Source organism: Paenibacillus typhae (genome assembly GCF_900099765.1).
In the GTDB taxonomy this organism is placed as follows: Bacteria; Bacillota; Bacilli; order Paenibacillales; family Paenibacillaceae; genus Paenibacillus_AQ; species Paenibacillus_AQ typhae.
Map to the genome: position 1 here is coordinate 137,728 of NZ_FNDX01000005.1, position 114,224 is coordinate 251,951.

The 114,224-nt window shown below is 53.9% G+C and carries 100 protein-coding genes and 3 riboswitches (1 of these 103 running past the window's edge); of the genes, 71 read left to right on the forward strand and 29 right to left on the reverse strand.

Annotation, left to right across the window (positions count from 1 at the left end; translation table 11 throughout):
• From BLR64_RS06470 to yfcE, 7 genes are all read left to right on the forward strand, one after another.
• On the forward strand, positions 1-3,033 hold the 3' portion of the coding sequence (locus BLR64_RS06470) for a PAS domain S-box protein (RefSeq protein WP_167360613.1). It extends 507 nt beyond the left edge of the window; 3,033 of the gene's 3,540 nt are visible here — the last part of the coding sequence; its start codon lies beyond the left edge, outside the window; the stop codon is at positions 3,031-3,033.
• Positions 3,030-3,647, forward strand: coding sequence for a C39 family peptidase (locus tag BLR64_RS06475; RefSeq protein ID WP_090713350.1), 618 nt, complete (start codon positions 3,030-3,032; stop codon positions 3,645-3,647). Before BLR64_RS06470 ends, BLR64_RS06475 begins: the two co-directional genes overlap by 4 nt.
• Positions 3,648-3,773: 126 nt before the next feature.
• Complete coding sequence (gene pulA / locus BLR64_RS06480; RefSeq protein ID WP_090713351.1) at positions 3,774-5,732, forward strand: type I pullulanase; 1,959 nt, start codon at positions 3,774-3,776, stop codon at positions 5,730-5,732.
• 181 nt (positions 5,733-5,913) lie between these two features.
• Entirely contained in the window at positions 5,914-6,240 is a 327-nt protein-coding gene (locus BLR64_RS06485) for a PadR family transcriptional regulator (protein ID WP_090713352.1), read from the forward strand.
• A 4-nt stretch (positions 6,241-6,244) separates the two neighbouring features.
• Positions 6,245-7,219 carry a permease prefix domain 1-containing protein gene (locus BLR64_RS06490; RefSeq protein WP_090713353.1) on the forward strand — a complete coding sequence of 325 codons (975 nt, stop codon included), beginning with the start codon at positions 6,245-6,247 and terminating at the stop codon, positions 7,217-7,219.
• Between the two features lie 232 nt (positions 7,220-7,451).
• The gene (locus BLR64_RS06495; protein ID WP_090713354.1) at positions 7,452-8,939 is read left to right on the forward strand and encodes a glutamate synthase subunit beta; all 1,488 of its coding nucleotides are present in this window, start codon (positions 7,452-7,454) and stop codon (positions 8,937-8,939) included.
• Positions 8,940-9,051: 112 nt separating this feature from the next.
• The gene (gene yfcE / locus BLR64_RS06500) at positions 9,052-9,597 is read left to right on the forward strand and encodes a phosphodiesterase (protein ID WP_090713355.1); all 546 of its coding nucleotides are present in this window, start codon (positions 9,052-9,054) and stop codon (positions 9,595-9,597) included.
• A gap of 240 nt (positions 9,598-9,837) precedes the next feature.
• Here the strand turns inward: yfcE and BLR64_RS06505 are convergent, their stop codons facing one another.
• Entirely contained in the window at positions 9,838-11,226 is a 1,389-nt protein-coding gene (locus BLR64_RS06505; protein ID WP_090713356.1) for a helix-turn-helix domain-containing protein, read from the reverse strand.
• A 218-nt stretch (positions 11,227-11,444) separates the two neighbouring features.
• On the opposite strand from BLR64_RS06505, the gene BLR64_RS06510 reads away from it, so the two are divergent.
• The 19 genes from BLR64_RS06510 to BLR64_RS06600 all read left to right on the forward strand — a co-directional run bounded on the left by BLR64_RS06510 (position 11,445) and on the right by BLR64_RS06600 (position 29,461).
• Entirely contained in the window at positions 11,445-12,473 is a 1,029-nt protein-coding gene (locus BLR64_RS06510; protein WP_090713357.1) for an agmatine deiminase family protein, read from the forward strand.
• A 27-nt stretch (positions 12,474-12,500) separates the two neighbouring features.
• On the forward strand, positions 12,501-13,376 hold the full coding sequence (aguB, locus tag BLR64_RS06515; protein ID WP_068727090.1) for an N-carbamoylputrescine amidase: 876 nt from the start codon (positions 12,501-12,503) through the stop codon (positions 13,374-13,376).
• A gap of 231 nt (positions 13,377-13,607) precedes the next feature.
• A complete protein-coding gene (locus tag BLR64_RS06520; protein ID WP_090713358.1) occupies positions 13,608-14,423 on the forward strand; it encodes a basic amino acid ABC transporter substrate-binding protein in 816 nt (271 codons plus the stop codon).
• A gap of 114 nt (positions 14,424-14,537) precedes the next feature.
• Positions 14,538-15,185 (forward strand): amino acid ABC transporter permease, encoded by a 648-nt coding sequence (locus BLR64_RS06525; protein WP_068727093.1) that lies wholly within the window; start codon positions 14,538-14,540, stop codon positions 15,183-15,185.
• 15 nt (positions 15,186-15,200) lie between these two features.
• Positions 15,201-15,923 (forward strand): amino acid ABC transporter ATP-binding protein, encoded by a 723-nt coding sequence (locus BLR64_RS06530; protein ID WP_090713446.1) that lies wholly within the window; start codon positions 15,201-15,203, stop codon positions 15,921-15,923.
• 154 nt (positions 15,924-16,077) lie between these two features.
• Positions 16,078-16,524 carry a tellurite resistance TerB family protein gene (locus tag BLR64_RS06535; protein WP_090713359.1) on the forward strand — a complete coding sequence of 149 codons (447 nt, stop codon included), beginning with the start codon at positions 16,078-16,080 and terminating at the stop codon, positions 16,522-16,524.
• Positions 16,525-16,646: 122 nt separating this feature from the next.
• Complete coding sequence (locus BLR64_RS06540; protein WP_090713360.1) at positions 16,647-17,243, forward strand: TerD family protein; 597 nt, start codon at positions 16,647-16,649, stop codon at positions 17,241-17,243.
• Between the two features lie 35 nt (positions 17,244-17,278).
• Positions 17,279-17,854 (forward strand): TerD family protein, encoded by a 576-nt coding sequence (locus tag BLR64_RS06545; RefSeq protein WP_090713361.1) that lies wholly within the window; start codon positions 17,279-17,281, stop codon positions 17,852-17,854.
• Positions 17,855-17,876: 22 nt separating this feature from the next.
• Positions 17,877-18,458 carry a TerD family protein gene (locus BLR64_RS06550; protein WP_090713362.1) on the forward strand — a complete coding sequence of 194 codons (582 nt, stop codon included), beginning with the start codon at positions 17,877-17,879 and terminating at the stop codon, positions 18,456-18,458.
• Between the two features lie 126 nt (positions 18,459-18,584).
• Positions 18,585-19,850: a TerD family protein gene (locus BLR64_RS06555; RefSeq protein ID WP_090713363.1), complete on the forward strand. Its 1,266-nt coding sequence runs from the start codon at positions 18,585-18,587 to the stop codon at positions 19,848-19,850.
• Positions 19,851-19,876: 26 nt separating this feature from the next.
• A complete protein-coding gene (locus BLR64_RS06560; RefSeq protein ID WP_090713364.1) occupies positions 19,877-20,620 on the forward strand; it encodes a TerC family protein in 744 nt (247 codons plus the stop codon).
• 216 nt (positions 20,621-20,836) lie between these two features.
• Positions 20,837-22,039 (forward strand): HpcH/HpaI aldolase/citrate lyase family protein, encoded by a 1,203-nt coding sequence (locus tag BLR64_RS06565; RefSeq protein ID WP_090713365.1) that lies wholly within the window; start codon positions 20,837-20,839, stop codon positions 22,037-22,039.
• A 76-nt stretch (positions 22,040-22,115) separates the two neighbouring features.
• Positions 22,116-23,420, forward strand: coding sequence for a phosphoribosyltransferase family protein (locus tag BLR64_RS06570; protein ID WP_090713447.1), 1,305 nt, complete (start codon positions 22,116-22,118; stop codon positions 23,418-23,420).
• Positions 23,407-24,564, forward strand: coding sequence for a cysteine protease StiP family protein (locus tag BLR64_RS06575; protein WP_090713366.1), 1,158 nt, complete (start codon positions 23,407-23,409; stop codon positions 24,562-24,564). The genes BLR64_RS06570 and BLR64_RS06575 overlap by 14 nt, the downstream gene beginning before the upstream one ends.
• Entirely contained in the window at positions 24,561-25,394 is an 834-nt protein-coding gene (locus BLR64_RS06580) for an HAD family hydrolase (RefSeq protein WP_090713367.1), read from the forward strand. The genes BLR64_RS06575 and BLR64_RS06580 overlap by 4 nt, the downstream gene beginning before the upstream one ends.
• On the forward strand, positions 25,391-26,446 hold the full coding sequence (locus tag BLR64_RS06585; RefSeq protein WP_090713368.1) for an ATP-grasp domain-containing protein: 1,056 nt from the start codon (positions 25,391-25,393) through the stop codon (positions 26,444-26,446). Before BLR64_RS06580 ends, BLR64_RS06585 begins: the two co-directional genes overlap by 4 nt.
• Positions 26,447-26,479: 33 nt before the next feature.
• Positions 26,480-27,184 carry a hypothetical protein gene (locus BLR64_RS06590; protein ID WP_090713369.1) on the forward strand — a complete coding sequence of 235 codons (705 nt, stop codon included), beginning with the start codon at positions 26,480-26,482 and terminating at the stop codon, positions 27,182-27,184.
• Positions 27,185-27,195: 11 nt separating this feature from the next.
• Positions 27,196-28,296 carry a toxic anion resistance protein gene (locus tag BLR64_RS06595; RefSeq protein ID WP_068727108.1) on the forward strand — a complete coding sequence of 367 codons (1,101 nt, stop codon included), beginning with the start codon at positions 27,196-27,198 and terminating at the stop codon, positions 28,294-28,296.
• Positions 28,297-28,663: 367 nt separating this feature from the next.
• Positions 28,664-29,461 (forward strand): formate/nitrite transporter family protein, encoded by a 798-nt coding sequence (locus tag BLR64_RS06600; protein ID WP_090713370.1) that lies wholly within the window; start codon positions 28,664-28,666, stop codon positions 29,459-29,461.
• A gap of 167 nt (positions 29,462-29,628) precedes the next feature.
• On the opposite strand, the gene BLR64_RS06605 is transcribed toward BLR64_RS06600, so the two are convergent.
• Together BLR64_RS06605 and BLR64_RS30230 are read right to left on the reverse strand one after the other, a co-directional pair.
• Complete coding sequence (locus BLR64_RS06605) at positions 29,629-31,971, reverse strand: TPM domain-containing protein (RefSeq protein ID WP_139171923.1); 2,343 nt, start codon at positions 31,969-31,971, stop codon at positions 29,629-29,631.
• A 187-nt stretch (positions 31,972-32,158) separates the two neighbouring features.
• Complete coding sequence (locus tag BLR64_RS30230) at positions 32,159-32,302, reverse strand: hypothetical protein (RefSeq protein WP_167336675.1); 144 nt, start codon at positions 32,300-32,302, stop codon at positions 32,159-32,161.
• Positions 32,303-32,590: 288 nt separating this feature from the next.
• Between BLR64_RS30230 and BLR64_RS06610 the strand changes: the two genes are divergently transcribed.
• A complete protein-coding gene (locus BLR64_RS06610; protein ID WP_090713372.1) occupies positions 32,591-35,695 on the forward strand; it encodes an EAL domain-containing protein in 3,105 nt (1,034 codons plus the stop codon).
• A gap of 502 nt (positions 35,696-36,197) precedes the next feature.
• A complete protein-coding gene (gene ltrA, locus BLR64_RS06615; protein WP_090713373.1) occupies positions 36,198-37,589 on the forward strand; it encodes a group II intron reverse transcriptase/maturase in 1,392 nt (463 codons plus the stop codon).
• A 93-nt stretch (positions 37,590-37,682) separates the two neighbouring features.
• Here the strand turns inward: ltrA and BLR64_RS06620 are convergent, their stop codons facing one another.
• Positions 37,683-38,783: a GGDEF domain-containing protein gene (locus BLR64_RS06620; RefSeq protein ID WP_167360615.1), complete on the reverse strand. Its 1,101-nt coding sequence runs from the start codon at positions 38,781-38,783 to the stop codon at positions 37,683-37,685.
• Positions 38,784-38,991: 208 nt separating this feature from the next.
• Positions 38,992-39,091: riboswitch (purine riboswitch) on the forward strand.
• 100 nt (positions 39,092-39,191) lie between these two features.
• Between BLR64_RS06620 and BLR64_RS06625 the strand changes: the two genes are divergently transcribed.
• Complete coding sequence (locus BLR64_RS06625) at positions 39,192-40,634, forward strand: NAD(P)/FAD-dependent oxidoreductase (RefSeq protein WP_090713375.1); 1,443 nt, start codon at positions 39,192-39,194, stop codon at positions 40,632-40,634.
• Between the two features lie 156 nt (positions 40,635-40,790).
• On the forward strand, positions 40,791-42,308 hold the full coding sequence (locus tag BLR64_RS06630) for a methyl-accepting chemotaxis protein (RefSeq protein WP_090713376.1): 1,518 nt from the start codon (positions 40,791-40,793) through the stop codon (positions 42,306-42,308).
• Between the two features lie 148 nt (positions 42,309-42,456).
• On the opposite strand, the gene BLR64_RS06635 is transcribed toward BLR64_RS06630, so the two are convergent.
• Positions 42,457-43,035: a nucleotidyltransferase family protein gene (locus BLR64_RS06635; RefSeq protein WP_090713377.1), complete on the reverse strand. Its 579-nt coding sequence runs from the start codon at positions 43,033-43,035 to the stop codon at positions 42,457-42,459.
• 168 nt (positions 43,036-43,203) lie between these two features.
• On the opposite strand from BLR64_RS06635, the gene BLR64_RS06640 reads away from it, so the two are divergent.
• From BLR64_RS06640 to BLR64_RS06660, 5 genes are all read left to right on the forward strand, one after another.
• The gene (locus BLR64_RS06640) at positions 43,204-44,880 is read left to right on the forward strand and encodes a sensor histidine kinase (protein WP_208607140.1); all 1,677 of its coding nucleotides are present in this window, start codon (positions 43,204-43,206) and stop codon (positions 44,878-44,880) included.
• On the forward strand, positions 44,877-45,605 hold the full coding sequence (locus tag BLR64_RS06645) for a LytR/AlgR family response regulator transcription factor (protein WP_090713378.1): 729 nt from the start codon (positions 44,877-44,879) through the stop codon (positions 45,603-45,605). Before BLR64_RS06640 ends, BLR64_RS06645 begins: the two co-directional genes overlap by 4 nt.
• A gap of 122 nt (positions 45,606-45,727) precedes the next feature.
• On the forward strand, positions 45,728-46,981 hold the full coding sequence (locus tag BLR64_RS06650; RefSeq protein ID WP_090713379.1) for an L-lactate MFS transporter: 1,254 nt from the start codon (positions 45,728-45,730) through the stop codon (positions 46,979-46,981).
• A gap of 319 nt (positions 46,982-47,300) precedes the next feature.
• Positions 47,301-47,888 carry an RNA polymerase sigma factor gene (locus BLR64_RS06655; RefSeq protein WP_244157628.1) on the forward strand — a complete coding sequence of 196 codons (588 nt, stop codon included), beginning with the start codon at positions 47,301-47,303 and terminating at the stop codon, positions 47,886-47,888.
• A complete protein-coding gene (locus BLR64_RS06660; protein ID WP_090713380.1) occupies positions 47,849-48,838 on the forward strand; it encodes a hypothetical protein in 990 nt (329 codons plus the stop codon). The genes BLR64_RS06655 and BLR64_RS06660 overlap by 40 nt, the downstream gene beginning before the upstream one ends.
• A 558-nt stretch (positions 48,839-49,396) precedes the next feature.
• Here BLR64_RS06660 and odhB read toward each other — a convergent pair.
• Together odhB and BLR64_RS06675 are read right to left on the reverse strand one after the other, a co-directional pair.
• Positions 49,397-50,692 (reverse strand): 2-oxoglutarate dehydrogenase complex dihydrolipoyllysine-residue succinyltransferase, encoded by a 1,296-nt coding sequence (odhB, locus tag BLR64_RS06670; RefSeq protein ID WP_090713382.1) that lies wholly within the window; start codon positions 50,690-50,692, stop codon positions 49,397-49,399.
• 55 nt (positions 50,693-50,747) lie between these two features.
• Complete coding sequence (locus tag BLR64_RS06675; protein ID WP_090713383.1) at positions 50,748-53,615, reverse strand: 2-oxoglutarate dehydrogenase E1 component; 2,868 nt, start codon at positions 53,613-53,615, stop codon at positions 50,748-50,750.
• 461 nt (positions 53,616-54,076) lie between these two features.
• Positions 54,077-54,162, forward strand: a riboswitch (cyclic di-GMP riboswitch).
• A gap of 27 nt (positions 54,163-54,189) precedes the next feature.
• On the opposite strand from BLR64_RS06675, the gene BLR64_RS06680 reads away from it, so the two are divergent.
• Positions 54,190-54,342 carry an anti-repressor SinI family protein gene (locus BLR64_RS06680; protein ID WP_090713384.1) on the forward strand — a complete coding sequence of 51 codons (153 nt, stop codon included), beginning with the start codon at positions 54,190-54,192 and terminating at the stop codon, positions 54,340-54,342.
• 95 nt (positions 54,343-54,437) lie between these two features.
• On the opposite strand, the gene BLR64_RS06685 is transcribed toward BLR64_RS06680, so the two are convergent.
• Complete coding sequence (locus BLR64_RS06685; protein ID WP_090713385.1) at positions 54,438-54,779, reverse strand: helix-turn-helix domain-containing protein; 342 nt, start codon at positions 54,777-54,779, stop codon at positions 54,438-54,440.
• A 407-nt stretch (positions 54,780-55,186) separates the two neighbouring features.
• Between BLR64_RS06685 and BLR64_RS06690 the strand changes: the two genes are divergently transcribed.
• The 4 genes from BLR64_RS06690 (at position 55,187) to BLR64_RS06705 (ending at position 58,357) form a co-directional block, all read left to right on the forward strand.
• Positions 55,187-56,236, forward strand: a complete 1,050-nt coding sequence (locus BLR64_RS06690) for a hypothetical protein (RefSeq protein ID WP_090713386.1) — start codon at positions 55,187-55,189, stop codon at positions 56,234-56,236.
• A 13-nt stretch (positions 56,237-56,249) separates the two neighbouring features.
• Positions 56,250-56,849: a signal peptidase I SipW gene (gene sipW, locus BLR64_RS06695; RefSeq protein ID WP_167360616.1), complete on the forward strand. Its 600-nt coding sequence runs from the start codon at positions 56,250-56,252 to the stop codon at positions 56,847-56,849.
• Between the two features lie 93 nt (positions 56,850-56,942).
• The gene (locus tag BLR64_RS06700; protein ID WP_167360617.1) at positions 56,943-57,458 is read left to right on the forward strand and encodes a TasA family protein; all 516 of its coding nucleotides are present in this window, start codon (positions 56,943-56,945) and stop codon (positions 57,456-57,458) included.
• Positions 57,459-57,535: 77 nt separating this feature from the next.
• Positions 57,536-58,357, forward strand: coding sequence for a TasA family protein (locus BLR64_RS06705; protein ID WP_090713389.1), 822 nt, complete (start codon positions 57,536-57,538; stop codon positions 58,355-58,357).
• Between the two features lie 91 nt (positions 58,358-58,448).
• On the opposite strand, the gene BLR64_RS06710 is transcribed toward BLR64_RS06705, so the two are convergent.
• From BLR64_RS06710 to BLR64_RS06735, 6 genes are all read right to left on the reverse strand, one after another.
• Positions 58,449-59,426 (reverse strand): aldo/keto reductase, encoded by a 978-nt coding sequence (locus BLR64_RS06710; protein WP_415840966.1) that lies wholly within the window; start codon positions 59,424-59,426, stop codon positions 58,449-58,451.
• A gap of 54 nt (positions 59,427-59,480) precedes the next feature.
• Positions 59,481-59,717: a hypothetical protein gene (locus tag BLR64_RS06715; protein ID WP_090713390.1), complete on the reverse strand. Its 237-nt coding sequence runs from the start codon at positions 59,715-59,717 to the stop codon at positions 59,481-59,483.
• A gap of 102 nt (positions 59,718-59,819) precedes the next feature.
• Positions 59,820-60,380, reverse strand: a complete 561-nt coding sequence (locus BLR64_RS06720) for a PadR family transcriptional regulator (RefSeq protein ID WP_090713391.1) — start codon at positions 60,378-60,380, stop codon at positions 59,820-59,822.
• A gap of 6 nt (positions 60,381-60,386) precedes the next feature.
• Positions 60,387-61,907 (reverse strand): MDR family MFS transporter, encoded by a 1,521-nt coding sequence (locus BLR64_RS06725; protein ID WP_090713392.1) that lies wholly within the window; start codon positions 61,905-61,907, stop codon positions 60,387-60,389.
• Between the two features lie 268 nt (positions 61,908-62,175).
• Positions 62,176-64,014 carry a bifunctional diguanylate cyclase/phosphohydrolase gene (locus BLR64_RS06730; protein ID WP_090713393.1) on the reverse strand — a complete coding sequence of 613 codons (1,839 nt, stop codon included), beginning with the start codon at positions 64,012-64,014 and terminating at the stop codon, positions 62,176-62,178.
• 253 nt (positions 64,015-64,267) lie between these two features.
• Complete coding sequence (locus tag BLR64_RS06735; RefSeq protein ID WP_090713394.1) at positions 64,268-64,855, reverse strand: DUF5317 domain-containing protein; 588 nt, start codon at positions 64,853-64,855, stop codon at positions 64,268-64,270.
• Between the two features lie 165 nt (positions 64,856-65,020).
• Between BLR64_RS06735 and BLR64_RS06740 the strand changes: the two genes are divergently transcribed.
• The 5 genes from BLR64_RS06740 (at position 65,021) to BLR64_RS06760 (ending at position 69,506) form a co-directional block, all read left to right on the forward strand.
• Positions 65,021-65,362 (forward strand): metal-sensitive transcriptional regulator, encoded by a 342-nt coding sequence (locus BLR64_RS06740; protein ID WP_090713395.1) that lies wholly within the window; start codon positions 65,021-65,023, stop codon positions 65,360-65,362.
• A 49-nt stretch (positions 65,363-65,411) separates the two neighbouring features.
• Positions 65,412-65,612, forward strand: coding sequence for a copper chaperone CopZ (gene copZ, locus BLR64_RS06745; RefSeq protein WP_068723633.1), 201 nt, complete (start codon positions 65,412-65,414; stop codon positions 65,610-65,612).
• Between the two features lie 218 nt (positions 65,613-65,830).
• Positions 65,831-68,284 (forward strand): heavy metal translocating P-type ATPase, encoded by a 2,454-nt coding sequence (locus BLR64_RS06750; protein ID WP_090713396.1) that lies wholly within the window; start codon positions 65,831-65,833, stop codon positions 68,282-68,284.
• Positions 68,285-68,311: 27 nt separating this feature from the next.
• A complete protein-coding gene (gene nfsA / locus BLR64_RS06755) occupies positions 68,312-69,091 on the forward strand; it encodes an oxygen-insensitive NADPH nitroreductase (RefSeq protein ID WP_244157629.1) in 780 nt (259 codons plus the stop codon).
• Positions 69,092-69,311: 220 nt separating this feature from the next.
• Positions 69,312-69,506, forward strand: coding sequence for a hypothetical protein (locus BLR64_RS06760; RefSeq protein ID WP_090713397.1), 195 nt, complete (start codon positions 69,312-69,314; stop codon positions 69,504-69,506).
• Positions 69,507-69,648: 142 nt separating this feature from the next.
• Here the strand turns inward: BLR64_RS06760 and BLR64_RS06765 are convergent, their stop codons facing one another.
• The 5 genes from BLR64_RS06765 to BLR64_RS06785 all read right to left on the reverse strand — a co-directional run bounded on the left by BLR64_RS06765 (position 69,649) and on the right by BLR64_RS06785 (position 74,888).
• Positions 69,649-70,557 (reverse strand): ABC transporter ATP-binding protein, encoded by a 909-nt coding sequence (locus BLR64_RS06765; RefSeq protein ID WP_208607141.1) that lies wholly within the window; start codon positions 70,555-70,557, stop codon positions 69,649-69,651.
• A 398-nt stretch (positions 70,558-70,955) separates the two neighbouring features.
• Positions 70,956-71,717 (reverse strand): ABC transporter permease, encoded by a 762-nt coding sequence (locus tag BLR64_RS06770; RefSeq protein ID WP_090713398.1) that lies wholly within the window; start codon positions 71,715-71,717, stop codon positions 70,956-70,958.
• Entirely contained in the window at positions 71,714-72,004 is a 291-nt protein-coding gene (locus tag BLR64_RS06775; protein WP_090713399.1) for a thiamine-binding protein, read from the reverse strand. Before BLR64_RS06775 ends, BLR64_RS06770 begins: the two co-directional genes overlap by 4 nt.
• Positions 72,005-72,051: 47 nt before the next feature.
• The gene (locus BLR64_RS06780; RefSeq protein ID WP_090713400.1) at positions 72,052-73,116 is read right to left on the reverse strand and encodes an ABC transporter substrate-binding protein; all 1,065 of its coding nucleotides are present in this window, start codon (positions 73,114-73,116) and stop codon (positions 72,052-72,054) included.
• A 127-nt stretch (positions 73,117-73,243) separates the two neighbouring features.
• A riboswitch (TPP riboswitch) is annotated at positions 73,244-73,356 on the reverse strand.
• A 71-nt stretch (positions 73,357-73,427) separates the two neighbouring features.
• Positions 73,428-74,888 carry a hypothetical protein gene (locus BLR64_RS06785; RefSeq protein WP_090713401.1) on the reverse strand — a complete coding sequence of 487 codons (1,461 nt, stop codon included), beginning with the start codon at positions 74,886-74,888 and terminating at the stop codon, positions 73,428-73,430.
• 236 nt (positions 74,889-75,124) lie between these two features.
• Here BLR64_RS06785 and BLR64_RS06790 point away from each other — a divergent pair, with 236 nt between their 5' ends.
• The 8 genes from BLR64_RS06790 (at position 75,125) to BLR64_RS06825 (ending at position 81,992) form a co-directional block, all read left to right on the forward strand.
• Entirely contained in the window at positions 75,125-75,562 is a 438-nt protein-coding gene (locus tag BLR64_RS06790; protein ID WP_068723645.1) for a pyridoxamine 5'-phosphate oxidase family protein, read from the forward strand.
• A gap of 230 nt (positions 75,563-75,792) precedes the next feature.
• Positions 75,793-76,830: an EAL domain-containing protein gene (locus BLR64_RS06795; RefSeq protein ID WP_090713402.1), complete on the forward strand. Its 1,038-nt coding sequence runs from the start codon at positions 75,793-75,795 to the stop codon at positions 76,828-76,830.
• A gap of 95 nt (positions 76,831-76,925) precedes the next feature.
• Positions 76,926-77,600 carry a response regulator transcription factor gene (locus BLR64_RS06800; protein ID WP_090713403.1) on the forward strand — a complete coding sequence of 225 codons (675 nt, stop codon included), beginning with the start codon at positions 76,926-76,928 and terminating at the stop codon, positions 77,598-77,600.
• A complete protein-coding gene (locus BLR64_RS06805; RefSeq protein ID WP_090713404.1) occupies positions 77,597-79,033 on the forward strand; it encodes a sensor histidine kinase in 1,437 nt (478 codons plus the stop codon). Before BLR64_RS06800 ends, BLR64_RS06805 begins: the two co-directional genes overlap by 4 nt.
• Before the next feature lie 61 nt (positions 79,034-79,094).
• Positions 79,095-80,006 (forward strand): ABC transporter ATP-binding protein, encoded by a 912-nt coding sequence (locus BLR64_RS06810; protein WP_090713405.1) that lies wholly within the window; start codon positions 79,095-79,097, stop codon positions 80,004-80,006.
• Positions 80,003-80,719 carry an ABC transporter permease gene (locus BLR64_RS06815; RefSeq protein WP_090713406.1) on the forward strand — a complete coding sequence of 239 codons (717 nt, stop codon included), beginning with the start codon at positions 80,003-80,005 and terminating at the stop codon, positions 80,717-80,719. The genes BLR64_RS06810 and BLR64_RS06815 overlap by 4 nt, the downstream gene beginning before the upstream one ends.
• Before the next feature lies 1 nt (position 80,720).
• Entirely contained in the window at positions 80,721-81,461 is a 741-nt protein-coding gene (locus BLR64_RS06820; RefSeq protein ID WP_090713407.1) for an ABC transporter permease, read from the forward strand.
• Between the two features lie 165 nt (positions 81,462-81,626).
• A complete protein-coding gene (locus BLR64_RS06825; protein WP_068723657.1) occupies positions 81,627-81,992 on the forward strand; it encodes an ArsR/SmtB family transcription factor in 366 nt (121 codons plus the stop codon).
• A 120-nt stretch (positions 81,993-82,112) separates the two neighbouring features.
• Here BLR64_RS06825 and BLR64_RS06830 read toward each other — a convergent pair whose 3' ends face one another.
• The gene (locus BLR64_RS06830) at positions 82,113-83,093 is read right to left on the reverse strand and encodes a cation diffusion facilitator family transporter (protein WP_090713453.1); all 981 of its coding nucleotides are present in this window, start codon (positions 83,091-83,093) and stop codon (positions 82,113-82,115) included.
• 358 nt (positions 83,094-83,451) lie between these two features.
• Here BLR64_RS06830 and BLR64_RS06835 point away from each other — a divergent pair, with 358 nt between their 5' ends.
• Positions 83,452-85,746, forward strand: coding sequence for a heavy metal translocating P-type ATPase (locus BLR64_RS06835; protein ID WP_425262167.1), 2,295 nt, complete (start codon positions 83,452-83,454; stop codon positions 85,744-85,746).
• Between the two features lie 186 nt (positions 85,747-85,932).
• On the forward strand, positions 85,933-87,963 hold the full coding sequence (locus BLR64_RS06840) for a methyl-accepting chemotaxis protein (protein ID WP_244157630.1): 2,031 nt from the start codon (positions 85,933-85,935) through the stop codon (positions 87,961-87,963).
• Positions 87,964-88,046: 83 nt separating this feature from the next.
• Here the strand turns inward: BLR64_RS06840 and BLR64_RS06845 are convergent, their stop codons facing one another.
• The 3 genes from BLR64_RS06845 to BLR64_RS06855 all read right to left on the reverse strand — a co-directional run bounded on the left by BLR64_RS06845 (position 88,047) and on the right by BLR64_RS06855 (position 90,286).
• Positions 88,047-89,009 carry an L-lactate dehydrogenase gene (locus BLR64_RS06845; RefSeq protein WP_090713409.1) on the reverse strand — a complete coding sequence of 321 codons (963 nt, stop codon included), beginning with the start codon at positions 89,007-89,009 and terminating at the stop codon, positions 88,047-88,049.
• A 333-nt stretch (positions 89,010-89,342) separates the two neighbouring features.
• Positions 89,343-89,849: a CcdC family protein gene (locus BLR64_RS06850; protein ID WP_090713455.1), complete on the reverse strand. Its 507-nt coding sequence runs from the start codon at positions 89,847-89,849 to the stop codon at positions 89,343-89,345.
• 176 nt (positions 89,850-90,025) lie between these two features.
• Positions 90,026-90,286, reverse strand: a complete 261-nt coding sequence (locus tag BLR64_RS06855) for a GlsB/YeaQ/YmgE family stress response membrane protein (protein WP_068723663.1) — start codon at positions 90,284-90,286, stop codon at positions 90,026-90,028.
• Positions 90,287-90,566: 280 nt separating this feature from the next.
• On the opposite strand from BLR64_RS06855, the gene BLR64_RS06860 reads away from it, so the two are divergent.
• A complete protein-coding gene (locus tag BLR64_RS06860) occupies positions 90,567-91,622 on the forward strand; it encodes a lactonase family protein (RefSeq protein WP_090713410.1) in 1,056 nt (351 codons plus the stop codon).
• 77 nt (positions 91,623-91,699) lie between these two features.
• Here the strand turns inward: BLR64_RS06860 and BLR64_RS06865 are convergent, their stop codons facing one another.
• On the reverse strand, positions 91,700-94,000 hold the full coding sequence (locus tag BLR64_RS06865) for an alpha/beta hydrolase (protein WP_167360618.1): 2,301 nt from the start codon (positions 93,998-94,000) through the stop codon (positions 91,700-91,702).
• A 377-nt stretch (positions 94,001-94,377) separates the two neighbouring features.
• On the opposite strand from BLR64_RS06865, the gene BLR64_RS06870 reads away from it, so the two are divergent.
• The 4 genes from BLR64_RS06870 to BLR64_RS06885 all read left to right on the forward strand — a co-directional run bounded on the left by BLR64_RS06870 (position 94,378) and on the right by BLR64_RS06885 (position 97,689).
• Complete coding sequence (locus BLR64_RS06870) at positions 94,378-95,505, forward strand: sulfate ABC transporter substrate-binding protein (protein WP_090713412.1); 1,128 nt, start codon at positions 94,378-94,380, stop codon at positions 95,503-95,505.
• Between the two features lie 139 nt (positions 95,506-95,644).
• A complete protein-coding gene (gene cysT, locus BLR64_RS06875; RefSeq protein ID WP_090713413.1) occupies positions 95,645-96,484 on the forward strand; it encodes a sulfate ABC transporter permease subunit CysT in 840 nt (279 codons plus the stop codon).
• Positions 96,485-96,501: 17 nt separating this feature from the next.
• Positions 96,502-97,365 (forward strand): sulfate ABC transporter permease subunit CysW, encoded by an 864-nt coding sequence (cysW, locus tag BLR64_RS06880; protein ID WP_090713414.1) that lies wholly within the window; start codon positions 96,502-96,504, stop codon positions 97,363-97,365.
• Positions 97,366-97,467: 102 nt separating this feature from the next.
• The gene (locus BLR64_RS06885; RefSeq protein WP_090713415.1) at positions 97,468-97,689 is read left to right on the forward strand and encodes a YezD family protein; all 222 of its coding nucleotides are present in this window, start codon (positions 97,468-97,470) and stop codon (positions 97,687-97,689) included.
• Positions 97,690-97,799: 110 nt separating this feature from the next.
• On the opposite strand, the gene BLR64_RS06890 is transcribed toward BLR64_RS06885, so the two are convergent.
• The gene (locus BLR64_RS06890; RefSeq protein WP_090713416.1) at positions 97,800-98,108 is read right to left on the reverse strand and encodes a hypothetical protein; all 309 of its coding nucleotides are present in this window, start codon (positions 98,106-98,108) and stop codon (positions 97,800-97,802) included.
• A gap of 260 nt (positions 98,109-98,368) precedes the next feature.
• On the opposite strand from BLR64_RS06890, the gene BLR64_RS06900 reads away from it, so the two are divergent.
• The 3 genes from BLR64_RS06900 to BLR64_RS06910 all read left to right on the forward strand — a co-directional run bounded on the left by BLR64_RS06900 (position 98,369) and on the right by BLR64_RS06910 (position 101,413).
• Complete coding sequence (locus BLR64_RS06900) at positions 98,369-98,782, forward strand: GNAT family N-acetyltransferase (protein ID WP_090713418.1); 414 nt, start codon at positions 98,369-98,371, stop codon at positions 98,780-98,782.
• A gap of 76 nt (positions 98,783-98,858) precedes the next feature.
• Positions 98,859-99,491, forward strand: a complete 633-nt coding sequence (locus tag BLR64_RS06905; RefSeq protein WP_090713419.1) for an NAD(P)-dependent oxidoreductase — start codon at positions 98,859-98,861, stop codon at positions 99,489-99,491.
• A gap of 170 nt (positions 99,492-99,661) precedes the next feature.
• Positions 99,662-101,413, forward strand: a complete 1,752-nt coding sequence (locus BLR64_RS06910; RefSeq protein WP_090713420.1) for an NAD(P)H-hydrate dehydratase — start codon at positions 99,662-99,664, stop codon at positions 101,411-101,413.
• A gap of 91 nt (positions 101,414-101,504) precedes the next feature.
• Here the strand turns inward: BLR64_RS06910 and BLR64_RS06915 are convergent, their stop codons facing one another.
• Complete coding sequence (locus BLR64_RS06915; RefSeq protein ID WP_090713421.1) at positions 101,505-101,960, reverse strand: hypothetical protein; 456 nt, start codon at positions 101,958-101,960, stop codon at positions 101,505-101,507.
• Between the two features lie 26 nt (positions 101,961-101,986).
• Positions 101,987-102,886, reverse strand: a complete 900-nt coding sequence (locus BLR64_RS06920; protein WP_090713422.1) for an SDR family oxidoreductase — start codon at positions 102,884-102,886, stop codon at positions 101,987-101,989.
• Between the two features lie 157 nt (positions 102,887-103,043).
• On the opposite strand from BLR64_RS06920, the gene BLR64_RS06925 reads away from it, so the two are divergent.
• The 3 genes from BLR64_RS06925 to sdaAA all read left to right on the forward strand — a co-directional run bounded on the left by BLR64_RS06925 (position 103,044) and on the right by sdaAA (position 105,161).
• Positions 103,044-103,460 (forward strand): GNAT family N-acetyltransferase, encoded by a 417-nt coding sequence (locus tag BLR64_RS06925; RefSeq protein WP_090713423.1) that lies wholly within the window; start codon positions 103,044-103,046, stop codon positions 103,458-103,460.
• 112 nt (positions 103,461-103,572) lie between these two features.
• Positions 103,573-104,283 (forward strand): L-serine ammonia-lyase, iron-sulfur-dependent subunit beta, encoded by a 711-nt coding sequence (sdaAB, locus tag BLR64_RS06930; protein WP_090713424.1) that lies wholly within the window; start codon positions 103,573-103,575, stop codon positions 104,281-104,283.
• The gene (gene sdaAA, locus BLR64_RS06935) at positions 104,280-105,161 is read left to right on the forward strand and encodes an L-serine ammonia-lyase, iron-sulfur-dependent, subunit alpha (RefSeq protein ID WP_090713425.1); all 882 of its coding nucleotides are present in this window, start codon (positions 104,280-104,282) and stop codon (positions 105,159-105,161) included. Before sdaAB ends, sdaAA begins: the two co-directional genes overlap by 4 nt.
• A gap of 52 nt (positions 105,162-105,213) precedes the next feature.
• Here the strand turns inward: sdaAA and BLR64_RS06940 are convergent, their stop codons facing one another.
• Positions 105,214-105,516 (reverse strand): hypothetical protein, encoded by a 303-nt coding sequence (locus BLR64_RS06940; protein ID WP_090713426.1) that lies wholly within the window; start codon positions 105,514-105,516, stop codon positions 105,214-105,216.
• Positions 105,517-105,865: 349 nt separating this feature from the next.
• On the opposite strand from BLR64_RS06940, the gene BLR64_RS06945 reads away from it, so the two are divergent.
• Positions 105,866-106,060 (forward strand): YwbE family protein, encoded by a 195-nt coding sequence (locus tag BLR64_RS06945; protein ID WP_039869328.1) that lies wholly within the window; start codon positions 105,866-105,868, stop codon positions 106,058-106,060.
• A gap of 285 nt (positions 106,061-106,345) precedes the next feature.
• Here the strand turns inward: BLR64_RS06945 and BLR64_RS30735 are convergent, their stop codons facing one another.
• On the reverse strand, positions 106,346-107,236 hold the full coding sequence (locus tag BLR64_RS30735; protein ID WP_244157631.1) for an HNH endonuclease signature motif containing protein: 891 nt from the start codon (positions 107,234-107,236) through the stop codon (positions 106,346-106,348).
• 222 nt (positions 107,237-107,458) lie between these two features.
• Between BLR64_RS30735 and BLR64_RS06960 the strand changes: the two genes are divergently transcribed.
• The 4 genes from BLR64_RS06960 (at position 107,459) to BLR64_RS30740 (ending at position 113,882) form a co-directional block, all read left to right on the forward strand.
• On the forward strand, positions 107,459-107,941 hold the full coding sequence (locus tag BLR64_RS06960; RefSeq protein ID WP_090713427.1) for a hypothetical protein: 483 nt from the start codon (positions 107,459-107,461) through the stop codon (positions 107,939-107,941).
• Positions 107,942-107,990: 49 nt separating this feature from the next.
• Positions 107,991-109,007 (forward strand): LacI family DNA-binding transcriptional regulator, encoded by a 1,017-nt coding sequence (locus tag BLR64_RS06965; protein ID WP_090713428.1) that lies wholly within the window; start codon positions 107,991-107,993, stop codon positions 109,005-109,007.
• A 99-nt stretch (positions 109,008-109,106) separates the two neighbouring features.
• Positions 109,107-110,444 carry a glycoside hydrolase family 30 protein gene (locus BLR64_RS06970; RefSeq protein WP_090713429.1) on the forward strand — a complete coding sequence of 446 codons (1,338 nt, stop codon included), beginning with the start codon at positions 109,107-109,109 and terminating at the stop codon, positions 110,442-110,444.
• Positions 110,445-110,474: 30 nt separating this feature from the next.
• The gene (locus tag BLR64_RS30740) at positions 110,475-113,882 is read left to right on the forward strand and encodes a cellobiose phosphorylase (protein WP_244157632.1); all 3,408 of its coding nucleotides are present in this window, start codon (positions 110,475-110,477) and stop codon (positions 113,880-113,882) included.
• Positions 113,883-114,224: the final 342 nt, after the last annotated feature.

Sequence of the window (114,224 nt, forward strand, 5' to 3'; positions counted from 1 at the left end):
CTGAAACTTATCGGGTACAAGCCGGAGGAGATCATCGGCAGGAACCGGCTGGAATTCTACCATCCCGATGACAGCAGGAACATGAATTTGGCGGAAGGGCTGCTGGGAAATGACACATATGTCCGCCGTTTGCGACATAAGGACGGGCATTATATCTGGTTTGAAACCTCTTTCCATGCGGTCCGGAATGAAAAAAACGAAATTACCAGAATTATGGGCATCGGCCGGAACGTGACTAGCCGCAAACAGAATGAAGAGGCCCTGGCTGCCGCGCAGAGGGTGGCCCGGATCGGATCCTGGAACTGGGATCTGGTGAAGGGCAAGCTGTCCTTCTCGGATGAGCTGCAGCGGATGCTGCATATTCATACAGGGTCAGACGGGGTAGATCACCAGACCTTTCCTGATCTGGTTCATCCGGATGATCTCGGCTATCTCTATGAAAATGTTGAGCAGGCGCTGGCCAGGGGAACATCCGGTGAAGCCGCTTACCGGCTGATTCTAAAGGATCAAAATGAGCTTACGGTCAATGTCCAATGGGATGTCATCCTTAATCCGGACGGAGAACCGATACAGCTGATAGGCATGATGCAAGATATTACCGAACGCCAGCAGATGGAGCAGCAGCTCAGAGAGAGCGAGCGTAATTTCCGTCTGATGTCGGAGAATTCGCTGGATCTGATCTCGCGCCATGCAATCAAAGACAGCATCTTCCTGTACTGTTCTCCGGCCAGCCGCTCGCTGCTCGGCTATGAGCCGGAGGAGATGATCGGCACCAGCGCCTACGATTATCTGCATCCCGACGATCTGGCAATGATGCAGCAAAAGATGGCAGAAAGTGAAAAGGCCAAGTTCATTCCGCCGATTTCCTACCGGTACCGTCACAAAAACGGCAGCTACGTCTGGTTTGAAACGAACGGCCGCTATATTTTTGATGAGCAGGGGCAGACCGTAGAGATCATTGCCGTAGGCCGCGATATCACCGAGCGCAAGCAGTTTGAGTCCAGGCTTCAGGAGAATGAGCAGCGCTACAAATCGCTGTTTGAATATAACCCGTCAGCAGTATACTCCATGAATCTGCAGGGCGAATATTTAACTGCAAATGCTATTCTTGAGGAACTGTCAGGCTACTCCATGGAAGAGCTGATCGGCAATTATTACGGACCGCTTGTGCATGAAAAGGATGTCCAAAAGACAAAGTACCATTTTGACATGGCCGTCCGGGGTGTGCCGCAAAGCTATGATCTGACGCTGATCCATAAATCCGGACATCTGGTGGAGATCAATACAACCAATATTCCAATTGTTGTTGATGATGAAGTAGTCGGGGTCTTCGGCATTTCCCGCGATATTACAGAACGTACCCGCTATACTGAGCAGATTGAGAAGCTTAGCAATGACTATACACTGATTCTCAATGCGGTGTCCGAGGGCATTTTTGGCCTGGATACGGAAGGCAGAGTGACGTTTATCAATCCCGCCGGAGCGCATATGCTGGGCTTTGCCCACGGTGAAATTATGGGGCAGCCTTACCTGGATTATATTCAGCAGACGGCGCTGGACGGCAGCTATACGCGGCCTGAAGAATCTCCGCTGATGCAGGCTGTGCGGGCGGGAGATTCACTTCAGAGCAATGATGCGGTATTATGGCGGAAGGACGGGTCCAGCTTTTTGGCAGAGTATCAGGTAACCCCGCTGTTCGATAAAGGTGAGCGTATCGGAGCGGTTGTCGTTTTCCGTGATATTACCGATGAGCAGGAGATCATCCGGGCCAAGGAATCGGCCGAAAAGGCCGATCAGGCCAAATCGGAATTCCTCGCCATCATGAGCCATGAGCTGAGAACCCCGATGAACGGAATTATGGGTATGACCGACCTGCTGGCGGAAACGGAGCTGAATGAGGAGCAGCGCGGGTATGCTACGATTATCAGTGAGAGCAGTGCTTCACTCCTGTATATTCTGAATGAGATCCTCGACTTCAGCAAAATTGAAGCCGGGAAAATGACACTTGTCCAGGAGCCGCTGAACCTGGAGTGGGTGATGGAAAGTGTCACGGAGCTCTTCCTGCCAAAGGCTCGTGAAAAAAGTATTGAGCTAACCTGCCGGATCGCCCCGGGCGTACCCAAATTGATTACCGGAGATGCAGACCGGCTGCGCCAGGTGCTGGTGAATCTGGTCAGCAATGCAGTCAAATTTACCGAGCAGGGATCTGTCGCTATTGCCGTGGATACGGAATTCTGCCCCAACCAGCACAGGAGAACCCTGAAATTCAGCGTGCAGGATACTGGAATCGGTATTCCGCCGGAGAAGCAGTCCCTGTTATTCCAATCTTTCTCCCAGCTGCATCCGGCTATAAACCGCAAATATGGCGGCACCGGGCTCGGCCTGTCGATCTGCAAGCGGCTTGTGGAGCTTATGGGAGGGGCTATCGCGGTGGACAGCCGGGAAGGTGAAGGCTCCAATTTTTATTTTACACTGCCTATGAATGTCGATGCTGATCCTTATAAGGAATCGGGTGAGACGGACAAAACAGAGGCACAGGACACCCGTCCTCTAAAAGCCGGGACTGCCGGAAGCGCCACATATGCATTGCCGGAGCCGGGGGAGACAAAGCTTGAGCCTTCCGGAGACCATCCGGATATGGAGCCCAAATACGGCCCGCTGCGGATTCTGGTGGCCGAGGATCATCCGGTCAACCAGAAGCTTCTGCTGACCATGCTCAAGAAACGGGGATATACTGCTGATCTGGCGGAGAACGGCCGGCAGGCGCTGCATAATGTGCTGCAGAAGCCGTACGATCTTGTGTTTATGGATGTGCAGATGCCTGTGATGAGCGGGCTTACCGCTGCAGCCCGGATCCGGGAGCAGCTTGCTCCGGATAGCCGTCCGTATCTGGTAGCTGTAACAGCCTATACCAGACCGGAGGACCGCGAGCGGTGCCTGGCTGTGGGCATGCAAGATTTCATCGGCAAGCCGTTTCAGGCATCGGATATTGAACGGGTGCTGCAGGCAAGGCAGGAGCGTATCGCATTATGAGCAGGGCACCGCAGAGCCGAATCCTTACAGCAGAACCTTATACACAGTGGGAGCCGGGCGTTCATTCGCCCGGCTCTGCGTGCGGGCCGGCCACACTGGCGGCTATGATGGAGTACTGGCATACGCGGCGGGGAGCAGACTTTATTCCCGGCAGCAAGCATTTTGGGACCAAAGCGGCACATATAAATTACATATACAGCAGGCACAGCGGGAGGGCCTGGGGTATGAGCGTGCGCAGCTTCGTCCGGGCTGCTGACGGGTATATCCGTTCTGCTACCGGGAAGGATGGGAATACAGGCCGGCAGCATCACGTAGCGGTATTCAATGATATGAACCGTTATAAAGCGGAGATAGATGCCGGCCGTCCCGTTGCGCTCAAATTTGATAAATGGTTCAGCTTCCGCTGGCAGGGGAATTACGCCTATGACTATCACTGGGTGCTGGGAACCGGTTATGAGGAGCCAGACGGCGGCTCAGGCCCTGTGCTGCTGGTGCAAGACAACGGCCTGAAGCTCAAGGACGGCGGCTACCGGCCGGGACAGGAGCGGCGTATCCCCTATAATCCCAACAGGGCGGTTATTACGATGGTGAGTTTGAATATTACCGGTTATTAATCCGGCTGCTAATACAGCCGATGTACGAAACAGCGATCCTTCTAAAAAATCCTGTACAAACGTTTGCGCCATTGGGATAATGACTCTATAATTCCAGTTATTAAAGGGTAAAGGAGACAGGTTGCCTTGTCCGTACAAAAAGAAATGAAAGAACCGATTCATTATGGTGATCCGGCGGCCACCGGCGGAATATCCGTGTTTGACCAGGAGTTTGATAATCTCTTCAGCTATGACGGCAATGATCTCGGCCTCTGCTATACACCGCATCATTCATCCTTCTGCTTATGGGCACCTACTGCCTTTGAGGCGGAGGTTGTGCTCTACGCTGCCTGGCAGGATGCCGAAGGTGAGCATCTGCCGATGACCCGCGAAGTGCGCGGTACCTGGAGGCTGAATGTACCCGGTAATCTGGAGGGCAAGTTTTATACTTACCGGGTGCGTGTCGGGGAGCAGTGGAACGAAGCGGCAGACCCCTATGCCCGGGCTGTAGGGGTTAACGGTGACCGAAGTGCCATTCTGGATATGTCGAAGACCAATCCTGCACGCTGGACGGAAGACAAGCCGCCGCTTGCCGATCCGGTCGATGCCGTTATTTATGAGCTGCATCTGCGTGACTTGTCGGTACATCCGGCCAGCGGTATTGCCCGCAAGAGCAAGTATCTCGGCCTGGCGGAGGAAGGTACCCGCGGTCCCGGCGGAATTGCCACCGGACTGGATCATATCGCCGGTCTCGGGGTAACGCATGTGCAGCTGCTGCCGATTTATGATTATGCGACAGAGAGCGTTGATGAAACGCAGCTGGATCAGCCCCACTATAACTGGGGATACGATCCCAAAAATTATAATGCGCCTGAAGGCTCCTATGCCACAGATCCTTATGCACCGGCTGTGCGTATCCGTGAATTGAAGACGATGATACAGGCGCTGCATGACCGCGGGCTGCGTGTCATAATGGATGTCGTCTACAACCATGTATACGACGGCTTCCGTGTGAATTTCACGAAGCTGGTTCCCGGTTATTATCTCCGTTACAAGCCGGACGGCAGTTTGTCCAACGGCTCGGGCTGCGGGAATGATGTTGCCAGCGAACGGCTGATGGTTTCACGCTTCATTGTGGAGTCCGTCCTGTACTGGGCAAAGGAATATCATATTGACGGCTTCCGCTTTGATCTGATGGGTCTGATTGATGTAGGGACGATGCAGGAGATCCGGCGCCGCCTGGATGCCATGGACCCTTCGATTATGACAATCGGTGAGGGCTGGATCATGGACACCGAGCTGGCACCCGAGAAGCTGGCCAGCCAGAGCAACGCCGACGTGCTGCCTGGGATCGGGCATTTCAACGACGGCTTCCGCGATGCGGTGAAGGGAAATATCTTCCGCTATGAGGAGCGGGGATTTGTCAGCGGCAAAAGCGGACTAGAGCAGGCCGTCAAGACCGGTATTACCGGAGGCGTAGTCTATGGACAGGAAGCGGGGCAGTTCGCCGATGAGCCGCAGCAATGTGTGAATTTTGTGGAATGTCATGATAACCACACGCTCTGGGACAAAATTGTGTTGTCCACCAAGGGGGGGAGCGATCCGGACAGGATAGCAATGCACCGTCTCGCATCAGCAATGGTGCTGACCAGCCAGGGGATTCCGTTCCTGCACGCCGGTCAGGAATTTATGCGGACCAAGGACGGAGTCGAGAACAGCTATAAGTCGCCGGCAGAGGTCAACTGGATGGATTGGGAGCGCTGCGCTGCGCATGCCGCTGATGTTGAATACATGAAGCAGCTGATCGCACTGCGCAAGGCGCACCCGGCCTTCCGCCTGCGCACAGCAGAGGAAATCCGGGCGTCGCTGATGTTTGAGCAGGCGCCGGCCGGTGCAGTTGCATATACACTGCGCGGGCATGCCGGCGGGGATGCCGCAGAGCATCTGTATGTGCTCTATAACGCCAACCCGGATGGCGCTTCCCTGAAGCTGCCTGCCCTTGGCGAATGGAGCATCCTGTTCGGCGAAGAGCTGGCCCCGGGGCTTGCCGGCGGGAAGCTCACAGTCGGGGGAACAGGTATGGTTGTACTCGCTGTACTGCCGTAGCTATACATTCTACAAGCTTTGATAAACAAACAACGGATGCTGCTCCTGAAGAAGGAGGGGCATCCGTATTTTTTTGCCTGGACAAGCCTATTTTCTGGAAAAGTACTTCACCTGTCGTAGTAACTATGCTACAATTCAATTACTACGACAGATGAAGTAAAAACGTTAAGGAGGACCACTCTTGATCAGCAGTGATGTTATCCGGGGATACAACGATACCCTTATTCTCTACATGCTGCTCGATGGCGAATCTTATGGATATGAAATATCCAAGAACATCAGGAAGCTGTCAGACGAGAAGTATATCATGAAAGAGACCACTCTCTACTCCGCGTTCACCCGGCTTGAGAAGAACGGATATATCGACTCTTTTTTTCTGGATGAGACCTTTGGGAAGAGACGCACTTATTACCGCATCACCCCGCTGGGGCTGGCTTATTACCGGGAGAAATGTGCAGAATGGAAGGTCACGCAAGAGGTTGTTAATAAATTTATAAAGGAGCTGTAGTTACATGGATACAATAGCCGCATATTTGAATAATATGTTCGCCGCCCTGCCCAGGACAGAGCAGACGTTCAATCTGAAGCAGGACCTGCTTGCCAATATGGAGGAGAAATATCATGAGCTCAAAAAAGAGGGGAAATCAGAAAATGAAGCAGTCGGTATCGTCATTTCTGAATTCGGAAACATTGATGAGCTGATTGATGAGCTCGACCTTGCCAAGGGCGGAGAGGATACGCTGCTTCCGCTGCTTGCGCCGGAGGATACCTGGAGCTATACAGTGGCGAAGAAACGGGCCGGCTTTATGGTGGCGGTTGGAGTCATGCTGTGCATGATCGGTCCCGCGCTGCTGATGGTTCTTGTTACCCTTGCTGAATTCGGATTTCTGCGCGGTGTGCTCTCGGAGGATGCCGCCGGCATGATTGGTGTAAGTATACTGCTGGTGCTGATAGCCTTTGCGGTCGGCCTGTTCATTTACAGCAGCTCTATAATGGACAAATATAAATATTTGCAAAAGGGTTTTAATCTGCCTTATTTTTTGCGGACCGAGCTTGAGCAGCGCAGCCGTGCATTTACTCCCACCTATACCTTGTCGCTGACACTTGGTATTTGTCTTTGTGTAGTATCACCGGTTCTGGTTATTGTCTGGGCGGCTGTCAGTGATGACACTACGGCTTATGGTGCAGCTATCATGCTCCTTCTCATCGCACTGGCGGTCTTTCTGTTCATCTATTACGGAACGATCAAGGAGAGCTTCACCTTTCTGCTTAAAGAAGGCCAATATACCGAGCTTTCTCCTGAAAAGAAAGAAGAGAAGCGCATCATGGGCTCAATCGCCTCTATAGTCTGGCCGCTGGCCACCTGCATTTTTCTGATTAGCGGCTTTGTTTTCCAGCGCTGGGATATTAACTGGGTCGTATTTCCGGTAACCGGCATTCTGCTCGGCATATTCGGCTCGGTATATAATCTGGTAAAAGCCCGTTAAGGCTGTCATAACCTGCTCTACCCATCCCCGTAATTTTAATTAAAAAAGTGACATTGCTCATTTAGGCGGCAAAAGATCAATGATAATATATAGGCACTACTTTGCTGCTTTACAGTATCAAATGATCAGCCGGTGACAAAGAGTAACCATCTTTTTGGCGCCGAATGGGCAACAATGCCGCTTCTATGATGTTAACGGCGGCCAATCAGAGAAACTCGGAGGATGACTAGGAATGGGTAAAGCAACCGGATTTATGGAATATCAGCGGCAGACGGCCGCAGAGTGCGAGCCGCTGCAGCGTATTAAGAACTGGGATGAATTTCTGCTGCCGATGGATGAAGATAAACTGAAGGAGCAGGGCTCCCGCTGTATGGACTGCGGAACACCGTTCTGTCATGTGGGACGCCTGCTATCCGGGATGGCCTCCGGCTGCCCGCTGCATAATCTGATTCCCGAATGGAATGACCTGGTATACCGCGGCAACTGGCAGGTTGCCCTCAAGCGGCTGCATAAGACGAATAACTTTCCGGAATTTACGGGACGTGTCTGTCCTTCCCCGTGTGAAGGTGCCTGTACTGTAGGGATGAACGGCAGCCCGGTCACGATCAAGACGATTGAACGCTCGATTGTTGACCGCGGCTTTGCCGAAGGCTGGATCGTTCCTGAGCCGCCGCTGGTGCGCACAGGCAAGAGAGTGGCCGTTGTCGGCTCCGGCCCCGCCGGACTCGCCTGCGCCGCCCAGCTCAACAAAGCCGGACACACGGTAACCGTCTACGAGCGGGCTGACCGGATTGGTGGACTGCTGACCTACGGAATCCCGAATATGAAGCTGGATAAGAAAAGCGTTCAGCGCCGGGTGGATCTGCTTGCCGCTGAAGGCATCACATTCGTAACCCGGACAGAGATCGGCAGGGATATTGCCGCCTCACAGCTGCAGAAAGAGAATGATGCTGTTGTCCTATGCGGCGGCTCAACTCAGGCGCGTGACCTGCCGATCGAGGGCCGCGACCTGCGCGGAATCCACCAGGCGATGGAGTTCCTGACGCTGAACACGAAGAGCCTGCTCGATTCCGGTCTGGCTGACGGCGAATACCTGTCTGCGGCAGGTAAGGATGTTGTTGTCATCGGCGGCGGTGACACCGGTACTGACTGTGTGGCGACTTCCATCCGCCACGGCTGCCGCAGCGTAATCCAGCTGGAGATTATGCCGCAGTCCCCGCTGACCCGCCAGCCGGGCAACCCTTGGCCGGAATGGCCCAAGGTGCTGAAGGTAGACTACGGCCAGCATGAGGCAGCGGCTCTCTATAAGGAAGATCCGCGCCGATATCTTGTATCCTCGAAGCGTTTTGTCGGGGATGACGGCGGACATGTGCAGGAGCTGCATACGGTGCGGATTGAGTGGGTCCGTAACGAGCAGGGCCGCATGGTGGCGCAGGAGGTTCCGGGCAGCGAGGAAGTGCTCAAGACGCAGCTTGTACTGCTGGCACTGGGCTTCACCGGACCGGAAGACACACTGCTGGATCAGCTCGGAGTTGAGCGTGATGAGCGTTCCAATGCCAAGGCTGAATTCGGAGTGCAGGCAACCAATATTGAAGGGGTGTTTACAGCCGGAGACATGCGCCGCGGACAGAGTCTTGTAGTCTGGGCGATTCAGGAGGGGCGTCAGACCGCCCGCGAAGTAGACCGTTATCTGATGGGCTCCTCCAACCTGCCTAATTGAGCTGGATAATCAGATAAGCTGCAGGGCGCCGGACGGCGTCCTGTTTTGCATGCTCCTGCAAGGAGAGATAAGATAACAATGAGAAGGAAATAGAGGAAGGGAAGTCTGCACCATGAAATTAATGTTTATCTCCGATATTCACGGCTCGCTTCATTGGCTGGAACGGGCTTTGGCCAAGGCTGAAGAGGAACAGCCGCATACACTTGTTATGCTGGGCGACTTTTTGTATCACGGCCCCCGTAATGCGCTCCCGGAAGGCTATGACCCGCAGGGGGTCGCCGCCCGGCTGAATGCTTACGGCAAGTCGCTGGCTGCTGTGCGCGGAAATTGTGATGCCGAGGTTGACCAGCTGCTGCTGCAGTTCCCGATGATGGGGGATTATGTGCTGATCCTTCATGAGGGCAGAAAAATTTACGCCACGCACGGCCACGGGTTCAGTATCGACCAGCTGCCGCCGCTTGCTCCCGGAGATATTTTTATCCAGGGGCATACGCATCTTCCGGTAGCAGATGTAAAGGAGGGGATTTACGTGCTGAATCCGGGCTCCATTGCGCTGCCCAAAGAGAATAACCCGCATTCTTACGGCATTCTGGCAGACGGGGTATTTACAATTAAGGATTTTGACGGAAAGACCGTAAAGCAAATTCAACTGCAATAAACACTCGCTGCAAGGCTTGGTGAGAAAACTGAGCCGTGCATCCCGGATATAAAGAAGGGGCCGTACATTCGCACGGCCCTCTCTTTATGTTCATTGCAGGTCATTCATAGCCAATCAGCTGAAGGCCTGAAGACGTATGGAATGAATAGCATTAAATATAATTATCCTCCCCAGCCATGCGTAAGCGGCTGAAATATTGCTTCAATAACGTTGCTGGTGGAGACCAATACAATTGTCAGGCTAGTTAGTGACATCAAGAAGGCCATCTTTTTTTTCATTGATTCTGTACACCTCGCTCATTGAATTTGTATACCTCTGAATGTGCTCCGGCAAGGCGGACGGCCGGTATTTTTCGAAAATTCCGACGCATCTGACGATGTTGGAGTCACTTTTTATAATAACAGATGATTCCAAACCTTCTAATAGGTAATGGAAGCCAGCAGCAAAACTATTATGTCTTAAATAATACAATGCCAGCTCCGTCATAAACCGTGTATGCCTGTCGCCGGTTAATTGCTGCGTGAACTTTCCCAGGCGGCTTTTCTGTTCCCGGTAGGCCCTGTGATTTCTGAAACGCTCCAGAATCTCATCGATGTCGAAATCGTAACGGTTGGCAGCCTGGATGATTTTGTACAAGGCCGAAGGAATTTCATTCTCCTTGTTCTCGATATAGCTGATGTACTCAGGCAGCACCTCTACCTCTCCGGACATCAGCCGGTATAAATAGGTGTTGGCATGGGCCCACTCCTGGAACTGATCGACAACCCGCTGCTCTTCCTGGCTTAAAGGCGGCTTCATCCAGCTTACATCACTGTATAATGAGGTGTAATACAAAGCCTTCTGATAATCACCGCGCTCATCGCAGACTCCGGCTTTGGATAAATAAGCATATAGTATATAGTAAATCAGCGGCCGGACCGGCTGCTTCTGCCTGGATTCCTGTTTGAGGTGTTTGTATTGCAGACTGGCCTTTTGTCCGAGGAGTTCGGCGAGCTCATCGACCTTTTCCCAGCGGTGCAGGGAGGCAAACACATCAGCCAGATGCTTGAGCGCATCAAGCTGGTCGGCTTCGTCCAGACGCTCTACGTAGGGCTCAAACTGATTGGCGGCGTGCAGATTGGCTTCCTGGCTATCACCCAGTCCGATGGTAAACAGCCTGTACCGGCAAAGGGCCAGACGCTCAGAATGCTGGAACCTTTCACCTTCGGCGACGCTTTCATACATAAGGGCGGCTGCTGCTAAACGGCCCTGGGCGTACAGCTCTTCTGCCGTATCAAACAGCATGGGGGCATAGATTAGCTTGTCCATAATATGCTGGACTACGCGGTGGATTGCCTCCAGCTTATTCAGATCCGCACAGCGCTGAAGCAATGGCCCGATCCGTCGCCAGTCCGGTGCACCGTTTATAATGTAGTTATCGACATATAGGTCATAAAAATATCCTTCAGGCAGATTCATGGCCAGAGTAATCCGGTCCAGTTGCTGCATGGCAATCGGGCGGTGACCCTGAATGACATTACTGAGTGTGCCGGAATTCATCCCGGAACGCGCGGCAAATTTAGATATGGTTAGAGCTTCACGCTTCATATAATCTTCAAGCTCTGTTAGGATCGTGGATGCAGCTTCCAATTGATAACCACCTTTCACGCTGTGGAACCGGTAATAAATATACATCTTCCAGTATTATACATAATTTAACGCTGGTCAATATTAGAGTTACGGCGTATATGTGAAAACATGCAGATTTCTGCCAATTGAGCGTACCCCCATATTATTGTATGATGGGTAAGGAGCATTTTTGCATGTGCAGGCTGCTTCAAATATAACTGACAGAGGTATCTAAACGAATGTATCCTAAAGAGTTAAACTATACAATGCCGGCCGAATGGGAGAAGCATGAACGGACTTTCATTTCCTGGCCGGTGCAAGCCTCCATGGTGTTCCCGGATAATTACAAATCGGTAAGCGAAGGATATGCTGAAATTATAAAGGCAATCGCCGAGTTCGAGCCAGTTACAGTAATTGTAAACCCTGAGGAGCTGGAAGCGGTAGAGGTTTTTAATTTTGGCGCAAATGTTACCCTGCTGCCTGTCCGGCACAATGATGCCTGGCTGCGTGATAACGGGCCGACCTTTGTTGCTGCGGGAGACGGAAAGCTTGCCGGGGTGAACTGGAAGTTTAATGCCTGGGGCGGCAAATATATGCCTTGGGACCTTGATGATGAAGTGGCCCCCCAGATCCTGGAATCCCTTCAGGTTGAGCGTTTTGATGCACCGCTGGTAATGGAGGGCGGTTCCATCCATACTGACGGTGAGGGAACGCTGATTACTACCGAGGAGTGTCTGCTTAATACCAACCGCAATCCGGAGCTGAGCCGCTCAGAGATTGAGGAGTATGTACGCCAGTATACCGGCACAGAGTCCATTATCTGGCTGAAACGGGGCCTCAGCGGTGACGAAACCGACGGCCATGTCGACAATATTGCCTGCTTCGCTGCACCCGGCAAGGTCATTATCCAGGTCTGCGATGATAAGGAAGATGAGAACTACGAAATAACCCGGGAGAATCTGCGTATTTTGGAGAATGCGGTGGATGCCAAAGGTCGCAAGCTGGAGATTATCCGGATTCAGCAGCCCCCGCGTGTCGATTATGAAGACAGCCGGCTTACGCTCAGCTATCTGAATTTCTATTTTGTGAACGGCGGTATCATTCTGCCGGTGTTCGGCGGTACGGCAGCTGAGACGGACAAGCTTGCCGAGCAGCAGCTCGCAGCCCTGTTTCCTGACCGCAGAATCCGTACTGTGAATGGTATGGCTGTAATCGGCGAAGGCGGAAATGTACACTGCACCACCCAGCAGATGCCTGCACGGAAATAACTGAATTTGCAAGGAGGACATAATATAGTGAGAAAAGTAAAAGTAGCCGCAACACAAATGAGCTGTTCCGGTGACATTGATGAAAATATCCGCAAGGCTGAGGTTTTGGTAAGGGAAGCGGCTGCACAGGGAGCGCAGATTATTCTGCTTCAGGAGCTGTTTGAAACCCCGTATTTCTGCCAGAAGGAGAAATCCGACTATTACGCGTATGCAACCGAGCTTGAGAACAACAAGGCAGTGAACCATTTCAAGGCGATTGCCAAAGAGCTGCAGGTAGTGCTGCCGATCAGCTTCTATGAGAAAAAGAACTACGCGCGCTACAATTCGCTGGCAGTCATAGATGCCGACGGTACAGTGCTGGGCAAATACCGCAAGAGCCATATTCCGGACGGCCCTGGATACGAGGAGAAGTTCTACTTCAATCCGGGTGACACCGGCTTTAAGGTCTGGAATACCCGCTATGCCAAGATCGGCGTAGGGGTATGCTGGGATCAGTGGTATCCGGAAGCGGCACGCGTCATGAGCCTGATGGGAGCGGAGATTTTGTTCTACCCGACGGCTATCGGTTCAGAGCCGCAGGATGGCTCGATTGATTCCAAGGATCACTGGCAGACCTGCATGCTGGGACATGCTGCGGCTAATCTGATTCCTGTGGTTGCTTCCAACCGGATCGGTGAGGAGAGCGACGAAGAGTCAAGCATCAATTTCTACGGCTCGTCTTTCATTGCCGGCCCGCAGGGCAACAAGGTTGTTGAAGCCGGACGCGATGAGCAGGCGGTGCTGGTCAGTGAATTCGATCTGGACGCGCTTGAGGTCGGGCGGATCGAGTGGGGGATTTTCCGTGACCGCCGTCCCGAGCTGTACCGGCTGATCGCTTCCTATGACGGTGATCTGACTTTCTAACCAGGCATAAAATTGTAAGGATACGAGGCTGTCTCTTTTTGGAGACAGCCTTTTTTGTGTTTCTGATACCCCTCAACTCCACAGCAGTCGGCTAATAGAGCAGGAAATGTTACAATTCCATGTTTATATGTCATGTAAACTTACATAAATGAGAAAAGTTAATTGTCACCACTGCTTTAATCTGATAAAATCTCTATAAGTATTTTACAAAAATAGTAGGGGGATTGGAGTATGGGGATCGGGAAGAAATGGGCTATGTCAGCTTTGGCTGCATGCTTTATGCTGACAATGGCGGGCTGCGGCTCAAATAACAATGCGGGCGGTAATGCAGCCGGGGGAGAGACCATCAAAATTGCCACCGATGCAAGCTACGCGCCGATGGAGTATATGGATACGGACAAAATCAAGGGATTTGATATTGATTTCATTAAGGCAGTAATGGAAGAAGCAGGAGTCAAATACACCATTACCAATACCGGCTGGGATACAATGCTTACCAGCGTACAGCAGGGAACGGAATATCAGGCTGGCGTGTCTTCGGTATCCATTACAGACGAGCGCAAGGAAACCTACGATTACTCCATTCCTTATTTTGAATCAACCAATATGATTATGGTTAAGGAAGGCAGTGACATCAAGAGTGCCCTGGATCTGAAGGATAAGGTTGTGGCCGTACAGGGCGCGACAACTGCCGATGATCTGATGAGCGGTATTATGGGTGTCGACAATACGAATCTCAAGCGCTTTGACAGTAACGCAGTGGCGCTGATGGAATTGAATGCAGGCGGTGCCGATGCGGTCGTGGCTGATATTGCAATCGTAAATGAATATATCAAGAACAACCCGAACGAGAAGCTGGTAGGTATCCTGGATAAGGAAAACTTCGGTTCCGAATATTATGGTGTCCTGTATCCAAAGGGCAGCGAATGGAAGGCCAAGCTGGACCCGGCGATCAAAACGGTTATCGAAAACGGAAAATATGCGGAAATTTATAAAGAATGGTTCGGTGAAGAGCCGGATACAGCTGCACTGCTGAATGCGGAATAAGCATTACCCGGTAAACATCAAAGCATGCGTAATGATTGCTATTGCGCATGCTTCTTTTTTTGAAGAAAGCTAAGAGAGAGACAAGAAAGAAGCAGAAGAGAAGGGACGAGTTCTATGGACTTCAGATTTGACATCATTGTGCATTATTTACCGGTCTTTTTAAGAGGGACGCTGTTTACGATCGGGGTATCGATTGTATCCATCCTGATCGGCTCCATCCTGGGACTGGGCATCGGGTTCGGCAAAATGGCGCCAAAGGCCATCTACCGCTGGCCGTTTCATTCCTATATCAATTTTTTCCGGGGAACGCCGCTGTATGTGCAGATTCTGATCGTGCACTTCGGGCTGATTCCGGCCTTTTACGGGACAACCAATGTCCTGATGACTTCCTTTGTAGCGCTCTCCCTGAACTCTGCCGCCTATTCTGCAGAAATTTTTCGGGCAGGCATCCAGTCCATTGATCCGGGACAGCGTGAAGCTGCCCTGTCACTGGGCATGACCAAATGGCAGGCGATGCGGTTTATTATTCTGCCGCAGGCGATCAAGCGCATGGTTCCGGCCTTCGGGAATGAATTTATCGTCCTGGTCAAGGATTCCTCCCTGCTGGCTCTGGTGGCGGCGCCTGAAATCATGTTCTGGAGCAACACCATGAAAGGCCAGTATTTGCGGATCTGGGAGCCGTACCTGACTGCAGCGCTCATCTATTTCATCCTTACTTATTCCCTCAGCAAACTGCTCAATTATATTGAACGGAAGGTGTAATCTTGTATGGAGCCTATCATCAAAGTTAGACACTTGGATAAATTTTTTGGAGCACATCAGGTGCTGACCGATATTAATGCAGACATTCACAGCCGTGAGGTTGTAGTGGTTATCGGGCCTTCAGGCTCGGGTAAGTCGACCTTTTTGCGCTGTCTTAACCTGCTGGAGCAGCCGCAGGGCGGCGATATTATCATTGAAGGCACCTCCTTGATGGACAAAAACACAAGGATTAACGATATCCGTACAGAGGTTGGTATGGTGTTTCAGCAGTTCAATCTGTTTCCGCACAAAAAAGTGATCGAGAATATTATGCTGGCACCGGTGAAGGTCCGTAAATGGTCTGAGGATAAGGCGCGGCAGAAGGCGCTGGAGCTGCTGCAGAAGGTAGGGCTAAGCGATAAGGCGGAGGTGTACCCGGCCTCGCTGTCCGGCGGACAGTCACAGCGGGTGGCAATCGCCCGGGCGCTTGCGATGGAGCCCAAGATTATGCTCTTTGATGAGCCGACGTCGGCGCTTGATCCGGAAATGGTAGGTGAAGTGCTGGCGGTCATGAAGGACCTGGCGCGTGAAGGGATGACGATGGTGGTGGTTACGCATGAAATGGGCTTCGCCCGTGAAGTAGGGGATCGTGTTCTGTTCATGGAACAAGGGGTTATAGTGGAGGAGGGGGCTCCGGAGCAGCTGTTCGGCAGTCCGTCCCACGAGCGTACCCGCGAATTTCTCTCGAAGGTGCTGTGAAAATCTGGCAAACTAGAATATTACAATTCAATCGGTTATATTAGAGTGGTAGGCTGAATGCTGATGAATACAGCAAATATCTGTCGAAATGACGGAGAGGAGGCTCTCTGCTATCTTTATGTTTATCATAATCTAATGATAGAAGGAGAATAGAATGAGCACTTTCAAAAATTGGCTGAACACCACCAAAACCGGACTGACCGAGCAGGTTAAAAAATTTAAAAATAAAGATTTCATGAATGCGGTAGTTGCAGGCTGTGCCCTGGTAGCTGCTGCTGACGGCAAGATTGAGGAAGCCGAGAAGAACAAGATGGCGGGCTATATGAACCTCAGCAACGAGCTCAAGGTATTTGATATGAGAGACGTGATCACCCAATTTAACTTTTATGTCAGCAATTTTGACTTCTCTCCGGAGATCGGCAAGCAGGAAGCGCTTAAGGCAATCGGCAAATTCACCGGCAAGCCTGAAGTCGGCCGTGTCATTGTAGGCGTCTGCTCAGCGATCGGAGCAGCTGACGGTGATTTTGACGAGAACGAGAAGGCTATTGTCCGTAACATCTGCGGAGTGCTGGGACTTAACCCGGGTGAATTCAGCCTTTAAGAGGCGCAGATATTTTATCGGAGTCTTTGAAACGAAAAGAAGGCTAGACCGTATCACTGATAGAACAACCTCAGGCTGGACTTGCAGGCTGTGATTCTTTTTGGGAACGGAGGTACTAAAAGTTGGCTGGAATTAATCTCGTAAAAGGACAGAAGATTGATCTTACTAAAGGAAATGCCGGACTGACCAATGTGGTTGTAGGCCTGGGCTGGGACCCGGCTGATCCTGCACGCGGATTCTTCGGGGTGAAGAAGCAGGCCAACGTGGACTGTGATGCTTCGGCCATTCTGCTGAGCGAAGGCGGCAAGCTGCTGAATAAAACGAATCTGGTATGCTTCCATAACAAACAGAATCCCAATAATTCGGTTGTCCACTCGGGTGATAACCTGACCGGCGACGGTGAGGGTGACGACGAGCAGATCAAGGTTAATCTGAAGGCGATTCCTTCCGATGTGCACAGGGTGCTCGTAGTCGTGAATATCTATGATGCCGTCAACCGCAAGCAGGATTTCGGAATGATCAAATCGGCTTATATCCGCATTGTCAACGCATCGGGCAATAATGAGCTGGTGCGGTTTAACCTGACTGACAATTACACAGGCTTTACGGCACTTATTTGCGGGGAGCTCTACCGCCACGGCGAGGAATGGAAATTCGCAGCCATCGGTGAAGGCGCCCATGCAGCACATATCAATCAACTGGCTGAACGATATATCTAAATTCAATAATTCTAATAGAAGAGAGGTTTTTATCCATGGCCATTAACTTATCCAAAGGGCAAAAGATCGATCTGACGAAAACGAACCCGGGCTTGTCCAAAATTAAAGTAGGTCTCGGCTGGGACACCAACAAGTATGATGGCGGCAAGGACTTTGACCTTGATGTATCCGTATTCCTGACTAACGCAAACGGCAAAGTGGACAAGGAAACCAACTTTATCTTCTTCAACAACAAGCAGAACGAGAACGGTTCTGTGGTTCATGCCGGCGATAACCGCACCGGCGAAGGTGACGGCGATGATGAAGTAATCGATATCGACCTGAAGAACATCCCTGCCGATGTTGAGAAGATAGCCTTCACGATTACCATCTATGAAGCTGAGCAGAGAAGCCAGAATTTCGGACAGGTCTCCCGTTCTTATGTGCGTATCGTGAACGAAGAAAGCAATGTAGAGCTGATCCGCTTTGACCTCGGCGAAGACTTCTCTATCGAAACCGGAGTCGTTGTCGGCGAACTGTACCGTAATGCGGGCGAGTGGAAATTTAGTGCAATCGGCAGCGGCTACAAGGACGGCCTGGCCGGTCTTACCCGCGACTACGGGCTGCAATAAATCAGGAAAGAGGGTATAGCCGGTGACAATCAGTCTTTCCAAAGGACAGCGGATTGACCTGACCAAAACAAATCCGGGTCTGACCAAGGTGGTAGTCGGACTGGGCTGGGATACGAATAAATACAGCGGCGGTAAGGATTTCGATCTGGATGCCTCTGCATTCCTGCTGCATCAGGACGGCAAGGCCAAGGGCGAGGATGACTTTGTTTTCTACAACAATCCGAGCGGCGGCGCAGGCTCTGTGACGCATACCGGTGATAACCGGACCGGTGCCGGCGACGGCGATGATGAACAGATTGTTGTTGATTTCAGCAAGGTCCCGGACCAGATTCAGCGTGTCGGCATTACAGTAACCATCTATGATGCGGAGAGCCGTGCCCAGAATTTCGGACAGGTCTCGAATGCATTCGTGCGTGTGGTGGATGCTGTAAGCGAACGTGAGGTGCTGCGGTTCGATCTCGGTGAAGATTTCTCGACGGAGACGGCGGTTGTATTCTGTGAATTTTACCGCCATGGCGCGGACTGGAAGTTCCAGGCTGTGGGCAGCGGATTTACCGGAGGACTGGCGGCATTGTGCCGGAACTATGGACTAGACGCGCAATAGCAATTACAGCTTTATGCTTCAAAGGCGGGATCCCCAGTGATCCTGCCCTTTTTAAATCATATCGAATTTAAGAAATGTACACTCCTAGCCGTAACTACAGCTAATGTTTAAAGGTGGTTTAAGCATATGGGCATAGAGGCAGTGAAAGGTCAGAAGGTTGATCTGACGCGCGGAAATCCCGGACTGGGTTCTCTGGTCGCAGAGATCAGCTGGCGTGCTCCGGCTGATATGGAAATTGATGCTTCCGCATTTTTGCTGGGAGCACAGGCGAAGGTAAGCAGTGATGATGATCTGATCTTTTATAATAATCCGGTTACGCCCTTTATCCGCTATAAGGATATGCCGGCCAGCGGATCAAGCGGCCTGAAGCACTTCGAAATTGAACTGGACAAGGTCCCCTCTGAAACAATGAGGATCGCATTTGCAATTACCCTGTATAACGGTGAGAGCCGCAGGCAGACCTTCGGGCAAATGAGCGATGCCTATTTCCGGCTTCTAAACCGGATCACCGGCGAGGAAATTTTGCGATGTAATCTTGGAAATCATTTCTCTGTGGAAACGGCTGTTGTAGTAGGAGAATTATATAGATATAACGCAGACTGGAAGTTTAGCGCCATTGTAGCCGGTTTTGAAGGCGGGCTCAAAGCGTTATGCAGCAATTACGGCATTGAGGTGGAAGACGAGCCGGCTCCTCCAAAGGCGGAAAATCCGCCGCCGCGTCCGGCACCTGTACCGCCACCGCCTGCGCCGGCACCTGTACAACCGCCAGCACCCCCGGCGCCGCCGCTTAATCTTAACTTGAAGAAGATTGAGCTGAAGAAGAAGGGGGATTCGATTAATCTCAAGAAATCGGCCTCCGGCCTCGGTGAAATTTTGATTAATCTGAACTGGAACCAGAGGCAGGGCGGGGGATTATTCAGCCGAAAAGGCGGCGTAGATCTGGATCTTGCCTGCCTGTATGAGTTAAAGGACGGCAGAAAAGGTGTTGTCCAGGCGCTCGGAAATGCGTTCGGCCATCTTCAGCAGGCTCCTTATATCATGCTTGATGGAGACGACAGGACAGGCTCGGTGAAATCGGGCGAAAATTTGCGGATTAACGGCAGCAAGGTTGCCGAAATCAGACGGGTTTTAATTTTTTCATTTATCTATCAGGGAGTTACCCACTGGTCTGAAGCGGATGGCGTCGTTACCATTCATCAGGACGACGGGCCGGATATCATTGTAAATCTGGACGAGCATAACAATCGTAAAGGAATGTGCGCGATTGCGCTGATACAGAACGTCGGCGATGAAACGTTCAGTATCGAGCGGCTTGTGCAATATTTTAGCGGCCACCGGGAAATGGATCAGGCCTACGGCTGGGGATTGCGCTGGGTAGCGGGCAGTAAATAATTATATTTTGCGGAGGCGCATTATGGATGGGTTGGTTAAGTGAGTTTTTTAGAAGCATCAGTGACAATTACGGTCATTTCTTCTCCTGGGGCGATATAGCAGCAACGCTGTCCGATCCGGTGAGCTGGGGGATTATCGGCAGTCTGGTTTTGCTGGAGGGTCTGCTCTCTGCTGATAACGCGCTCGTACTCGCGGTAATGGTACGGCATTTACCAAAGGAACAGCAGAAGAAGGCGCTCTTTTACGGGATTCTGGGTGCGTATATCTTCAGATTCCTGGCGATCGGACTCGGCACCTATCTGATCGAGTTTACACTGGTCAAGGTTTTGGGAGCCCTGTATCTATTTTACATCGCTTATAAAGGATTATTTAAGGGCAGCGGAGAAGAAGGACATACGGAGAATAAAGGCGCCTCCTTCTGGAAGACGGTACTGCTTGTTGAATTAATGGATATTGCTTTCAGTATTGACAGTGTCATCGCGGCCTTCGGTCTGAGCAGCGAAGTTTGGGTCCTGTTCCTGGGCGGTATTCTCGGCGTACTGATGATGCGCGGAGTGGCGCAGGTATTCCTCAAGCTCATTGCGAGATTCCCTGAGCTGGAGCAGGCGGCATTCCTGCTGATTGCCATTATTGCCGGCAAGATGCTTGCGGGGGCCTTTGGATATGAGCTGCCGCACGCCATTTTCTTCACCGTGCTGATTGCGGTCTTTGCAGGAACTATGCTGTATAGTGCTGCCAAGAAGAAGAAGGAAATGGATAAACAGGCTTAATAGTCAGAGTTCTATAGGTGGGAGGCCTTCGCAGGGAAGGTGCAGGCCTCTATGTCCGGTAATCGTATATGTAATAGTATGGCCTTTGCTTGTATTTGAGAAAGCCGGCAGCCGTCCCCGACAGGACGGCTTAAGCGGTTCTGCAGCTCTTTATAAGGAGAGGCCATTCTGTTATTGTTTTGCCTCGTTTTGCACAACTATTAGGGGGAACGGCCTTTGAGATATTTCGATTACCTGACTAAAGAACAAGAAACGTCATTATTCTACTCTCCGCCTGTTACATTTAATCAATATTCCGCCAAGGAGCTGCTGGCCTATGCGGTTGGTGCAGCGCTGTATATGCCGGCTACCCGCGCCAGTGTGGCCGAGGATATCCTTAAGCTGAGGGCATCTGGTCTTGTGACGGTCATTATTGACCTTGAGGATGCCATTGGTGACGGGGAAGTCCGGTTTGCCGAGGAGTCTGTGGTCAGGCATCTGTCCTTCTTGTCTGCTTATACAGAGAATGAGCCTGATTCCGAACACAGCCTTCCGCTGATTTTTATCCGTGTGCGGAATCCTGTACAGCTGCAGGAGCTGATCTTCAGGCTGGGCCCGCTGATAACAATGCTTACCGGGTTTGTCTTTCCCAAATTCACGGCTGAGAACGGGGCCGATTTCTTCGAGGCTATTGCCGATTATAACAGCTCACGGAGTTACAATACGCCCGTCCTGTACGGTATGCCGATTCTGGAGAGCGCGCCGATTATATACCGGGAGAGCCGGCTTGACAGCCTGCTGGCCATCCGAAATCTGCTGGGTGACTACCGCGATTATGTGCTGAATGTAAGAATCGGGGCAACCGATTTCTCCAGTCTGTTCGGACTGCGGCGTAGCCCGGAGATCAGTATTTATGAGCTTGCACCCATCCGGGACTGCATCTCGGAAATCCTCAATATATTCGGCAGGGTGGAGGGGGGCTATGTCATTTCAGGCCCGGTATGGGAGTATTTCGGCAATAAAGGACGGCACAGTTTACGGCCGCAGCTGCGGACACTGCCTTTTGAAGAGTCCTTTGGCAGGCCGGCGCGGGAAGCCGGCTATTATTCCAGCGCAGCTGAGGGCCTGATCCGCGAAGTGAAGCTGGACAAAGAAAACGGCATTGTAGGCAAGACCATTATCCATCCGTCCCATCTCAGACCCGTACAGGCTCTGTATTCAGTCCGGCATGAGGAATATGTGGATGCGCTAAGCATTGTTGAGAGCAATGATGGCAGCCGCGGCGTGTTTAAAAGTGAATATTTTAACAAGATGAATGAAATCAAGCCGCATTTGAACTGGGCGAAGCGTATTTTACAAAGATCTCAAGTATACGGGGTGCTACATGAAGAACAGCATTTTGCCAGCTTATTGCCCGAAAACGAATATACACACGTTTAATATTGTCGACAATCTGCAGGTTACAGTAACAGAGACGGCTAACCCTTTTCAGATGCCGGTTGATTCCCTGTTTTCAATGGCAGCCCGGATTAATAAGAAGCGTTCCTTCCTCTTTGTCAGCAGGGTGCTGGGCAAGCATATCCCGGTCAATCCCTATACTCCGCTGCTAAGCGGGGCGGCGCTGGGGCTGCTGCTGTACCGTGAAATGGAAGGAGAGGGCTCCAGGACCTTAATGGACAAGCTGCTGGATCAGGCAGTGCATGGCCTGGTTCATCCGGAGTATGCGGAGGAAGCTTACCGCACGCTGCTGGCAGCCCGGCTTACCCTTCCGCATCCGTCCGTGTTTATCGGCTTTGCCGAAACCGCTACCGCCTTGGGCCACAGCATGTACAACCTTTTTGCCGGCGGAGCGTCTTATATTCATACTACCCGTGAGGATATACCGGAGCTTACTTCCGTGATCAGCTTTGAGGAGGAGCACTCTCATGCGGTAGATCATCTCTGCTATGCCCTGCGCCCGGAGCTGCTGTCCGGTAATGAACCGGTCATTCTGGTCGATGACGAGATTACAACGGGTAATACAGCCATCAACATTATCCGAGACATTCAGGCCAAATTCCCGCGAAGGGAGTATGTGGTAGCTTCGCTGCTGGATTGGAGAAGCCCGGCAAATATTCAGGCCTACCGGGATTTGGAGCAGGAGCTGGGCATTGAGATAACTGCTCTATCGCTGCTGCAAGGAACCATTGAGGTGAACGGAACACCGCTGCTGGATGCAGATGCGGTTAAGGACAAGCAGGATGAGGACAATGGAGTGCCTGTGGTGACTACTTATATACAAGACAGCCTGGAGCGGCTGAACGTCAGCTCCGCCGATTCCTGCGGAGAGATTAACGCATCCCCTTATTTGAAGCTTAGCGGGCGTTTTGGTCTTGCTTCAAGCGACAATGCTGCAATAGACGAGGAGGTTGCCGCGGTAGCGGCAAAGCTCCGAGCGCTGCGTGAAGGCGGCCGTACACTGGTTATGGGTGTTGGCGAATTCATGTACCTGCCGATGCGGATTGCAGCGGAGATGGGAGAGGGCGTATTCTATCAGTCCTCCACCCGCAGCCCGATTTATCCGCAGCACAGGCCGGATTACGGGGTGCGAAGCGCAGCAGGTTATCCGTCTGCCGGCGACCCGTCAATCACAAACTATATCTATAATGTTGAGTATGGGCAGTATGATGATATTTTTGTGCTGCTTGAGCGTGATGTTCCGGACCAGCGGATTAAACCGATGACTGATATTCTGAGAGGGCTTGCCGGAAGCAGGGTACATCTGATTGTACTCGCCCCCCGGAAGGAAGCGGAAGGAGCTGCAGATGATGGAAACGGATAACCGGAACACCGTTCTGGGCCCGCGGATAGCTCCGCCGGTTCCCATGGGCAGCTATCCGCCGTCTGATGTTACCTTTTTGCTGAAGGATCTCGGCGGTGTGCCGCTTGAGCTGGGGACGGCCGAAAGGGAGAAGGCCATTCAATCGGGGGTGAGCTATTCAGAGATGCTGCCGGTGGAATACCAGCCTACCGAGGAATATATCGGGCTGTTCCGGAAAACGCTGCAGGAATCCGCAGCCAAGGTGGCCCGGGCCGTTGCCGTTGTCTCCGAGCGGATTGTGGCCAGGCGTGGTACGGAAGGAACCGTTCTGGTCTCCCTGGCCCGGGCAGGGACGCCGGTAGGCGTGCTGATCCGCCGTTATATCGCCGAAATGTACGGCGCAGAGCTGCCGCATTACAGCGTATCCATTATCCGCGGTAAAGGACTTGATCTGAACGCCATCCGCTATATTCTGCAGCAGCACGGCGCAGGCGCCAAGCTTCAATTCGTAGACGGCTGGACAGGCAAGGGGGCAATTACCAGGGTTCTGTCCGAATCCTGTAAGGACTTTTACAGCAGATACGGGGTAAAGCTCAGTAATGATCTGGCTGTATTGGCCGATCCCGGGCATTGCTCGGAGACCTTCGGGACAAGGGAGGATTATCTGATTCCCAGTGCTTGTCTGAATTCAACGGTATCAGGCCTGCTGAGCCGCACGGTGCAGCGGAACGATCTGACCGGGCCGGAGGATTTCCATGGCGCGAAATTCTATAAGGAGTGGTTGGATCAGGACTACTCCAATGTCTTTATAGACGCCATTACTCCTTATTTCACTTCTGTAAGAGAAGGGGCCGTTGCTGTTGCCAGAGAGATGGAGAACTCGCCTCCGGAGATTTCCTGGCGGGGAATGCGTGATATTACGGCTTTGCAGGAGCACTTCGGAATAGACAATATCAATCTGATCAAGCCTGGTGTAGGGGAAACCACCCGCGTGCTGCTGCGCCGGGTACCCTGGAAAATTATTGTCGATACCAGAGACAATCCGAATCTGCGCCACATTCTGCTGCTGGCGGAAGAACGGGACGTTCCGGTTGAGGAATATCCGGGACTGGCTTATTCCTGCTGCGGAATCATCAAGCCGCTTGGGGGAGGGGAAGCAGAATGATTTATGCCAGTGATCTGGATCGCACCCTGATTTATTCGCTCGGAGCGCTCGGCGTTCCCGAGGATACTCCGGGGCTGGTGCCGGCGGAGATTATTGAGGGAGTAACAAGATCGTATATTTCGCGCGGGGCGCTGAAGCTGCTGCAGGAGCTTACGGCAGACATCATCTTTATGCCGGTGACCACCCGCACGATTGCGGAATACAAGCGGATTAACCTGTTCCAGGAGACCCTCATTCCAGATTATGCGGTTACAAGCAACGGCGGCAATATTCTTGTGAACGGCGTGGTTGACCAGAAATGGCGCAGTCAGATCGGCAGGCTGGTTCTGCAGCATTCGGCTGATGCGGAGGAAGTCAGGCAGATCGTCCGGTCTGTAGTGCGTACAGAATGGATTATCAGTGAACGTTACTGCGACGAGCTGTTTTATACGTATATGGTTTACCGGGACCTCCTTCCGCTGGATGAGATTAATCATATGTCGGAGCGCCTGCATAGGATAGGCTGGAGAGTGTCCCTGCAGGGCCGCAAGCTGTATGTGGTGCCTGAGGCCGTGAACAAAAGCGATGCTATCATTCATGTACGGCGCACCGTACGCTCGGAGCCGATGGTGGCCTCCGGTGACTCGCTGCTGGATAAAAGCCTGCTGGAAAGCGCCGACTACGCCATCGCCCCCTGCCACGGAGAAATATTTGCCGAGCAGCAGGCGACTCAAGTAAAATTAAAGTATCCTTTTACGGAGTGCAGAGGCATCTTCGCGGGGGATGAAATTATGCGTTATGTGCAGAAGATTTATCATAATCTATCGACATTGGGAGTTGGGCCGCAATGAAAAAGGTAAATATTTATTTTAACCGCTGGTTTTCCGTGGCTTATCATTATATGAATCTCATCCGCAACAATGAGGACGGCGTACCTGTACAGATTTTTGCCACCCACCCCGATATTAAACATATGTCGCTCCAGGGCGCTGATATCGCCGGAACGGAGCCAGCAGTAACAGGTATAGAATACGTGCAGTTCTGCGTGGACTTCTGCCGCCGCAATGAGATTGATATTTTTATTCCCCGCCTGCACATGATGGATATCGCCCTGCATGCCGCGCAGTTTGATGCAATCGGCACGAAAGTGCTGGTCTGCCGTGATCTGGACCTGCTGGAAATGATGCTGGATAAGGGAAAATTCTACGAGAAGGTTAAGGAAACCGGGATTATGGAAATCCCTGAGTACCATGTGGTCAGCAATGCGGAGCAATTCAAGGCAGCGTATGAAGACCTGGTTGCCAAGGGACTCCGGGTCTGCTTCAAGCCGACCGAAACGGAAGGGGGCCTCGGCTTCCGGATTATCAACAACAGCCGCAGCCCGCTGCAGGAGCTATTCGGCTATGTAACCCAGCATATTTCCTTTGACGATGCTTACCGTATTCTGTCTGGTGTGGAGTCCTTCCCGGAGCTGATGGTAATGGAGCTGCTTGAAGGCTACGAATACAGTATTGATTGTCTGGCTGACGCTGACGGCAGGCTGCTGGCCGCGGTTCCCCGGCGCAAGGATACCGGACGACTGCGGGTGATGGAGCATATACCAGAGCTAGAACATATTGCCTGCAGAGTGGCTGAGACGTTCAAGATTCCGTTCAACTATAATATTCAGATGAAGTATGGCGGTGCCGTTCCCAAGCTGCTGGAGATTAATCCCCGGATGTCGGGCGGCCTGCATGTCTCCTGCCTGTCTGGCATTAACTTCCCGTACCTGGCTGTCAAAAGCGCACTCGGCGGCAAGGTTGAGCCTGTCCAGTTCGGTGAAGATGTACTTGCAAGCCATATCGAACAGCCGATGATTATGAAAATCTTCGCTGAATCCGCCATTCCTGATGCGGTGAATTAAGCGAAATGCAGCAAGCCTGCAAGAGGTGAGAAAATGAACACAAAATCTAAAGTGTTGCTGTACGCGGCCGCCGGCTATGTAGTGGCTGTTCTGACCAGCAGCTTTCTGCCGGAGCTGATCTCTCTGCTGCTGCCGGTTGCCGGCGCAGGTGCCGGCTTGCTGGGCGGCAAGCGCACGCGGGTTAACCTGCCGGCGGAGGTGCTTCCGGCCAGCCAGGCACCTGCGGCTGAGCCTGCGCAGGCCCAACCCGCCGCCCGTCCTTCAGCCGGCGGCCCGGCGGGGGCAAGTGCCGCACCAGCGGCTCCTTCCGCCAGAGTAGCGGCTGAACCTGCTGCCTTGGGCGAGTTCGCGGCGGTTGTAGAGTATCTTGTCATTCTGGAGGACATGATTATTTCAGAAGGGCAGAAGGACACGCTGGACAATGAGATTGTCGAGAAATCTCTGGCGCTTTTCGCCAGACTGCAGCGTGTGATCCCGCTGCTGCAGGAGCTGGGCAACGGCGAAATCAATCATACGGTCCGCAGACTGGTGATGAAAGACCTCAACGGGGTTATTAATCCGTTTCTGCGGCTCGGCGGCGAAGCCAAAACGAAAAACCGGAGAATGCTGCTGAACGGTCTGCGGGATGTCGATTCCAAAATATCGGAAATCGCCTCAACGATCGAGCATAAAGACCTGATGGAACTTCAGACCAAGGCGGAACTGATTCATCAACGGTACAGCAGTTCCGAATTATAGGAGGGAAACCCATGTCCACGCAGTTAATTCAGCTCAAAAAGGAAGATGAGCAGAAGGTAGTCGAGGAAGCCTCGCAGTTAATTGAACAGGTAGCCAAGACGGATACCGTCGCCCTGGACTCTCTGATGGATGACATCGGCAAGCTGGGGGTTAAGACACAGGAGAAGGCCGGGCAGACGCTGAAGCTTCTGGATCGTCCGGTCAATGACCTTATGTCAGGCAAGCGTGTTGAAGTGCCGAATATGATTATGAAGCTGCGCAATGAGTGCGAGACCCTGCAGCAGAGCAAGAATGTCAGCTTTTTTGGCAAAATGCTCCGTAAGAGCCCGCTGAAAAACTACGTCTATAAATATCAGTCTGTCCGAACCAATATCGATGCCATTGTAACCGGTCTGCGTGACGGACGCGATACGCTTGAAGAGAGTATCGTCAATATGCGCCAGCTGAAGCGCACCTCGATGGAGGAAATCTACAATCTGCAGACCAAGATTGCCTTCGGCAACAAGCTGAAGGAGCTGTTCGAGGTGGAAATTGCCAAGCCTGAGAACGAGTTCCGCAAGGCCTATCTGGAACGCGGCCTGCGCAAGGTAATGGTCCGCATTCAGTCCATGACCGAGATGATTCTGCTCTACAACCAGGCGATCGCCGCTACAGATATTATTAATGACAACAACGATAAGCTGATCGATTCGGTTAACAACGCTATTGATAAAACCTCCAATCTGATCACCGTATCAGCCATGATTGCCATGTCTCTGGCCGACCAGGAAAATGTCATTTCCGCGGTGGAAGCGACCAACAAGACGATCGAGGACCAGTTCAAGGAGAATGCCCGGCTGCTGCGCACCACAACCGAGAAGACTACAGAGCTGCTGTCCAAGCCTTCGATGTCGCTTGAGGCAGTTAACCAGGCGATCGGCGATCTGCTGAGTGCTCTGGATACCTCCGAGCAGTCCAACCGCCGGATTATCGAGAGCTGCCAGGATTACACGGCCAAGATGACGACCATCAACACCCAGCTTAACAATCGTCTCGGCCTGAACGAAGCATCGCAGCCGCAGGCGCTGAAGCAGGCAGAGAATGACAGCCGGCTCAGCAGCTTCTTGAACTAATTTCTGCGGCCAAATAGGATTCGGATTTAAGCCCGCCGGGACGACCGGCGGGCTTTGGAATACCGCTCATAATCCTCCGGTTCCCGGCATAAGTTCTTACGGAGAAACGGGGGTCAGCGGATGATACTTGGATGCTTGATACTGGCGCTTATCGTCGTTGCCGGCGGTAATAAGGCGGAGTCGGTTGCCGGGCTGAATGAACCGGATAAGGACGGCAGATAAGCAAGCGGTGTTGCTCTCTCCAGAGGACAGAAATTTCTTTCGGTTTCATGGTTCAAGTAATTTCCAGCGGTTTATTGGGTATAATAACCCGAGGCTGCAGACAGCCGGGATAACTGCTGAAAATACAAGCTAATGCGGAGGTCATATGGAGAACGAGGCACTGCTGCAGGTTGAAAAATTGGCACTCAAGAAACAGAAGATTTTTGATCAAAGTGTACTTCGCTATATCGCCAGGGCGATGCTGGCCAGTATGTTCATCGGCTTCGGTGTCATTGTAGCCTTCAAAACAGGCAACTTCTTCTACATGGAACATTCACCAATGACCTACCCGATGGCAGCCATTACCTTTGGCGCTGCGATCATTCTTATCTCCTACGGCGGCGGGGACCTGTTCACCGGGGATACCTTTTACTACTCGTATGCTGCTTTGAGAAAAAAGATGCAGTGGACCAAGGTCGTCCGGATGTGGGGAATCAGCTATATCGGGAATATTCTTGGCGCCTCAGCGTTTGCGCTGCTGATTTTTTTGACCGGACTGTACGATGATTCGAGTGTTAACAGCTTTCTGCTGAATGTCGTGGCCCACAAAATGGAGGCGCCGGCGCTGCAGCTGTTCTTTCGGGCCATCCTGTGTAACTGGCTGGTCTGCCTGGCGTTTTTTGTGCCGATGTCAATGAAGCATGACGGAGCCAAAATGTTCGCAATGATGCTGTTCGTCTTCTGCTTCTTTATTTCGGGATATGAGCACAGCATTGCCAATATGTGTACCTTCGCCATTGCACTGGTGCTGGATCATCCCGGTACGATCTCCTGGGGCGGTGTCGTGCATAACCTGGTGCCGGTTACGCTCGGCAATCTGATTGGCGGCGGTGTACTGATGGGCGTCATGTACTATTATGTGAATAAGCCATTTCTGGACAAGGACCCCGGGGACCTGCACTAATATCCGCCGGAAAAATCCTTATTCACAAAGACCTTGCCCCTTATTGGGGCAAGGTCTTTGCTGTTTATTCTGACAGGCCTTCCGCTTGCCGGCGGGAAGGACGGAAGATGCAATGCTATAACAAAAAGCCCCCGCGCCAGTCGATCAGCGCGGGGGCTTAAATCGGTCTACCACTTGGAGCCGCCGGAATTGCGGCCTGATTTGCCGCCGCCCCAGGAAGAGCCGCCGGAGGAACGCCCGCCCCCGCCCCAGGAGGAGCCGCCGGAGGAACGGCCGCCGCCGAAACCGCCGGAGGAAGGCGGGCCGGAGGACATCCGCTTGCGCGCCTGCTCCCTGCGCTGGCGCTCCCGCATCATGGCAAGCTGGGCCTGCCGCTCTGCTTCTTCCTTCTGCCGTACCAGGCGGTTCGCTTCTTCGACAAATGAGGAGATCTGGGCGGCGTAGGAGCGTCCTAGCGACTCCAGCTCATCCAGGTTGTAAGGGCGTAAATTCAGCCTTGATTCAAGCTGCCCGTATTCAGGCAGCAGACTGGCCTGGAATCTGCTGCGGCCCGCCAATCCTCTGCTCTCCAGCAGACGCTGGGCTGAGTCTGCCCGCCCAAGGCCTTCCTGGAAGAGCCGCTTCACGCCTTCCAGCCGTTCGTTCAGCTCATCCAGGCTTTGCGAGACACTGCTAAACTGCTTGGCTGTCTCCTCCTGCAGCGTAAGCAGACGGTCAAGTCCGCTGCGCGCATTGTCGTACTCCCCGCGCTCGTCGCTGGTCCACGTTTCGATCTGCGGCACCTCACCGGCACCCTCGCGCAGCCGGTCGCCGGAGGAATCCAGCAGCTCAGCCAGGCTGGCAAGATGCTGCTCGGCAAACCGCATGCGGGCTTCAGCAAGCCGGCTCTGCAGCCCGCTCAGCCGCTGGGTCAGCCCGCTCCAGCTGCTGCGGACCGTCTCCAGATCCCGGCGGTTGCTCTGGCGGATCTGCGCCTGCCGTTCAGTCATGGCAACCGCCTCCTGAACCAGCATATCCATGGTTGCGGCAATGCTGCGCACCTGATCCATTTCCCCGCTGCGCAGCGGGGCCTGCAGCGTTTCTGCTGCAGAGCGGGCCTGATCAAGGTTGTCGTAAGGCTTAACCTTCATATTGTGCAGAGCGTTCTGTTCAATGATTCCGGCAATCTTCGTACGTGCCGCAGCAAGAACACCCGGGAAACCCTGAAGCTTGTCGTGATAGACATCTACATCGCGCAGATCCTGTTCGATCTGCTCCTGCTGTTCCTGGGCCTCTTCGGTAATATCCTGAGCGGCAATCGGGTCGAACAGCTCAAGCTGATCTGCTTTGGCAGTCGCTTCGGCCAGCTCTTTCAGATCCTCGGCGATTTCCTGCAGCTCATAGCCTGTTTCTTTGACTGCCTCCTGTAGCTGGGTGTCCAGCTCAGGGGCGTCCTTCTTAAGCTCGGTAATCTGCTGTTTAACATTGCGGTCAGCGTCTGTAATCAAGGCAATCTGCCGCTCTTCATCCTCAAGCCGGGTGCGGAAGGCGGCTGCAGTCTGCTCCGCCTGGCCGATTGCCGACTTGAGCGCGGCGAGCTGATAGAACGCGGGCTGCGGGCTGCGGGCTGTGCCCTGCAGCGCTGAAATCTCCACCAGCTGGGCGTCCAGCCGTTTGGAGATGCCTGCAACCATCTCGCCGGTCTTGCCCTGTACGATGCCCTGGAACGGCTGTAGCGTCTCAATAGCCCGGTTCGTCCGGACCAGCAGGTCAGCCAGCTGGTCCTGAAGCACACTGAGCTGCTTGCGGCGGCGCTGGCCGGTGACTAGCACATACAGCAGCAGAGCCAGCAGTGCCGCACCAGCGGCCATGGCCCCCAGGGTCACCAGCGGCAGGCCGGAGCTGCGGGACGCGGTCCCGCTTCCGGCACCCGGGCTGACCGATCCCCCGGGACCGCCAACCCCGCCGCCTGCGCTACCAGTACCAGTGCTTCCGGAGCTGCCAACCCCGCCTTCGCTTCCGTTGCCGGTTCCTCCGGAGCCCTGCGTACTGCCAAGAGACTGCAGCTCTGTAATCAGAGCGCTGATCCCGCTCGCAAAGTCGCCCTCTCTAGCGGAGGGAATGAAATAGGCGTCAATAATACCGGTGATAGCTGTGCTTCCTGTACCTCCGCCCTCGTTCTGCGACCAGCTGTTAATGGCATTCTGCAGTGAAGCATTGATGAAATTAAGCTCAACCTGCTGATCCCCTGCGGAGATCAGCAGAAGGATATCCTGGGAGGACAATCCCCAGCTGTCATATACATTGCTTGCAAAGTCGGTGGCGTTGGCGCCGTCAAGTGAATCTATAGTCAATACGTGGAAGGTATAACGCCCGTCTGCAGCAGCTTCGGCAATCGCCGCTGCCTCCCGGGAAGTGAGCATTCCGGCTTCATCGGTGACTAACCCCTGCTGTACGGGGAATCCGGCAGCCTGAGCTCCGGATATCCACAGTACGCTGAGGATCATGAATAGAGACAATATCTTTTTCAATTTGAGCACACTCCGTTCTAAGGGACTATGGCCCGGTTTATTATTGTGATTATACCCTATTAGGCGACTGAAATCCCAGGCCGTGCAGGATAAGGCTGCTTAAGGAGTCTTTATGCCGGCTCTGTCAGGCCCGCTCAAACAAAAAAACGCATCCCCGTAATACGGGAATGCGCAATCAGCATGTCTGCTATCTGGTCTGCAGGCAGAGTATATATTGCAGGCGGGATTTAATTTCCTTTTGCCATTTCAGGTCTCCGACTTTAACGGCAAGATTGAGCAGATCCAGATAATCGTCAACCTGTAATGCTGTCCGGGTAGTGGCTGCGTTCATGGGTGTTCAGTCTCCTTTTGGCTCAATATAGTGAAGGGATAGAATGTGTATAATTCAATAATGATAATCATTATCACTGGTTATTGTTATTATCCACATTTTGCCCCCAAAAAGCAATATAAAATTATAGGCTCTAACTTTTTTTCTTTGAAATCAGGCCTACATATGGACACAGTTGCACATTTTATCACATTTACAGAGAGGATGGGCAGGAACCCTACCATATTTTGTCGAATAAAACTTGATATGATAGCCCTTAGCTGATTTTGGGGAAGAAGGAGAATTGCAATGAAGCGGTGTAAATGTTTGCTTCTGATTAGCATCTTGCTTATGCTGGCACCGCCTGCTGCCGCCCGCGCTGAAAGACAGGATATCAAGTACCAGGCAGAATTGGATTACCCGCCTTTCAAGTATATTCAGAACGGTTATTTAACCGGGTTTGATATTGATCTCACGAGCATGGTTTTTGAAAAGCAGGAATATCTGATCCGCTACAGCACCGGAGACTGGGAACAGACATACCAGCTGCTGACCAGTGGTCAAATTGACACAACCGGACTTATGGCAGTAACAGAGCAGCGGAAAAAAGAGATCCTTTTCTCCACCCCGGTATTCAAAAGTTACGTATCAGTATATTCGCGGCAGGCGCTCAAGGACAAGGTAACCCTGGGCACGCTTGGGAACTACAAGATTGGGGTAGGACATAGCCAATATTCCGCAGCGCTGCTGCAGAGCAAGGCAGGCATTTCGAAATACATAGAATACCCTACTGTACCGGATGCGCTGGAAGCTCTCGTAAAAGGTGAAATTGACCTGCTGTTTGAGAATCAGGGGGTTGTTGACTACCTGATTGTCGAGCAGGGACTGACCGGCAACGTAATCCGTAAAATTAGCAACCTTTACCCGGTAGATGTGGCTTACGGCATAAGCACCTCATCTCCGGAGCTTGTCCCGTATATTAATGCAAGGCTGGAGCGACTTCAGCGTTCAGGTGCCTTCGAGGAACTGTACCAGCAGTATTTCTTTACACATTCGGCCGGTTACACCGCCATGATAAATGACCGGATTATTTTTGGAATTGTTATTGGTTTATGTCTGCTTCTCTTCGGAATTGTATCCATTAGAATGTATATCCGGCGGCTGAGAAGGACGATTCATTCGGAGCAGGAGTTTTTTGAAGATGTGATCGAGCATACCGGAATGATTGTATGGGCGGTATCCGGGGATGGCCGGGTAACACGCTTCAATCAGTTTGCTGAGAAGATGACCGGGCTGAAGGAACATGAGGTGCTTGGCAAAAAGCTCAGCGAGCTTCCCGAACTGGACGGCGATGTTTCGCTGCTGCGCGATCTGTTGACCAGGGCGGTCTGTCAGGATTTTGTCAACAATGTAGAGCTGAAGCTGCCGGAGCATTCGCCGGAGGCGAGGTTTTTCTCCATCCGGACCACGCTGATCAAAGGAATGGATGACCATGATGAGGCGGTTTATCTGCTGGTGGGACTGGATATCGATGACTGCAAGCAGAATGAGCTGAAGCTGCAGCTCAGCTATGAGGAGCTGGAATCGACCTACGAGGAATTAACGGCGACGGAGACCGAATTGCAGGAGCAGTTATACAGGCTGAGTGTGAGTGAGCGCCGGCTGCGCCTGACCTCTGAAGGCTCCGGTGCGTATATGTGGGAGCTGGACTGGAAAACCGGGTTCTACAAGCTCTCGGAGCGCTGGTATGAGGTGATGGGGTATACGGAGGATGAAATTAACGGGATGGAAAACGGGGTTCTCAGCATCATTCACCCCGATGATCAGGCGTCAGCCGATAAGGCGAGACAGGCGCACCTGAGCGGAAAGACTCCAATCTATGAGACCGAGTACCGCATGCGTACAAAAGACAATCATTATATCTGGTTTGAAGTAAGAGGGAAGGCTATTGTTGATCCTGTAGATCAGCTCAAGCTGTTCAACGGCTCGCTCATTGATATCAGCAGGCGCAAGCAGGCAGAATTCAAGCTGAATAACAGCTATCAGGAGCTGGAAGCAACGTATGAACAGCTTACGGCGACACAGCAGGAGCTTGTAGAGCAGTATGATATGCTGCTGGAAAATCAGAAGAACATGCACCGGCTGGCCTATATGGATTCGCTCAGCAATCTGCCGAACCGGATTTCCCTGCTGGAGGCAATGGAGAACTATTTCCGGCGGCCGGGCGGCAAAGCGGCGCTGATGTTCGTGGACACCGATAATTTCAAATATATCAATGATACACTGGGCCATAAATCCGGCGATATTCTGATCCGTAAGGCAAGTGAACGGCTGCAGTCGCTTGTCCAGGGCAAGGGAATGCTCTCCAGGCTCGGCGGGGATGAGTTCGTCGTCTTTATCGAGGATGCTGAAGACCGCAATGCGGTGCTTACGCTGGCGGACGATATTATGCGGGCTTTCCGCAGGTCGATCCTGATCGGGGAGAGCAACCTCTATGTGTCGGTCAGCATTGGTATCTCCTTCTACCCGGAAGACGGGGAGACGACGGAGGAGATTCTCAAGAATGCCGATGTGGCGATGTACCGGGCCAAAGAGGAAGGCAAGGGTACCTACGTTATTTATGACAAGTCGATGCATACCGCTTTCAATGAACGGATGCATATTGAAAAGCATCTGCGCAGCGCAATGAACAACAATGAGTTTGAACTGCATTATCAGCCGCAGGCAGACATCAGGACAGGAGAAATCACCGGATTCGAAGCCCTGATCCGCTGGAACAGTCCGGTGCTCGGGTTCGTATCTCCGCTCTCCTTCATCAAGGTTGCCGAGGATTCCAGGCTTATTATCTACATCGGGGAATGGGTTCTGCGGGAAGCCTGCAGCTTCATGAAGAGTATACATGAGCGTACCGGAAGGCTCTATAAAATATCCGTCAATATTTCTATCATCCAGCTTCTGCAGGATGATTTCGTTGAAATCGTGCTGGACAGCCTGAAGCAAAGCGGGCTTGCACCAAGCTGCCTGGAGCTGGAGATTACAGAATCAATCTTTATGGAGTCGTTCGAGAGTACAGTCAGCAAGCTGGAATTCCTTAAGTCACGCGGTATCCGGATTGCCCTTGATGATTTCGGAACCGGCTATTCCTCGCTGAGCTATCTGCAGCAGCTGCCGATCTCTACGCTCAAGATGGACAAAATCTTTATCGACTCCCTGGCCGATCAGGCCTACAGCGAATCCTTCGTCCAGACTATCATTGTGCTTGGCCATAAAATGGGGCTGGATGTCGTGGCCGAAGGGGTCGAGGATGACAGCCAGCTGGCATTTCTGAACGAATCGGGCTGTGACAAGGTCCAGGGTTACCTGATCAGCAGGCCTGTGCCTCAGCGGGGGGTATGGGAGCTGCTGGAGCATTAGAATTAACGCCAGGGCATCCCGGGGCAAACAGAACAGAACGGATCTGCGTGAATTACGCAGATCCGTTTTGTTGTAAGTGCGCCCGGCATGGGCGATAACTAGGCGGTGAAAGTCCGCTACAGGCTTGGCAGTAGGAACTGTTAGCCAAAGGCAAGGGTGTCCGCCGCGAGGCGGAATCTGAAGGAAGCCGGAGGCAAAACCTCGGTCTGACGAACAGAAATCACATAGAAGGCATCTTGGGACGGACGAGCTTGCTTAACAAAGCGAAGTCCAATACTGCCCGAATCTCAGGGTGTAAATGTGGCAGATAGATGAGGGGAAAGTTATCGCTCTTACCCGGGGAGGTCTCACAGACGTCCGGTAGGGAAAAAAAAATCCGAACGACGGAGTAAAGCTTGCTGTGAGAAGTCAGCAGAGGTCATAGTACCGGGAAGTTTTTTTTTTTCGGGAAGGGCCAAACGATCGTAAGTCTCGAGTACAGACCGAAAGGAGAGTTGGCGCGATGAAAGCAGAATACCGAAAGGGCTGCCTGCAAAGGGATAGCGTGGAACGCGAAGAGTATGCGGGAGTGCGGAGTGCCGACATTCGGGAACGTAGGGAAAGAGGCGGTGCAATGGACCTGCTCGAGCGGATTCTGGACAGAGATAATCTGAACAGAGCGTACAAGCAGGTTAAACGCAACCATGGAGCGCCGGGAATCGACGGGATGACCGTAGAAGAGGCGCTGCCTTGGCTGCAGGAACACAAGGACGAACTTTTGCAAAGCATCCAGGAGGGCCGGTACAAGCCTAGCCCGGTACGGCGCAAAGAAATCCCCAAACCAGATGGAAGTGGAGTGCGGAAGCTTGGCATCCCTACGGTGATAGACCGTGTGATTCAACAAGCGATCTCCCAGCAGCTACAGCCCCTGTTTGAGCCGCTTTTCTCAGACGGAAGCTACGGGTACCGCCCCGGGCGGAGTGCGCAGCAAGCCATCCGCAAGGTGAAAGAGTATGCACAGCAAGGTTACAGCCACGCAGTCGAAATCGACCTCTCCAAATATTTTGACACCCTGAATCATGAACTGCTAATGAATCTGCTGCGTAAGCAAATCCCGGACCACCGTGTAACCGACCTCATTAAGAAATATCTGAAAAGTGGGGTGATGGAGCACGGGGTACACGGCAAAACGGAGGAAGGCTCTCCGCAAGGAGGCCCGTTATCTCCACTGCTTGCGAATATTTACCTGAACGAATTTGACCAGGAAATGAGCAGCCGTGGAGTGAAGGTGATTCGATATGCAGACGATATCGTGGTACTCGCGAAAAGCAAACGGGCAGCCATGCGGCTTCTGGAATCCTGCCGGAAGTACCTGGAGAACAAACTAAGACTCCAAATAAATACGCAGAAGAGTAAGGTCGTAAGCGTAGTGGCGCGGAAGCATTTCAAGTTTCTTGGCTTTGCTCTGGGGAAGAACGGAAAGGGGCTGTATATTCGCGCCCATAGTCAATCCCTCGCCAAAGCAAAGAAGAAATTGAAAGAACTGACGAGCCGCAGTCAGGGCAGGAATGTTAGGCAAGTGATGGAGAAGGTAAAAGTATACATTCGCGGCTGGTTGGGCTACTTTTATGTAGCCGATATAAAGCGAATCTTGCAAAGCTGGAGTGAATGGCTGCGTAGAAGGCTGCGGATGTACATCTGGAAACAGTGGAAGAAGCCCAAAACAAAGGTACAGAACCTAAGGAAACTGGGAATACCGGAGTGGCAGGCATACCAATGGGGGAACTCCCGCTTGGGCTACTGGCGAGTGGCCGGAAGCCCAGTACTGTCCCGTTCCATAACAAACGAAAAGCTCGCACAGGCCGGGTATTATGACTTCCCAGCACAGTACGAGCATTTACGTAAATTGCACTAATGCGGTTGAACCGCCGTATACCGAACGGTACGTACGGTGGTGTGAGAGGTCGGCTGCTCAGTTAATGGGCAGCCTCCTACTCGATTTCAGGGGTTATTTCAGGACGATCTTGTTTTTCCCCGTCTTCTTGGCTTCGTACAAGGCGTCATCTGCCTGCTGAAAGGTGTAGCTCTTCGTATCGGAGACCGAAAACTCATGCATGCCGATGCTGACGGTTACAGATCCGCCGTTCATTTCTTCAATCGGCATGCCGGCTATTCCTGTCAGAATCCGTTCCATGATCTCCTGTGCCTCCTTCAACTGCTTGGCGGTCAGAATGACTACGAATTCCTCTCCTCCATACCGGGCGGCGAAATCATCGGTGCCGATATGCTTCAGCACTACGGAGGCTACCTGCTTGAGCACAATATCGCCCACCCAGTGCCCGTACTGGTCATTCACTTTCTTGAAATTGTCGATATCCAGGACAGCCAACTGCATCGGAAACGGGTTGTTCTGCTGATGATCAATCAGCCAGCCGAGATATTCGTGAAAGGTCTTGTGATTATACAAATCGGTCAGCGGATCAATCTTGGACAGCCGGTCCATGATGATATTCTGAATGCGCAGATCCTGCTCCGCCTTCACAGAATCCTGAAGGGACCGCATAAGATCCCGGCCGCGGCCGATCACACCGAATCCGGCCAGTGAGGTGCCGGCAAAAATCAGCGCAATCATAATATGCTGAATCCGCAGCGTATATTCGTAGACTGGTGTATTCATGAACAGCATGACGGTGTATAGCAGACAGATCAGCGAGGATGCCTTCATATAGCTGCTCTTGAGATAGATCATGGATACAAGCAGCGGAAGAAGCATGATAAGCGGCTTAACCTCGTACTCGGTACTGAGATTGGTGATAATCAGGATAGCGTAGATATGACTTGCGACAACAATCGAGAATTCCGAGAATACCGGTCTCCACCTGTAGATTGCCTCTAGAGTGAGGATCAGAATAAGGATGACTGAGTCTGGTATAAATACATGCGTCACGAAATATTGTGTGTCGGTGAATTCAGGTCTATGGCCCCACATGGATAGTGAGATGAAAAGCTGACTAGCCAAATATACCAGGAGAACCATCCAGAAGGTATTGAGGAGTACCCGGTTCCAGTAGCTTTGGCGAGGAGTTGGCGGCGGGATGTGCATAAACATTTCCTCATTTCCAGTTACAATATAACTATATATTCGACAAATATCACTCTTATCCTTCCACCTACTGTAAACAATATAATGTTCGTGTTTTAGCATGATATTTACTTTTTTTAATTTAATATAATCTATGTATTTGAATAAAACACGAATTATAATTGAGATAAAGCATTGACACATTCGCCTGTTTTCTGTAAAATTCCTATTGGCTCATATAATAAATGAAGCTGTTCGTATATCCCCGGAGATAAGGTTTGGGGGTTTCTACAGGGAACCGTAAATTCCTGGCTACGAATAGGGTGCATTTTGCATACCTGTGAAGAGCCGGGATTTTTTGTGTGTTGCGCTATAAAATCGCAGAAACGGCGGCTGAGAACGCAGCGTTTCTTCCTGGGAGGAACAAGAGAACAGATGAGTAAATATGATGTGATTGTTGTAGGTGCCGGCCCGGCCGGAATATTCGCCTGTTATGAACTGACCCGTAAGGCCCCTGACCTGAAGATACTGCTTGTAGATAAAGGCCATGACATTTACCGCCGCAGCTGCCCGATCCTGGAGGAAAAAATCAAGCTCTGCCCGCCTGCTGCGGGCCGCAAGGAGTTCGCAGGCTGTCTGCCTGCCTGCTCCATTACTGCAGGTTTCGGGGGAGCGGGAGCTTACAGCGACGGCAAATTTAATATTACAACTGAATTCGGCGGTTGGATGACCGACTATCTGGCACCGTCCAAGGTGCTGGAGCTGATCGAATATGTGGATGCCATCAATCTGGAGCATGGCGCAACCCCGGCCATTACCGATCCGACAACGGACAGCATCCGCAGCATCGAGCAGCGCGGCTACGCCGCTGGACTCAAGCTTCTGCGGGCGCAGGTGCGGCATCTGGGTACTGAACAGAATCTGGAGATTCTTAAATCTATTTATGAGTACCTGAAGACTCGGATTGATATGCAGTTCAAGGCCGAGGTGCAGGACATTATAACCGTTAAGGAAAACGGCAGCCACCGGATTACGGGCATTGAGCTCAAGAATGGAGATATCCATGAAGCGGACCAAGTCATGATTGCCCCGGGCCGTGACGGTTCTGCCTGGCTGACTGACGTGCTGAAGAAGCGCCGGCTCAAAATGTACAACAACCAGGTCGATGTCGGTGTCAGAGTTGAAACATCCGATGTAGTAATGCGCGAGATCAATGAACACCTGTATGAAGGCAAATTTATATTCAATACATCGGTGGGTACCCGAGTCCGGACATTCTGCAGCAATCCGTCCGGCCATGTGGTCGTAGAAAATCACAGCGGGGTAATGGCGGCCAACGGACACTCCTATAAAGACCCGGCGCTTGGCTCGAAGAATACGAACTTCGCCCTGCTGGTGTCCCATACCTTTACAGAGCCGTTTGATAAGCCGAATGAATATGCCCGGGAAATCTGCAAGCGGGCTAACGATCTGTCGAATGGCGGTGTCATTGTCCAGAAATACGGGGATATCCTGCGCGGACGCCGCTCTACAGAGACCCGGATCAAGGAAGGGTTCCTGGAGCCGACACTGAAGGAGGCGGTTCCGGGCGATCTTGGCCTCGTCCTGCCATACATCACCATGAAGAGTCTGATTGAAATGGTCGAGGCACTGGAAAAGGTAACCCCGGGCATTGCCTCTGAGCATACGCTGTTTTACGGCGTGGAGGCAAAATTCTATTCGGCCCGCCCGAAGCTGACAGAGCAGCTGGAGACGGAAATTTCTGGACTGTACTGCGGGGGAGACGGTGCAGGCATTACCCGCGGACTGGCCCAGGCCGGGGCAGCCGGGGTTTGGATTGCCCGCGGCATGCTGGAACGGGTGGCGGCGCACGCATAATACAGACTGACTGCTGGCGGGCTGTCCTATCGCAGAGCTTCTGCGTAAGGGCAGCCCTTTTCAGGAGATTTTGTGATGAAAGGACTTCCTTTATTTAACACTAAACTGTTATAATGTTAGAATACATAACATGACAGAGTGGAGTGGAAGCGGAAAATGCGGGTTCACCGGAGTAAACATGTTCTGGTTGTGCTGCTGTTACTGGCAGTTGGTCTATACGGGTTGTGGATTGACATCGATTGGCTGCATAAGCTGGTATACCTGGTGCTGATGGCGGCGCTTGGCGGATTCGCGTGGCATACATACCGCAGTGAAATTTATAGAGACGGGCAGCTTGAAGAGGCGCGGGAGCAGATTGAGGGGCTTGGTAATGAGATTGTTGTTACCTCGGACAAGCTGCACGGGGCGCTGGAAGAAATCAGCCGGCATACTGAGGGCCTGCAGCAGACAGCTGATTATTCCCATGCCTATGAGGTGGATCTGCAGATACGCAGTAATGAAGCCAAAGCAAATATTGAGGGTGCTTTTGCGACGATGGAGGGTGTGGCTGAAATGACTGCCCACATCAAAGCCCTGACGGAGCGGCTGGGAACAGGCATGCAGGATGCGCGCCGGCGGACGGTGGAAATGGTCTGCTCGCTTGAGAATACAGATGAGGTCATGGCTGAGCTGCAGGAGAGAAGCGGGGATATGCTGGATAAATTCACCTCCCTCAGCGGCCATATTGCCATAGTAGAGGAGATTAACTCCCTGATTGTCGGGATTGTAAATGAGACCTCTTTGCTGGCGCTCAATGCTTCAATTGAAGCGGCGCGGGCCGGAGAACAGGGCCGGGGGTTTGCAGTAGTGGCCGCCCGGATCAGACAGCTCGCCGATCAGAGCAGAAGCTCGGTGGAGCGTTCGTCAGAGGTGCTCCAGGATATCAATAACAGCGTCCGGCAGGTGCTGGATTCTGTGGTTCAAGAGCAGAAGGCGGTCTCCCAAGGTGTACATGAGGTAGCTGCGGTGAAGCTCCGGCTGTCCGATGTATCCGCAAGAATTGAAGAGGTCGGAACTGCCGTGACGGAGACAGTTGACGCGGCCTCCAGGCAGGGCAGCCTGATTGGAGCAGCGACAGGAGAGCTGAGCGGTGCGGTCGGCATCGTGAATGAAACCATCGCCGGGGTAGACCTGACCCTGGAGCAGGTGACAAGGCAGCGGTCGCAGATCAGCCAGCTGAATGAGATCAGTGCCAGCCTGCTGAGTGAGTCGCAGGCTCTGCAGCAGTCGGTGAACCGGATTGCCGGCAGTGGAGCTGCCGGGACAGAACAGTACACAGTCCGGCTGCAAGAAATGCAAAACGTGCTGCAGGAGCTTGCCGCCAGGCAGGAGCTGTATGTGCCGGATGCGGCCAGCCACGGCAGCGTGCTTACGGCCTGCATGCGACGGGTGCCGGAGGTACAGGCCATCTGGTCGAACCGGACGGACGGCACGTTTATTTTCTCCGAGCCGGCGGCCGGACTGATGAATGCGAAGCGCAGGGAATGGTATAGCGGGGCAATCAATGAAGGGGAATATATCTCCCTGCCGTATGTCTCAGCGATCACCAAACGCTCGTGCATTACGCTCTCACGGGCAATCAAAAATGCCCGTGGAGAGACGGTCGGTGTAGTCGGAATCGACCTGGCGGTATAGGCGGAATGGGGCACAGTTACTTGACCGGCCAATGTCAGCAGTGCGCCAGGATAGACATAACCGGAGGATAGCCATACAAGCAGCAGCCGGCCCTAATTGAGGGCCGGCTTCTTGTTCATGATTGAGCATGAGGCTATGAATCAAACAGCTAATCCCCGGATGGAGGAACAATCTGCAGCTGAGGCCAAACCGCCGGCCAGTTCTTTTTGGCAACCCTTTGCCCGTAGACGCTTTGAAGCTTAGGTGCTGCTAGGAAATGGGGAGACGGCCGGACTACCAGGTGAATGACATCCTGTATGCCATGAGGGGCAGATAAAAGCAGATCCTCCTCTGCAGTGAGAGCCAGTCCAAGCGCTGTAGCGGTTTCCGGGAAATGGGCCATTCCGTCCGTTGAAGAGGTGTAAGGTGCCAAGCCGTTAACCGTATGCATTCTGGCCTGGTTCTTCACGGACCAGGGAGTGGTGCCGTCTATCTCCCGCAGCCGGGCTTCCAGATGCTTTTCCGTCTCCTCGCGCCGATCAGCCGGATCATAATAGATAACATCCACATCGGCAAGCGGAGTCCTGCTGCTGAAGCCGTGCTGAATATCCCACACTTTGGAGCGTACAAATCCGGCGCAGACCCAGCAGTCCGGCAGCCCAAGGGTGCGTACAGCAGTCAGTATCTCCATCATCCAGCGGTCTTCTTTTACAGCCTGCAGCAGCTCCTGCTCGTTCGTAATACGCAAACCAAACACACCTCCTTAATCTTGTTCAGCCAGTTAAAGAGCGGCTCAGGCCCCCGGCAGCAATCCTTTTATTATAAGGGTTAATAGGTCAGGAGGATATGCCGGATGACTGCGGCGGCAGATTGCTAAGAGGGAGGGCACACTCTATAATGTACCTTTAGATTGACCATGGGAGGCGTAATTGTGCATTATAACCTTACGATTCTGCTGCAATTGTTCGAGCGGGCGGCGCTGCTGCTGATGTGCCTGTTCGTGCTGACCCGGCTGCCGCGGTTTAAGGAGATTTTTATAAAAGGGGCTTATGCTCCGCAGGAACTGGCTATGGTAACTGTGGTGTTCAGCCTGTTTGCTATTTTGGGGACGTATACGGGCATAAATGTGGAAGGGTCGCTTGTGAACGTGCGGATCATTGCCATCGTAGCCGGGGGGATTCTGTTCGGACCCTGGGTAGGGATGATTACCGGCCTGATCTCCGGGGTGCACCGGTTTCTGATAGATATCGGCGGTGTGACTTCGGTGCCCTGCCTGATTACAAGTATTACAGCCGGAGTGGTGTCCGGTGTAATCTACCGGCGAACTTCGCCGGACAAACGCTGGATCGCCGGTATTCTGGCCGGCATGATCTGTGAAGCGCTGACGATGGTGCTGATCCTGGTGATGGCGAACCCGGCCTCGCTTGGTGCGGATATTGTGTCAAAGATTGCTTTTCCGATGATTGCCGGTCAGATTTGTGTCGGGTTCATTGTTATGCTGGTGCAGAGTGTGGAAGGGGAGAAGGAACGGATTGCCGCGAAGCAGTCGAAGCTGGCCCTGGATATTGCGAACAAGACGCTTCCGTATTTCCGTAACATCAACCCCCAGTCGCTGCGGACCATCTGCGAAATTATCAAGGACGATATCGGAGCTGATGCTGTAGCCATTACCGATACCGGCCACATCCGCGCTTATGTCGGTGTTGGTGAGGAATACTATACCGAGACGGATGAAATTATCAGCGAAGAGACGAAGAAAACAATCAGCAGCGGAGAGATCACCATCCGGGATGATGATACCGAATATATGAACCGGGCGATCCGCTCACTGATCATTATTCCGCTTAAGGAGAAGGGTGAGGTGACCGGGGCACTGAAAATTTATTACACCAAAGCCCACAAAATCACCTATTCCCTTCAGGCTATGGCCGTCGGTCTTTCGCAGATCATCTCAACGCTGATGGAGGTGTCGCGGGTCGAAGGGATCAAGGAGATGGCCAACAAGGCGGAGCTGAAGGCGTTGCAGACCAGCATTAACCCCCACTTTTTGTTTAATGCGCTGAATGCGATTGCTTCGTCAATCCGCATTGATCCCGATAAGGCGCGGGAGCTTATTGTCAATCTGTCCGGCTATATGCGCTACAATCTTGAGCTGTCGGACGAGTTCATTGATATCCGGCGTGAGCTGCAGCAGGTCCAGCAGTATGTGGAGATCGAGAAGGCGCGCTTTGGCAGCCGGCTGGCGGTGGAGTATGACATCGACGAGGTCGAGGTACGGATTCCGAGCCTGATCATCCAGCCGCTGGTGGAAAATGCGATTATGCACGGTATTCTTAAAGCGCGTGGCCAAGGTACAGTAACGATCTCGGTAAAAGACCTGGGGAAGGCTGTACGGGTCGGAATCGCCGATACCGGTGCCGGGATCAGTGAGGAAACGATTGAACGGGTCTACAGCGGCCATATGCCGGATAATAAAATAGGACTGTACAATGTACACCAGCGGGTGAAGCTGATTTACGGCCAGGGCCTGACCATCCGCAGGCTGGATAAAGGGACGGACATTTATTTTGACGTCAAAAAGGAGCAGCGATGAGAGCGATAATTGTGGAGGATGAGGTGCTGGCCAGACAGGAGCTGGCTTTTCTGGTCGGAGCGCACAGCAGCATAAGAATAGCTGCCGAATTTGAGGACGGGCTGGATGCACTGAAGTATCTGCAGACAGAAGAGGTCGATGTGATCTTTCTCGATATTAACATCCCCTCGATTGACGGTGTGCTGCTGGCCCAGAATATCAGCCGTTTCTCGGTTAAGCCCTATATTGTGTTCATTACAGCGTACAAGGAGCATGCCGCCGAGGCGTTTGAGATTGAGGCTTTTGACTACATTCTGAAGCCCTACAGCGAAACACGGATCAAGACAATGCTGCACAAGCTGGAGGGGGCGTTTGCGGCGCGCGGGCGGCAAGGCGAAGAAGAACGGACGAAGCTAAGCGATAAAGTGAACCTGTGGAAAAATGAAAAGATCATCGTCGTCGATGCGGACGAGATCTATTATGCTTCGGCGCAGGAGAAAACGACGAGCGTGATCACTAAGGGTGAGGAATACAGTATGGCTCTAAGCATCAGTGAATTTCACAGCCGGCTGCCGCAGGACCGCTTTTTCCGCTGTCACCGCTCCTATCTTGTGAACCTGTCCAAGATCAAGGAAATCATCCCCTGGTTCAATAATACTTATCTGCTGCGGCTGCGCGATCTGGATGCTGAAGTGCCGGTCAGCCGCGGCAAGGTGAAGGAATTCAGGCAGATCATGCGCCTCTAGCGGCCGTTCATTCCCTGTTACCGTCATCTCATTCCGGATTTCTCTCAAGAAAGCGTTATTTCGCTACAATGAGGAGGCAAAGAAGACCTCAAGCGACATCAGAGAGAAAGAAGGAATCATCCATGAATACGGCTATGCCAGGCAATAAAAAATGGCTTATCGTTCTAGGCACAGTAATCATGCAAATGGGACTGGGAACCATTTATACATGGAGCCTGTTCAATGCACAGCTTGTCAGCAAGTTCGGCTGGGAGCTCAGCTCTGTTTCCATAACGTTTTCCATTACCAGCTTCGCCCTGGCCTTCGCGACGCTGTTCGCGGGGAAGCTGCAGGACCGGTTCGGCCTCCGCAGGCTGACCGCTGCTGCAGGGATTATGCTGGGGCTTGGTCTGATCCTGAGCTCGCAGGCGAGCTCACTCCCGATGTTTTATCTGCTGGCCGGCGTAGTGGTGGGTTATGCGGACGGTACGGCTTATATTACCTCGCTGTCCAATCTGATTAAATGGTTCCCCAAAAATAAAGGGCTGATCTCCGGGGTATCCGTCGGGGCGTATGGCACCGGCAGCCTGATCTTCAAATATATCACCGGCAGCCTGATTGAGTCCCAGGGCGTTTCCGGTGCTTTTCTGTACTGGGGCATGATTGTGATGGTCATGATCGTCATCGGTTCAATGCTGGTGAGGGAAGCTCCGGCTCCGGCAAAGGCTGTCTCCGGCAGAACGGCTGCTTCGGGCGGTACAGTGATACCGGCCAAAGACTATACAGTAAAAGAAATGCTGCGCACCAAGGAAGCTTATCTGCTGTTCGTCATCTTTTTCACGGCCTGCATGAGCGGCCTCTACCTGATCGGCATCGTGAAGGACATCGGCGTGACGCTGGCCGGTCTGGATGTAGCGGCTGCGGCCAATGCCGTAGCGATGATTGCCATCTTCAACACAGCCGGACGCCTGATTCTCGGCGCGCTGTCCGACCGGATGAGCCGGCTGAAGCTGCTCAGCATCACCCTGGCGGTGACAGCTGCAGCGATGTTCACCCTCAGCTATGCTGCCTTGAACTATGGGCTGTTCTTCACCTGTGTTGCCGCCATTGCCTTCTGCTTTGGAGGTAACATAACCATCTTCCCGGCAATCGTCAGCGATTTCTTCGGTCTGAAGAATCACAGCAAGAACTACGGTGTTATCTATCAGGGCTTTGGAATCGGCGCATTGTCCGGTTCGTTCATCGCGGCGCTGCTCGGCGGATTCAAGCCTACCTTCATCATCATCGGGCTGCTGTGCATCCTGGCCTGCCTCATTGCGGTTTCCCTGAAGGCGCCGGGACAAAGACAGGCAAGGGAAAAGGGAATGAGCCTGAAGCCTTCGCGGCCTACGGCTTAACCATATATAGCAACATGTCGGCTTAAGAGTGATACAGACAAAGAGAAGGCTGCCTGTAGAGCAGCCAGGAGAGAGATATTTGCCTACGTTTATGCGGCGGCGGGTATCTCTTTTTGGCATGTTTACACTTTGGGGAGGACTGGGGAGCAGGCGGTCGAAATGCTATAGCAGGGGCAGACCAACGGATCAGGATAAAAAGGATGATGAAGTTCCATTTACATGGCCGAAAATAATTTGCCGGAGACAGGCACTTTTTGGAGAGGCCGGGTGTTATAGAGATATACATGGAAAGGAGGCGCTGGCAACGTCACAGGAGCATTTGCATGAGAAGGAGCAGGTGGAGGCTGTAGTCGCGCAGGTCCAGCAGGGCAACCGGGAAATCTATGCCTGGATTGTCGGACAGTTTCAGCAGCCGCTGTACCGTTATTGCTGCCGTATGCTGGCTAACCGGCAGGATGCTGAAGATGCGGTGCAGGATATTCTGGTCAAAGCCTACCAGTCTATCGGAAGGTACAGGCAGGAGGTCAGCTTCTCTGCCTGGCTCTACAAGATTGCGGGCAATCATTGTCTCAATCTGCTGCGCCGGCGGCGGATGCAGGAGCGCATCCTGCGCCTGTTCCGGCCGGATACGGTGAGCATCGGCGCGGAGCAGCAGATGGAGGCCCGGATATTCAGCCCGGGGCTGGGCGCGGCACTCGGGTCACTGACACCGGAGGAACGGAATATTCTGGTGCTGCGGGTTTTTGAGGAGCAGACCTTTCAGGAGATGGGGCAGATTCTCGGCAGCAGTCCCAATGCGCTGCACAAGCGGATGGAGCGGATCAAGCGGAAGGTCAGGAATACGATGAAGACAGAGGAGGAAATCTCTTGGAACGAGCCGGAGTCCATAGCGGGCACCAAGATATAAAAGGAGCTGCGGTTCATGAGGAGCTGCTGCCGGGCATAAATGTTACAGATCAGGTCATGACGCGCATACGGGAAATGGAGCCGGTACGGAGACGCAGCGCAATCCGGTTTGCCGGCAAAACCGCTGCAACCTCAGGGATGCTGGCTGTGGCGCTGCTGGTTGCAGCAACAGCTTATGCAGCCACGGAGTATATTCAGATCCGCAACAAGGCGGGAGAGGTTAAGGTACAGCATATTTTAAACACGGATACAGAAGAGGAACGGTTAGCGAGGGGGACCTCCTCTTATTACAAGTATGAGCAGAAGCTGATGAATTTTGCCAAGCCGGGTGAGCAGCTTGTGTATTTTGTTAGAGGAGAGCCAATCTCTGAGGGTACAGGCAGACTGCTGCAGTTTGCATATAAGGAGGAACGGATCACTGAGTATTCCGCATTCCTTGATCAGATGAAGGCCAAGAGCTCACCGATCATTCTGCCGGAGACAGCCGGAGGGTATGATTTTAAATATGGTGGAGTGCAGCCCCTGTATCCAACCAAGGACGTAACAGATAACGACCCTGTCTATCGGCAGGCGTTGAGCGAATTGATCGGGGAAGCCAAAAAGGATAAGACGCGTAATTTATTTATGAAGGTGATGCCTTGGACCGAAACCGGAGCGCTGAATGCACAATATAGGAAGGGTGGGGCTTTCATCAATCTCTGGGCTTTTATGATGAGTGGCGGTAACATGACGGTTCATCAGAAGCCTGCGGATAAAGCGGAGAAAATCAAAGTAGAGGGCAGGGAAGTCATCTACAATTATATCGATTACGGACCGAACTCATTTTTTTACCTGACATGGTACAATGAGCCGAAGGATGCCTATATCCAGCTGAATTCCTGGGGCGACCGGGTGCTGACCAAGGAGCAGCTGCTGAAAGTGGCCGGGGAGTTGATTAAGGGCGGGCTGTAGAGGTAGAGTTGAACGGCTTGCAGGGTTGAGGAAAGAAAAGGTGAGCGGCTTGCAGAGCTGTGAAATGAAAAGTTAAACGGCTTGCAGAGCTGTGAAAAGAAAAGGATGGTACGGGTAACCCGGCTCCGCTTGCAGCGGGCCGGGTTATTTGAATGCGGCGCCGTGTGTCTGTAAGGCAAAGGTACACGAGGTGGGGGCGGGTGCGTTTGATGAATGGGCAGACTGGAGGGACTCCCCGGAATTGGCAGCCGCCGGTTGGAACGGTTGGAATAAGGGGAATAGAGGGGGAAATCCCATTAGGTCGGCTGTTGGCGGGTGGAATGAGGAGATTAGAGGGAAAAATCCCATTAAGTCGGCTGCTGGCGGGTGGAATGAGGACAAGTAGAAAGGGAGGAAGGAACATTGAATGTTCCTTCCTCCCTTGTCGTATAGTGTATAACTGCCGGTCTGTTTAGAGAGCATTTAGTTATGATGAACTAACACAGTTAGCCAGCCGTTGGTATGGAGTCCAACAGTATTGCGGCATCTCTCGCTGTGGCTGCAGTTATTGCTGGCAGCTTACCCCTCCAGCAGCAGCGCTTCCGGATCTTCAAGCAGCTCCTTGACCTTGACGAGGAAGCTTACCGCCTCCGAGCCGTCCACGATCCGGTGATCGTAGGACAGGGCGATGTACATCATCGGCCGGTTGACAGTGGTTTCTTCGTCCAGGGCGATCGGACGGAGCTGGATCTTGTGCATGCCGAGAATACCGACCTGCGGGGTATTCAGGATTGGCGTGGAGAGCAGAGAGCCGAACACGCCGCCGTTTGTAATCGTAAAGGTGCCGCCCTGCAGCTCCGGCAGGCTGAGCGTGTTCGCGCGGGCCTTGGAGGCCAGCTCAAGAATCTGGCGCTCAATTTCCGGGAAGCTGAGCCGGTCCGCATCGCGTACCACAGGGACGACCAGACCTTCCTTGGCGGAAACGGCGATGCCGATGTCATAGTATTTTTTGATCAGCAGCTCTTCGCCGTCGATCTCTGCATTCAGCAGGGGATAGGCCTTGAGCGCACCGATCACGGCTTTGGTGAAGAAGGACATGAAGCCGAGTCCGACATCATGCTTCTCTTTGAAGGCATCCTTCCGCCGCTTGCGGATGTCGAGGATGGCCGTCATGTCCACCTCGTTGAAGGTGGTCAGCATGGCCGCCGTCTGCTGCGCTTCGACCAGGCGGCTGGCAATCGTCAGCCGCCGGCGCGACATGCGCTTGCGCTCTACGGCTTTGCCGTCCTGCGGCGCTGCATTAGCCGCAGCGGGCTTCGCCGCAGCCGGCACGGCCTGCGGCGCCGGTGCCGCTGGCGCAGCGGCCGCCTGGCCGGCTGCGCCGTGGCCGTTCACATCGGCCTGGGCAATCCGGCCGATGGGGTCGCGGGCAGTGACCTCGCCGAGGTCGATGCCCCGCTCCCGCGCGAGCTTGCGCGCCCCCGGCGTAGCCAGGGCCGCAGTGCTGCCGGCCGCGCCTTCGGGAGCGGCCGGAGCCGGTGCAGCGGCAGCAGGTGCCTGCGCTGCCGAAGCTGCAGCAGGCGCGCTGCTGCTTCCCCCGCTGTTCGCGCTGCTCTCCCCGCCGGCACCGCCGCCTGCCGCAGCCGCGCCGATCACGCCGATCGCCTCGCCGACGGCCACGTTCTCGCCCGCCTGGCGCAGGATGGCTGAGATCACGCCATCCTCCTCGGCGCTGATCTCAAGATTCACCTTGTCGGTTTCAAGCTCGGCCAGCACATCGCCCTGGCCGACGGTGTCTCCTTCTTTTACCAGCCACTTGTATATCGTTCCTTCGGATATGGACTCGCCCAGATCGGGTACTTTAATTTCGGACACAGGCCGTTACCTCCCCAAACTTAATAGTTTACGTTATCACGATACCGTCTTCCCGTCAGGAGGACGGTACAGGCGCTTGTACTTGAGAGTTCGATTTCAGGGCTTCTGTAACAATGCGACGCTGCTCGAAGGTGTGAACATCCGCATATCCGCTGGCCGGGCTGGACCGTTCAGGACGGCCGATATACCGGACACTGACCTGCTCCGGTGCAATATCACGCAGCCTTGGTTCCGTATAACTCCAGCCGCCCATATTCTTAGGCTCCTCCTGTACCCAGACAATCTCCTCCAGGGAGGTCAGGCTGTTCAGGTGTGCAGCGAGCTCGGCCTGCGGGAACGGATAGAGCTGCTCCAGACGGAGGATATGCAGCCAGGACCAGTCACGGCCGCCGGCCGCCTCCAGCTCGGTCTGCAGATCGATGGCTACCTTGCCGCTGCAGACAACCAGGCGCTTCACTTCAGCCGGCTTGCTGCCCAGCAGCGGCTCCGGAAGCACAGCCTGGAAGCTGCCGGAGGCAAGCTCCGCTCCCGGCGAGGTGCTGCGGGTGTTGCGGATCAGGCTCTTCGGAGCCATGATCACCAGCGGCCGGGCATCCGGCTGTCCGCACAAGGCGGCCTGGCGGCGCAGCAGGTGAAAGTACTGTGCGGCACTGGACAGGTTCGCTACCGTCCAGTTCTCTTCGGCCGAAAGCTGCAGGTACCGTTCCAGCCGTGCACTGGAATGCTCCGGCCCCTGGCCTTCATAGCCGTGCGGGAGGAGGATCGCCAGGTTGCTGCGCTGTGTCCATTTGGCCCGTCCGGCGGAGATGAACTGGTCAATGATGACCTGGGCGGCATTGGCGAAATCGCCGTACTGGGCTTCCCAGAGCACAAAGGTATCCGGTGCGAACACATTATAGCCGTACTCATATCCCAGCACGGATGCTTCCGAAAGCGGGCTGTTATATACCCCGAAGGAAGCATTGGAGGATTTCAGCTGATGCAGCGGGGAGTAGAGTGCTCCGGTCTCGCTGTCATGCAGCACCAGATGACGGTGGGCGAAGGTGCCGCGCTGTGAATCCTGTCCGCTGAGGCGGATCGGAGTGCCGTCCTTCAGGATCGTTGCAAAAGCCAGTGTCTCGGCCAGCGCCCAGTCAACCCGTTCCCCGTCCTTCAGTGCATCCTTGCGGCGCTGGAGAATCCGCTCCAGCTTAGGATACACCTTGAAGCCGGCGGGTGCTGTTAACAGCTCCTGGTTGATCTCCTTCAGTGTGCTGAGCGGGACCGCTGTCGGACGCGGAGCCTTGGACTCCGCTTCAAGCAACACCGATGTTTTGGACTCGCCGTTCTTATGCTTGCCTTCCTTCATGGATTCGAAGGCTGCCTGCAGGACGCTTTCTGATTCGGTACTCATGCGCTGCACTTCTTCCGCAGTGATGATCTTTTCGCTCTGCAGCCGCTGGGCATACAGCCTGTAGACCGTCGGATGGCTGCGGACTTTGCCGTAAACAACCGGCTGGGTTGTCTCCGGATCATCCATTTCATTATGGCCGTGACGGCGGTAGCCGATCAGATCAATGACGAAATCCTTTTTGAACAAATTGCGGTAAGCGCTAGCCAGGCGGACAGCCGAAATGCAGGCCTCCGGATCATCGGCATTTACATGCACAATCGGGATTTCATAGCCTTTGGCCAGGTCACTGGCATAATGGGTAGAGCGGGAATCTTCGCTTTCCGTAGTGAAGCCGATGCGGTTATTGACGATAATATGCACCGTTCCGCCATTCTGATAACCCTTCAATTTGCCGATATTAAGTGTTTCCGCAACGATGCCCTCACCGGGAAAAGCGGCATCCCCGTGCATCAGCACAGCCATGGCCTTGCTGGTATCCAGCTTCGGCAGGCCCGGTGTGCTCCGGTCCTCCTGAGCTGCACGGGTAAAGCCCTCAACAACAGGATTAACAAATTCCAGATGGCTGGGATTGTTGGCCAGCGTAATCCGTGTGCGAACCGTTTCTCCCTGGCGTACAGCGCGGTCAGCGCCAAGATGGTATTTGACATCCCCGGTCCAGCCGTAGTTGATTCCCATTGAGCCTTCGGAAGGAAACAGCTCCTTATTCGGAGAATGATGGAACTCTGAGAAAATAATATCATACGGCTTGCCCAAAATGTGAGCCAATACGTTAAGACGTCCGCGGTGAGCCATCCCCATAAGAATATGCTCTGCACCGTCGTGTGCCGCAGCGCGCACGATCTCATCCAGCATCGGTACCAAGGCATCGTTGCCTTCAAGGCTGAAACGCTTCTGGCCGACAAAGGTTTTGTGCAGGAAGGTCTCGAACTGCTCCACCTGGATCAGCCGGTTCAGCAGCTCCTTGCGTTCATTATTGTTCAGCGGAGCGGGGGAGCTCAGGGATTCCGCCTGGCTGTTCAGCCAGCGCAGCTCCTTCTCCTCGTGCACATGCCCGAATTCATAGGCGATAGTCCGGGTGTAAGCCTGAAGCATCCGCTGAACCGCGTCCCAGGCGGTTTTGACATCAGCAGGCGCGTTCTCCCAGATCAGCGAGGCAGGCATTGCCGTCAGATCCTCACGGGTCAGATCATAGGTACGGAAATCCAGCCATTGGGCCATCGGATTCTCACCGCGCTCAAGCGGATCAATATTGGCGGCGCGGTGGCCATGTATACGAATGTTGGCGATCAGCTTGGAGGCTCTTACCGCCTTTTTCAGCCACTCGGCATCCCCGGTGACAGCAGGCATCGGAGCCGGTTCCGGTACAGGTTCCATCGGAGGCGGTCCGGATGCAGTAAACAGATCGCGGTAATTAGGTTCTACTGAAGAAGGATCATTGATAAACTGTTCATACTTGTCTTGGATATAGCCCAGATTGGGTCCGTGATAATTGCTCCAAACGGATTCATTATAGGGTCCTTTGGCTGCCATGAATACATCCTCCTAACGGATGAACCCCACATGCTCCAGAAAAAGCACCAGCAGCTGGCGGGGCTGATATGTTTGCGGTTTCATTTCACTACTATTGTGCAACTTTAACGTCTGCTAATCAATTCATACTTTGTGCAAATCCGTTCGCAAAACGGTATGATTCAGGCCTTAATTCATCCAGAACCATCATAAATGCGGAGAGCTGATTGGATCTTGGGAAATTGGGTAAATAAGTCTATATTTGCTTATAGGAAAATAGGTTGAGCACTCCGCTAGTTTTAGGTCATAGCGCACAGTTTTCATATAGTTTAATCAAAATATTACAAAATGAATCGTGAACACCGAAGATATTCCTATAAAATATTTCCAACAATCGACACACTTTTTGTGGAAGGTGCTATATAATGTTATTGCAGATAGCGGTTTCATTCATTATTAGCCAGATCCTTTCATGTAAAGGGTCCAGTAAAGGGTAAACCTGGACGAAAGACAGGGGCACAAAGTCTCGGATCTAATGTAGAAATACTATGATGGCCGGACTGCCTGGGGACGCGTAATCTTAGGAGGAGATTTCTTGGATAAGTCCAACCAGGGGAATGTCGGAGAACTGCAGACGGGTGATCTGGATCTAGAGTGGGTGTACTTAATGATGGCGGCCAGAAAGGCCGGCCTCAAGGTGGAGGAAATCCGCCGGTTTTTGAGTGAAAAAGCTTTGCAGGCGATGTAGTGCAGTAGAGCATCCGGATATTACATACAAAAAAGGGCACAGCGAACGAGGCTGTGTCCTTTTTTGTATGTCCGGAAGGGAAAACCTCCGGATATCTATTCCTTCTGCTCCAGCCGCCATTTCTGATAGTCCAGAAACTCCTTGAATTCCCGCTTGCTTATGCCGGAAGCCATAGCCTCCTGTACGAGACGGAACCATTCTCCGTCAAGCGAAGCTTCCTGCGCTTCTACAGGTTCACCGTACAGCAAGACATGAATGGATACCTGAAGCGCATCAGCCATCTTCTCAATGAACTGGATGGAGGGGTTGGATTGAATATTTCTTTCCACATTGCTCAGGTATGATTTCGCCACGTCCGCCTTATCCGCAAGCTCGGATAAAGACAGGCCCTTCTCCACGCGGAGCTGATGAATGCGACTTCCTAAATGTTCCGGCACAGTTAAACGCCCCTCCGCACTTTTTGTTAACAGTATAGCAAATAACCCTACGACGGACAAAGGACTATCCAAAAAGTTATGGATCCATTTGTAAATCCCCGCACCCTAATTTCCATCTCTGTAACTGAATCCATTGTACACGGCGATAATATCTGTTTTCTGTAAAAATGTTCTCTAAAAAGTACGATATCATGAGCAAACCGCTGAAAAACAGAGGAAAAGTCCATCAATATCGTTCTTTATAACGAATTTTACTCGAAAATGAGAGTTTAATTTTGTAAGGGCGATGGCATATACTAAGGCCAAGGTTCTTTATAACGAACAAAATATGTTCTTCATAAAGATCATATAACTGATAGATGAACTAGTATGCATGCCACGTGCACACTATTAAAGGAGAGGCTCAAATGAGGCTTTCACGGACATCGCGCAAGAAGAATAAAAGCAGACTTAACCTCCCGCGGCTTGCCGGAATCGTAGTCATTTCTGCTTATGGAATCGGCCAAATCACCTCACCGACCTATGCGCTTATTACCAGCAGTACAGCGTCGGAATCCGGCATTACGAGTGCATTTGTTTTCCCGGTTACAGTGGATCAATTAGCCAATCAGGCCAGCGATGCGATGAACCGGGCTATTCTGAAACATGAGGCGGCAAAAGGGGCACTGGCAGACATAGCAGACAAGGATGCGGATTCCAAAAAGGCAGGGAATCAGATTGGAAATATTCAGGAGGCTGCCGAACAGGCGCGCAGAGCAGCTGCTTCTGCCGCTGAATTGCTGGCTCAGCTCGAGGCTTACTCTCTGCGGTCACAGCAGGAGCTTGCGCAGCAAAGAGCAGAAATGGATCTTAGGCTGGCTCCTGCAGGAGTCACCATTGATCAGCTGGATACAGCGCAGCAGACCGATCCCGCTGCATTTGAACAGCTGCTGGTCAAGGCTGATCTGACCATGATCGAATTTCAGGAAATGGTCCGCAGACTTGCTTCCACTGTGCGGGTAGATACATACGTGCGGGCGGCCTATCAGCAGGCTTTGACAGCGGCCTCTCAAGCCGGAAGCTACGCCGATGAAACTGCACAGCTGTATGTACAGGCAACGGAAGCTCTGCAGGAGCTCAAAGCAGCCGAGGAAAAGGCGAAGCTCGAAGCAGAGAAGAAGGCGAAGCTGGAAGCAGAGAAGAAGGCGAAGCTCGAAGCGGAGGAGAAGGCGAAGCTCGAAGCAGATAAGAAAGCGAAGCTCGAAGCGGAAGAGAAGGCGAAGCTGGAAGCAGAGGAGAAGGCGAAGTCCGAAGCGGATGAGAAGACAAAGCCCGGGACTCAGGAGCCGGCACAGCCGGAAGCTGAACCAGCAAGGCCCGATGCATCTGAACCTGCCGTGCCGGATGTGCCTGTAGCGGACACGAATACTGACGCTATAACCGTAAAAATAGGACACGACAAAACAGATTTTAATTAAGGAGATGCCTCAAGTGATACTCAAATGGACCCGCACTTTAATGATGTATGTTCTGATGGCCATGTTTCTGCTTTTGCTGATATCTGCGGTAACCAGCAGGATGAATGGCGGAACGCCCAAGGTTCTGGGCAAAGAAATTCTGACCGTCCTCTCTGGCTCGATGGAGCCCGGAATCAAGACCGGTGCTATCATCGCTGTTAACCCGGTGAGAGGGGAGGCACAGCAAACGGCCTTTAAGCCGGGAGATGTGATTACTTATAAGTCTCTGGATGGATCAGGCAGCCTGATCACTCACCGTGTTGTGAGCGTCAGCGGTACAGGGTCTGAGCTTGCCTACATTACCAAAGGCGATAATAACGATGCCCAAGACCCGTCGCCGATACCAGCAGAAAGTGTAGTTGCAAGCTATGCTGACTTCACGATTCCTTTAGCAGGGTATTTGATGAACTGGGTAAAATCGACCGCAGGCATCATAGTTGTGATTTTGATTCCTGGTATTTATCTGGTCATCTCGTCGGTTATAACGATTTTTAAAGCGATCATGCGGATGGATGACGATTCTGCAGAGCTGCAGACAACAGCCGGTGATTCCCCGCCGGTAACGAACGGTTGATGCTTCCTTTAACGCGCTCACGCGGTTAGGGAAGATTCAATAAATATTCCATTATATTCTCCATGCATGGAGACCAGGAGGAGACAAATTACAATGGCTAATCTCAAAAAGACAATGGCAATGGCAATGGCAACTACTGCACTGGGGGCTACTTTAATTGCCGGGGGGTCCTTCGCGATCTTTACGAGCTCGGTACAGAATACAGGCAATACCTTTGCTGCCGGTGAACTGAAGATAGGCTTGGATAAAGAGGATACAAACGGTGCCAAGTATTTTACGCTTGAGAACTGGGCTCCTGGAGATTCTGACATCCAGCGGGTAGTAGTAACGAACAAAGGCTCACTGGAACTGCGTTATGACCTTACCCTGGCAGTTGGCGGTGACCTTGGCACGGCCATACTCCCCGACTCCCACCCAATTGTTATTAAGGCTTACTCCGACGCTGACGGAAATATTCCGCTCACAGTGACTGACCGTGTCCTGGACGTCGGCGACTCTGAGACCATTTATGTCAAAGTGGAATTCCCTAAAGATGCCGGCAATGAGTATCAGGGCAAAACCGGAACAGCCAGCATCAAGGTGGATGCAGAGCAGACCAAAAATAATTAACAGCCAGCGGTATTTGATTCAAAACATATCATCTAAAGGGGGGAAGCCCCCCTTTTTACTAAGGAGCGCTTAATCTTATGATGAAAAAGAAAAAATTGCTTATTACCGCCCTTTCTTCCGTTGTTCTGCTCTGCGCTGCGATCGGCGGCGGTACCTATGCGCTGTTCACCAGCTCTGCACAAAACACAGGCAATACGTTTGCTTCCGGTACGCTGTCTCTCAGTACTCACCGTAACGATGTCCCGGTAGAAGGGCCGATGTTCTATACCAATGATTCGGATGCCGGACGTATGGGAACCGGGCTGTGGGCGCCGAAGGATAGCCACACCCGTGCCATGCTGATTAAGAATACCGGATCACTGGACGCCAAATTGACTGATCTGATTGCCAAACCCGAAGGAACGACCCAGCAGCAGGAAGATGCGCTAGCATTCGGCGAGCAGGCGGTGGTGACTGTAGCGGCTTTGGCAACCCCGAATGGCGTGACGCTTAATGCCGATGCGCTCAACCGAGTGAACGAAGCTGCAGATAAGTTGTTCAAAGACCTGATCAACGGTTCAAGATTTTCCAAGGCGCTGGCCCGCAGCGGGCAGGAGGCATTCGCCATTGCCAGAGAAGCTGTACTTGACTGGACCTACCGTGTAGACAACAATGGCCAGACAGTTGAGGTTAGCGTGTCGGATGCATATGTCGGCTCTCTCAAGGATCTGTACAACGGAGGCGCCGGGCGTGATGCGAACCTTCCAAATCTGATCCTTCCGGCTAAAAAGACAATGCACCTGGCCTATAATGTGACCTTCGTTGATGATGCTGGCCTTGCCTTCGATAACGACGCCATTCAAGGGAAGGTTGTTAACTTCACCTTCAAAAATACTTTCGAGCAGGTGAAGAATAACTAGAATTAGGGTAGAACTGCAAAAGAGCGTCACCCCCGGCCTGATCAACCGGAGGTGACGCTCTTTTCATCGAGGATAACACGGGGCTCCATGCCTAAGGCAGTTTTTCCCCCCGCGAGCTTATATACAGCTCATACCATTCCTTGCGCGACAGCCCTACCTTGTCCGCACCCGCACAGGCAGCGATCCGCTTGGGATTCACAGTGCCGATTACCGGCTGGATGGCTGCAGGATGGGTCATCAGCCAGGATAATACGATGGCTTCAGGTGTAGTGTTCTTCTGTTCGGCAAGCGAGCTGACGAGTGCCGCTGTTTGCACTATATTCTCCGGCTGGCCCTCAAGGGAGCGCCCGCTGAAGCTGCCCTGAGCCAGCGGCCCCCAGGCCTGCAGCTGGATATTCTCCATGCGGCAGTATTCAACCGTGCCTTCAGGGAAGGTGATGTCCTTCCAGGGCTCGCGGTTCACGCTGACCATCGCATCAAGCCAGCTGATTTGGGCCAGGCTCATATGCAGCTGATTCACAATAAACGGCTCATCGCAATAATGCTGCAGCAGCCTGATTTGGGAGGCGCTCATATTGGAAACGCCAAAGTGGCGGACTTTGCCCGCTTTTTTCAGCTGACGCAGTGCTTCTGCAATCTCCTCCGGGTCCATCAGCGGGTCGGGCCGGTGCAGCAGCAGGATATCAAGATACTCTGTACCGAGACGGGATAACGTACCATCAACGCTCCTCAGGATATGCTCCCCTGAGATATCAAAGGTGTTGCTGGTATCCCCCGGCTCGATCAGCCTGATGCCGCATTTGGACTGAATGATGATCTCCTCGCGCAGTCTCGGCCGGTCCTTGAAGATTTGTCCGAATACCTTCTCCGCCTTGCCGCGGGTGTAGATATCGGCATGGTCAAAGAAGTTGATGCCAATGGACAAAGCGGCTTCAACCGCATCATGCCCCTGGCGGATATTTTCTGCGGTCAGCGGCTCGTGATCCCAGCCTCCGCCGAGTCCCATGCAGCCCAGGGCAATGCGGCTGGCGGGGATTCCCCGTGCATTAAGTGGCAGCGTTTTCAGCAAAAAATGATCCCTCCGTCACAAATGGAATTACAGCTCAGGGAATATTGTACACCTTCAGAAACCGGTATGGTACTTTTTGTCACTTGAGGAGCGGTGTTTAGTGCCTTCTTTGTCCTTTTCCTCCTGCTGCTCCAGTGTAAGGTCCTCTACCGGAATCGGATCGACATGCTGCTCGCTTTCATGCAGGTCAAACAGGCTGGGCTGATCAGTCGGGTATTGCTCGGGATGGTCGCGCTTGTCCCCCTGCAGCTTGTTGTCCCTGAGTTGTTCTTTATCCTTATCCATAGTCATTCCCTCGCTCTCCTGAATTTACAGTTTGCACGTTAATACACGCATTCAGGTGTTATTAAACAGCAAAGAGGCCCGTCAGGGCCTCTTTATCCAAATTACGTCCTATAGTGACAAGGGTGTTCCAAAGTCGTTCAGCTTGCGTGCCGTAACATCCGCGTACAGCCGCTTCAGCCACTTCAGCTCGGTAAGGCTGTGCTCATACCGGCCGTACATCAGGTGCAGTGCTGAACGGGGAACCACTGAAATATGCTCCTCATAGACCTGATAGGCATAATTGACCTGGTGCTCGATCTCGCGGATGCGCTCTTCCAGCACCTTTTCCACTTTATCCTGGTCGATATAGCGCGAAAGCGCCAGAGCCATGTATAAGGGATGGAAGACCAGCTCCACCTTCTTGATCTGCTGCAGAATCAGCTGCTCGAACAGCGCTTTTCCTTTGCCGGTAATCCGGTAAATCGTCTTGTCCGGCCGGTCATTGCTGCGGATCGTCTCTACAGCTTCGATATACTCCTCCTGCGCCAGCTTGTCGACAGCGTAGTAGAGCGAGCCCATCTGCAGCTTCATCATCTGGTCATACATGCGCTCCTTCATAATGAGGGTGATCTCATAAGGATGCATATCTTTTTCCTGCAGCAGGCCGAGGATAGCTATCTTCATCGACATCGCGGGTTACCCCCGATCGCTGGAAGGCAGTGCTGTCTTAGGTTTTAGCGTGAGCCGGTCGCCCGGCATAAGCAGTACAAAAACTACGCCAAGCGCTGCCGGAATGAGCGCCCACAGGAAGGTGTGCGAAATGGAGTCCGACAAAGCGCCTGTAATCTTATCCAGCACGGCTGCGGGAATATTGGCTCTTGCTTCCGGAGTCAGAGCTGCCTGCGGATTGCCGAAGGAAGCAGCCTGCTCGCTGTTGCCGAAGGCGCTGCCCAGGCTATCCGTGAAGCTGTTGCGCTGGATAATCCCGAAGATGGTTATCCCGAGCGTCATGCCGAGCGAGCGCATGAAGGTGCTGGTGGATGTCGCTGAACCGCGCTGGCGCATGTCAAAATGATGAATCGACGACATGCTGAGCACGGAGAAGGAGAAGCCGACGCCGAAGCCGGTCAGCAGCATGAAGAGATTAAGCATCAGCCGCGAGGTATCCGGTGACAAGGTGCTCAGACAGAAGACTCCTGCCAGGAAGCAGGCTGCCGACAGCAGCATAATATTGCGGAAGCTGGTTCTGGTGGTGAGCAGACCGCCGGTCTGGCTGCCCAGCACGGTGCCGATCATCATCGGCATCAGGATCAGACCCGAGTTGGTCGCCGAGCCGCCGTTGACGCCCTGCACGAAGATCGGAATGTAGACAGTGGCAACAATAAAGGTGGAGCCATAGAAGAGCCCGATTAGACTGCTAGTCGCAAATAGGCGTTTGCCGAACATAGCGAATGAAATTACGGGTTCTGCCGCGTAACGTTCAATAAAGAGGAAGGCAATCAGCAGGACGGCAAAGCCGGCGAACAGGCCGAGAATCGTTGCGGAATCCCAGGCATACTGGTTGCCGCCCAGCTCGAGTGCGAACATCAGGCAGATGATGGAGCCGACAAGTGTAAACGCGCCGCCCCAGTCAATCCGCTGCTTGGCATGAGAGATGGATTCCTTGTAGAACATCGTAATCAGTACAAAGGCTACAATGCCGATCGGCAGATTGATATAGAATACCCACTGCCAGCTCAAGTAATCGGTAATGTAAGCGCCCAGAAGCGGGCCGATTACGCTGGAGATGCCGAAGACGGCACCGAAGAGACCGGTCAGCTTGCCTCTTTTTTCAGGCGGATAAATATCAAACACAATCGTAAAAGCAATCGGCATCAGCGCACCGCCGCCAACCCCCTGGATAGCCCGGTAAATGCTGAGCTGGGTGATGCTGGTTGCCGTACCGCACAGGGCAGAGCCCGCGAGGAAGACGATGAGGCCGAAGATGAAGAACCGTTTACGCCCGTACATATCCGACAGCTTGCCGAAGATCGGGGTGCCGGCCATAACCATGACCATGTACGCAGAGGTGACCCAGACAATTTTATCGAGGCCGCCAAGCTCGGATACAATGGTGCCCATAGCCGAAGCTACAATGGTATTGTCCATTGCGGACATCAGAATACCAAGCAGCAGGCCGACAACTACAAGCTTTAAGTTGCTTTCTTTAGTATGCATGCTTCGCAGACTCCTTTTCGTTCAATGTGGAAACAGACCTTATTATATTCAAATTTGAATAGGGTGGCAACTCTTATTTTTGCGCCATTTAGTAGAGAGTATAGGCTTATTGTCAGGGATGTATGCGGGAGTGGCAGAGGCAGAGCAGTCAGCACAAAATAACCCCACAAAGTGGAGCTTTTTCAGGGAGACTGACTCAGATACTTTGCGTGGACCCCGATATATACTTTTAATAAGTCAAAAAAAGCCCGCCGGAGGAGGCGATGTGCTACATCGCCTCATTTTCGGGCCGGGGCTCTCTGGATTCAATATAGTTAATAAAAAGCTCCGTAAGCTCAGGGTCGAACTGGCTTCCGGCGCAGGCACGCAGCTCAATGACCGCTTCTTCGAACGATTTGGTCGGCTGGTACGGCCTTTCTGTGGTCATTGCATCAAAGGAATCAATGATCGTCAGCATCCGGCAGAGGCGGGGAATCTCCTCGCCCTTGAATCCGTAAGGATAGCCTTTACCGTCGTAGCGTTCGTGGTGCAGCTCGATGTAAGGGGCCAGCTCCTTGAACTTGTCGTTGGTCAGCGCCATTTTTTTGCCCCAGGTGACATGCCATTTCACCATCTCCCATTCCTCGGGCGCTAGCTTGTCTGTCTTGTTGAGAATGCTCCAGGGTATCTCCAGCTTGCCGATGTCATGAATCAGCGCACCGAGTGTGAAATTTCTTTTGGATATAGCATCCATGTCGAGAATTTCGCTGATATCCATCGCATAACGGAAGACGCGCTTGGAGTGGCGGAAGGTCTCCATGTCCTTGTACATGAATAGGTTGAGCTGTTGCTCGATATCCCGCACGTCCTGGCTGAAATCCAGCTCCTGCTCCAGCGGCGAATGTTCTCCGTAAGTATGCACGGTGTTCTTGCCCTGGCGCTTGGAGTAGTAGAGCGCCTGATCGGCATGGTCGACGAGCTGTGATTTGTCGTGGATGTCGCTGCTGCTGGCGGCAATACCGGCAGAAAAGGCGAGGCAGCCGAGCGGAAAAATCTCAACGCCGTCGAAGCGGCTGTTGTTGAGCTTTTTGCGCAGCTGGTCGATGCAGGTCCGGGCCTGAAGACTGTCGTAGCCGGGCATAAGCAGCGTGAATTCCTCACCGCCGTAACGGGCGGCAATGGTACCGGATTTCCGGGACTCTGTCTTCAGCAGCTCTCCGACAAAGGAGATTAGCTTGTCTCCCTGAAGATGCCCGAAATGATCATTATATTTTTTGAAGTCGTCAAGGTCGATCATGGCCAGAGACAAAGGCGTGCCTGAGGACCTTGATTTCTGAATTTCCTGTTCCAGAACTTCCTCGAAGTAGCTGTGATTGAACAATCCTGTCCGCTGGTCGGTGTTGGCCCGCTCCTCGATGCTGCGGTACATGGAGAACAGCTTCTTGAAGGATTGGCAGAGCAGTACCGCCAGGCACATAAAGAGCAGCAGTCCGAGAATCTGATTGTGGTAGACCAGCACAGTCAATACGAGGGAAAGCACTAAAGTGCACAGATAGACGAACATTGCATCCTTGATCATATCTTTGACTGTTTCATATAAAGTAGCCCGGTATAGAATGTAATAATAAAGGACAACCAGCAGGGTATTCATAAAAAAATAGACAGCCAGCACAATGAGATACGTGAATAATTGAGTATTTACGAGTGCACCGGGGCTTCCTCCAAGGTATTGAAAGACGGCCGCGGATGCAATAATCATGATACTGTAGATAAAAAAGTTGGTCAGATGCTTCCACCAGCGCGTGCCGCGGTCGATGACGGCAAAAAAGAGGCAGTTAAGCAGCAATACCGTTAGTGTGAAGCCGGGTCCGAATATAAAAATGCAGGCGAGATAAACCGAAGAATCCAGCGACTGCTCATTGCCTTCCGGAGGGAGCTGGATCATAAAAAAGTTGAGGACAAGACAGGCGCTGGTCATCGCATAAACCCAGACCCAGGAGGATGTGGAGTAGTGCAGGAACTCAAAGCGGTTTGTATATGAAAAGAGTCCCATGCCAATCAGGCAGACGGACAGTGCATACATGTGGCCTGAATCCAACGTTGCAGCAAAAGATTTAAGTTTAGACATGAGGACCCCTCTTTACATTATCAAAATATTCCTTTGTACATAATAATAGTTTTAGGAACAAATGAATAGCGTAATGTAAAGAAACAGGCGGAAATACCCGCCTGTTTCGCGTGAAACGTTTATAGTCCGCCAATTTTGAAGCCCGAAGTCAGAGCGATAACTACAGAAGCCACGATAATGGCGTTGATCGCAAGACGGGAATATTTAATCTTTTTCACAGTGTAACCCTCCCTTCCTGGAGTCAATTAGCGGCTTATCCCTGCACATCAGGCTGAGGATTCCGGGTTGTGGCGGCAGGTGTCATGAGGTTGACTATGAACAGGAAAATGCCGAAGTTCATCACTACATCACCAATGCTGATAGCCTGCGTACGCGGATAAGGGCTGGACAGCGGGATAATGTCGCCCAGAAAGGCAAGGCGGGTCGAGGCATCAAGCAAATAATGCTTGGTCACTGCATCGCCGCTTTTCAGCATCTCCAGATAAATCGGGTCCAGTACGGACGCCGCCTCGTAAGATACCGGCATTCTCCCTCCGTTGACAAGCATAACCAGGAAATTCAGGAATACGCCTATCATAATCAGCCAGAAACCTTTGTTGTGCCGGTTCAACCATAAAAAAATCAGCCCGACCACATACACAGCGATATAAATATATCCGCTGGCTGCGGCTACAGTGGACGACCGCTCCTGAATATAAAACATGAAAAATTGGAATACCAGCAGCAGAGGGAAGATCCAGCCTGACTTCAGCCGGATATTGCTGAACTGGACGAGGCCGTGTTTCAAGCCGCCTCTGAACAAGCCGACAATCAAACCGATAATAATGCCATCGTAAACCATTAAGCCTACCTGCCTCTGAATAAAATATGTAAAAATTTACTGTGCTTCTGGATAGTTCGTTGACATCTAATAAAAATCCTTTTTTTCTCATAAAAAAACTTCTCGACATACCCCTTGGGGGTATGTTAAGCTGAATTTGCAGCCAGGATACGGGGAGGTATGTAGATGGCACCTAAGGAAGAGAAGCAGTCTCCTGCAGCCTGCGACAGCAGCTGTCATACACCGGGTGAACGCAAGAGCCATCATTCAGAGGAGTTCAAGAATGGACTGGCTACCCGTCTTAACCGGATTGAAGGGCAGATCCGCGGAATCAAGGGTATGATTGAGCGCGATACCTATTGCGATGATGTGCTTAATCAGCTGGCAGCCGTACAGGCTGCGCTTGGCGGAGTCGGAAAGCTGCTGCTCGAAGGGCATATGCGCAGTTGTATTGTAGAGCGGATAGAGGCCGGAGAGCACGAGGTTATCGACGAGCTGCTGATTACGGTCAACAAGCTCATGAAATAGGGCATAACAGGTTAATTGCCGCAACAACATTATATTAGGAGGGTTTGCCATGTCAAACGTAACTTTAACTGTAGAAGGAATGTCCTGCGGACACTGCGTCAGTGCTGTAGAGAAAGCGGTAAGCGGTCTGGGTGCTGCTGCCAAAGTGGATCTGCAGGCCAAGAAAGTGGCAGTGGAGTATGACGAGAGCAAAGTAAGCCTGAACGCTATTAAAGAAGCCATCGAGGATCAGGGATACGACGTGGTGTAAGCCGGAATCCGGCAATAAAGGCCTGGAGCAGGGACCCGTTAGAAGGTCTGGTGGCATCCATGCCTTTTATTTAAATATAAGAATCTATATGTTGCACGTCATAAATATTCCTTCTATTTCTCGCAGAAACGGTTACCGCCTTCTCTGAAGGACGGCATAGCCGTTTTTACTTGTTCAAAGATTTATACCCTTGGGGGGTATATGGAGGTGCTTGGCAAATGGAAAAGAGTTCAGAGGCGGGACTGCAGCAGGCAACCCTGCAGATTACAGGCATGACCTGCTCTGCCTGCGCGGCCCGGATCGAGAAGGGGCTGTCCCGGATGGAGGGGGTATCGCGGGCCAATGTAAACCTTGCGCTGGAGCAGGCAACGGTGGGCTTCGATCCTGCGGTTGCCGCTCTGCCGCAAATTGAGGAGAAAATCCGCTCCCTTGGCTACGATACGCTTAAGGAATCGGCGGATTTTGATATCACGGGCATGACCTGCGCCGCCTGCTCGGCCAGAATCGAGAAGGTGCTCAGCCGGATGCCCGGGATTGCATCGGTAAATGTGAATCTGGCGCTGGAGACGGCGCATGTGGAATACTCCCCGGGCAATATCAGCACGGCGGATATTATGGAGAAAGTCAGCAGCATCGGCTATAAGGCCTCACTGAAGCAGGACCGCCGGGAGACAGCGGACCAGCGCGGCCGGGAGATTGTGCGCAAGCGGAATAAGTGGATCATTTCAGCGATTCTGTCCTTTCCGCTGCTGTGGGCCATGGTCGGCCACTTTAGCTTTACCTCATGGATTCCGGCTCCTGATCTGCTAATGAATCCCTGGTTTCAGCTTGTGCTCGCCACACCGGTGCAGTTCATTATCGGGTGGCAGTTCTATGTGAGTGCGTATAAGGCACTGAAGAACGGCAGCGCCAATATGGATGTGCTGGTTGTGCTGGGCACCTCTGCCGCTTATTTTTACAGCTTGTATCTGACCATAGATTCTCTTAGTATGAGCGGAATGAACCATTCGGTGGATATGTACTATGAAACCAGCTCAGTCCTGATTACGCTGATTCTGGTGGGCAAATGGTTTGAAGCGCTGGCCAAGGGCCGCTCCTCGGATGCGATCCGCAGCCTGATGGGGCTGCAGGCCAAGACTGCGCTCGTTATCCGAGGCGGTAACGAAATAAGCATTTCTATAGAAGAAGTTATCCCAGGCGATATTGTATTGGTGAAGCCGGGCACGAAGATTCCTGTGGACGGCCAGGTGCTGGAAGGCTTGTCTTCCGTAGATGAATCCATGCTCACGGGTGAGAGCATCCCGGTGGAGAAGAAGCCGGGTGACTCTGTAATCGGAGCCACAGTCAACAAGAACGGAATGCTGAAGATTGAGGCCCGCAAGGTAGGCCGCGATACCGCCCTGGCCCAGATCATCCGGGTGGTGGAAGAAGCACAGGGGTCCAAAGCGCCGATTCAGCGGATTGCCGATGTTATTTCCGGTATTTTTGTGCCGATTGTTGTCGCTATCGCGGTTCTGACCTTCTTCATTTGGTACCTCTGGGGGGCACCCGGACAGTTTGCCGATGCACTGGAAAAAGCGATTGCCGTGCTCGTCATCGCCTGTCCCTGCGCTCTCGGACTGGCAACACCGACCTCAATCATGGCCGGCTCGGGCCGGGCTGCAGAATTCGGGATTCTGTTCAAGGGCGGCGAGCATCTGGAGGCTGCGCGGGATATCCGTACCGTCGTACTGGATAAGACCGGTACGGTGACCAGCGGCAAACCGGTGCTTACGGATATACTGACAACAACGGGCATCGCGGCCCACGGCAGGGAGCTGGCGGAGAACCGGCTGCTGGCTGTTACCGCAGCAGCCGAGAAGCTCTCGGAGCATCCGCTTGCCGAGGCCATAGTGGCCGGAGCTGCTGCCCGCGGTATTGCACTTCCGGAGGCTGAGCAATTCCAGGCGGTACCCGGCCGGGGTATTTCGGCCGTTGTTGAAGGTGCGGCGGTGCTGGTAGGAACCCGCCGGATGATGGAAGAGAGTGGTGCAGATCCGGGTCCGTGGAGCCAGCTGATGAGAAAGCTGGAGCAGGAGGGCAAGACAGCGATGCTGGTATCTGTGGATGGCGGCATTGCGGGGATCGTAGCTGTGGCCGATACGATCAAGGACACTTCTAAGGCAGCTGTAGCCAGACTGCATGAGATGGGTATTGAGGTTGTCATGATTACCGGCGACAACAAGCTGACTGCTGAAGCAATCGCGCGGCAGGCCGGCATCCGCACCGTACTGGCGGAGGTGCTGCCCGAAGGCAAGGCAGCGGAAATCCGCAGGCTGCAAAGCGGCGGAGACAAGGTGGCCATGGTCGGCGACGGGATCAATGACGCTCCGGCGCTGGCTACAGCCGATACCGGGATGGCCATTGGCACCGGTACGGATGTTGCGATGGAAGCGGCTGACATTACGCTTATGCGCGGTGATCTGATGAGTATTCCCGATGCCATACTGATGAGCCGGCGGACGATGCGCAATATCAAGCAAAATTTGTTCTGGGCGCTCGCTTACAATACAATTGGGATACCGATAGCCGCACTGGGCTTTCTGGCGCCGTGGCTCGCAGGAGCGGCAATGGCCTTCAGCTCCGTGTCGGTTGTACTCAATGCGCTGCGGCTGCAGCGGGTGAAGCTGTAGCCGGCGGCAGAATAAGGAGCGATAACAATGAGTGAAAAACAAATGAATGCGGCAGGCAGCCCGGACAACGAGACCCTATCGCTGTTAATGAAGCATGCCTCGGTCCGCCAGTACCTGGACACTCCTGTAAGTGATGAGCAGCTTGCCGCCATTATCGGCGCGGCGCAAATGGCTTCCACTTCCAGCAATGTGCAGGCTTACAGCGTGATTGCTGTGACTGACGCTGCACTTAAAGCGCAGCTCTCGGCTTACTCCGGCAATCAGGCTTATATTGAGCAGTGCCCGGTGTTCCTGGTGTGGTGCGCCGATCTCTACCGGCTGAAGGAGACCGTACGCCCGCATCTGGGCGATGCAGAGACCTACGAAGACACGACTGAGAACCTGATCGTCGCCACCGTTGATGTTGCTCTGGCTGCACAGAATGCGGCGGTTGCTGCGGAGTCTCTGGGGCTCGGGGTCGTCTACATCGGCGGGATCCGCAACAACAGCGCCGCCGTATCCGAGCTGCTCGGCCTGCCTGAGCTGGTCTATCCTGTATTCGGCATGTGCCTGGGTACTCCGGCCGGAGAATCCGGCCTGCGTCCACGCTTGCCGCTATCTGCAGTGCTGCATTACAACGGCTATGATAAAGAGAAAACAGCAGCCCAGGTTGAGATCTACGACCAGGTAAGCAGTGATTACATGCATAAGCGGACCGGCGGACAGAGCAGCACCCCGTGGTCGGCTATGATGGCCAAGCGTCTTGCCGAGCCTGCGCGCCTGCATATGAAGGACTATCTGCAGGAGAAGGGCTTTATGAAGCGGTAGGCCGCTTCAGTATCAGGGCGGACTCCTGCCGGGATCGCAGAGATAGGCCGATTTGTTAGAAAGCATGGTGTACCGGTGCTGCCGGGGACCATGCTTTTTTGTGCCGGCACAATAGAACTCGTAATGCTGGATCAAACCGGAAATGAAAAACCCGCTGATACACTGCAACTTCCTTCAAATTGTGGAAATATGTTACAATCAATAAAAGGAGATGATAATCATGTCTGATTTTTCTAACCCGGGTCCTCCGGCAGCAAATTCTACTGATCCTGGTGGTCATAAAGCTAACCATGACGTAAACGCTGGCAAATATCATCAGGAAGGTCCTCCAGGTTTTTGGAGGCAGGTTACCGATCTTTTGATTGCAGTAGGAATTATAGCCGGTATCATTTTCATAATCATGTGGATATTTTAATAATTGCTTTTTTAGGAGTTGCGTAGCGGCTGGTCTGCTTATATAAAAAATCCCTGCCCTCCTGTTTTCACAGGTAGGCAGGGATTTCAGTATTAAAAGCTTGCATGACGCAGCGTTGCAGCCTGACAGTCCGGCTCTCCGGCTACTTCCTGTCCTTGGCCTGCTCCTCCCGCATCCAACGGGACAGCTGGCGCTTGAGCTGCAGGAATTCAGGCGTATCTGTAATTTCCTCGCGGCGCGGCCGCGGAAACGGGACATCCACGGTATGGAGAATCGAGCCGGGCCGGCCGGAAAAGACATAAATCCGGCTGGAGAGCAGCAGCGCTTCTTCAATGTTGTGGGTGATGAACAGCACGGAGCGGCGGTTCTCCTCCCACAGCTCCAGCAGCCAGCGCTGCATGTCGCTGCGCGTCAGCGCATCGAGCGCGCTGAACGGCTCGTCGAGCAGCATCAGCTCCTGCGGAGCGAGCAGGGCGCGCAGAAAAGCGGCCCGCTGCTGCATGCCGCCGGACAGCATGTGCGGGTACGCCTGCTCGAAGCCGCCGAGCCCGACCCGGCCGAGCCAGCGGCGGGCGTTCTCCCGCGCGGCAGCCTGCGGCTCGCCCTTCAGCTCACCGGCCAGCAGGACGTTGTCCAGGGTGCTTCGCCAGGGAAAAAGCGCGGGCTGCTGCGGCATGTAGCTGATCTCGCCGCGCTTCCCGGTAACGGTGCGGCCATTCATGCTCACTGTTCCGGTATCCGGGGCCTCCAGGCCGCCGATGATGTGGAACAGGGTGCTTTTGCCGCAGCCCGACGGGCCGAGGATGGAGACAAATTCCTGCGGCCGGACAGTAAGGGAGACGTCATTAAGCACACGGGTCTCCCTGCGGCCGCGGCCGAACGTCTTCGAGATGCCGCTGACCTCTAGCGCCGGAGGCTGGTTCTGCGCTGTGTTGCCGTATGCGGCGTCAGTGTCGACAGCTGCGGACTCTTGAGCGTTGGCAGCCCCGCTCCGGTGGCCTGCAGGAATGAAAGGGGCCGATGATTCAATGTTCTCTGTTTGATGAGACATACAGCATTAACCTCCTTTCTAGGTGAGCTCATCTCTTGCTGCGGATTATACGTTATATAGAACGCAACCAGCCGCGTATGTACTCCTGTTTAATACGTGTAAGCAGACGGCTGCCTGGAATTAGTGGGAAAAACGACAACTAAATGCTCTGAATTCGCCTGAAATCAAAATCTAAGTGGCAAAACGCCATCTAATTTTACCGGAAATCCTGCTTTCAGGCCAAAGTGGTGAAATTAGGTGGTGAAAATCCAACTAATCCTGACTTTTGGCCGTCCGGGCGGCAATTAGGTGGCGAAAATCCAACTAGGCCACCCCGATTCGTCCGAAGCCTGCCCCAACCCGGTCCCAAGTCGATCCCAGCAGGCTTCCAGCCGGTCCCAAGTCCGCCGGGCCTGTCCTTATTCCGCCTTCCGCGGCTTCCAGCGGACCAGCCATCTCTCCGCCAGGGCAATTATGGCGAACAGCACCAGACTCAGTAACACAATAATGACGATGGCGACAAACACGTTGTCGGTGCGGTAAGCTGATTTCTGCAGCAGCATGTAATAGCCCAGCCCCTTGTCGGCGCCGATCCATTCGGCGACAACGGCGCCCATTACAGCGTAGGTGGCGGAGATTTTGACGCCGGAGAACAGGGCGGGCAGGGAGCCGGGCAGCTCCAGCTTGGTAAAGATCTGCCACTTGCTCGCTCCCGCCATCTTCATATAATTCATCATCATACGGTCGCTCTGCGCAAGGCCTCCCATAGCGGCGACTGCCACCGGGAAGAAGCAGACGAGCGTGATCAGTACAATCTTCGGCAGCAGGCCGAAGCCGAACCAGATAACCAGCAGCGGCGCGAGTGCGATCGACGGCACATTCTGGCTGAGAATCAGCAGCGGATACAGCGCCCGCTTCAGCCAGGGCAGCAGATGAAGCAGCAGGGCTACAATCAGACCGGTGCCTGTGCCGATCGGAAAGCCGATCAGCGTAAGGCGCAGAGTAGCTGCGGTATGCGACCAGATGCTGGCGGCATTATCTGCGGAAACACGGGCGATCGCACCCGGACCCGGCAGAAAAAACGGATCGATGGTAAATAACGATACCGCAGCCTGCCAGATCCCCAGAAACAATATGACCGCCACTAAGGGCGGCCATATTTGCCTGAAGGCTGATCTCACCGGTACTTCTCCGTCAGCTTGTCCATGCTGATGCCATTCGGGTTATGGGCGATCTTGATCTGGGAGATGATGCTTGGGCTGCCGGCGGCAACCAGCGCCTCATGCATCTGGCGGACAACCTCCAGCAGCTCGGTGATCTCGCCCTCCATGGTTGTTTCCAGCGGATTCACCTGGTGCTTCACGCCGGATTGCTGAATCACTTCAATCGCTTTGTCTACATAGGGAATGGAGTCTTCGCCATTAGGCGTTTTAGGGATAACCTGAATGCTAAGCAGTGTATTTGCCATTATAATCAACCCTCTCAATAGTATGGGATTATTCACTTATTCCTTCTTTATTCCGCCGGCAAAAACTCATTGGTGAACGTGCTGTCCACATCCAGCGGCTGATCCAGCAGCTTCAGGCCGTACATCCAGTCGGAATAGTTCTGCCAGACCTCAGCCTTCTGCTCACCCCAGCGGGCAGCATCGTCCGTATATTTGGGGCTGAGCCATTTCTGGCTGGCCTGGACAAGCTCCGAATCAAGATCCGGCACCGCCTTGATCAGAATATCGGCTGCCGCCTCCGGCTGGTCAATCGCGTACTGATACCCTTTCGACGTCGCTTTGAGGAATGCCTTCACCAGCTCCGGGCGCTCGGCAATTTCCTTCTCGCTGGTCGTCAGGATCGGCGTGTAGTAATCAAGCTGCGGCGCGTAATCCTTGAGGTAGAGCATATCCAGCGGCTCCCCGCGCAGCTCGGCCTCAATACCGGTCCAAGCATAGAAGATCCAGGCAAAATCGATATCGCGCTTCACGGCCGTGAAATAATCAGCTTCCCCGATATTCACCAGCTTGACCTTCTTCACATCGCCGCCTTCCGGGTCCATGATGGCTTTCATGGCAGCCTCTTCAGCAGGTGAGCCCCAGCCTCCGTAAGTCTTGCCTTCAAAATCCTTAGGTGATGTGATGTTCCGGTCCTGCGGTGCAGCGAATCCGGAGGTATTATGCTGAATGATGGCGGCAATGGATACAAGCGGCACACCCTGCAGACGGGCCAGCGTCAGTGCTTCCTGGGCGCTGATCCCGAAGGCTGCCTCGCCCGAAAGCACCATCGTATCGGCTCCGGCTGCGCCCGGCTGGACAATCTCTACATCAAGGCCTTCTTCCTCGTAATACCCAAGCTCCTTGGCCGCATACAGGCCGGTATGATTTGTGTTCGGCGTCCAGTCCAGTGCGACCTTAATCTTGGTAAGCTCAGCCGGTGCATCCACAGCTGTTCCGGCAGAAGCTTCCGGAGAAGCGTTCAACCCGGCCGTGTTCCCTCCGTTACCTTCGTTTGCCCCGTTGCTGCCGCATCCGGCAATCGCCAGACTCAGAATGCAGGCAAGAGAGAGCAGTTTGCCTATTTTGATTCCCATTTCGCTTGGTTCACTCCTTCCAGCAATCCCTAGTCTTCCAGTTTCTAAATCTGATATGCAAAAAAAAGCGCCCCGGAATCGGGACGCCAGTCATTTGCGCAAGGTTGCAGGCTCCGGCCGCGGGGGACCGGGAAGCAGTTATGAATTCCTACGCTGGCATTATCCAGATCAGGTATAAGGGTCAGTATCTTAAAGGGATACACTCTCAGCCGGCCAATTCCAGCCCCCCTGGATCTATGAAGTTATCGGGTATTGCTTATTCTACGGTGTATTATAGACGCACCGCCAGGGGTTGTCCAGTAGCAATCTCCCTACTCCCTGGAGTAATATCGCTTCCTGCGGCGGCTGCGGATCCCGTTCCACAGCTCTTTCAATGTCAGGAGGATGCTGACGGCAATCCCGGTAAACGTAAGGAAGAGCGCCAAATATTCAAATGGGGAATAGTCCTTCATTTTGCTCCAGTCGATCGGGGCCTTCAGATCCTCAATGACCTGATTCATCCCGTAAATGCCGCTGACCACTGTGAACACAGTGAGGATCATCAGCAGCGTATCCCGGCGTTTGGCCTGGAACTTGTCCTGGTATTGGAACAGGTCGTCCAGCGTCATTTTCACTTCATCGAATAAGGCATCGTTGCCGTAAACCTTCCGCAGCTGGAAAAAAATCTCGCGGCCCTGTGACTGGGAAATCAGCTCCATAAAGTAGAATTTGGCCGAGAATTTATTGATCAGGAAAATCAGATTCTCGATTTCATCGTAGTCACGGTTAATGCGCAGGCGGGAGTGCAGGTTGGACAGCTTCAGCAGCACGATTTTATGGAAAATACTCAGCAGCAGTCCGTAGTAATACTCGCCGTACATCTGGTTGGCCAGCCTGGTGGCGATTTCGGGCTTGGCTCTGCTGAGGCAGCTGAAGGTCTGCTCATTGGTCATATAGTAGGTGTCCGGACCCCAGCGGTTGTAGGAATGCTCCCGGCAATAATCGCTGATGTAATCCTTGTCGCTTGCGCTCATATAAGGACTGCCATCTGCGTCAAGCCCGTCCAGCTGGGAGGCACGGAATCTCAGCCCGATGTCCAGCTCATCTTCGTCATCGTCAGGTACAAAGCCGTAAAAGGCCTGGACCATCATCCGTTCATCCACGAAGAAGGGCAGCGTCTCAAAATAAGCCCCGTTAAGCTCGGACTGGTCCAGAAACAGCCTCAGGCTGGGCGCAAGATTTTCAAATACAAAATCCTCCACCAGATCAAAGGAATTCTCACCACACTGAATAATGGTTCCTTTATCCTCCAGCGTGGCATCCTCAAGGGTACGGAAACGGTCGGCAAATTCCAGCGCCACGCTGAACGGCAACGGAGCATCCACCAGCTGGGTCCGGATGGTCAGAAAGCCAACCTGAAACGGACAAAGAAAAATATCGGTCGAGAGTACCCGGAAGGGAATGGACCGGCCGGGCATATTAAGCGTGCTTGCCAGATCGTTAACCTTGGAGAAGCGGCGGAAGGAGTCCTTGTCCTTCTCGCGCGGAAACAGCACATGGGCTGCGAAGGGGAGGTAGCTGCGCTCCATTTTTTCATGCGATACGCAGTAGCCTTCTCCGTAATAGGCATCCTCAAGCTCTTTGTTATCCAGAAAAAAGCGTGTGAAGCCGTCCTGCTTGAGCTGCCCGATCAGCTTGTCGTCCTCACCGTTTTGAATGGAAAAGGGAAAAATGAACTGCAGCAGCGCAGTATGTAACACCGGTTCGGGAGATTCAGCCAAAAGCTTAGTCATACACAGGTTCCACCTTATTTTTCAGAATATCAGTATTGTGTAGTATTACCCTAACTGGCAGCTAGCAACGCTAAGCCTTACCCGTACAGCGGGATCTGTTCATGGATTTGTCCCGGATTCAATGTGAATGAAGGGGGTACACTATAGTAAGCACAATTATTATGATAAATCCAAACTGCGAATGCGGATATATAAAATATGTATCTGCAAGATTTCTGAAAGGAGCTATTTCGTCCATGAATAACAATGAGCTGGAGCAGACTATCCTCAAGGCGCTGGATGACAACAAGTTCGGTTCCTTTGGCACGATTGAAGCCGGCAACAAACCAAAGGTGCGGTATATGGCGGTATTTCATGACGGACTGAATATTTATCTGGCTACCAATCGCAAAACGCATAAGGTAGAAGAGCTGCAGGAGAACCCGAATGCTTTTCTGCTGCTTGGATATGAACAGGGCGGCGGCAGGGATGTGCTTGAGATTGAAGCCAGAGCTTCCGTCACCAAGGATGACAGCCTGCGCTCCAAGGTCTGGAACAAGTCGCTGGAGGAGTGGTTCAAGGGACCGGATGATCCGGATTATGTTATCCTGGAGCTTACACCTACACGCATTGAGTATATGGGCAAAAACAAAGAGCACGGCGTCTGGCAGCCTGGTGCTACTGCAGGGAAATAACAGCTTTCCGGGCAGCGTAGCAGACAGAGCAGCCGGCATCAAATACAGCCACCCGCGGACTCCGGTTCCGCAGGTGGCTTTTTTGGGATGTACCGGCTGCCGGAATCTGACCTTAACCTGCAAAAAAAGGTTAAAGCCGTCATTTTGCATCACCACATGGCTAAAAATTGGCAGATCATGATATAATGGCTACACTTAGGGTTCGACATTTGATGCGAGGGAGGATGTCTATGAACTGTAGGGACTGCTCTGCCATTGAGCCGGTGGAGGATGAGGGGGAAATCCGGTTTCGGCCGTGTACCTTTGTGATTGCTTCTGCATTGAGAGCTTCGGGAGTGGAGTTTACAGCAGGGAAGAATACGGGGGAGATCCCGTACACTTCCAGAGAGGCGCTCTTTGAGCTGCTGAAGCTTCTGGCCATACTGCAGGAACAAGCGGATACTCATCTGAAGCTGTGCATCAGCGGCAAGTCAGGCCGCCTGACAGCAGAGCGCTGGGTCTCCTTGGAGCAGCTAGAAATAAGATTCGCCAACGACAATCTGATTTCCATCATTTCCAATCATGACTTTACCAGCCACATGCAGCCTATTGTGAATTTTACCGAGGAGATTGTGGGCTTTGAACTGCTGCTGCGGCCGTTGCCCGAGGGAAGTGCTTTTCAGCCCTACGAGCTGTTTGAAATCGCCCGGCAGACCGGGTTTCATTCTTTTCTGGACCGTGCTGCGCGCATTTCGGCCATTGAGACCAGTGCGAAGCTGCTGCCCAGGGGTATTAAACGTTTCGTTAATTTTTTGCCATCCTCCATTTATAATCCGAATTTTTGCCTTACCCACACCTTTGAGGCCATCGAACGATTGGATCAGGACCCGGAGGACTTTGTGTTCGAGGTAGTGGAGACAGAGAAAATCAGTAACATGGACCATCTGCAGGCTATTTTTACAGAATACCGCAGACAAGGGATGCGGGTCGCGCTTGATGATGTCGGAGCAGGGTATTCGACCGTGGAGGTCATGTCCAGCCTCAAGCCGGATTATGTGAAGATCGACCGGAATCTGATCAGCTATTGCGATCAGGATAACCACAAGCAGAGAACAATCAAGGATATCATCAGCCGGGCCGGATCCTTTGGAGCCAGTGTGCTGGCCGAGGGCATCGAGCGGCGGGAAGAATTCCAGTACTGCCGGGAGATCGGCATTGAGCTTGCCCAGGGCTATCTTTTCGGCAAACCGGAGGACAAGCCGCCGGCACATTTCGGATTTAGCGCATAACGTATGAAGTACATATTCCCCGGAGCGAACGCGGTTTATCCGCCGCCCCGGGGATTATTTGCGAACGAGACAAATTCAGAAAAAATGGAGGGTCTATGGGTATTACATTGCTGTATGTGGAAGATGACCGGGAGATCGGGAGCGCGGTTTCTGCAGATTTGCGGGAAAGAAAGTATGCGGTCCGCTGGCAGCAGAGCGGCGAGGGTGCAGTTGAGGCTGCGGCAGGCTGTCAGCTGGCCATTCTGGATGTCATGCTGCCGGGGCTTGATGGCTTCACCGTCGGACAGCGGCTGAAACGGGCCTATCCGGAGATGCCGGTCCTGATGTTATCCGCCCGTACCTCCATAGACGACAAGCTGCAGGGGCTGGAGTTCGCAGATGATTATTTGACGAAGCCGTTCCATCCCGACGAACTCGCAGCCAGGATTGAAGTGCTGCTACGGCGAACCGGTGCTGCCGAGCCTGCGCCGCTAGTGCTTAAACATCTTGTTGTGTATGAGGGCAACAACGTGATTCAGGAAGCGGCGACCGGCCGCGAGATTCTGCTTACCGGCAAGCAATTTCAGATCTTTACCTATATGCTGCGCCATCTCGGGCAGATCCTGACCAAGGAACAGATCTATGAAGCCGTCTGGGGCGAGGCCTATATTGAAGGGGATAAGACATTGATGGTACATATCCGCTATCTGCGCGAGAAGCTGGAGCTTGATCCGGCTGCTCCGGAGATTATTGAGACCGTCCGGGGGATTGGCTATAGGGTGAGGGCATGAGCGGGCGGAGGAGCCTGGGCGGGCGCCAGCAGTCCCTGCTGTCCCGTTATCTGCTGATTATTGTAGCAGCGCTGCTGTTTATTCCGGTCGGTATACCTCTGACCTTTGCGGGCTATAATCTGTTTAATCTGCAGACTGCCGAAAAACCGCCGGAGGAATATAAGCTGTATTCCAACATCACGGCACTGGAGGAGCAGTGGCATCAGGAGGCGTTGAGCTTGTCCGGGCAGACTCCTGATGCGATCGACCGCAGGCTGGAGGAGCTGAGCGGCAGCTATCCGCTGGCCGCCATGTTCTGGGTGGACGGAGGCGGGCAGACCCGGCAGATTCATACACCGGAGGACCCGCAGCTTCAGGGGCAGCTTGGCATGGACAGAATACCTGCACAGTGGAGCGCACCGGAAGCTATTGCTTTCATGAAGGATGCGGCCAGGCAGGAACCGCTGGCCATAGTCGCATTCATAGGCGACCGCGCAGATGCCGGTGAAGGCTTTCTGGTTATGCAGATACCCGAGAAGATTACCGAGGCCTACCGGTTCCAGAGCCTGAGCTCCTGGTATATTCTCGTACTGCTGATCTTTTTCGCGCTGTTTGTTGCGGTATCCTGGCTGTTCTTCACCGGAATCCGCAGGCGCCTGCTGCGGCTGCAGACAGCCATGAGCTTCACCGGAGGCGCCGGCATCCCTGAACCCATCGCACCCGGCAAGGCGGATGAAATCGGCCGTCTGGAGGAGGCGTTCAATCATATGGTCGCAGAGCTGACTGTGAGCCGCAGGCGGGAGGCTGAGGAGGAAGGGCTGCGCAAGCGGCTGGTCGCCGACCTGTCGCATGATCTGCGGACGCCGCTGACCGTAATACGCAGCCATCTCCATGTGCTGGGCAAGGAAGGCTTGTCCCGGCGCGGGCAGGAGTCCATTCTGCTAATGGACGAGCGGATTGAAAGCCTCAGCGGCCTCATTGATAATCTGCTGTCCTACAACCTGCTCAGCAGCGGCCGGGTGACTCTGAATCCTGAGCGCAAGGATGTGCTGCGTATATTGCGGGAAAGTGCGGCTGCCTGGTATCCACTGTGGGAAAAGGACGGGTTCGAGGTGGACATCAGCCTGGAGGGGGAGCCCTTATACTGGATCATCGACGAGAGCTGGTTCCGGCGGATTCTCGATAATCTGTTTCAGAACATTGTCCGCCACGCGCGCAGCGGAAAATATGTCGGCGTGCGGACGGTAACGCGGGAAGCCGGGCGTGCGGTTGTCATCTCTGACCGCGGACAGGGGATGGACAGCACTCCGGAAGCAGCGGGTGCAGGGCTTGGCCTGTCGATTGTTGATCTGCTGCTGAACCGGATGGAGCTTGCCCGGAAGACTGTCAGCTCCCAGCAGGGAACATCCATTGAAATTACCCAGCCGCAGGCGAATAATTTAAACAAAATTTAAACTTGCTGCGGCCGCTGCTTTAACCTCGGGGCGTTATGCTGAATACCGAGGTGAACGACTAATGAAATCAACGGTAATCAAAACGACAGGTTTAAGAAAGGTGTACCGCGGCCGGGCTGCGGTCGAGCACTTGGAGCTGAATATCGGCCGGGGTGAAATCTACGGCTTCCTCGGACCGAATGGAGCAGGTAAAACGACAACCATCCGTATGCTGCTGGGTCTGATCAAGCCTACCTCCGGACGGATTGAAATCTTCGGACAGGAGCTGCGGAAGCACAGGCTGCAGATTCTGCGGAAGGTGGGCTCGCTTGTGGAGTCGCCGTCCTACTACGGGCATCTGAATGCAGTGGATAATCTGGAGGCGATCCGCCGGATTCTGGATGCTCCCAAGTCCCGGATTGCCGAGGTGCTTGATATTGTCTCCCTGACCGGTGAAGAGAAGCGTCCGGTTAAGGGGTTTTCGCTCGGTATGAAGCAGCGTCTGGGGATTGCTGCCGCCCTGCTGGGCAGCCCTGAGCTGCTGATTCTGGATGAGCCCACGAACGGGCTTGACCCTTCCGGTATCCAGGAGATCCGGTCGCTGATCAAGCGATTGCCAGCTGAGCATGGGATTACAGTGCTCGTCTCAAGCCATCTGCTCAGCGAGATCGAGCAAATGGCCGATACCGTGGGCATTATCCGCCAGGGCAAGATGGTCTATCAGGATACGATCGCCCATCTGCAGGAGCAGGCCGCAGGCGATCTCCGGCTTGCGGTATCTGAGCCGGAGGCTGCCCTGGAACTAGCCAAGCGGCGGGGCTGCGGAGGGTCCCTGCAGGAGAGCCGGGTTATTCTACCCCGCATGAGTGATGCCCGCGTAGCACTGCTGATCAAAGAGCTGGTAGAGAACGGGCATGCGGTCTACCGGGTCGAGGAACGGCGGCAGTCCCTGGAACAATTCTTCCTGCAGGTTGTTGAGGGAGGAGTGTCATGATGTGGCGGGCGCTGTCGGCGGATTGGCTCAAAATACGCGGCAAAGGCCTGTGGTTCCTTGTCTTTCTTGGACCCCTCGGTCTTACTGCGATGCAGGGGCTGAACTTTGGCATCCGTTATGATTATCTGAAAGGGCAGTACCAGTCAGATCTATGGGAAGGACTGCTCGGCAATGTTGCCGGCTTCGTACCGATCGCCCTCTATCTGGGCGGAACGCTGATCTGTTCCCTGATTGCGAATGTGGAGCATCAGATGAGCTCGTGGAAGCAGCTGCTGGCCCTTCCGGTTTCACGCACCTCCGTATTCATGGCCAAGCTGCTGCTTTGCCTGCTGCTGCTGGTCTGCTCCTGTCTGCTGCTGTCCGCCGGGACTCTGGGCCTGGGGCTGATCCTTGGCTTCGGCTCCCAGCCGGTACCTTATGCCGATATCCTGCGGCTTGGTTTTGCTTCTTATGCCGGTGCGCTGCCGGTCATTGCGCTGCAGTTGTGGCTCTCCCTTTCCAGCCGCAATCAGACCTTTCCTGTAGCTGTCGGAATTACGCTGTCGCTGCTCAGCATCTTCTCCATGTATTTGTCCGAATGGATGCCGCTGACCTGGCCTGCCCTTGCCTGGGAGGCAGAGTCCCCATGGCTGTTCATCACGTCCGGCCTGCTGCTTGGCCTGCTGATGATCCTGCCCGGAGCTATTCATTTCGCGCGAAAGGATGTGGACTAAGATGCGGAGGTTCTGGAGAATTCTCTCGGCGGAGAGAATGAAGCTGTCGAAGTCCTTTATCTGGCTGCTGGTTGTCATCAGTCCGGTCATCGCGCTGCCGGTGGGTGCTCTGGCTAATGTGCAGGAGGATGGAGAGCTGTTATCCTGGCAGATACTGCTGAATGTCATGTCCCTGATGCATGCCTTATTGTTTCTTCCTGTACTCACAGGACTCTTTGCGGCGCTCATCTGCCGCGCCGAACACACTGACGGCGGCTGGAAGATGCTGCTCTCGCTTCCTGTAACACGAACATCGGTATACCTTGCGAAGTTTACTGTTATTATGGCGCTGCTGGCCTGCGTCCAGCTGGCTTTTCTGGCGGCCCTGCTGGGCATGGGCCTGTACCGCGGGGCTCAAGGGCCTGTACCCTGGCCGCTGTTCCTCTCAAGCATAGCGGGCGGCTGGTTCGCCTGTCTGCCGCTTGCTGCGCTGCAGCTGGGTGTATCCCAGGGCTGGAGCAGCTTCGGCGCACCGCTGGCGCTCAATGTCAGCCTGACCATCCCCAATATGCTGATCGTCAACTCGGCCACGTACGGGCCCTATTATCCGTGGGCCCAGCCTCTGCTTGCCATGTCACCCTTCGGAGGAGACGAGTTCGGCGCATTTCATCTGCCGGCACAGACGCTGATGCTTGTAGTATCCGCCAGTCTGATTGTGTTCCTGGCTGCCGGTCTGCTGGCTTTCCGGCGCAAGGCGGTCTAGGACGGCTTAACCGCCCGGTACCTGTGAATTGTCACCCGTCCCCTTCCCAGTACACTCTGCGGTCAGCTCAATGGACATTGTCCGAAGTTTTTTCTATAATTAATCGTAGAGAATCTTATTAACGACCGGTGCGACCGGGGGAAGCTTAATTAGGAGGGCGGAAGCATGGAGCCGGCAGCACTTGAAGAATGCGATAATACCTGCAGCGGTTCGGAGCTGGGGCCGGAGACAGCGGCGCTCATTCTGCCTGACCGGGGAACTACGGACAAAATGGCCGAGATGTTCAAAGCGCTGGGCGATCCGACAAGAGTGCGGATGATTTACGCTTTATCGCAGAGAGAGCTGTGCGTGCACGATCTGTCCACTATCCTTGATATGGGGCAGTCGGCGGTATCCCATCAGCTCCGCTATTTGCGGAATCTGCGGATTGTGAAGCGCCGCAAAGAAGGCAAAACCGTATATTATTCGCTGAACGACGCGCATGTTGAGCAGATTTTCCTGCAGACACATGAGCATATCCGGCACGAATAGATCAGGCACACAAGAAACCGTCCATAGGGCCAGCAGCCCCGGGGACGGTTTTTTTTGCAGCGTTTAAATATCAGGATGGCTGAAAAAATTATGTATGACTGCTCCGGGCTTTGGCCGGGGTCATACCTTTAACTCGCCGTGCTCCATAGCGGAATTCTCGACCTGCAGTGTAACGTGGCGGATGCCAAAATCCTGCTCTATAAGACGGACGGCCTGCTGCAAAACAGCCTGATGACTGGCGCTATCCCTGATCAGCAGATGTCCGCTAAGCGCGTCCAGGCCGGAGGTAATGCTCCAGATATGGAGATCATGGACATCCATCACGCCGTCGATGCCAAGGAGCGCGGCACTGACAGCTCCGGAGTCCACGGAAGGGGGAGCCCCCTCCATCAGAATGTGAAAGGCCTGCTTCACCACACCCCACGCGCTCCGCAGAATCAGCAGTGCTACAACCACACTGATGATCGGGTCAGCCAGATACCAGGAGAACAGCGACATAACCAGCCCGGCCAGCAGTGCGCCGACAGAGCCGAGGGCATCACTGACGATATGCAGATAGGCGCTGCGGATGTTGATGTTATCATGGCCGCTGCTCTTGCGCAGCAGCGACCAGGCGCTTGCAAGGTTAGCCAGAAGACCAACGGCAGCGATGATCATCATGGTACCGCTGGCTACTTCAGGAGGGGAACCGAAGCGCTTGAACGCCTCCCACATGATAAAGCCGGCGATTACAAATAGAGTCACTCCGTTAAACAGGGCGGCCATAATTTCAAAGCGGTGAAACCCGTAAGTATTTTTGGCAGAGGCCGGCCTGACGGCAAATATCATGGCGACCAGGCTTAAAGCCAGTGAAGCCGTATCACTGAGCATATGCCCGGAGTCTGAGAGCAGCGCCAGGCTGTCCGTGACCAGTCCCCCGAAAAATTCGAGCAGCATGATTCCGCCGGTAATAATCAAGGCAATCAGCAGACCCTTCCGGTCAGCCGGGGCATGGGAATGGCCATGTCCGTGAGCGTGGTCATGATCATGCCCTGTGTGACTGTGATTATGAGCGTGCTTATTGTCTGTGCTGCCGTGTTGACGGGAGTGATTCTGGTTCATATCCTGGTGCTCGCCCGTGTGGTTATGACTCGTGTGGTTTTTGTGGAGCGATTGTTCATTAGCTCTATCGTTGCCTGAGCGGCGGTGCTGATTCATAAATAAGCCCCTTCCTTTAAAATAACATATGAATGATTGCTCATATGTTAATATTATCCCTGCTGAGGTAAAATTACAAGCGGCTATATCTTTTATTTTATAGTCCCGGCCGCGGATAGGCATTATCCTGTTAGCATCTAAAATAAGCGGAAAAGTATGCAGTTTCTGCATTGACACTGTAAGTTTTAGGAGAATATAATGTGTTTAAGTTAACATATGAACAAATACTCATATATAGTTAGATCCAAGGGAGATGAGTCATTTGAGTACAGCTGAAGGTCTTGTGAAACGAAAGTGGATGCTTGAGGGGCTGGATTGTGCAAACTGTGCGATGAAGATCGAGAATAAGGTCAGTAAGATTGAAGGCGTCTCCTCCTGCTCAGTCAATTTTGCCATGAAGACGATGACTGTGGAAAGTGCTGCTGATCAGGCTGACAGCATCTCCGAGCAGGCCCGGCAGACGGTAACAAGCCTTGAGCCGCATGTGAAGGTGCGGGAGCTGAAGGCCGGAGGCGTCCGCAGGAAGACGCAGCCCGGAGCGGTCCGGGCTGTCCATGCCCATGAGGACGGAGACTCCGGCCATAACGGGCATGGGCACGCGCACGGCGATGCCGCCGCCCACAGGCATGGGCACGCGCACGGCGATACCGCCCACGGGCACGCCCACGGCGCCGATAACCATGGACACAGCCATGATCACGGCGCAGGAGACACCCGGCGCATCGTGCTGAGGCTTGCCGGAGGCGGGATTCTGGCCGCTGCAGCCATGCTGCTGCCGCTCGGCGGCATACCGGAGCTGCTGCTTTTTCTGGCCGCATATCTGATTGTCGGCGGTGAGGTCGTGCTGTCGGCAGCCCGTAATATTATCCGCGGCCGGGTGTTTGACGAGAATTTCCTGATGGCGCTGGCGACAATCGGGGCTTTTGCCATCGGCGAATACCCGGAGGGCGTGGCCGTAATGCTCTTTTACCAGGTGGGCGAGCTATTTCAGGGGATGGCCGTGAACCGCTCCCGCAGGTCTATTACTGCGCTGATGGATATCCGTCCCGAATTCGCGTATTTGAAGGACGGCAGCGGGCTGCGGCGGGTTCCGCCGGAGGAGGTCGAGATCGGGAATATCATTGTCGTGAAGCCGGGTGAGAAGGTGCCGCTCGACGGAACCATTCTGGAAGGCAGTGCGATGATGGATACCTCTGCACTTACCGGCGAATCGGTGCCGCGTTCAACTGAGCCGGGTAGTCAGGTGCTGAGCGGCTTCATTAACCGCAACGGCGTCATTACCGTAGAGGTGACCCAGACTTTCGGGGAATCGGCGGTATCCAAAATTCTCGAGCTGGTGCAGAATGCTGCAGGCAACAAAGCCAAGACGGAGAATTTCATCACCAAATTCGCCCGGGCTTACACGCCGCTGGTTGTCATTACAGCACTGCTGCTGGCTGTTGTTCCCCCGCTGGCGATCAACGGAGCGACCTTTTCGGACTGGATATACCGTGCTTTAGTCTTCCTGGTCATTTCCTGCCCGTGCGCGCTGGTCGTCTCGATCCCGCTCGGCTTCTTCGGCGGAATCGGTGCCGCTTCGCGCAGCGGGATCCTGGTCAAAGGCAGCAATTATCTGGAAGCGCTGAATGATGCGAAGATTGTGGTCTTCGACAAGACCGGCACACTGACTAAAGGGCAGTTTACGGTAACAGGAATCTTCTCTGCCGGGGGCTTTACAGAGGAAGAGCTGCTGCGTACAGCCGCGTATGCAGAGAGCCATTCAGGCCACCCGATTGCCGAATCCATCCGTGCGGCCTACGGCAAGGCCATTGACATGGATGCAACGGGGAACTATGACGAGATTTCAGGCCACGGGATTTCCGTTACAGTAGAAGGCAAGGCGGTGCTCGCCGGAAACGCCCGGCTGATGGAGCGTGAGGGGATATCAGCGGCTGAGCCTGCGCAGAGCGGGACTGTCGTTCATGTGGCAGTAAATCAGCAATATGCCGGACATCTGATTATTGCCGATGAGGTGAAGGAGGACTCGCTTCAGGCGGTCAAAGCGCTTAAAGCGCTCGGTATCCGTAAAACCGTTATGCTGACCGGTGACACCAAGGCGGTTGCTGAGGCTGTCGGAGCACAGCTTGGCATTGATGAAATCCATGCCGGCCTGCTTCCGCAGCATAAGGTTGAGGCGATTGAGCGTCTGGAGCAGGAAAAGGGCAAGCGGGAGAACATTATTTTTGTCGGCGACGGCATTAATGATACCCCGGTACTGGCGCGGGCTGATGTCGGAATGGCGATGGGCGGGCTCGGCTCGGACGCAGCCATTGAAGCAGCGGATATTGTGATTATGACGGATGAACCGTCGAAGATTGCCGCGGCAATCGGAATTGCCAAGCGAACACGGCGTATTGTCTGGCAGAACATTATTTTTGCCCTAGCCGTCAAAGGATTGTTCCTCCTCCTGGGCGCATTCGGAATCGCCACGATGTGGGAGGCGGTATTCTCGGATGTAGGCGTTACGGTACTGGCGGTGCTGAACAGCGTCCGCGCTCTGCAGATTCCCAAGGAATAGTCATGATTTTGCGAATGAAATTAGATGAATAAATATGAAAAATAAGCCTTTTTGGATTCCATAATGTGGGACTAAAGGCTTATTTTTTATGTGATATATAATGGAAATTGTCTGTTCTTGCCGATATAACAGTATAGATTTACAGCAAATGGAAGCTGCTAACTAATACTGCTGGGAGGACTAAAGGTGGAAAAAGAAGTAAAGCTTTGGACAAAGCTGAAAATGAAAACAAAAACACGCAAAACGGCCTCAATGCAAAGAAAATGGTCTCTGATTATATTGGCCATATCGATTATACCGCTGCTCGGATCTACCCTCTTTTTTACAACCTATTTCAGTAAGGTGACCAAGGAAGACAGTGAAGCAATCGCGGAAACGATCCTGGATATGAATGCTTCACGGCTTAACGAATGGTTAATGTCCAAAACCTCTGCTGTACAGGCGCTGGTCGCCCTGCATCCTGAATTTGATACTTCAAAGCCGGAGACGATTTTCCCGGCCATCAAGGTGCTTGAGGAAAGCGACATGCAGTCTGAGGGCTATAGTGTTATTAATAAAGACGGTCTGTTGACCAATATGCTGGGCTTAACGGCTGAGATGGGAACAGCGGATTACTTTTTGAAGGCGAAAGAGACGATGCAGCCTGCTGTGGCGGATATGACCTTCCTGGAGCCCCTGAGCAAGTATGTTATATCGGTAGTCGTCCCTTTTGCCGGAGCGGACAAGCAGTTTGCCGGAGCCATTGCCTTCTCGGTTACGCCTGAGATAATGAATGAGATGAACAAGGCTATCAAAGTGGCAGAAAGCGGCTACGGTTATGTTGTCTCGGGCGACGGGACTTACTATGCCCATTATGATACACAGCGGATCGGCAAAAACATCGCCGATTTCGCCGGCAGTAAGGAAATGAAGGCAGCGGCAGAAAAGATTCTGGCCGGGGAGAGCGGATCAGAAACCTATAAAGGTGAAGATGGCAAGGAGATCATTACGTATTACCAGACCGTACCAGGCACGAATTGGAAGCTGATGATCAATGTACCGGAAAACGAAATCTATGCAAAAGTAATATCGGCACAGACCGTTGCAGGCATTTTTCTGATCATTGTCATTCTGGTGGTTGTGTTCCTGGCGCTCTACCTGACGAAACGGATGGTTAAACCGGTGTCTGCCGTTTCCAAAGTGGTAAAACGGGTAGCGGAGGGCCATTTAAGCGAACGGATAGCTGTAACCTCGAATGATGAAATCGGCCAGATGAGCAAGGGCATAAATGAAATGATCGATGCTTTATCCGGTATTGTCGGGATGATTGATGCAGCAGTGGCTGAGGTGGCGATTTCCGCAAAGGGCCTGCTCGGATATGCCAATGAGTCGTCCAACACCTCGGCGGAGATTGCCGAAGTCATTAAGGAAGTGGCCCAGGGAATGGAAGAGCAGTTCAAGGGATCGGAGCAGTCAGCCCGGGCGACGGAAGAAATGGCGATCGGCCTCCAGCGGATTGCAGAATCATCCGTCAATGTATCCGACCAGGCGGAAAGTGTGAACAAGGAAGTAGAGAACGGGTATCTTGGAATCCAGTCTACGCTGGAGCAGATGAAGGTAATCAGCACGACAGCCGGACAGACTTCAGAGCTGATCGCAACGCTTACACAGCAATCCGAGCAAATCGGCCAGATTGTCGATGTGATCTCTGAAATTTCCAATCAGACCGGGCTGCTGTCCCTTAATGCTTCGATTGAGGCGGCCAGGGCAGGTGAACACGGGCGCGGCTTCGGGGTAGTGGCGAACGAAGTGAAGAAGCTGGCTGAGCGTACGAATACGTCCATCGTGCATATTGTGGAGCTGATCCGGCAAATCCAGACCTCTACGGCAAATGCTGCTGCATCCATGGAGAAGAGTATTGCTGAAATCGGCGACGGTATGGATAAAATGAACCATGTAGGCGCGGCCTTCGAGCATATCCGTTCCTCCATGCGTGAAGTGTCCAACCAGATTCAGGATGTCTCGGCTATCAATGAAGAGATGTCTGCCGGGACAGAGGAAATTACAGCATCCGTCTCGGATATGCTGACAATTGCCAAGGCATCGGCGGAGAATGCCGAGCTGGTTGCCGAGGCTTCTGTAGAGCAGAAGGATCTGATGGGTAAAGTTGTATCCGAGGCTGAAGCCCTCACAGCCATGATGGCTGAGCTGAAGGAAGAAGTGGGCCGGTACCGTTAAGCAGCCATATATATAAAGAAGCCCCCTCTGCTAGCGCCGCAGCGCTATGCATGAAGGGGGCTCTTTGTGCCGCTGAGTGAATGCTATACGGTTTCTTCCAGCTGCAGACTTTGGATGCCGGCGCGGATGATGCCGCAGGAGGCAATGAATTTGGCGGTCTCCTGCTCGTTCAGATTCAGCTCCAGCAGCTCCTGAATACCGCCGCCGCTAATGATGGCCGGGACTCCGGTGCATACTTCCGTCTGCCCGTATTCACCATCGAGGATCGCCGAGACGGCAATGATTTTGTGCTCGTCATTGAGGATCGAGCGGGTGATATAAGCCAGCGCGCTGCCGATGCCGAAATGGGTCGAGCCCTTGCGGGTGAAAATTTCCCAGCCGGCGTCCTTGGTCTTGCGGGCAAGATCGTCGAGATCGAGGCTGCTGAACCGCTCCCGGTGCTGCTCAAGGATCTGCAGCAGCGGCTTGCCGCCAATCGTGACGTGGGACCAGGCCACGAACTGCGATTCGCCGTGTTCGCCCAGCGCATAACCGTTGACGCTGCGCGGATCAATAGAGAACACCTCGGAGAGCAGAGTCTTTAGCCGTGACGAATCGATGGAGGTGCCGGTGCCGATTACACGGTGGCGCGGGAGTCCGGATATTTTCCATACCATATATGTGACGATATCGACCGGATTGGCAGCCACCACAAAGATGCCGTCGAAGCCGCTGGCCATAATGTCGGTAACAATCTCTTTAGTGATAACAGCGGCGGCGTCCAGCACATCAAGTCTCGTCTGGCCGGGCTTTGGATTGGCGCCAGCCGTCAGGATAACCACATCCATGCTGCCGCAGTCACCGGCAGTTCCGGCATACACCTTGGTTCTGGTTCCTGCAAAATCCATGCAGTGCGAGAGATCAAGCGCTTGTGCCATGGCGCGGTCATAGGTACGGTCAACCATCATGATCTCATCGCAGATGGCCTGATTGACCATGGAATAGGCACAGCTGGAGCCCACATTTCCTGAGCCGACGACCGCCACTTTTCTAGATTTCGTTTTCAATTGCCTTGCCCTCACTCTCTAAAAGTAATACCCGGCCCCGCCTGTGGAAGCTGGAGGTTAAGTATGTCTTTATTCTAACTGATCTCATCGCAAGTTACCTGACATCAGAATGAAAATTCCAGCCGGAAGCAATCAGCTTTTGTCACATAATATACGAAAATCAGGAAAGATCCAGCGTCTGTACATAACTATTGTATTCGGGAAATACCGAGAGGGGATATAAGTTGACAAACCTGGAGCAAAATTAAATTACATGCTGCTGACTCAGCATCTCCAAATAACGGAAAGAGCATCCCCTACCCGGCAAGGATAAGAGATGCTCTCTGTAAGATTCTAGCCCCGCGGCTGCGGAATACGTTCCTGGGGCGGAGACATCAGGGTATAGCGCTTATACATGAACACCCGCCAGTGGAGAATCATACCGAAGGCCAGGATGAAGAAGAGGCCGCCGGATTGCGGGACGGATACATACCGGTTGATAAACTCATGGAGTACGGTGCGGACGAGCAACAGGCCCAGCAGTATGAAGGCGAAGCTCTTGGAACGCTGGGCGTAGATCAGGCCGTCCCGTCCTTCGAACTTGGTGCTGCGTATCAGCGGATAGGCAAAAATGAACCAGCCGGCCAGAAAAGCCAGCACTGCCCACCACCATGGAAAGCGGACTTCAGGTACTACAAACATGGCGAAGCCGGTTGACATCCCCAGGGGCGGAATCCATATTTTGCGGAGGGTCACCGGACGCTCGCTTGCCTTCAGGCGGATGAAAATAACCATCAGCGCCATGAAAACGGCTCCCAGCGTAGAGCCTATATGCAGAAGCGAGGGATTGATATTGCCCATCATTCACGTTCCTCTCTGTGATTTGTGTCACTTATTTCTTCATTATAGCAGAAATTTCTTTGTAAACAGAATGCTGGTTAAGCGGAAGACACAATGAACCCGCCAGGCTGCCCTGGCGGGTTCATTGCAGATTATGCGTTATAATCAGGTTCAAGGGTTACCCTTGATCACTCAGCTTACGAACGGCTGCGTCCGCCAACCGAACGGAGAATCAGGCTGACGATAGCAATCAGAATTACTGCACCGATAATGGATTGGAAGACATAGAAGTCACTGATTCTAGGACCCCAGTCGCCCAGCAGCATACCGCCGAGCCATGAGCCAAGGATACCGGCAATAATATTACCGATAATACCTCCCGGAATGTCTCTGCCCATAATCAGACCTGCCAGCCAACCAATCACGCCGCCTACGATCAACATCCAGAGAAAACTCATTTTGCTTCAGCTCCTTTTTGTATGTGTGTGTTGCCTTCGATGGTTACTATTAACCTCAAGCAATACGTTTAAACCATGTGGATAATTTTGTATTTACAGGCTGATACGACGGTTTACTATGCCCTGGGAACAGCTGTTTAATACAGGTGAAGTACCGGGTAAATAAACATGTTATATTGATTTAGAGAACCCTAAACAGAGGAAGCTGCATAGTACAGGGTAAATGTTATGTAAGCAGCAGCAATTATAAAATGCAGTTTACTGCAAAGGAGACGCGGATATGAAGCAGCCGAATGAAGTGTTATTTTACATTGGTACTTATAATACTAAAGAGAAAGAAGCTATCCTGCTCGGAGCCCTTAATAAAGATACCGGGGAAATGAGGGTGCTGGGCGGGACCGCAGGCATTGAGAATCCTTCCTTTCTGGCCTTGAACAGCTCCGGAACTGTGCTCTATGCGGTAAGCGAGCAGGATGAGGGCAAGGTCCACGCTTTTGCCGCTGATGCCGGTACCGGGGCGCTGCAGCCGCTGGGCAGCAGAAGCACGGACGGCGGTGCACCCTGCTATGTATCTGTTTCCCCCAAGGGTAACTACATATTCGTAGCTAATTATACCGGCGGCAATGTGAATGCCTTTCCGGTAAATGATGACGGCTCACTTGGCGAAATGTCCGGCCAGGTCAAGCATGAGGGCTCGGGAATCCGCCAGGACCGGCAGGATGCACCACACACGCATTCTGTTATTCCTGACAGCACCGGGGAACGGGTGCTGGTATGTGATCTCGGGATTGATCAGGTGCTGGTCTACCGGCTTGTGGACGGCAAGCTGGTTACACACCGTGAAGTGGATCTCCCGCCGGGCTCGGGCCCGCGCCATCTGGCCGTCCATCCGTCAGGACAATGGATGTATCTGATTAACGAGCTGAACAGCACCATTACGGTATTTGCCAACAATGAGCAGCAGGGCGACCTGAAGATTCTGCAGAGTATCAGCTCGCTGCCGGAGCATTATCCGGCCGGAAGTGATGATACGGCCGCAGATATTCATGTGTCACCATGCGGACGGTTCCTGTATGCGTCGAACCGCGGACATGACAGCATCGGCCTGTTCTATATTAATGCAGAGACGGGATTGCTGGAGCAGGGGGACTGGGTGAAATCGGGCGGACGGATACCGCGCAACTTCGCAATCATCTCTGGCATGCTGCTTGCTGCCAACCAGGAGAGCGGCAATATTGTTTCTTTCCGGGTTGACAGGGAGAGCGGCCGGCTGATCCCTACCGGTAACGAGCTGGAGGTTACCGCTCCGGTCTGTCTGGTTCCGGTGCAGCCATAGCAGAACAATAAGGGCCTTCCCTGCAGCCGGCTGCAGGGAAGGCCCTTGAGCAATAATGTATGAAGAATAAGGGCAAACTACTGTAATCCGCCGGGACTCCCGTCTCCGGTATAAAAGCCGATATCATCCAGCATGATCCGGTCGCCTTCCTCTTGCAGGTAAAAGGTGATTTCGGTTAATTCATCGGGATTAAGGGCAGGCTCTTCCGTAAGGAAGCTCTCAAAAGGCAGTTCATACGTCTGGAATACCGCCTCTGACAGGTCTCCGTATTTACCGCCGCTGACCCGCTCCTCCAGCCAGGGGCTGATTGTGAACGCTGTCTGCGGCAGCGGAAGGATGTCCATCACTTCATCCAGCGGCAGCCGGGCGCTTACTTCATTGCTGTCAGTCAGTTCGATTTCGACATCGGGAGCCGGGGCAGCCGCTGCAGGCACATCCGGCTCACTGTCTTCTGCACCAGGGTCGGCATTACGGTTCGCCATGGAGAAGGTCAGGCCTTCCGCACCGGAGGCGGCCAGCTCCCGGACTACGCTGTCCTTAAGCAGGATACTGTACGAGCCTGCTTCTTCTCCCGCATCGTGCTCCAGCAGGATACCATAGGTTGCTTTGCTCTTGGACTCGCGGTCCTTGGCCGTTTCCTCGGTCCAGCCCAGACCTGTCACGGCTGCAGTGCCGCCTGTCACTGTATTCTTGTTGCGGTCCTCATCATAACTCGCGACCGGAATATACCCGCCGCTCTGGAAACGGCTGAAATATGCTGTATCCGGCAGCCACTGCAGCCCGCTGCGGTAATCCCTGAATAACTCCTTGTATCCGGTTTGTCCGTGCAGGGTGGTTTCAAGGAATGCTGATACATATACCTTAGCAATCTGCCGCTGTTCATCCCCGTCCATAATCTCTGCCCGGCTTAAGAATAAGCCCGCCGGCAGGGACTGGTCATACAGGCCCCAGTCCGTATTGAACTGGCTGTGGTTGGCATCGGCGATATAGAGCGAGCTCTTGAAGGCGGATGAGCCGCTGGAGTAGCTGGAGCGTATATATTGCCGGTCTCCGTAAAAGTCATGCACATCACCGTCCCGCGCACCCTGCAGTGTCAGATAATTGACATCCTTTAGCCGGGCCTGCTGGTCGTCGATGGCTTTATCGGTTGGAGCCAGTGCAATAACAGATGATATTGTAAACTGTCCGGCGGCTGCGAGGACAGGATCATCCCTGAACCAGCGTGCTGCATCGGCTGCCATGGCGACCGCCTGGCCGCCGCGGCTGTGGCCCAGCAGGGCCGTTTTTGTATAATCGACCTTCCGGTAGAACGGATTATCCGGCTGCTCCGCATATTCCCCGATCTGCTCCAGATGCTTCAGAATCATCCACGTCCGCACCTTGAAATCATTGTCCGGAATGCCGGACCAGGCCGAATAGTTAAGAAAATTCTCATCCAGCGTCACCGCAATGAACCCCCGGCTGGCTAGAAGTTCCCCCAAATAGGCGTACCCTGCTTCCGAATAATCCTCCATCATGTGGTTGCCGTGTACCATCAGCACCAGCGGAAAGGGGCCGGTGCCTTCAGGCATCCATACCTGGGCATTGAGCGGAAGCGCAGTATAATCGAATCCCCAGAATATCGTCCGCAGCTTGGGCCAGTTCTTGATATAGGCTGAAGCATCGGCAGAACCGGAGGTCAGCCTGACCTCTGAACCATACGCAGCGCGGTGCAGATCCTCTCCGCTGCCGTAGGTGAAATGCTCGTAGCTGTAGCTCCCCGGTGCTCCGGGGTCGGCTGCGCTGATTGGAGCAGCATTTCCGGCTTCAGCGGTTGTGGTACGCTCCGGAGGCTGCCCGGGTCCCGCACCGTACAGCGGCAGCGGAGCCAGCAGCAGGACCGCGGCGAGCAGAACTCCCGACACGGTCCGCCTGCTGCGCAGCAGTCCGGCCGACAGCCCGGCTGCTCCGCCCAGCAGAGCGGCAATGGCTGCAACAGCGGCGGCTGCTTCAATCGTCAGGTCGGAGAAGTACAGAATGAGCAGCACAGCTCCGAAGGAGCTGAGTACAGTTCCGGCAAACAGCTTAGGAAAGCGGAGGCCGGTCAGGGACAGCAGCAGGGCCAGAAGATTCCCGGCCAGTGCCAGCACGAGCGTTCCGGCTCCTGCCGCCAGAATAATATCCGCCGGGGCTCCCATACCTGTCGGAATGCCCAGGACGGCAATAATAAAGGCCAGCGTGCCTATAGTCCAGGGACCGGCCAGTGCGGTCCTCCATAAGGTTGTGTCGTAAGCGTAGGTTAACATGATGCGTCTGCCTATTTCCGCGAATATGCGTCTGATCAGCCGAGGTCTTTGCGGCTGCGGCAGCTCTGGAGCATATTCCAAATCCATTCCCATGTTTTTATCCCCCATAAGATGTAGCAATATTATTACTTTACAGCTTTTGCAGCTTTGATAACAAGCGGGTCTTGCAGGAACAGCCGCCATTTGCTTCCCGCAGAAAGAGCAGAATGCCATCTTGAAGCCATTCTGAAAAAAAGATTTGACAGGTGGCAGAGATTTCAGTATTATGTGTTTAAACCTACTAAACGGGTAGGAATAATTAAATAAATGTTCTTACCGTACAGACGGAGGAGCGCCCGCTTGAAGCAAGCAGACACGTGTCTACAGGACCGGTTTGACCTGCCATATGTGGGCATTCCTGCGTCTTTTTTCTACTAACATGAATTTCAGAGGCATTTCTAATATTAAAAAAACATGGGGGAGTGGTTGGAATGAAGAAAGGGATCAAGAAGGGGCTTCTCGCCGGGTTTACATTACTGCTGACGGCAGGGCTCACTGCTTGCGGAAGCAACGGCAATACGAACAACAGTGCAAATTCAGCAGCAGGCACGCCTGAGGCAACCAATGCAGGAACGAATGCGGCTGCTGCAGCCGAAGCGACAAAGGCGCCGGCAAAAGATCCGGTAGAGCTGCTGAATGTCTCCTATGACCCTACACGCGAGCTGTACGAGAACTATAACAAATCGTTTGCTGATTATTGGGAGCAGGAAACCGGGCAGAAGGTAACCATTAAACAGTCCCATGGCGGTTCCGGAGCGCAGAGCCGGGCGGTGCTTGAAGGACTGGAGGCGGACGTTGTAACACTGGCGCTTGGTTATGACATTGATGCGCTGGCTGATAAAGGGCTGATTAATGCAGGCTGGGAGAGCAAGTTCGAGCATAACAGTTCGCCGTACACCTCGACCATCGTGTTCCTGGTTCGCAAGGGCAATCCGAAGGGCATCAAGGACTGGCCGGATCTGCTGAAAGAGGGCGTGGAAGTGATCACTCCGAATCCCAAGACTTCCGGCGGAGCACGCTGGAACTATCTGGCGGCGTGGGGGTATGCACTGGACAATAACAATAACGATGAAGCCAAGGCACAGGCATTTGTCCAGGAGCTGTTCAAGCATGTGCCGGTACTGGATACCGGGGCGCGCGGAGCTACAACGACCTTTGTAGAACGCGGCATCGGCGATGTACTGCTGGCGTGGGAGAATGAGGCCTATCTGTCCATCAAGGAGCTGGGCCCGGACAAATTTGAAATTGTGAACCCGTCCGAGAGCATTCTGGCAGAGCCGCCGGTAGCGATCGTGGACAAAACAGTAGACAAGCGCGGAACACGCGAGGTAGCTGAGGCCTATCTGAACTACCTCTACACCGAGGAAGGACAGAAAATCGCCGCAGAGAACTATTACCGTCCGACACTTGAGAGTGTGAAGGAGCAGTTCAAGGACCAGTTCCCGGAAATCAAGCTGTTCACCCTGGCTGAGAAGTTCGGCACCTGGAAAGAAACCCAGGAGAAGCATTTCAATGACGGCGGAATCTTTGACCAGATTTATGTGCCGGGAAGCAAATAAATAAGATACTGGCTTTTAATAACCGGATGCCTCAGCCGCAAGAGCTGGGGCATTCATGAATGATATGGGCCTGGGGAGCCTGCTCCGTCAGGGACGCTGATCGGTGACAAGCCGAAGGCAGGAAAGGATGGGTGCATAGATGAATGTCATTTCTACGGCTGCAGCACGGCGCAAGGTGCTTCCGGGCTTCGGCATTACGATGGGTTACAGTGTACTGTACCTGAGTCTGATAGTACTTCTGCCGCTATCGGCGCTGCTTATCAATTCAACCGGGCTGAGCTGGGCCAAGTTCTGGGATATTGCTACCGATCCCCGGGTGCTGGCCTCTTACCGTGTCAGCATTGGTACTGCTGCGGCTGCAGCGTTAGCGAATGCTTTTTTTGGCCTGCTGATGGCCTGGGTGCTCGTGCGTTACGAGTTTCCGGGCAAAAGAATTTTCGACGCTCTTATTGATCTCCCGTTTGCCCTGCCGACCGCGGTTGCCGGTGTTTCCCTGACCGCACTTTATTCCCAGAACGGCTGGATCGGCTCTTTATTCGAGCCGTACGGCTTCAAAATTGCCTTTACCCCGCTTGGAATCACGCTGGCGCTGATGTTCATCGGCATTCCCTTTGTTGTGCGGACCGTCCAGCCGGTGCTGGAGGATCTTGACAGGGATATGGAGGAGGCTGCAGCAACATTGGGTGCAAAGCGCGGCCGGACCTTTCTGCGCATCATTCTGCCTGAGGTATTTCCTGCGCTGCTTACCGGCTTCGCGCTGGCCTTTGCCCGGGGGATCGGTGAATATGGCTCAGTCGTCTTTATCTCCGGGAACATGCCGATGCGGACGGAAATTGCCCCGCTGCTGATTATGTCCAAGCTGGAGCAGTTCGACTACGCCGGAGCGACGGCGGTGGCGTTGCTTCTGCTGCTGATTTCCTTCCTGATGCTGCTGGTCATTAACCTGCTTCAGCGCTGGGCCCGCAAAACATCAAGATAAAATAAGGAGGAATAAACATGGCAGGAACTGTGCCTATGCATGCCCCTAAGCGAACAAGCAGCACGGCCTCATCCGCAACCAATGAATCCCGGGTAGTGAAATGGGTGCTGATTGCAGCCGCCGGGCTGGTAATGCTCTGGCTGATTGCCCTGCCGCTGATCGTTGTGCTTACTGAGGCACTGAAGCGCGGCTGGGACGTCTACTGGGCTGCACTTTCTGATCCGGATGCGGCTTCAGCCCTAAGGCTGACACTGCTCGTAGCGGCGATTACGGTTCCGCTGAATACGATTTTTGGCGTAACCGCAGCCTGGGCAGTGACCAAATTCCGTTTCCGCGGCAAAGGCTTTCTGATTACCCTGATCGATCTGCCGTTTGCCGTATCGCCGGTTATCGGCGGGCTGATCTTTGTGCTTGTGTTCGGTTCGAGCGGCTGGTTCGGCTCCTGGCTCAGCGATAATGACATCAAGATTGTTTTTGCCCTCCCCGGCATTATACTTGCGACACTGTTCGTAACCTTTCCCTTTGTAGCGCGCGAGCTGATCCCGCTGATGGAGGACCAGGGTACGCAGGAGGAAGAGGCGGCGATTACGCTGGGCGCCAAGGGCTGGCAAATCTTTTTCCGTGTTACCCTGCCCAATATCAAATGGGGGCTGTTATATGGCATCATTCTGTGCAACGCGCGGGCGATGGGAGAGTTCGGGGCAGTGTCCGTAGTATCCGGCCGGATCCGGGGAGAGACCAATACGCTGCCGCTGCATGTGGAAATTTTGTATAACGAATATCAGTTTTCAGCTTCCTTCGCAGTTGCTTCACTGCTGCTTCTACTGGCCCTGGTTACAATGATTATCAAAAGCTGGCTAATGCGCAAAAATGCTCATTGACAGTGATTTGGTTCCATGCTAAGTTAAAGCTCAGTATACAAGTTGGAAATGACGGGATTTAGGCGGAGATAACCCCCTATCCGGGGAAAGGGAGGCTGGAAAATGGCTAAGCCACTGAAGGTGGATGAGTTATGGCTATCACGAATTTCAGAACTGCTGGACAATATGGAATTCGGCTCACTGCACATTGTGGTGCATGAGGGTCAGATTGTTCAGATGGAGCGTACGGAGCGTAAGCGTTTCGAGAACAGCTCAGCAAATCCGCGTTACAGTGGGGAAGCCGGAAACCGGCGTACGGATGCCCGTTCGGCGGGACGGGGATAGAAGGCAGCTTTTAGCGGCTCGTTCAAAATAATAGACAGGAACAGAAACAGAGCAGCGTCCCTTCAATGTGAAGGCGGAACGCTGCTCTGTTTTGCTGTAATTCTATAATGTTAGTACTGTGGTCTCCTGCGGTTGCCGGAGAGGCCTTCGATCAGCAGGACGATAGCGGTAATGGCATGCATGATCCAGCCGACAAACGGAATGAGTGCAACTACCGAAGTGACAATTCCGATCATGTTACCGATGTACGGCCCGCGTTCTCTCAGCAGGATGACTACAGCCGCCGCATGGAGCAGGAAGGCAACGCCGAGCGGCAGCCAGGCATTGGCGACAACGAAGGTACCCCCGATAAACGGAATGGCCAGAAACGCCTCGTACGCAAAAGTCCCCCATTTAAATAATTTGCCCAGTGATGACATGATGGTTCACCGATCCTTTTCAAGTTATAGTGGAGCCTGATTATATTACTATTAGTTACCCGTCTTCTTGGATTGAGAATAGGCAATGATGTCTGTGGCGGAATTCTTTATAGCATACGTTGGAATCGGCGATCCGTTTCAAAATGAACCCCGGGCTTATCCGCCCCTCGCCTTGATTGCGGCTGCTGCTGCGTATATATTGGTAACAGTGCAGGGGACAGTCAGCATACCCCTGTCAGAGAGCGGGGGGAAGATCAAGTATGAACCATGTATCTAAACCGGAAATACGCCATGAGCTGCCTTCAGTAGAGCAGTATCTGGCTCTGCGGATAGAGGCGGGCCTGAGTCCGATGAGTGCTGAAGGCGCGGCCGCCGGACTTCCGCGATCCTGTTTTGCAGTTACCCTATATGATGGCGGGCAGCTGGTGGGCATGGGCCGGGTGATAGGGGACGGGGGCTGCTTTTTTCAGGTTACGGACATAGCGGTAAAGCCTGCCTATCAGGGCCGGGGCTTGGGAAAAGCGGTCATGCACGAAATCAGGCAGTTTCTTGATACTGTGCCGCAGCCGTCCTATGTAAGCCTGATTGCAGATGGTGAGGCCGCCAGGCTCTATGCGCAGTATGGCTTCACTCCTGTTATGCCTGAGTCACAGGGGATGTTTCTGCGGCGGTAGAGCGTAGATATATAAACTTAGCACGAATTGACGGATAAAGCGGCATGCTAGCAGACGAAAGGTGAGGAAACGAAAGATGGATGTAGTGGTAATAGGAGCGTCAGGAACCATTGGAAAGGCCATTGTACAGGAAGCGTTAAAAAGAAAACATGAGGTAACCGCAGCCGTCCGCCATCCGGAATCGCTGGAGCTGCAGCATGAACGTCTGCAGATTGTACGCGTGGACGCGCTTGATCCGGCATCTGTTGCCGCGGCAGTAGCGGGGCACGGTGAAATTATTAGCGCCTTCGGGCCAGATCCGGGGCAGGAAAATGACCTGCTCAGAGCGGCAGACTCCTTGATCGAAGGGCTGCAGCAGGCAGGTGTAGAGCGTCTGATTATTGTTGGCGGTGCTGGCAGCCTGAAGACTGAGTCCGGGGAGTGGCTGATGGATACGGCCGGATTCCCCGGGGAGCTCCGGCCGCTGGCTGCAGCGCATGCGCATGCTTATGAAATATACAGGGGCTCAGAGCTGGATTACACCTATATCAGCCCGCCTGCAGCAATTGTCTCCGGCCGCCGGACCGGCATGTTCCGGATCGGCCTGGACCGGCTGATTACGGATGAGAACGGCGAGAGCAGTATCAGCGTGGAGGATTTTGCCGCCGCCGTGGTTGATGAGCTTGAGGAGGGCAACTTCAGCCGGGAACGGTTCACAGTAGCGTATTGATTCACCTTAATAAGCGGGGCGGGCAGCAGCTGCAGCCCGCCCAAAGGGGATTGTTCCCCTGCGCAGGAGGGGTAAGACTTATTGCATATGATGCTGTAAGGCTTGCCTCTTTTGCTTGTGCAAGCCTGGCTGATTCTTAATCAAGCGAGACAGGGAAGGGGTTGAGGTATATGGATCTGGTCACTGCAGAGGAAATGCGGCAGCTGGACCGTACTACGATAGAGAAGCTGGGCATTCCGGCAATTGCGCTCATGGAGAATGCCGGGCGTGCGATTGCTGAGGAAGTCATTGCACTATGCCGGCGCAGGCAGTATAACAGTGGAAACAGTGTGCACGCCGATGCAGGGCATGGCTCTGACTGGGGCATGGAAAGTGATATTGTGCGCAGAGGCAGCAACGGGGGGAGTGTTACGGGCGGTACCGGTCGCAGCATAGGCGGCGGCTGGAACGGCAGCAGCGGGGTGAGCGGCGGTGCGCAGCCGCCGCAGGAATTCAGGGTCAGCGCCGACCGCGCGCTGACCCTGGACCATGCCGCCGCCGAGCACTGGCTGATCCTCGCCGGCAAAGGCAACAACGGCGGCGACGGCCTCGCCGCCGCCAGGCACCTGCGTGAGGCAGGCCTCGCCGTCACGCTGGTGTATGCGGCCGCGCCGCAGACGCTGGCCGGGGAAGCCGCCGTGCAGCGTGATGCTGCAGCGGCGCTGGGGATTCCGGCCGTGGTCCACGGCCGGGACCGCATCGACTTTGCCGGCTGCACCGGCATCGTCGATGCCCTGCTCGGCACCGGAAGCGCGGGAGAGCCGCGCGGTGCCTATGCGGACCTGATTGCCGCGGCCAATGCCAGCGGCAAGCCGATTGTGTCCGCGGACATCCCCAGCGGGCTGGACGCGGACACGGGGGCGCTGCATGAGCCTTGCATTCATGCAGCGGTGACGGTCTGCCTCGCGCTGCTCAAGCGCGGGCTGGTGCAGTATCCCGGCGCGGGAGCAGCCGGGAGGGTGGTGGTCCGCTCCATCGGCATCCCTGCTGCTCTGGCCCGGGAGGCCGGGGTGCAGGCCAGCCTGCTGACCCCGGAAGTGCTGCAGACCCGTCTCGGGGTCGACGTGTCGCGCCGCCGCTCGCCCGAGGGCCACAAGGGCACCTACGGGCATGTCCTGCTGGCGGCGGGAAGCCTGTCCATGAGCGGCGCCGGCTTGCTCGCGGCACGGGCCGCGCTGCGGGCAGGTTGCGGTCTGGTGACCTGGGCACTGCCTGCAGCGCTGCTGCCATATGTAATCGGTGCCGCTCCGGAGATCATGCTGGCTGCAGCCGGCGGCGGAGAGGACGGCACCTGGAATGCGGAGACAGCCGCTGAGGTGCTGCGGCTTGGCGGGAAGCGTGATGTGGTTGCCACAGGTCCCGGACTGGGCCGGTTTGCCGGAGACAGGGAATGGCTCCGCATGCTGTGGGAAGGGATCAGCAGCCCGCTGGTGCTGGATGCGGATGCCCTTAATATTCTGGCGGAATGCAACTATACGGAATGGTCCAGTCCCGGCAGGCCGGTTATTCTAACCCCTCATCCGGGGGAAATGGCCCGGCTCGCGGGCGTATCCACGCCGCAGGTACAGCGTGACCGGATCGGTCTTGCCCAGGCTTATGCCGTAAAGCACAGCGTGGTCCTTGTACTCAAAGGCTCACACACCGTAATTGCCTCGCCTGAAGGGGAGGTCTATGTCAACGCCACAGGCCATCCGGGAATGGGCACTGGCGGAGCAGGCGATGTGCTGACGGGAATGATAGCCGGCCTGCTCGCCCAGGGCATGGATGCCGTCCAGGCAGCAGCCTTCGGCGTGTATCTGCACGGACTGGCCGGCGAGCGGGCGGCCGGCTCACGGAATCATCCGTCGGCACTGATCGCCGGAGATATGATTGAGGCGCTCTAGAAGCTGCTATGGATCTGCATCAACGGGGCTGCGGACAGATTGCGCATTAGCATTTCTCAGTACCGGTATACAGTAGCTTCGCTAACTCCGGCTATTGCAGGACCAGGCAGAGCAGCGGCACGAACAGGGCGAATACAGGCAGCAGCAGCGGGTAACGTTCGCCGGCCAGCTGGGCGAGGCGGAACAGCAGCAGGATGCCGATTCCGTACAGGCCGCAGGTCTGTGTATCTCCGCCCTGCTCTGAAGCAAGCCACAGTCCGGCCCCGAATCCGGCAGCGGCGTAGAGGATAAGGGAAGGGCCGAGCCTGGAAGAACGGAACATGGACAGCAGGGCGTCGGCAATCAGGGCTGCAGGCAGGGCGTAGGCGTAGACGGCATACGGGACTGAGACCGGCCATCCTTCCGGAACCCCGTCCGTATGCGGGAGTCCGAGCAGGACAAGAGAGACGAGCATAAAGGTCAGCCCGGCAGCGGACAACTTGGACAGGGCGTAAATACCTGCCGACAGCCTTACGGAAGGCATGTCATACTCCTTGATTTTGTTCATCTGAAAACGTCCTTTCAGGTGTGATCTCAGCTTGTAACCATGTCTCCTCCATTGACATGAATGCAGGTGCCGGTAACGTAGGCTGAATCGGGACTGGCCAAATAGACATAGGCACCGGCAAGCTCATAGGGCTGTGCCGCCCGACCCAGCGGCGTATCGGTTCCGAATACGCTGACCTCGGCGGCGGTGTAGCTGGATGGGATCAGCGGAGTCCATACCGGGCCTGGAGCCACACTATTGACGCGGATTCCGCTTTCGGCAAGCGACAGGGCAAGGGAACGTGTGAAGGTGACGACAGCGCCTTTGGTTGACGAATAATCAATAAGCTCCTTATTGCCCTGGTAAGCGGTAATCGAGGCGGTGTTGATGATGGATGAGCCTTTTGTCAGATGCGGCAATGCCGCCTGACTCATGAAAAAGAACGGAAAGATATTGGTCTGAAAGGTCTGATGCAGCTGCTCCTCTGTAATGTCCAGAAGACTGCGCTGCGGATACTGTACCGCAAGATTATTGACCAGAATATCCAGCCTGCCTAGTGTCTGCACGGTCTGCTCCACCGCCTGAAAGCAGTTGTTCCGATACCGCAAATCTGTCTCAATCCGCAGGCAGCGGCGGCCAAGCTGTTCAATGCGCCGTGCTGTATCGCTGGCATCAGAGGCCTCATACAGATAGGCAATGGCCACATCCGCCCCTTCCCTGGCAAAAGCGATAGCCGCCGCCCTGCCGATCCCGCTGTCCCCGCCGCTGATCAGGGCCACCTTGCCCTTTAGCCTGCCGCTGCCGCGGATTTCCGGATCTTCGCTGATCGGCCGGGGCTGCATCAGGCTCTCCAGTCCGGGCTGGCGGTTCTGGTGCTGCGGGGGGAAGGCGATTTTTTGTGTGCGGCACACCGTCTGTTCCCCGTAAAAGGGATATGTCGGGTTCATTGCGCTATATTCCTCCTTGCGTGCTTCCGGTTTTGTATATTTCTATGCATCCGCCCAGAAAAGCGTGCGCTTTCTGCGGCATAAGACATCGGAAATGACCGGGCGCTTATGTATGCTGCTGTACCTGAATTGAATAATAGAAAGGTGGATAAATAATATGCTGTATCGAGCAATGGTAGCAGAGGATTATGACGCAGCCTGCAGGCTGTGGGAAAATACGGCGGGGATGGGCCTTAGCGAAGCCGATTCGCGGGAGGGGATTCTGCAGTTTCTCGGGCGGAATCCGGGCCTGAGCCAGGTATGCGAGGAAGAAGACGGAACGCTTGCCGGTACGGTTATGTGCGGGCATGACGGGCGCAGGGGATATATGTACCATGTAGCCGTCAGTACAGCCTGCCGGGGCAAAGGGGCCGGCCGTGAGCTGGTATCCCGAGCACTGGCGGCCCTTCATGAGGCAGGCATAGCGAAGTGTCATCTGATGGTGATTGAAGGCAATACGCTGGGACGCAGCTTCTGGTCGGGAACCGGCTGGCAGGAGCGGGAGGGCCTCGTACTTTTTTCACAAAATACATAATAAAAGCTGCAGTCCTTAGGTGACAATGAATGTAATGGTGTAGGTTCTGCGTTCGTGCAGTATAATGTATAGGCAATTAATATGGCGAACTTAATAAAAGGTGATCAGAACAATGCGCTTCAAGGATGTATTCTCAATAATCGGGCCCGCTATGGTCGGCCCTTCAAGCTCTCATACCGCCGGTGCCGCGCGGATCGGCCGGGCTGCACGCCAGGTTCTGGGTGAACTGCCGCGTGAGGCGGAGATTATTTTCTTCGGATCCTTTGCCGCCACCTATCAGGGGCACGGGACGGACCGGGCGATTATCGGCGGACTGCTGGATTTTGCTACGGATGACCACAGGCTGCCAGACTCGGTCGAATTGGCCGCTGAAGCCGGAATGGACATCTCCTTCCGTCAGGGCACAGGCCTGTTCCCGCATCCGAATACGGTCAGGCTCCGCCTGGTCGGCCGGGATACCGGTACGGAGCTGACGCTGACGGGAATCTCCATCGGCGGCGGAAATATCGAAATTGTGGATATCGACGGCTTCGGCGTGAAGCTAACCGGGATGTATCCCACGGTGCTGATCAATCATATGGACTATCTCGGCGTGCTGGCCAGCGTTACGGATGTCATGCGCAGAGGACAGTTTAATATCGGTCATATGTCGCTTGACCGCAAAAACCGCAGCGGCGCGGCACTCACCGTGCTGGAGCTGGATGAGCCGGCAACAGCCGGGCTGCTTCAGGAGCTGCAGGCCCTCACAGCCGTGAAATCGGTCAAAGTGGTGGACTTGAACGGAGTCAAGCAAGAACAGAAAGGGAAGGAAAGCACACCATGAATTTTCAAACACTGAGCCAGCTGGCTGTATTATGCGAGGAGCGGGGTCTCGGCATCGGAGCGCTGATGCTTGAGGAGCAGAGCGCGGAATCGGGACGTCCGCAGGAACAGGAATTTGCCACAATGAAGGAATATTACGGAGTCATGAAAGAAGCGGTACACCGCGGGATGACTCAGGATACCACCTCGCGCAGCGGTCTGACGGGCCTTGATGCCCAGCGGGTAGGTGCTTATAACGCGGCTAGTGAGCCATTCCTGGGCGGACCGGCCGGACAGGCAATGGCCTATGCGCTGGCGGTATCGGAAGTGAATGCCTCGATGGGCCGGATTATAGCGACTCCGACAGCAGGCTCCTGCGGCATTATTCCGGGAGTCTTTCTCAGCTGCCAGGAGCGTTTCGGCTGGGATGACGATTATATGGTTTCGGGGCTGTTCGCTGCAGGGGCGATCGGCTATGTTATTGCCAATAATTCCTTTGTATCCGGAGCGGAGGGCGGCTGTCAGGCAGAGGTTGGTTCGGCGATCGGCATGGCAGCCGGGGCGCTTACCGAGCTGCGGGGCGGGACGCCGGCCCAGGCTATCCATGCCGTGGGGCTGGCGCTCAAAAATACGCTTGGCCTGATCTGCGATCCGGTTGGCGGGCTTGTCGAGATTCCCTGCATCGTACGCAACGGCTTCGGGGCTGTTACTGCTCTTGCTGCTGCAGATATGGCGTTGGCAGGCGTACGCAGCGTGATCCCTTCAGACGAAGTGATCAAGGTGATGCTGGAGGTCGGCTCAGCCATGCCGGAGAAGCACCGCGAGACCGCCGGAGGCGGTCTGGCCCAGACACCGACCGGCCGTCAGATCATGAAGGATCTACGGAACAAGAAGGGCTAAAGGGCGGGATTTTTTCCGGCCGCTAACGTTTACCCTATCTCTATTCAGCGGTTTATAGCATACGGAACCGTTCCAGCTGCTCCCACTTTCCCTCGCGCCGGAGAATTTCCGGCTGCTTGGGACCGAGCAGGTCGAAGTGGGGAAACGGTCTGCGGTTATGGATATACTGCGGGGGAAGACCGTTCTGCTCACACCAGCGACGTAGACGGGGGAGGTCGCTGCAGCCTACTTTGGTTACGGTGGTTATACCCGGGAACCGGGGATCAATCCAGTAATGGGTCAAAAAAGCAATCTCTCCCCGCAGGACCGCCGCTTTCCACTGGTTCAGTTCTTCTCTGTTAATTCCGAAGGCCATAGCTGTCTCATCCTTATCCTTGGGGTAATTGTCGGCCGGCTTCCTGCAGTGTTATTGATATTAACCTTGCAGGAGCGATTATCCAGGGTATTGTATTACCGATTATACTAAGTGGAAAATCGCCATCTATTTCCGGGCTTAAGGCAATATAGAGCAGACTAAATGGAAAAAAGACACCTAATTCTGATTATTTAGCCCATAATAGCATTAATGGTCAAAAATAAGTGGCGATTTTCCACCTAATGCTTAGAAAGCTTGAGAAATGGTGAAATTAGCTGCCGAAAATCCACTTAGTTATAGCCGCTATTAATAGTGTGGCTTCATTGCAGCTTACGAAAGGAGGCTTAGGATGAACGGACAGGTTAGAGCGGATATCCGTCCCGGGCTTGAGGTGGATATTGTGCTGAAGCAGGATCAGGCTACCGGCAAGCTTACACACGGTACAGTAAAAGACATTCTCACCAATTCGCCCCGCCACCCGCATGGAATCAAGGTGCGGCTGGCTGACGGGCAGGTCGGCCGGGTCAAAAAGATCACAGGCTGATGCTGCGGCCCTATATTGCAAAGCTGCAGACAGCTGGTTTATGATCAACAGGCTCCAAGTACTCTGCACATCTTCATAAGCGTTGCATTAAGCACCCGCTGTATCCTGCAGTGCCTTCCGGCGCCGGCTGATATAAAGCGCTGGTGCTTTTTTATTACCAGACGGTACGGAGCGCTTGGCAGCTTGTCTTCGCCCAGAGCTCCGTCCGGCTCTCGCCCCAGAGCTCCGTCCGGCTCTCGTCCCAGAGCTCCGTCCCGTCGCAGGGACTTGCTACAGCGCTCCGCCTCACCGCCGCATGAATTCCTCCACATCCATATCCGCCTTGGTCTGGTTGCACAGGTTACAGGCGCAGACACAGTTGTCGGGAGTGGTATGGCCGCCTTTGGCCCGGGGCAGGAGATGGTCAATCGTGTCGCCGTACAGGCCGCAGAAATGACAGGTATAGTTGTCCCTTGTCAGAATCAGCTTCCGGAAATCCTTGTTGCTGTACAGGCGGCGGATGGTCCGGCGGTTAACCACGACAGCAGCGTGCTCACGGACCAGTGTAACGGCCAGCTCCAGATCAATCTCCTGGTGCCAGCGCCGCCCCTTGTCACTGTGGCCGCGCATCAGAATCATCCCTTTGGCCGAGGGCACGAGCGCGGAGTAATCATCAGGCTCCGGCTTGGGCCACCCGCCCAGCGGAGGCTTCCGCCGCTGCTCGGCCGGGCGCGGCCGCGGTTTGGCGCGTTCACCTGCACTTGCGGCAGAGGATTTGCTGTCTCTGGAGCGTACCGGCCGGGAGTGCGGCTTAGGCTGTGCTGTCTTGGGCTCGTGCGGTGCATCCCCTCTTGTAGGCAGAGTCTTGGCAGTCTGCCGGGCAGCAGACCCTGTATGCTGTGCAGGGCCTTGGCCTGCAGGAACCGCGACGGCTGCCTGCCGGGCAGAAGGTATGGCTGTGTGGGCTGCTTGACCGGTCTTCCCGGCCGAAGCGGATACAGCAGGCTTCACAGGAGCTGAAACAGCCGTACCCGGCACCGGCGGGAGCCCGCTTATGTCTGCTTTGCCGTGGATCTTGCGGCATTCCCGGCACGCGCCGCGGCGGGATTGGCCTTTGGAACGTTTGCCCGTCCGTCTGCGGAATTCGGTAAGCGGCTTATGCTGCTGACAATATGCACATTGTTTGGAAACAGGCATGCTGGTATCGGTCATAGGTATATTAGGAGAGACGCTCTGTCTGCGTCTGTCCGCTCCATTTATTTTTTAAAAGATAATCTGTAGTTCCAGTATAACGTAAAGCGCGCCCATTCACACGGCAGGGGAAATAACAGGCCTTTCACGATTTTGTGATTTCTGTCTCGGCATTCGGCAGGGAAAAGCTGTAAACTTTATTAAAAATGCGGAAATGGGGAGCGGATCATGGGACAGCTGAAAAAGAGGCCTGGCGCCGTTATTGTTCTGTATGTGCTGCAGGCTTTTCTGGGAATCGGGGCGATCGGCGGCGGGCTGATGCTGCTGGTTGATCCGAGCGGTGAAATGATGGGGATGCCGGTCTCTGTGCTTGAGAGATCGCCTTTTGACAGCTTTATGATTCCGGGTCTTCTGCTACTGATTATTTTCGGAATTCTGCCGCTCGCAGTACTCTACGGACTGGTGAAAAAACCGGACTGGCGGCGGTATGCCGGGCTGGGACCGTTCAAGGTGCTGCATCCTGCCTGGACCTTCTCCCTGTATATTGGCTTCGGGCAGATTATCTGGATTATGGTGCAGACTTACATGATGAATGCTGTCTCTGTGGTTCATGTTTTCTATACTTGTGTGGGCCTGCTTATTCTGGCAGTCACCATGCTGCCTCCGGTGCAAAAATATTTTATGCTGGACGGCTCTGCCGAAAGAAGTTAGAATGGCAGTGAACAAAAAAGGGCTTTCAAAACCCTGGAGGTGAACCGGATTGACTACCATTTACGATATCGCCAAAAAAACCGGTTACTCTCCGACTACGGTATCGAAGGCGTTCAATAATTATTCCGATGTGCGTGCCAAGACCCGCGAGGAGATTCTGCGGACCGCCCGGGAGATGGGCTACCTGCCGAACGCGCATGCCCGGACACTGACCACGAAGAAATCCTGGACGCTGGGTGTTCTTTTTGTGGAAGGCACGGGGGCAGGGATCCGTCATCCTTTTTTCGGGGCGGTTATTGAGAGCTTCAAGCAGATCGCTGTAGACAAGGGCTACGCTCTGATGTTCATCTCGAAGGATGTCGGCGGCAAGCAGAGCGGATATCTGGAGAATTGCCGGATTCATGGCGTAGACGGAGTTGTTGTGTTCCTTTCCGATTATGATGACCCTTATTTCCTCGAGCTTCTGGAGAGCAATATTCCTACCGTGATCCTTGATTATGAGACGCCGAAGTCTCATACCGTCTGTTCGGATAATATGACCGGAGCAATGATGGCGGTGGATTATCTGACTTCACTCGGACACAGCAGGATTGCGCATATCTCGGGCGGAGTGAATACCGTTCCCGGCAATCAGCGCCAGGAGGGCTATCTTGCGGCAATGAAGCGTCACGGGCATGAGCTACGGGACGAATACATTGTCGAAGGTGAGTATTATGTGCTGGAAAACGGCTATTCCGCTATGCAGAAGCTGCTGGCACTGCCCGAGCGGCCCACGGCTGTTTTTGCTTCCGGTGACATGCTGGCGCTCGGGGCGATGATGGCGGCTAAGGACAGCGGCTTGTCTGTACCCGGAGACATCTCGGTTATGGGCTATGACGATATTGAGCTTGCCCGCTACGTAACTCCTGGGCTGACAACGGTCCGGCAGGATACGGCGAGTCTGGGAATCCGTGCCGCAGAGGTTTTGCTTGCATCGGTTGACCGTAAGGGGAACGGAATGGAGGCTATCGTGCTGCCCGTGGAAGTGATTGAGCGGGAGTCCTGTGCGCCGCCTGGTAAGAAATAAAACGTTTCTTCCAGGTCGCACTTTTTTTTCGGCACAATCGAAACCGGTTTCGATTTGGTTTAGTCTTGTTTTATATTCTATTTTGGGAGATGGGTTCAGATGGTGACTGTACAAACGGTTGTGACGGCAAAAGAAACCGGGGAGCGCCTAAGCCGGCGGGAGGCTCTGGTGTTCGGGCAGAAGGGCAGCGGGCAGACGGCAGATATACAGCTTCATCCGGAGCAGGAATTCCAGCGGATCATTGGTTTTGGCGGCGCTTTCACTGAGGCTGCGGCCTACACGCTGTCGCGGATGAGCCCGGCCAGACGGGCGGAGGTGATCCGCAGCTATTTTCACCCGGAGGAGGGCCTCGGCTACAGCATGGGGCGCGTGCATATTCACAGCTGTGATTTTGCGCTCGGCAATTATACGTATGTGCAGGAGCAGGATACGGAGCTGGCCACGTTCGATATATCCCATGACCACCAGTGGGTGCTGCCGCTGATTAAGGATGCCATGGAGGTCAAAGGCGGCCCCTTTACGATGCTGGCTTCCCCCTGGAGCCCGCCGGCCTGGATGAAAACAAATGGGGAAATGAACAACGGCGGTTCGCTGAAGCCGGAATATGCCGCTGTCTGGGCGCGTTATTACACGAAGTTTATCGAGGCCTACCGCAAGGAGGGTATTCCGGTCTGGGCAGTATCAGTACAGAATGAGCCGGCGGCGGTGCAGACCTGGGATTCCTGTGTGTACAGCGCCGAGGAGGAGCGGGATTTTGTCAAAAACCATCTTGGACCCGCCATGCACGAAGCCGGTATGGACGATGTGAACATCGTAATCTGGGATCACAACCGGGACATTATGATCGAGCGGGTTACGCCTATTTTGTCAGATCCGGAAGCGGCGAAGTATGTGTGGGGGACGGGTATCCACTGGTACGGCGGTGAGGAGTTCGAGAAGGTGGCGAAGGTGCATGAGCTTTTCCCGGATAAGCATGTGCTGTTCACGGAGGGCTGCCAGGAGGGCGGCGTGCGTCTGGGGGAATGGTTCACCGGGGAGCGCTACGGGCGGAATATGATCGGTGATCTGAACGCTTGGACGGAGGGCTATCTGGACTGGAATCTGGTGCTCGATGAGAACGGCGGGCCGAACCATGTGGGGAATTTCTGCGACGCTCCTGTAATTGCCGATACGGTTACGGATGAGGTCCATTATAACAGCTCTTATTTTTACATCGGCCACTTCAGTAAGTATATCGCTCCCGGCGCTGTGCGGATCGGCCTGGAATCTGCCATTGACGGCATTCTGTCGACGGCTTTCCGCAACCCTGACGGCAGCATCGCCGTTGTGCTGATGAACGAAAGCGATGAAGAACGCAGTGTAACGCTTGGTCTTGGCAGTGAGCTGGCCGGTTGCCTTTTGCCGCCGCACTCTATTGCTACACATGTGATTGCGTAAGTGCACATCCAAATTTCAGGAGGTTATGATATGAGCCGTTATTATTTTGATTCGGGCCAATTTGTAATGGAGCAGTTTCATGAAAATAAACCGTTTGCCAGCTTCCTGCCGGGGCTTGCCGGACTCAAAGGTATTCCCATGTGGACGTTCTATGTGAACCGCGGGCAGGGGGTGTGCGGCTTCGGGGTACGCGATAAAAACTCGCCGATCATGGAGTTCTCACCGGCCAGCATCTCTTACAAGAACGTGGCATCGTCCGGGTTCCGCACTTTTATTAAGCTGGGGGAGCATCGGGAGGTCTATGAGCCGTTCCAGTCCTCACATCCGGACCCGGCGGTGAAGCGGAAAATGACGATCCTGCCGAACGGGCTGACGATTGAGGAGGAGCATGCCGGATACGGTCTAAAAACGGCGGTTCATTATTTTAATCTGCCAAACGATGATTATGCGGCGCTGGTGCGGCGGGTGGAGATTGAGAATACAGGCGGTACGGAGCGGTCTCTGGAACTGCTGGACGGTCTGCCGGAGATCCTTCCGTACGGATCGGCCAACAGCGCCTATAAGGAAATGGGCAACCTGCTGCGCAGCTGGATGGAGGTCTATAATCTGGAGCAGGGCATTCCCTTCTACAAGCTGCGTTCCAGTACAAATGATGATGCTGAGATCAGTGAGATCCAAAACGGCCATTTCTATCTGTCTTTTACAGCGGAGGGGGAGCGGCTGCGGCCGGTTGTTGATTTTGAGGTGATTTTCGGGGCTAATACATCGCTTGCTTATCCGGACCGCTTTGCCGGTCTGACGCTTGATGAGCTGCTTGCAGAGCCGCAATATCCGGTGAACAAGGTGCCCTGCGGCTTCAGCGGTGTTCAGCGGACACTGGCTCCGGGCGGCAAGCTGACACTGAACACCATTATCGGGCATGTCAGTGACATCGATAAAATCAACCGCAAGGCTGACCGGCTCTGCCGCGACGAATATATCACCGGCAAAATGCTGGAGGCTGCCGAGCTGACCGAGAATCTGACTGCGGATATTGCTACGCGCACCTCCTCCGCTATTTTTGACGCGTACTGCCGCCAGTCCTATCTCGATAATTTTCTGCGCGGCGGGTACCCGTTTATTTTCGACAATGGAAAAGACGGCTTTGTGGTGCATCTCTACTCACGCAAGCACGGCGATATGGAGCGGGACTATAACTTTTTCTCGCTGGCTCCGGAGTATTACTCGCAGGGGAACGGTAACTTCCGCGATATGAACCAGAACCGGCGGAACGATGTGTTTTTTCATCCGCAGGTCGGCAGCTTTAACATCAAAATGTTCTACAGCCTGATCCAGGCGGACGGCTATAATCCGCTAAGCGTGCAGGGAACGAGCTTTGAGGTGCTGCCGGAGCATGCTGCGCAGCTTAAAGAGTGGATTGAGAACGCTGCGGCGGATCATCAGGCGGAGCTTGCAGCCCTGTGCCTCGGCAAATTCACACCAGGCCGGCTGATTAATTACATCGCGGATCATCAGGTGGAGCTCAAGACGGATGAGCAGGAATTCCTCAGCGGTGTGCTGGCCCTGTCCCAACAAAATATCGAAGCCGCCTTCGGTGAAGGCTTCTGGAGCGATCACTGGACCTACAACCTGGATCTGGTTGAAGGCTATCTGGAGGTATTCCCGGATAAGCTGGCGGAGCTGCTGTTCGGCGATGAATCCTATACGTTCTACGACAGCCCTGCTTATGTGCTGCCGCGCAGCGAGAAGTATGTGATCAGCGGCGGCAAGGTGCGGCAGTACGGCGCACTGCTCGAGGATGAGGAGAAGCTGCACCGGCTGCACCGCAAGGCAGGCGATACCCAGTGGCTGCGCACGGAAGGCGGCACCGGGGAGATCTACCGCACCAGCCTGTTCGTCAAAATGCTCTCGCTGGCGCTGAACAAATTTGCAACTCTTGATCCCTATGGCATGGGCGTGGAGATGGAGGGCAACAAGCCGGGCTGGAATGATGCGATGAACGGCCTGCCGGGCCTGTTCGGCTCCGGGATGAGCGAGACGTTTGAGCTCAAGCGGATGCTTGTGTTTATGCTGGAGGCGCTGGAAAGCCTAGGAGTGCCGGAAGTAGAGGCCGCTCGGGAGCTGGCTGGGGCACAGGAGGTACAGGAGGTACAGGAGCTGCAGGGATTGCAGGGAATGCAGGGATTGCAGGCGGCACAAGGAGCTCAAGGAGCTCAAGGGTTGCAGGAGCTGCAGGAGTCACAAGGGACGCAGGAGCTGCTAACGGACCTGGGGGCTGCTGTAGGCGTAGTATCGCTGCCCGTAGAAATTGCGCTGCTGCTGGAACGTGTGCTGGGCGCAGTAACTAAGCTGTTGGCTGGCGGGCTGGATGATTTCGGCTATTGGGACACCGTTGCTGCAGCACGCGAGACTTACCGGGAGAGCATCCGCTTCGGCATTAGCGGAGAACAGGCTGAAGTAAGCCTGGCTGTAATCCGTGAAGCGCTGGGCAAATTCCTGGATAAAGTAAATACAGGGATTGAGCGGGCGGTAACGCTGGGCGGCGGACTGGTGCCGACGTATTTCCGCTTTGAGGCGGTGCGTTACCAGCCGGTAACGGATGAAGCCGGCAAACCGGTGATCAGCGGCTATGGTTTGCCTAAGGCAGTAGTAGAGGAATTCGAGGCTGCAGCTCTGCCGTACTTCCTGGAGGGGCCGGCGCGCTGGCTCAAGACGCTGGACAGTCATGAGCAGGCCAAGGAGATTTACAGCAGAGTTAAAGGCAGCGGACTGTTCGATCCGGTAACCTCAATGTACCGTACCTCGGTATCGCTTGAAGAGGAATCACATGAGATCGGGCGTATCCGGGCCTTTACTCCGGGCTGGCAGGAGCGGGAGTCGAACTTCCTGCATATGTCCTACAAGTATCTGCTGGCACTCCTGAAGGAGGGGCTGTATGAGGAATTCTACAGTGAGATGCAAACCTCGCTGATTCCGTTCCTGGAACCGGCTGTATACGGCCGCAGCACGCTGGAGAATTCCTCCTTTATCAGCACGGGCGGCAATCCGGACCCGCTGACCCATGGCCGGGGCTTTGTGGCCAGACTCAGCGGCTCGACGGCTGAGTTCCTCAGCATGTGGAGAACGATGATGGCGGGCAGCCGGATGTTTGCCTTTGAGGACGGGGAGCTGACGGTGGAGCTGGCTCCAGCCCTGCCGGGCTGGCTGTTTGACGAACAGGGCGAGCTGATGTTCACCTTCCTGGGCAGAACGGCAGTAACGTATCATAACCCGCGCCGGGCCGATACCTATGGCGCGGAGCGGGCCGTCATCGGCAAGCTTACGCTGACCTATGGCGACGGAAGCAGCCGGCAGGTCGACGGGGCGCTGCTTCGCGGTGACGAGGCCGAGGCCCTGCGCCGGGGCGAGATCACCGCAATCCGGGCGGAGCTGGTGTAAGGTTAAGATGTGGAGGGAGGCCGTTGAGGCCTCCTTTTTTTGCTGCTCAGACGGCCAGGGAGGCGAATTCGCTCCTGAATTCCGCCGCGAGCGCGTCCGGTGCGTAAATCAAAGGAAAAAATCCCTTTGATTCAGCCGCTAGCGTGCGGAAAGGCTCGATCAAAGGGAAAGATCCCTTTGATTCCGCAGTCAGCGGGTAGAAGGGCCTAATCAAAGGGAAAAATCCCTTTGATTGAGCCGCTAGCCGCAGCAACGAGCAAAATAGAGGGAAAAATCCCACTAACTCAGCCAAAGGTAGCTCAATCAGCACGCAATAGAGGGAAAAATCCCACTAACTCAGCC

What these genes read in the sequence shown, in the direction of transcription:
- BLR64_RS06905 (WP_090713419.1), top strand. Translation starts at nt 98,859, where the DNA reads ATGGATGTAGTGGTAATAGGAGCGTCAGGAACCATTGGAAAGGCCATT.
- BLR64_RS30740 (WP_244157632.1), top strand. Translation starts at nt 110,475, where the DNA reads ATGAGCCGTTATTATTTTGATTCGGGCCAATTTGTAATGGAGCAGTTT.
- BLR64_RS06865 (WP_167360618.1), bottom strand. Translation starts at nt 94,000, where the DNA reads ATGGGAATGGATTTGGAATATGCTCCAGAGCTGCCGCAGCCGCAAAGA.
- BLR64_RS06600 (WP_090713370.1), top strand. Translation starts at nt 28,664, where the DNA reads ATGGAGAACGAGGCACTGCTGCAGGTTGAAAAATTGGCACTCAAGAAA.
- BLR64_RS30230 (WP_167336675.1), bottom strand. Translation starts at nt 32,302, where the DNA reads ATGAACGCAGCCACTACCCGGACAGCATTACAGGTTGACGATTATCTG.
- BLR64_RS06785 (WP_090713401.1), bottom strand. Translation starts at nt 74,888, where the DNA reads ATGACTAAGCTTTTGGCTGAATCTCCCGAACCGGTGTTACATACTGCG.
- BLR64_RS06915 (WP_090713421.1), bottom strand. Translation starts at nt 101,960, where the DNA reads ATGAACAAAATCAAGGAGTATGACATGCCTTCCGTAAGGCTGTCGGCA.
- BLR64_RS06555 (WP_090713363.1), top strand. Translation starts at nt 18,585, where the DNA reads ATGGGCATAGAGGCAGTGAAAGGTCAGAAGGTTGATCTGACGCGCGGA.
- BLR64_RS06495 (WP_090713354.1), top strand. Translation starts at nt 7,452, where the DNA reads ATGGGTAAAGCAACCGGATTTATGGAATATCAGCGGCAGACGGCCGCA.
- BLR64_RS06970 (WP_090713429.1), top strand. Translation starts at nt 109,107, where the DNA reads ATGGTGACTGTACAAACGGTTGTGACGGCAAAAGAAACCGGGGAGCGC.
- BLR64_RS06525 (WP_068727093.1), top strand. Translation starts at nt 14,538, where the DNA reads ATGGACTTCAGATTTGACATCATTGTGCATTATTTACCGGTCTTTTTA.
- BLR64_RS06620 (WP_167360615.1), bottom strand. Translation starts at nt 38,783, where the DNA reads ATGTTTATGCACATCCCGCCGCCAACTCCTCGCCAAAGCTACTGGAAC.
- BLR64_RS06535 (WP_090713359.1), top strand. Translation starts at nt 16,078, where the DNA reads ATGAGCACTTTCAAAAATTGGCTGAACACCACCAAAACCGGACTGACC.
- BLR64_RS06750 (WP_090713396.1), top strand. Translation starts at nt 65,831, where the DNA reads ATGGAAAAGAGTTCAGAGGCGGGACTGCAGCAGGCAACCCTGCAGATT.
- BLR64_RS06890 (WP_090713416.1), bottom strand. Translation starts at nt 98,108, where the DNA reads ATGTCATCACTGGGCAAATTATTTAAATGGGGGACTTTTGCGTACGAG.
- BLR64_RS06585 (WP_090713368.1), top strand. Translation starts at nt 25,391, where the DNA reads ATGAAAAAGGTAAATATTTATTTTAACCGCTGGTTTTCCGTGGCTTAT.
- copZ (WP_068723633.1), top strand. Translation starts at nt 65,412, where the DNA reads ATGTCAAACGTAACTTTAACTGTAGAAGGAATGTCCTGCGGACACTGC.
- BLR64_RS06780 (WP_090713400.1), bottom strand. Translation starts at nt 73,116, where the DNA reads ATGGGAATCAAAATAGGCAAACTGCTCTCTCTTGCCTGCATTCTGAGT.
- cysT (WP_090713413.1), top strand. Translation starts at nt 95,645, where the DNA reads ATGAATGTCATTTCTACGGCTGCAGCACGGCGCAAGGTGCTTCCGGGC.
- BLR64_RS06545 (WP_090713361.1), top strand. Translation starts at nt 17,279, where the DNA reads ATGGCCATTAACTTATCCAAAGGGCAAAAGATCGATCTGACGAAAACG.
- BLR64_RS06925 (WP_090713423.1), top strand. Translation starts at nt 103,044, where the DNA reads ATGCTGTATCGAGCAATGGTAGCAGAGGATTATGACGCAGCCTGCAGG.
- BLR64_RS06740 (WP_090713395.1), top strand. Translation starts at nt 65,021, where the DNA reads ATGGCACCTAAGGAAGAGAAGCAGTCTCCTGCAGCCTGCGACAGCAGC.
- BLR64_RS06815 (WP_090713406.1), top strand. Translation starts at nt 80,003, where the DNA reads ATGATGTGGCGGGCGCTGTCGGCGGATTGGCTCAAAATACGCGGCAAA.
- BLR64_RS06820 (WP_090713407.1), top strand. Translation starts at nt 80,721, where the DNA reads ATGCGGAGGTTCTGGAGAATTCTCTCGGCGGAGAGAATGAAGCTGTCG.
- BLR64_RS06765 (WP_208607141.1), bottom strand. Translation starts at nt 70,557, where the DNA reads ATGTCTCATCAAACAGAGAACATTGAATCATCGGCCCCTTTCATTCCT.
- BLR64_RS06560 (WP_090713364.1), top strand. Translation starts at nt 19,877, where the DNA reads ATGGGTTGGTTAAGTGAGTTTTTTAGAAGCATCAGTGACAATTACGGT.
- BLR64_RS06830 (WP_090713453.1), bottom strand. Translation starts at nt 83,093, where the DNA reads ATGAACCAGAATCACTCCCGTCAACACGGCAGCACAGACAATAAGCAC.
- sdaAB (WP_090713424.1), top strand. Translation starts at nt 103,573, where the DNA reads ATGCGCTTCAAGGATGTATTCTCAATAATCGGGCCCGCTATGGTCGGC.
- BLR64_RS06945 (WP_039869328.1), top strand. Translation starts at nt 105,866, where the DNA reads ATGAACGGACAGGTTAGAGCGGATATCCGTCCCGGGCTTGAGGTGGAT.
- BLR64_RS06775 (WP_090713399.1), bottom strand. Translation starts at nt 72,004, where the DNA reads ATGGCAAATACACTGCTTAGCATTCAGGTTATCCCTAAAACGCCTAAT.
- ltrA (WP_090713373.1), top strand. Translation starts at nt 36,198, where the DNA reads ATGAAAGCAGAATACCGAAAGGGCTGCCTGCAAAGGGATAGCGTGGAA.
- BLR64_RS06645 (WP_090713378.1), top strand. Translation starts at nt 44,877, where the DNA reads ATGAGAGCGATAATTGTGGAGGATGAGGTGCTGGCCAGACAGGAGCTG.
- BLR64_RS06520 (WP_090713358.1), top strand. Translation starts at nt 13,608, where the DNA reads ATGGGGATCGGGAAGAAATGGGCTATGTCAGCTTTGGCTGCATGCTTT.
- BLR64_RS06960 (WP_090713427.1), top strand. Translation starts at nt 107,459, where the DNA reads ATGGGACAGCTGAAAAAGAGGCCTGGCGCCGTTATTGTTCTGTATGTG.
- BLR64_RS06860 (WP_090713410.1), top strand. Translation starts at nt 90,567, where the DNA reads ATGAAGCAGCCGAATGAAGTGTTATTTTACATTGGTACTTATAATACT.
- BLR64_RS06475 (WP_090713350.1), top strand. Translation starts at nt 3,030, where the DNA reads ATGAGCAGGGCACCGCAGAGCCGAATCCTTACAGCAGAACCTTATACA.
- BLR64_RS06715 (WP_090713390.1), bottom strand. Translation starts at nt 59,717, where the DNA reads ATGACTATGGATAAGGATAAAGAACAACTCAGGGACAACAAGCTGCAG.
- BLR64_RS06790 (WP_068723645.1), top strand. Translation starts at nt 75,125, where the DNA reads ATGAATAACAATGAGCTGGAGCAGACTATCCTCAAGGCGCTGGATGAC.
- BLR64_RS06900 (WP_090713418.1), top strand. Translation starts at nt 98,369, where the DNA reads ATGAACCATGTATCTAAACCGGAAATACGCCATGAGCTGCCTTCAGTA.
- BLR64_RS06625 (WP_090713375.1), top strand. Translation starts at nt 39,192, where the DNA reads ATGAGTAAATATGATGTGATTGTTGTAGGTGCCGGCCCGGCCGGAATA.
- BLR64_RS06730 (WP_090713393.1), bottom strand. Translation starts at nt 64,014, where the DNA reads ATGTCTAAACTTAAATCTTTTGCTGCAACGTTGGATTCAGGCCACATG.
- BLR64_RS06810 (WP_090713405.1), top strand. Translation starts at nt 79,095, where the DNA reads ATGAAATCAACGGTAATCAAAACGACAGGTTTAAGAAAGGTGTACCGC.
- BLR64_RS06760 (WP_090713397.1), top strand. Translation starts at nt 69,312, where the DNA reads ATGTCTGATTTTTCTAACCCGGGTCCTCCGGCAGCAAATTCTACTGAT.
- BLR64_RS06725 (WP_090713392.1), bottom strand. Translation starts at nt 61,907, where the DNA reads ATGCATACTAAAGAAAGCAACTTAAAGCTTGTAGTTGTCGGCCTGCTG.
- BLR64_RS06690 (WP_090713386.1), top strand. Translation starts at nt 55,187, where the DNA reads ATGAGGCTTTCACGGACATCGCGCAAGAAGAATAAAAGCAGACTTAAC.
- cysW (WP_090713414.1), top strand. Translation starts at nt 96,502, where the DNA reads ATGGCAGGAACTGTGCCTATGCATGCCCCTAAGCGAACAAGCAGCACG.
- BLR64_RS06855 (WP_068723663.1), bottom strand. Translation starts at nt 90,286, where the DNA reads ATGAGTTTTCTCTGGATGTTGATCGTAGGCGGCGTGATTGGTTGGCTG.
- BLR64_RS06850 (WP_090713455.1), bottom strand. Translation starts at nt 89,849, where the DNA reads ATGGGCAATATCAATCCCTCGCTTCTGCATATAGGCTCTACGCTGGGA.
- BLR64_RS06570 (WP_090713447.1), top strand. Translation starts at nt 22,116, where the DNA reads ATGGCAGCCCGGATTAATAAGAAGCGTTCCTTCCTCTTTGTCAGCAGG.
- nfsA (WP_244157629.1), top strand. Translation starts at nt 68,312, where the DNA reads ATGAGTGAAAAACAAATGAATGCGGCAGGCAGCCCGGACAACGAGACC.
- yfcE (WP_090713355.1), top strand. Translation starts at nt 9,052, where the DNA reads ATGAAATTAATGTTTATCTCCGATATTCACGGCTCGCTTCATTGGCTG.
- BLR64_RS06910 (WP_090713420.1), top strand. Translation starts at nt 99,662, where the DNA reads ATGGATCTGGTCACTGCAGAGGAAATGCGGCAGCTGGACCGTACTACG.
- BLR64_RS06490 (WP_090713353.1), top strand. Translation starts at nt 6,245, where the DNA reads ATGGATACAATAGCCGCATATTTGAATAATATGTTCGCCGCCCTGCCC.
- BLR64_RS06675 (WP_090713383.1), bottom strand. Translation starts at nt 53,615, where the DNA reads ATGGCAGCCAAAGGACCCTATAATGAATCCGTTTGGAGCAATTATCAC.
- BLR64_RS06700 (WP_167360617.1), top strand. Translation starts at nt 56,943, where the DNA reads ATGGCTAATCTCAAAAAGACAATGGCAATGGCAATGGCAACTACTGCA.
- BLR64_RS06720 (WP_090713391.1), bottom strand. Translation starts at nt 60,380, where the DNA reads ATGTCGATGAAGATAGCTATCCTCGGCCTGCTGCAGGAAAAAGATATG.
- BLR64_RS30735 (WP_244157631.1), bottom strand. Translation starts at nt 107,236, where the DNA reads ATGCCTGTTTCCAAACAATGTGCATATTGTCAGCAGCATAAGCCGCTT.
- BLR64_RS06580 (WP_090713367.1), top strand. Translation starts at nt 24,561, where the DNA reads ATGATTTATGCCAGTGATCTGGATCGCACCCTGATTTATTCGCTCGGA.
- BLR64_RS06870 (WP_090713412.1), top strand. Translation starts at nt 94,378, where the DNA reads ATGAAGAAAGGGATCAAGAAGGGGCTTCTCGCCGGGTTTACATTACTG.
- BLR64_RS06575 (WP_090713366.1), top strand. Translation starts at nt 23,407, where the DNA reads ATGGAAACGGATAACCGGAACACCGTTCTGGGCCCGCGGATAGCTCCG.
- BLR64_RS06940 (WP_090713426.1), bottom strand. Translation starts at nt 105,516, where the DNA reads ATGGCCTTCGGAATTAACAGAGAAGAACTGAACCAGTGGAAAGCGGCG.
- BLR64_RS06885 (WP_090713415.1), top strand. Translation starts at nt 97,468, where the DNA reads ATGGCTAAGCCACTGAAGGTGGATGAGTTATGGCTATCACGAATTTCA.
- BLR64_RS06630 (WP_090713376.1), top strand. Translation starts at nt 40,791, where the DNA reads ATGCGGGTTCACCGGAGTAAACATGTTCTGGTTGTGCTGCTGTTACTG.
- BLR64_RS06795 (WP_090713402.1), top strand. Translation starts at nt 75,793, where the DNA reads ATGAACTGTAGGGACTGCTCTGCCATTGAGCCGGTGGAGGATGAGGGG.
- BLR64_RS06595 (WP_068727108.1), top strand. Translation starts at nt 27,196, where the DNA reads ATGTCCACGCAGTTAATTCAGCTCAAAAAGGAAGATGAGCAGAAGGTA.
- BLR64_RS06590 (WP_090713369.1), top strand. Translation starts at nt 26,480, where the DNA reads ATGAACACAAAATCTAAAGTGTTGCTGTACGCGGCCGCCGGCTATGTA.
- BLR64_RS06650 (WP_090713379.1), top strand. Translation starts at nt 45,728, where the DNA reads ATGAATACGGCTATGCCAGGCAATAAAAAATGGCTTATCGTTCTAGGC.
- BLR64_RS06705 (WP_090713389.1), top strand. Translation starts at nt 57,536, where the DNA reads ATGATGAAAAAGAAAAAATTGCTTATTACCGCCCTTTCTTCCGTTGTT.
- BLR64_RS06920 (WP_090713422.1), bottom strand. Translation starts at nt 102,886, where the DNA reads ATGAACCCGACATATCCCTTTTACGGGGAACAGACGGTGTGCCGCACA.
- BLR64_RS06800 (WP_090713403.1), top strand. Translation starts at nt 76,926, where the DNA reads ATGGGTATTACATTGCTGTATGTGGAAGATGACCGGGAGATCGGGAGC.
- BLR64_RS06640 (WP_208607140.1), top strand. Translation starts at nt 43,204, where the DNA reads ATGGGAGGCGTAATTGTGCATTATAACCTTACGATTCTGCTGCAATTG.
- BLR64_RS06735 (WP_090713394.1), bottom strand. Translation starts at nt 64,855, where the DNA reads ATGGTTTACGATGGCATTATTATCGGTTTGATTGTCGGCTTGTTCAGA.
- BLR64_RS06610 (WP_090713372.1), top strand. Translation starts at nt 32,591, where the DNA reads ATGAAGCGGTGTAAATGTTTGCTTCTGATTAGCATCTTGCTTATGCTG.
- BLR64_RS06825 (WP_068723657.1), top strand. Translation starts at nt 81,627, where the DNA reads ATGGAGCCGGCAGCACTTGAAGAATGCGATAATACCTGCAGCGGTTCG.
- sdaAA (WP_090713425.1), top strand. Translation starts at nt 104,280, where the DNA reads ATGAATTTTCAAACACTGAGCCAGCTGGCTGTATTATGCGAGGAGCGG.
- BLR64_RS06805 (WP_090713404.1), top strand. Translation starts at nt 77,597, where the DNA reads ATGAGCGGGCGGAGGAGCCTGGGCGGGCGCCAGCAGTCCCTGCTGTCC.
- BLR64_RS06510 (WP_090713357.1), top strand. Translation starts at nt 11,445, where the DNA reads ATGTATCCTAAAGAGTTAAACTATACAATGCCGGCCGAATGGGAGAAG.